The organism is Yinghuangia aomiensis, from assembly GCF_039542225.1.
Classification (GTDB): Bacteria; Actinomycetota; Actinomycetes; order Streptomycetales; family Streptomycetaceae; genus Yinghuangia; species Yinghuangia aomiensis.
This window is the reverse complement of the sequence record NZ_BAABHS010000006.1, coordinates 172,495-287,837: the sequence shown is the minus strand read 5'-3', so window position 1 is coordinate 287,837 and position 115,343 is coordinate 172,495. Positions and strand designations below refer to the sequence as shown.

At 72.7% G+C, this 115,343-nt stretch carries 92 protein-coding genes, 1 pseudogene and 1 riboswitch (2 of these 94 only partly in view); of the genes and pseudogenes, 55 read left to right on the top strand and 38 right to left on the bottom strand.

Features of this window, described 5'->3' with window-relative positions; all coding sequences use genetic code 11:
* Positions 1 to 941, top strand: the 3' portion of a protein-coding gene (locus ABEA93_RS10720; RefSeq protein ID WP_345675159.1) for an SPFH domain-containing protein. The gene continues 295 nt to the left of window position 1, outside the view; the window shows 941 of its 1,236 coding nt (coding positions 296–1,236); its start codon lies beyond the left edge, outside the window; the stop codon is at positions 939 to 941.
* A gap of 52 nt (positions 942 to 993) precedes the next feature.
* Here the strand turns inward: ABEA93_RS10720 and ABEA93_RS10715 are convergent, their stop codons facing one another.
* The 6 genes from ABEA93_RS10715 to ABEA93_RS10690 form a co-directional block, all read right to left on the bottom strand.
* Entirely contained in the window at positions 994 to 1,446 is a 453-nt protein-coding gene (locus ABEA93_RS10715; RefSeq protein WP_345675158.1) for a MarR family winged helix-turn-helix transcriptional regulator, read from the bottom strand.
* Positions 1,447 to 1,546: 100 nt separating this feature from the next.
* Entirely contained in the window at positions 1,547 to 2,527 is a 981-nt protein-coding gene (gene egtD, locus ABEA93_RS10710) for an L-histidine N(alpha)-methyltransferase (protein WP_345675157.1), read from the bottom strand.
* 121 nt (positions 2,528 to 2,648) lie between these two features.
* Positions 2,649 to 3,410 carry an ergothioneine biosynthesis protein EgtC gene (egtC, locus tag ABEA93_RS10705; protein ID WP_345675156.1) on the bottom strand — a complete coding sequence of 254 codons (762 nt, stop codon included), beginning with the start codon at positions 3,408 to 3,410 and terminating at the stop codon, positions 2,649 to 2,651.
* A complete protein-coding gene (gene egtB, locus ABEA93_RS10700; RefSeq protein ID WP_345675155.1) occupies positions 3,410 to 4,789 on the bottom strand; it encodes an ergothioneine biosynthesis protein EgtB in 1,380 nt (459 codons plus the stop codon). Before egtB ends, egtC begins: the two co-directional genes overlap by 1 nt.
* Complete coding sequence (gene egtA / locus ABEA93_RS10695; protein WP_345675154.1) at positions 4,770 to 6,074, bottom strand: ergothioneine biosynthesis glutamate--cysteine ligase EgtA; 1,305 nt, start codon at positions 6,072 to 6,074, stop codon at positions 4,770 to 4,772. The genes egtB and egtA overlap by 20 nt, the downstream gene beginning before the upstream one ends.
* 217 nt (positions 6,075 to 6,291) lie before the next feature.
* The gene (locus ABEA93_RS10690; RefSeq protein WP_425584893.1) at positions 6,292 to 6,843 is read right to left on the bottom strand and encodes a hypothetical protein; all 552 of its coding nucleotides are present in this window, start codon (positions 6,841 to 6,843) and stop codon (positions 6,292 to 6,294) included.
* 100 nt (positions 6,844 to 6,943) lie between these two features.
* On the opposite strand from ABEA93_RS10690, the gene ABEA93_RS10685 reads away from it, so the two are divergent.
* Together ABEA93_RS10685 and ABEA93_RS10680 are read left to right on the top strand one after the other, a co-directional pair.
* On the top strand, positions 6,944 to 7,621 hold the full coding sequence (locus ABEA93_RS10685) for a response regulator transcription factor (protein ID WP_345675152.1): 678 nt from the start codon (positions 6,944 to 6,946) through the stop codon (positions 7,619 to 7,621).
* Between the two features lie 31 nt (positions 7,622 to 7,652).
* Positions 7,653 to 9,014 (top strand): HAMP domain-containing sensor histidine kinase, encoded by a 1,362-nt coding sequence (locus ABEA93_RS10680; protein ID WP_345675151.1) that lies wholly within the window; start codon positions 7,653 to 7,655, stop codon positions 9,012 to 9,014.
* Positions 9,015 to 9,480: 466 nt separating this feature from the next.
* On the opposite strand, the gene ABEA93_RS10675 is transcribed toward ABEA93_RS10680, so the two are convergent.
* On the bottom strand, positions 9,481 to 9,963 hold the full coding sequence (locus ABEA93_RS10675) for an OsmC family protein (RefSeq protein WP_345675150.1): 483 nt from the start codon (positions 9,961 to 9,963) through the stop codon (positions 9,481 to 9,483).
* A gap of 128 nt (positions 9,964 to 10,091) precedes the next feature.
* On the opposite strand from ABEA93_RS10675, the gene ABEA93_RS10670 reads away from it, so the two are divergent.
* The 5 genes from ABEA93_RS10670 to ABEA93_RS10650 all read left to right on the top strand — a co-directional run bounded on the left by ABEA93_RS10670 (position 10,092) and on the right by ABEA93_RS10650 (position 15,345).
* A complete protein-coding gene (locus ABEA93_RS10670; RefSeq protein ID WP_345675149.1) occupies positions 10,092 to 10,796 on the top strand; it encodes a DUF6629 family protein in 705 nt (234 codons plus the stop codon).
* Between the two features lie 113 nt (positions 10,797 to 10,909).
* Positions 10,910 to 11,704, top strand: a complete 795-nt coding sequence (locus ABEA93_RS10665; protein WP_345675148.1) for a metallophosphoesterase family protein — start codon at positions 10,910 to 10,912, stop codon at positions 11,702 to 11,704.
* Positions 11,705 to 11,853: 149 nt separating this feature from the next.
* Positions 11,854 to 14,370: a DEAD/DEAH box helicase gene (locus tag ABEA93_RS10660; protein ID WP_345675147.1), complete on the top strand. Its 2,517-nt coding sequence runs from the start codon at positions 11,854 to 11,856 to the stop codon at positions 14,368 to 14,370.
* A 146-nt stretch (positions 14,371 to 14,516) separates the two neighbouring features.
* Positions 14,517 to 14,759, top strand: a complete 243-nt coding sequence (locus ABEA93_RS10655) for a chaplin (RefSeq protein ID WP_423532031.1) — start codon at positions 14,517 to 14,519, stop codon at positions 14,757 to 14,759.
* Positions 14,760 to 14,895: 136 nt separating this feature from the next.
* Complete coding sequence (locus ABEA93_RS10650) at positions 14,896 to 15,345, top strand: hypothetical protein (protein WP_345675146.1); 450 nt, start codon at positions 14,896 to 14,898, stop codon at positions 15,343 to 15,345.
* A 5-nt stretch (positions 15,346 to 15,350) separates the two neighbouring features.
* Here the strand turns inward: ABEA93_RS10650 and ABEA93_RS10645 are convergent, their stop codons facing one another.
* Positions 15,351 to 16,388, bottom strand: a complete 1,038-nt coding sequence (locus ABEA93_RS10645; RefSeq protein WP_345675145.1) for a slipin family protein — start codon at positions 16,386 to 16,388, stop codon at positions 15,351 to 15,353.
* A gap of 201 nt (positions 16,389 to 16,589) precedes the next feature.
* Complete coding sequence (locus ABEA93_RS10640) at positions 16,590 to 17,615, bottom strand: terpene synthase family protein (protein ID WP_345675144.1); 1,026 nt, start codon at positions 17,613 to 17,615, stop codon at positions 16,590 to 16,592.
* Between the two features lie 306 nt (positions 17,616 to 17,921).
* Between ABEA93_RS10640 and ABEA93_RS10635 the strand changes: the two genes are divergently transcribed.
* Positions 17,922 to 19,682, top strand: coding sequence for a GMC oxidoreductase (locus tag ABEA93_RS10635; RefSeq protein ID WP_345675143.1), 1,761 nt, complete (start codon positions 17,922 to 17,924; stop codon positions 19,680 to 19,682).
* An 82-nt stretch (positions 19,683 to 19,764) separates the two neighbouring features.
* A complete protein-coding gene (lnt, locus tag ABEA93_RS10630) occupies positions 19,765 to 21,426 on the top strand; it encodes an apolipoprotein N-acyltransferase (RefSeq protein ID WP_345675142.1) in 1,662 nt (553 codons plus the stop codon).
* Between the two features lie 56 nt (positions 21,427 to 21,482).
* On the opposite strand, the gene ABEA93_RS10625 is transcribed toward lnt, so the two are convergent.
* Positions 21,483 to 22,142, bottom strand: a complete 660-nt coding sequence (locus ABEA93_RS10625; protein WP_345675141.1) for a VOC family protein — start codon at positions 22,140 to 22,142, stop codon at positions 21,483 to 21,485.
* Between the two features lie 235 nt (positions 22,143 to 22,377).
* Here ABEA93_RS10625 and ABEA93_RS10620 point away from each other — a divergent pair, with 235 nt between their 5' ends.
* From ABEA93_RS10620 to ABEA93_RS10610, 3 genes are all read left to right on the top strand, one after another.
* The gene (locus ABEA93_RS10620) at positions 22,378 to 22,746 is read left to right on the top strand and encodes a DUF485 domain-containing protein (protein ID WP_345675140.1); all 369 of its coding nucleotides are present in this window, start codon (positions 22,378 to 22,380) and stop codon (positions 22,744 to 22,746) included.
* On the top strand, positions 22,743 to 24,431 hold the full coding sequence (locus tag ABEA93_RS10615) for a solute symporter family protein (protein ID WP_345675139.1): 1,689 nt from the start codon (positions 22,743 to 22,745) through the stop codon (positions 24,429 to 24,431). The genes ABEA93_RS10620 and ABEA93_RS10615 overlap by 4 nt, the downstream gene beginning before the upstream one ends.
* Positions 24,432 to 24,803: 372 nt before the next feature.
* On the top strand, positions 24,804 to 25,820 hold the full coding sequence (locus ABEA93_RS10610) for a cytochrome c oxidase assembly protein (RefSeq protein ID WP_425584901.1): 1,017 nt from the start codon (positions 24,804 to 24,806) through the stop codon (positions 25,818 to 25,820).
* A gap of 10 nt (positions 25,821 to 25,830) precedes the next feature.
* Here ABEA93_RS10610 and ABEA93_RS10605 read toward each other — a convergent pair whose 3' ends face one another.
* The 4 genes from ABEA93_RS10605 to ABEA93_RS10590 all read right to left on the bottom strand — a co-directional run bounded on the left by ABEA93_RS10605 (position 25,831) and on the right by ABEA93_RS10590 (position 31,340).
* Positions 25,831 to 26,709, bottom strand: coding sequence for a hypothetical protein (locus ABEA93_RS10605; protein WP_345675138.1), 879 nt, complete (start codon positions 26,707 to 26,709; stop codon positions 25,831 to 25,833).
* 58 nt (positions 26,710 to 26,767) lie between these two features.
* On the bottom strand, positions 26,768 to 27,187 hold the full coding sequence (locus tag ABEA93_RS10600; RefSeq protein WP_345675137.1) for a VOC family protein: 420 nt from the start codon (positions 27,185 to 27,187) through the stop codon (positions 26,768 to 26,770).
* Between the two features lie 57 nt (positions 27,188 to 27,244).
* Positions 27,245 to 27,856, bottom strand: coding sequence for a hypothetical protein (locus tag ABEA93_RS10595; protein WP_345675136.1), 612 nt, complete (start codon positions 27,854 to 27,856; stop codon positions 27,245 to 27,247).
* Between the two features lie 259 nt (positions 27,857 to 28,115).
* Positions 28,116 to 31,340, bottom strand: a complete 3,225-nt coding sequence (locus ABEA93_RS10590; protein WP_345675135.1) for a hypothetical protein — start codon at positions 31,338 to 31,340, stop codon at positions 28,116 to 28,118.
* A 422-nt stretch (positions 31,341 to 31,762) separates the two neighbouring features.
* Between ABEA93_RS10590 and ABEA93_RS10585 the strand changes: the two genes are divergently transcribed.
* From ABEA93_RS10585 to ABEA93_RS10550, 8 genes are all read left to right on the top strand, one after another.
* The gene (locus ABEA93_RS10585) at positions 31,763 to 32,800 is read left to right on the top strand and encodes a C40 family peptidase (protein WP_345675134.1); all 1,038 of its coding nucleotides are present in this window, start codon (positions 31,763 to 31,765) and stop codon (positions 32,798 to 32,800) included.
* Positions 32,797 to 33,459 (top strand): hypothetical protein, encoded by a 663-nt coding sequence (locus tag ABEA93_RS10580; protein WP_345675133.1) that lies wholly within the window; start codon positions 32,797 to 32,799, stop codon positions 33,457 to 33,459. Before ABEA93_RS10585 ends, ABEA93_RS10580 begins: the two co-directional genes overlap by 4 nt.
* Before the next feature lie 1,015 nt (positions 33,460 to 34,474).
* Positions 34,475 to 35,839: a hypothetical protein gene (locus ABEA93_RS10575; protein WP_345675132.1), complete on the top strand. Its 1,365-nt coding sequence runs from the start codon at positions 34,475 to 34,477 to the stop codon at positions 35,837 to 35,839.
* A gap of 303 nt (positions 35,840 to 36,142) precedes the next feature.
* Positions 36,143 to 38,095 carry a hypothetical protein gene (locus ABEA93_RS10570; RefSeq protein WP_345675131.1) on the top strand — a complete coding sequence of 651 codons (1,953 nt, stop codon included), beginning with the start codon at positions 36,143 to 36,145 and terminating at the stop codon, positions 38,093 to 38,095.
* 298 nt (positions 38,096 to 38,393) lie between these two features.
* On the top strand, positions 38,394 to 39,818 hold the full coding sequence (locus tag ABEA93_RS10565) for a hypothetical protein (RefSeq protein WP_345675130.1): 1,425 nt from the start codon (positions 38,394 to 38,396) through the stop codon (positions 39,816 to 39,818).
* A gap of 107 nt (positions 39,819 to 39,925) precedes the next feature.
* Positions 39,926 to 40,264 (top strand): YrdB family protein, encoded by a 339-nt coding sequence (locus ABEA93_RS10560; protein ID WP_345675129.1) that lies wholly within the window; start codon positions 39,926 to 39,928, stop codon positions 40,262 to 40,264.
* Between the two features lie 149 nt (positions 40,265 to 40,413).
* A complete protein-coding gene (locus ABEA93_RS10555; RefSeq protein ID WP_345675128.1) occupies positions 40,414 to 42,795 on the top strand; it encodes a hypothetical protein in 2,382 nt (793 codons plus the stop codon).
* 18 nt (positions 42,796 to 42,813) lie between these two features.
* Complete coding sequence (locus tag ABEA93_RS10550) at positions 42,814 to 43,008, top strand: hypothetical protein (protein ID WP_345675127.1); 195 nt, start codon at positions 42,814 to 42,816, stop codon at positions 43,006 to 43,008.
* A 13-nt stretch (positions 43,009 to 43,021) separates the two neighbouring features.
* Here the strand turns inward: ABEA93_RS10550 and ABEA93_RS10545 are convergent, their stop codons facing one another.
* The 3 genes from ABEA93_RS10545 to ABEA93_RS10535 all read right to left on the bottom strand — a co-directional run bounded on the left by ABEA93_RS10545 (position 43,022) and on the right by ABEA93_RS10535 (position 45,114).
* Positions 43,022 to 44,008: an alpha/beta hydrolase gene (locus ABEA93_RS10545; protein WP_345675126.1), complete on the bottom strand. Its 987-nt coding sequence runs from the start codon at positions 44,006 to 44,008 to the stop codon at positions 43,022 to 43,024.
* 144 nt (positions 44,009 to 44,152) lie between these two features.
* Positions 44,153 to 44,518: a hypothetical protein gene (locus ABEA93_RS10540; protein ID WP_345675125.1), complete on the bottom strand. Its 366-nt coding sequence runs from the start codon at positions 44,516 to 44,518 to the stop codon at positions 44,153 to 44,155.
* Complete coding sequence (locus ABEA93_RS10535; RefSeq protein WP_345675124.1) at positions 44,515 to 45,114, bottom strand: TetR/AcrR family transcriptional regulator; 600 nt, start codon at positions 45,112 to 45,114, stop codon at positions 44,515 to 44,517. The genes ABEA93_RS10540 and ABEA93_RS10535 overlap by 4 nt, the downstream gene beginning before the upstream one ends.
* Positions 45,115 to 45,203: 89 nt before the next feature.
* Between ABEA93_RS10535 and ABEA93_RS10530 the strand changes: the two genes are divergently transcribed.
* The gene (locus tag ABEA93_RS10530) at positions 45,204 to 45,992 is read left to right on the top strand and encodes a hypothetical protein (RefSeq protein WP_345675123.1); all 789 of its coding nucleotides are present in this window, start codon (positions 45,204 to 45,206) and stop codon (positions 45,990 to 45,992) included.
* Positions 45,993 to 46,050: 58 nt separating this feature from the next.
* Here ABEA93_RS10530 and ABEA93_RS10525 read toward each other — a convergent pair whose 3' ends face one another.
* The gene (locus ABEA93_RS10525) at positions 46,051 to 47,607 is read right to left on the bottom strand and encodes an amino acid permease (RefSeq protein WP_345675122.1); all 1,557 of its coding nucleotides are present in this window, start codon (positions 47,605 to 47,607) and stop codon (positions 46,051 to 46,053) included.
* Between the two features lie 48 nt (positions 47,608 to 47,655).
* Entirely contained in the window at positions 47,656 to 48,690 is a 1,035-nt protein-coding gene (locus tag ABEA93_RS10520; RefSeq protein ID WP_345675121.1) for a phosphotransferase, read from the bottom strand.
* Positions 48,691 to 48,922: 232 nt separating this feature from the next.
* Between ABEA93_RS10520 and ABEA93_RS10515 the strand changes: the two genes are divergently transcribed.
* Both ABEA93_RS10515 and ABEA93_RS10510 read left to right on the top strand, forming a co-directional pair.
* Positions 48,923 to 49,702, top strand: a complete 780-nt coding sequence (locus ABEA93_RS10515; RefSeq protein ID WP_345675120.1) for a GntR family transcriptional regulator — start codon at positions 48,923 to 48,925, stop codon at positions 49,700 to 49,702.
* Positions 49,699 to 52,152, top strand: coding sequence for a GcvT family protein (locus tag ABEA93_RS10510; protein WP_345675119.1), 2,454 nt, complete (start codon positions 49,699 to 49,701; stop codon positions 52,150 to 52,152). The genes ABEA93_RS10515 and ABEA93_RS10510 overlap by 4 nt, the downstream gene beginning before the upstream one ends.
* Positions 52,153 to 52,714: 562 nt before the next feature.
* Here ABEA93_RS10510 and ABEA93_RS10505 read toward each other — a convergent pair.
* The 4 genes from ABEA93_RS10505 to ABEA93_RS10490 form a co-directional block, all read right to left on the bottom strand.
* Positions 52,715 to 55,186: a Tex family protein gene (locus tag ABEA93_RS10505; protein WP_345675118.1), complete on the bottom strand. Its 2,472-nt coding sequence runs from the start codon at positions 55,184 to 55,186 to the stop codon at positions 52,715 to 52,717.
* A gap of 881 nt (positions 55,187 to 56,067) precedes the next feature.
* A complete protein-coding gene (locus ABEA93_RS10500) occupies positions 56,068 to 57,132 on the bottom strand; it encodes an alpha/beta hydrolase family protein (protein WP_345675117.1) in 1,065 nt (354 codons plus the stop codon).
* Between the two features lie 51 nt (positions 57,133 to 57,183).
* Positions 57,184 to 57,600 carry a nuclear transport factor 2 family protein gene (locus ABEA93_RS10495; protein WP_345675116.1) on the bottom strand — a complete coding sequence of 139 codons (417 nt, stop codon included), beginning with the start codon at positions 57,598 to 57,600 and terminating at the stop codon, positions 57,184 to 57,186.
* A gap of 38 nt (positions 57,601 to 57,638) precedes the next feature.
* Complete coding sequence (locus tag ABEA93_RS10490; RefSeq protein ID WP_345675115.1) at positions 57,639 to 58,559, bottom strand: zinc-binding dehydrogenase; 921 nt, start codon at positions 58,557 to 58,559, stop codon at positions 57,639 to 57,641.
* Between the two features lie 123 nt (positions 58,560 to 58,682).
* Between ABEA93_RS10490 and ABEA93_RS10485 the strand changes: the two genes are divergently transcribed.
* The 11 genes from ABEA93_RS10485 to ABEA93_RS10435 all read left to right on the top strand — a co-directional run bounded on the left by ABEA93_RS10485 (position 58,683) and on the right by ABEA93_RS10435 (position 71,922).
* Positions 58,683 to 59,648 carry a LysR family transcriptional regulator gene (locus ABEA93_RS10485; protein ID WP_345675114.1) on the top strand — a complete coding sequence of 322 codons (966 nt, stop codon included), beginning with the start codon at positions 58,683 to 58,685 and terminating at the stop codon, positions 59,646 to 59,648.
* Between the two features lie 309 nt (positions 59,649 to 59,957).
* Positions 59,958 to 62,468: a hypothetical protein gene (locus tag ABEA93_RS10480; RefSeq protein ID WP_345675113.1), complete on the top strand. Its 2,511-nt coding sequence runs from the start codon at positions 59,958 to 59,960 to the stop codon at positions 62,466 to 62,468.
* A gap of 32 nt (positions 62,469 to 62,500) precedes the next feature.
* Complete coding sequence (locus tag ABEA93_RS10475) at positions 62,501 to 63,532, top strand: AAA family ATPase (protein WP_345675112.1); 1,032 nt, start codon at positions 62,501 to 62,503, stop codon at positions 63,530 to 63,532.
* Positions 63,522 to 64,778, top strand: a complete 1,257-nt coding sequence (locus ABEA93_RS10470) for a DUF58 domain-containing protein (RefSeq protein WP_345675111.1) — start codon at positions 63,522 to 63,524, stop codon at positions 64,776 to 64,778. The genes ABEA93_RS10475 and ABEA93_RS10470 overlap by 11 nt, the downstream gene beginning before the upstream one ends.
* Positions 64,779 to 64,825: 47 nt before the next feature.
* A complete protein-coding gene (locus ABEA93_RS10465) occupies positions 64,826 to 67,018 on the top strand; it encodes a transglutaminaseTgpA domain-containing protein (RefSeq protein ID WP_345675110.1) in 2,193 nt (730 codons plus the stop codon).
* Between the two features lie 123 nt (positions 67,019 to 67,141).
* On the top strand, positions 67,142 to 67,519 hold the full coding sequence (locus ABEA93_RS10460) for a VOC family protein (RefSeq protein WP_345675109.1): 378 nt from the start codon (positions 67,142 to 67,144) through the stop codon (positions 67,517 to 67,519).
* A gap of 78 nt (positions 67,520 to 67,597) precedes the next feature.
* The gene (locus ABEA93_RS10455) at positions 67,598 to 68,596 is read left to right on the top strand and encodes an MBL fold metallo-hydrolase (protein WP_345675108.1); all 999 of its coding nucleotides are present in this window, start codon (positions 67,598 to 67,600) and stop codon (positions 68,594 to 68,596) included.
* Between the two features lie 37 nt (positions 68,597 to 68,633).
* The gene (locus tag ABEA93_RS10450; protein ID WP_345675107.1) at positions 68,634 to 69,839 is read left to right on the top strand and encodes a methyltransferase; all 1,206 of its coding nucleotides are present in this window, start codon (positions 68,634 to 68,636) and stop codon (positions 69,837 to 69,839) included.
* A 110-nt stretch (positions 69,840 to 69,949) separates the two neighbouring features.
* Complete coding sequence (locus tag ABEA93_RS10445) at positions 69,950 to 70,501, top strand: hypothetical protein (protein ID WP_345675106.1); 552 nt, start codon at positions 69,950 to 69,952, stop codon at positions 70,499 to 70,501.
* 348 nt (positions 70,502 to 70,849) lie between these two features.
* Positions 70,850 to 71,674, top strand: a complete 825-nt coding sequence (locus tag ABEA93_RS10440; protein ID WP_345675105.1) for a helix-turn-helix domain-containing protein — start codon at positions 70,850 to 70,852, stop codon at positions 71,672 to 71,674.
* Entirely contained in the window at positions 71,671 to 71,922 is a 252-nt protein-coding gene (locus ABEA93_RS10435; protein WP_345675104.1) for a DUF397 domain-containing protein, read from the top strand. The genes ABEA93_RS10440 and ABEA93_RS10435 overlap by 4 nt, the downstream gene beginning before the upstream one ends.
* Before the next feature lie 44 nt (positions 71,923 to 71,966).
* Here the strand turns inward: ABEA93_RS10435 and ABEA93_RS10430 are convergent, their stop codons facing one another.
* Positions 71,967 to 73,169: a hypothetical protein gene (locus ABEA93_RS10430; RefSeq protein WP_345675103.1), complete on the bottom strand. Its 1,203-nt coding sequence runs from the start codon at positions 73,167 to 73,169 to the stop codon at positions 71,967 to 71,969.
* A 244-nt stretch (positions 73,170 to 73,413) separates the two neighbouring features.
* On the opposite strand from ABEA93_RS10430, the gene ABEA93_RS10425 reads away from it, so the two are divergent.
* On the top strand, positions 73,414 to 73,608 hold the full coding sequence (locus ABEA93_RS10425) for a hypothetical protein (RefSeq protein WP_345675102.1): 195 nt from the start codon (positions 73,414 to 73,416) through the stop codon (positions 73,606 to 73,608).
* Positions 73,609 to 73,673: 65 nt separating this feature from the next.
* Here the strand turns inward: ABEA93_RS10425 and ABEA93_RS10420 are convergent, their stop codons facing one another.
* The gene (locus ABEA93_RS10420) at positions 73,674 to 78,110 is read right to left on the bottom strand and encodes a type VII secretion EssC family protein (RefSeq protein ID WP_345675101.1); all 4,437 of its coding nucleotides are present in this window, start codon (positions 78,108 to 78,110) and stop codon (positions 73,674 to 73,676) included.
* A gap of 139 nt (positions 78,111 to 78,249) precedes the next feature.
* On the opposite strand from ABEA93_RS10420, the gene ABEA93_RS10415 reads away from it, so the two are divergent.
* The 4 genes from ABEA93_RS10415 (at position 78,250) to ABEA93_RS10400 (ending at position 82,789) form a co-directional block, all read left to right on the top strand.
* Complete coding sequence (locus ABEA93_RS10415) at positions 78,250 to 78,546, top strand: hypothetical protein (protein WP_345675100.1); 297 nt, start codon at positions 78,250 to 78,252, stop codon at positions 78,544 to 78,546.
* A gap of 131 nt (positions 78,547 to 78,677) precedes the next feature.
* Positions 78,678 to 79,280: a hypothetical protein gene (locus tag ABEA93_RS10410; protein WP_345675099.1), complete on the top strand. Its 603-nt coding sequence runs from the start codon at positions 78,678 to 78,680 to the stop codon at positions 79,278 to 79,280.
* 49 nt (positions 79,281 to 79,329) lie between these two features.
* Entirely contained in the window at positions 79,330 to 79,629 is a 300-nt protein-coding gene (locus ABEA93_RS10405; protein WP_345675098.1) for a WXG100 family type VII secretion target, read from the top strand.
* 166 nt (positions 79,630 to 79,795) lie between these two features.
* A complete protein-coding gene (locus ABEA93_RS10400) occupies positions 79,796 to 82,789 on the top strand; it encodes a hypothetical protein (protein WP_345675097.1) in 2,994 nt (997 codons plus the stop codon).
* Between the two features lie 31 nt (positions 82,790 to 82,820).
* Here ABEA93_RS10400 and ABEA93_RS10395 read toward each other — a convergent pair whose 3' ends face one another.
* The gene (locus ABEA93_RS10395) at positions 82,821 to 84,251 is read right to left on the bottom strand and encodes a serine/threonine-protein kinase (protein ID WP_345675096.1); all 1,431 of its coding nucleotides are present in this window, start codon (positions 84,249 to 84,251) and stop codon (positions 82,821 to 82,823) included.
* Between the two features lie 194 nt (positions 84,252 to 84,445).
* Between ABEA93_RS10395 and ABEA93_RS10390 the strand changes: the two genes are divergently transcribed.
* Positions 84,446 to 85,177 carry an HAD family hydrolase gene (locus tag ABEA93_RS10390; protein WP_345675095.1) on the top strand — a complete coding sequence of 244 codons (732 nt, stop codon included), beginning with the start codon at positions 84,446 to 84,448 and terminating at the stop codon, positions 85,175 to 85,177.
* 54 nt (positions 85,178 to 85,231) lie between these two features.
* Positions 85,232 to 85,954, top strand: a complete 723-nt coding sequence (locus tag ABEA93_RS10385; protein ID WP_345675094.1) for an antibiotic biosynthesis monooxygenase — start codon at positions 85,232 to 85,234, stop codon at positions 85,952 to 85,954.
* 29 nt (positions 85,955 to 85,983) lie between these two features.
* On the opposite strand, the gene ABEA93_RS10380 is transcribed toward ABEA93_RS10385, so the two are convergent.
* Complete coding sequence (locus tag ABEA93_RS10380; protein WP_345675093.1) at positions 85,984 to 88,407, bottom strand: ABC transporter permease; 2,424 nt, start codon at positions 88,405 to 88,407, stop codon at positions 85,984 to 85,986.
* The gene (locus tag ABEA93_RS10375) at positions 88,404 to 89,201 is read right to left on the bottom strand and encodes an ABC transporter ATP-binding protein (protein ID WP_345675092.1); all 798 of its coding nucleotides are present in this window, start codon (positions 89,199 to 89,201) and stop codon (positions 88,404 to 88,406) included. Before ABEA93_RS10375 ends, ABEA93_RS10380 begins: the two co-directional genes overlap by 4 nt.
* Before the next feature lie 164 nt (positions 89,202 to 89,365).
* Here ABEA93_RS10375 and ABEA93_RS10370 point away from each other — a divergent pair, with 164 nt between their 5' ends.
* Positions 89,366 to 90,679 carry a sensor histidine kinase gene (locus ABEA93_RS10370; RefSeq protein ID WP_345675091.1) on the top strand — a complete coding sequence of 438 codons (1,314 nt, stop codon included), beginning with the start codon at positions 89,366 to 89,368 and terminating at the stop codon, positions 90,677 to 90,679.
* An 8-nt stretch (positions 90,680 to 90,687) separates the two neighbouring features.
* A complete protein-coding gene (locus ABEA93_RS10365; protein ID WP_425584900.1) occupies positions 90,688 to 91,428 on the top strand; it encodes a response regulator in 741 nt (246 codons plus the stop codon).
* Between the two features lie 7 nt (positions 91,429 to 91,435).
* Here the strand turns inward: ABEA93_RS10365 and ABEA93_RS10360 are convergent, their stop codons facing one another.
* Positions 91,436 to 92,641 (bottom strand): lactate 2-monooxygenase, encoded by a 1,206-nt coding sequence (locus ABEA93_RS10360; RefSeq protein WP_345675090.1) that lies wholly within the window; start codon positions 92,639 to 92,641, stop codon positions 91,436 to 91,438.
* A gap of 89 nt (positions 92,642 to 92,730) precedes the next feature.
* Here ABEA93_RS10360 and ABEA93_RS10355 point away from each other — a divergent pair, with 89 nt between their 5' ends.
* Both ABEA93_RS10355 and ABEA93_RS10350 read left to right on the top strand, forming a co-directional pair.
* Positions 92,731 to 93,525 (top strand): SDR family NAD(P)-dependent oxidoreductase, encoded by a 795-nt coding sequence (locus tag ABEA93_RS10355; protein ID WP_345675089.1) that lies wholly within the window; start codon positions 92,731 to 92,733, stop codon positions 93,523 to 93,525.
* Between the two features lie 115 nt (positions 93,526 to 93,640).
* Positions 93,641 to 94,090, top strand: a complete 450-nt coding sequence (locus ABEA93_RS10350) for a YchJ family protein (RefSeq protein WP_345675088.1) — start codon at positions 93,641 to 93,643, stop codon at positions 94,088 to 94,090.
* A gap of 105 nt (positions 94,091 to 94,195) precedes the next feature.
* On the opposite strand, the gene ABEA93_RS10345 is transcribed toward ABEA93_RS10350, so the two are convergent.
* From ABEA93_RS10345 to ABEA93_RS10335, 3 genes are all read right to left on the bottom strand, one after another.
* Positions 94,196 to 94,627 carry an ankyrin repeat domain-containing protein gene (locus tag ABEA93_RS10345; RefSeq protein ID WP_345675087.1) on the bottom strand — a complete coding sequence of 144 codons (432 nt, stop codon included), beginning with the start codon at positions 94,625 to 94,627 and terminating at the stop codon, positions 94,196 to 94,198.
* Between the two features lie 102 nt (positions 94,628 to 94,729).
* Positions 94,730 to 96,367: an ABC-F family ATP-binding cassette domain-containing protein gene (locus ABEA93_RS10340; protein WP_345675086.1), complete on the bottom strand. Its 1,638-nt coding sequence runs from the start codon at positions 96,365 to 96,367 to the stop codon at positions 94,730 to 94,732.
* Between the two features lie 443 nt (positions 96,368 to 96,810).
* On the bottom strand, positions 96,811 to 97,944 hold the full coding sequence (locus ABEA93_RS10335) for a PucR family transcriptional regulator (protein WP_345675085.1): 1,134 nt from the start codon (positions 97,942 to 97,944) through the stop codon (positions 96,811 to 96,813).
* A 197-nt stretch (positions 97,945 to 98,141) separates the two neighbouring features.
* Between ABEA93_RS10335 and ABEA93_RS10330 the strand changes: the two genes are divergently transcribed.
* Positions 98,142 to 99,071 (top strand): proline dehydrogenase family protein, encoded by a 930-nt coding sequence (locus tag ABEA93_RS10330; protein ID WP_345675084.1) that lies wholly within the window; start codon positions 98,142 to 98,144, stop codon positions 99,069 to 99,071.
* A 59-nt stretch (positions 99,072 to 99,130) separates the two neighbouring features.
* The gene (gene pruA / locus ABEA93_RS10325; RefSeq protein ID WP_345675083.1) at positions 99,131 to 100,768 is read left to right on the top strand and encodes an L-glutamate gamma-semialdehyde dehydrogenase; all 1,638 of its coding nucleotides are present in this window, start codon (positions 99,131 to 99,133) and stop codon (positions 100,766 to 100,768) included.
* Between the two features lie 73 nt (positions 100,769 to 100,841).
* On the opposite strand, the gene ABEA93_RS10320 is transcribed toward pruA, so the two are convergent.
* The gene (locus ABEA93_RS10320; RefSeq protein WP_345675082.1) at positions 100,842 to 101,537 is read right to left on the bottom strand and encodes a hypothetical protein; all 696 of its coding nucleotides are present in this window, start codon (positions 101,535 to 101,537) and stop codon (positions 100,842 to 100,844) included.
* A gap of 404 nt (positions 101,538 to 101,941) precedes the next feature.
* On the opposite strand from ABEA93_RS10320, the gene ABEA93_RS10315 reads away from it, so the two are divergent.
* The 5 genes and pseudogenes from ABEA93_RS10315 to cobM all read left to right on the top strand — a co-directional run bounded on the left by ABEA93_RS10315 (position 101,942) and on the right by cobM (position 109,218).
* The gene (locus ABEA93_RS10315) at positions 101,942 to 103,180 is read left to right on the top strand and encodes a sensor histidine kinase (RefSeq protein WP_345675081.1); all 1,239 of its coding nucleotides are present in this window, start codon (positions 101,942 to 101,944) and stop codon (positions 103,178 to 103,180) included.
* Positions 103,177 to 103,833 carry a response regulator gene (locus ABEA93_RS10310; RefSeq protein WP_345675080.1) on the top strand — a complete coding sequence of 219 codons (657 nt, stop codon included), beginning with the start codon at positions 103,177 to 103,179 and terminating at the stop codon, positions 103,831 to 103,833. The genes ABEA93_RS10315 and ABEA93_RS10310 overlap by 4 nt, the downstream gene beginning before the upstream one ends.
* Positions 103,834 to 103,911: 78 nt before the next feature.
* A riboswitch (cobalamin riboswitch) is annotated at positions 103,912 to 104,051 on the top strand.
* 133 nt (positions 104,052 to 104,184) lie between these two features.
* On the top strand, positions 104,185 to 107,814 hold the full coding sequence (cobN, locus tag ABEA93_RS10305) for a cobaltochelatase subunit CobN (protein WP_345675234.1): 3,630 nt from the start codon (positions 104,185 to 104,187) through the stop codon (positions 107,812 to 107,814).
* 16 nt (positions 107,815 to 107,830) lie between these two features.
* A pseudogene (gene cbiT, locus ABEA93_RS10300) lies at positions 107,831 to 108,460 on the top strand (precorrin-6Y C5,15-methyltransferase (decarboxylating) subunit CbiT); the annotation flags it as partial.
* Complete coding sequence (gene cobM, locus ABEA93_RS10295; RefSeq protein ID WP_345675079.1) at positions 108,457 to 109,218, top strand: precorrin-4 C(11)-methyltransferase; 762 nt, start codon at positions 108,457 to 108,459, stop codon at positions 109,216 to 109,218. The pseudogene cbiT and the gene cobM, both read left to right, overlap by 4 nt.
* 120 nt (positions 109,219 to 109,338) lie before the next feature.
* Here cobM and ABEA93_RS10290 read toward each other — a convergent pair whose 3' ends face one another.
* The 3 genes from ABEA93_RS10290 to ABEA93_RS10280 all read right to left on the bottom strand — a co-directional run bounded on the left by ABEA93_RS10290 (position 109,339) and on the right by ABEA93_RS10280 (position 110,991).
* A complete protein-coding gene (locus ABEA93_RS10290) occupies positions 109,339 to 109,563 on the bottom strand; it encodes a hypothetical protein (RefSeq protein WP_345675078.1) in 225 nt (74 codons plus the stop codon).
* Positions 109,564 to 109,856: 293 nt separating this feature from the next.
* Positions 109,857 to 110,255 (bottom strand): PPOX class F420-dependent oxidoreductase, encoded by a 399-nt coding sequence (locus ABEA93_RS10285; protein ID WP_345675077.1) that lies wholly within the window; start codon positions 110,253 to 110,255, stop codon positions 109,857 to 109,859.
* Between the two features lie 136 nt (positions 110,256 to 110,391).
* Positions 110,392 to 110,991, bottom strand: a complete 600-nt coding sequence (locus tag ABEA93_RS10280) for a TetR/AcrR family transcriptional regulator (protein WP_345675076.1) — start codon at positions 110,989 to 110,991, stop codon at positions 110,392 to 110,394.
* Between the two features lie 177 nt (positions 110,992 to 111,168).
* On the opposite strand from ABEA93_RS10280, the gene ABEA93_RS10275 reads away from it, so the two are divergent.
* Positions 111,169 to 112,413: an MFS transporter gene (locus ABEA93_RS10275; protein WP_345675075.1), complete on the top strand. Its 1,245-nt coding sequence runs from the start codon at positions 111,169 to 111,171 to the stop codon at positions 112,411 to 112,413.
* Between the two features lie 56 nt (positions 112,414 to 112,469).
* Complete coding sequence (locus tag ABEA93_RS10270) at positions 112,470 to 112,910, top strand: hypothetical protein (protein WP_345675074.1); 441 nt, start codon at positions 112,470 to 112,472, stop codon at positions 112,908 to 112,910.
* 34 nt (positions 112,911 to 112,944) lie between these two features.
* Here the strand turns inward: ABEA93_RS10270 and ABEA93_RS10265 are convergent, their stop codons facing one another.
* Entirely contained in the window at positions 112,945 to 114,417 is a 1,473-nt protein-coding gene (locus tag ABEA93_RS10265; RefSeq protein ID WP_345675073.1) for an AAA family ATPase, read from the bottom strand.
* 84 nt (positions 114,418 to 114,501) lie between these two features.
* A protein-coding gene (locus ABEA93_RS10260; RefSeq protein ID WP_345675072.1) for a cobalt-precorrin-5B (C(1))-methyltransferase crosses the window boundary here: on the bottom strand, positions 114,502 to 115,343 show its 3' portion. Its footprint extends 247 nt past the window's final position; only the last 842 of its 1,089 coding nucleotides appear in the window; its start codon lies off the right edge, out of view — the gene reads right to left on this strand; the stop codon is at positions 114,502 to 114,504.

Here is a 115,343-nt window from a genome sequence, read left to right as displayed (position 1 = left end):
CGACCGTCGTCCGGGCCCGGTTCCCGCGCGCCGACCAGGACTTGCGGGAGCGCGGCGCGTTCACGCTGCCCGGGTGGCTGGCCGGGGCCGCGCTGCTCGCCGCGGTGTCGGCGATCGCGTGGGCGGTGGCCGCGTCGGGACACTTCGACACGCGCCTGCCCGACCAGTTGCGCGGCAGCGAACTCCTCGACGCGTCGCCTGCCGCCGTCCTCGGCACCGGCATCGCCGCGGCCGCCGTCGCGCTCGCGCTGCTGGCCGGCTTCTTCGTGGTGCACGCGGGCACCGTCCGCGTGCTGAGCCGGTTCGGCCGGTACAAGGGCACCGTGCGCCGTACCGGCCTGGTCTGGGCGGTGCCGCTGACCCGGCGCCGCAAGGTCGACGTGCGGCTGCGGCACTGGCGCAGCCGTCCGATGGACCTCACCGACCGGCAGGGCACCCCGCTCCAGGTCATGGTGCTCGTCGTCTGGCAGGTCCGGGACAGCGCCCGTGCCAAGTTCGCGGTGCGCGACCACGAGCAGTACCTGCGCCAGCAGATCGAAGCCGCGGTGAGCAGCGTCGCGGCGAGCCTGCCGTGCGACAGCTTCACGCGCGGCGCGGATTCCCTCCGCGACACCGAGCACATCGGCGAGGAGATGACCCGGCGCCTCGCGGGCGCGATGACCGCGGCCGGCGTCCAGGTGTTCTCCGTCCAGGCCCTGCACATCGACTACGCCCCCCAGGTCGCCGAGTCGATGCTGCGCCGCCGGATCGCCAGCCTCGACGCGGCCACCCGCACCGCCGTGCTGGACGACGTCGTGGACACCGTCTCGCAGGCCGTGGACATGTTCACCCGGCGTGCCCTGGTCCGGCTGGACGAGGACGGCCGGACCGACTTCATCCGCGAACTCACCGTCGCGATGTACTCGTCGCGCGGCACCGCCAATCCGGCGTCCCGCGACTGAGCACGCACGCGCACGCGGCCCCGGATCCACTCGGATCCGGGGCCGCTCGCGTTCACTCGACCGGGACCTCCAGCAGCTGCGCCAGCTCCCGCGTGAACTCCCGCGTGCGGTCCGCGTCCGGGCCGCCCAGCGGCGCCAGCAGCACCTCGAAGCGCTCGTGCGCCAGGTCGATCGCCTGGACGGCCAGCTCCATGCCGTGGTCGGTCAGGGCGAGCCGCACCGCGCGGGTGTCGATCGGGTCGCGCGTGCGTTCGACGAGGCCCGCGGCCTCCAGCGACCGGGCGAGCTTGGACACGTACAGCGCCTCCAGGCCCGTGTGGTCGGCGAGTTCGCGCTGGGTGGGCTTGCGCCCGGCCTGCCGCATGTCGCGCAGCGAGGCGACCAGCGAGTACTGCGCGTGGGTGAGGCCGAGCGGCGCCAACGCGCGGTCGACCGCCACGCGCCATTTCATCGACAGGCGCCAGACCAGGAAACCGGGCGTGGGGGCCGAAGGTGCGTCGCTCATACCAAATAGCGTACATGGCTACTATCGGGCGGGTGGCGTGAATCCGGAAACGCCGAACGGCCGCGTCCGGCGATCGAAGCCGAGCAGGCGAACCGTGGCCTCACACGGGGATGGCCAGCGCCAGCCCGAAGCGGTTCTCCGGGTCCGTCCACCACCGGGCGACCGCGAAGCCCGCCCGCTCCAGTTCCATCGCGAGCCCGGACGCCCGGAACTTCGCGGAGATCTCGGTGCGCATCTCCTCGCCGTCCGCGAACTCCGCGACCAAGTCCAGGCCGCCCAGCTTGACCGTCTGGTCGCCGAGCGACCGCAGCCGCATCTCGATCCACTCGTCGTCGGAGTCCCACACCGCGACGTGCTCGAAGCGCTCCGGCACGAAGTCGCCGTCCAGCTCGCGGTTGAGCACGTGCAGCACGTTGCGGTTGAACTCGGCCGTCACGCCCTGCGCGTCGTCGTAGGCACGGACCAGCACGTCCGGGTCCTTCACCAGGTCCGCCCCCAGCAGCAGCCCGTCCCCGGCCCGCAGCTGCGAACGGACCGCGGCCAGGAACACCCCGCGCTGGTCCGGCGTGAGGTTGCCGATGGTGCCGCCGAGGAACGCGACGAGCTTCGGCCCGGGCTCCTCCGGGATGCCCAGGTGGGCGTCGAAGTCGGACACGACCGCCTCGACGGTCAGGTCGGGGTAGTCGCGCAGCAGCGACTCGCCGGCCTCGACGAGCGCTGGGGCGCTGACGTCGACCGGCACATAGCGTTCCAGCGACCCGACCGCGCGCAGCGCATCCAGCAGCAGCCGGGTCTTCTCGGACGACCCGGAGCCGAGTTCGACGAGGGTGTGCGCGGGCAGCGACTCGGCGATGTCGAGCGCGTTGCGGCGCAGGATCTCGCGTTCGGCGCGGGTCGGGTAGTACTCGGGAAGCTTGGTGATCTCCTCGAACAGCCTGCTGCCGCGCGCGTCGTAGAACCACTTCGGGGGCAGGCGTTTCGGATGCGCGGTCAGCCCGAGTTCGGCGTCGCGGCGCAGCGCGTCGGCGAGGTAGCCCTCGGGGAGGTGGCCGCGCACGCTGAGCCTGGTCGTTCCGGTCACGGGTGATCAGCTCCTGTCGATGGTGTCCGTTCGGTCCGGCGAAAGCGCGGAGCCGATGGCGGAGGATCCGGCAAAGCACGTCCGGTGGAAGAGATCTGGCACGAGGAGTCCGGCTACCGGGTCAGGTGGCCGGGGGTCTGCCCGGTCCGTTCCCGAGCGGGCGGAAGCGGACGGCTTTGCGGTCGGCGGTCACGAGCGTCCGGTCCGGGACCGGGCGCCAGTCGCCGTCGTCGGACGGTTCGGAGGCGACCCGCACCCCGTCGGGTCGTTCCGCGACGAACAACGTGTCCCCGTAGGCGGTCGCGGTGACCGTCTCGCCGTCGGTCAGCAGCACGTTGAACCGGCCCGCGGTGTGCGCGGCGACCCGCTCCACCACCGCGGCCACCGCGGCGCCGGCGGGTTCGCCGTCGGCGAGCCGCCGCCGGATCAGCGCCCACAGCAGCGCCGAATCGCAGCGTGCTTCGAGGCGCAGCAGGTCTTCCGGCGGCAGGTCGGCGGCGAGCGGGCCGAGGCCGTCGGGCCAGGCGTCGAGGGTGCCGTTGTGGCTGAACAGCCAGGTGCCGTCGCGGTACGGCGCGGCGGCTTCCTCGCCCGCCGCGGTTCCCGCGGTGGCGGAGCGGACGGCGGCGAGCAGCACGCGGGTCCGGGTGACCCGGGCGACGTCGGCGAACGACGGGTCCGCCCAGATCGGCACCGCGCGCCGGTAGCGCGCCGGGACGGGGTCGCCGTCGACGTACCAGCCGACGCCGAACCCGTCCGCGTTGACCGTGCCGTGCCGCTGGTGCCGGGGCCGCCACGACTGCTCGTAGAGGCCGCCGGGCGGGTCGACGACGAGCGCGCGCAGCGTCGTCTCGTCCCCGACGTACGCCAGATGCCGGCACATCAGACGGCCCCCGTGCCGCGGGCCACCGGCCCGGCGTCGCGCGCGGTGCGGAAGCCCGCGAAGATCTGCCGCCGCTGCGGGAAGTCCCAGTTGCGGAAGGTGCCCCGGCACGCCACCGCGTCGGTGCCGAACGAGCCGCCGCGCAGCACCTTGTAGTCGGGGCCGAAGAAAACCTCGGAGTACTCCCGGTAGGGCCACGCGCGGAAGCCCGGGTAGCCGGTGAAGTCCGATGCCGTCCACTCCCACACGTCGCCGAGCAGCTGCCGGACGCCGTAGGCCGACGAGCCCGCCGGGTAGGCTCCCGCCGCGGCCGGGCGCAGGTGCCGCTGGCCGAGGTTGGCGTGTGCGGCGCGCGGCGGTTCCTCGCCCCACGGGTAGGTGCGCGAGCGTCCCGTCTCCGGGTCGTGCCGGGCGGCCTTCTCCCATTCGGCTTCGGTCGGCAGGCGGCGTCCGGCCCAGCGGGCGAAGGCGTCGGCCTCGTACCAGGACACGTGCACGACGGGTTCTCCCGGCGGCACCGGTTCGAGGACGCCGAAGCGGCGGCGCAGCCACTCGCGGCCGTCGCGCTGCCAGAACAGCGGCGCGGTCATGCCGTCGTCGGTGCGATGGCGCCAGCCTTCGTCGGTCCACAGGCGGGGATCGTCGTAGCCGCCGTCCTCGATGAACCGCATGTACGCGCCGCAGGTCACCGGACTGGTGTCGAGGGCGAACGCGGCGACGGCCACCTCGTGCGCGGGCCGCTCGTTGTCGAGGGCCCACGGGTGGGTGGACGTTCCCATGGTGAACGTGCCCGCGGGAACCACCACTTCGTCCGGCGGCAGGTCGATCGCGGCGGGTGGATCCGGTGCGTCGATGACCGGCCCGCCGGCCCGCAGCTGGTGGGTCGCCAGCATGGTCTCGTCGTGCTGCTGCTCGTGCTGGGCGATCATGCCGAACGCGAACGCGTCGCGGGTGAGCGGATCGTCGCCGGGTGCCCGGTCGAGCAGGTCCAGCACTTTGCCGCGCACTTCGTGGGCGTACGCGCGGGCCTCGGCCGGCCCCAGCAGCGGAAGCTGGGGGCGCGACGCGCGCGGGTGGCGGAAGGCGTCGTACAGGTCGTCGATCTCCGGCCGCAGCGGGTCGCGGCCGCCGACGTTGCGCAGCAGCCAGATCTCTTCCTGGCTGGCGATGTGCGCGAGGTCCCAGACGAGCGGCGACATGAGCGGCGAGTGCTGGCGCACCAGGTCCGCCTCGTCGACCGGGTCGGTCAGCCCCGCGGTGCGGACGCGGGCCGCTTCCAGCGCGATCCAGGCCTCCGCGGGCGTGTAGCCGGAACTGGCCGGGTCGTGCGCGGTGGTCTGCGGGTCGGAGGGGTTCTGTTCAGACTGCGGGTGCGGCATGGCGGGCCCTTTCGTGCGCGGCCCCCGGCAGCAGGTCGTCTCCCGGGGAACGCCCCCGATCGGTGTAGCGATACGCGAACTCCACGCATTCCGTGAACACGTCCGGGCTCACGCCCATCCCCGGCAGGGCGTCCAGCGCGGCGGCCGTGAGCGCGCGGGCCGTCGTCCGGAGCAGCGGCTCCGCCAGGCCGAACCGGGCGGCGCGCAGCCACCACGCGAACGGCGGCGCGTCGGCCGCGGATTTGGCGAGCTGCTCGGTGTGCACCCAGGCCGCCTCGGCGGCCTCCGGGTCGTCGAGCAGCGCGGTGGCGATGGCCAGCGGCACCGTCCAGCCGTCGCCGGGCTGCGCGTCGAGCATGCGCAGTTCCAGATGCGTGCCGTGCGCGCGGACGGGCGGGAAGAGCGTGCTGAGGTGCAGCTCCAAGTCGGCCGTGGTGGGGGCCGGGCTCAAGGCGCCGCGAGTCCAGGCGCGGAAGGTCAGGCCGTCGGGCACGAGCCATTCGCGCGGCTCGTCGCGGCGGATGCACATCACGGGCGCGTCGAGGACGTACCGGGACCACACCTCGCGCGGGTCCCCGTCGGAGTGCGCGGGCGGTCGCGCGCGGTAGCCGTCGAGCCGCGACCAGGCGAGCTGGCGGGTGGACACCCAGCCGGTGGAACGTCCGCCGTGGTGCGGCGAGTTCGCGAACGCGGCGAGCAGCACGGGGCCGATCCGGTGGGCCAGCGCCCAGCGGCGGCGCAGCCCGGACCAGGAATCGGAGTCGTCGCCGGGATCGAGGCAGACCTGCACGGAGGCGGTGCTGCACATCATCACGCGGCCCCAGTGGCCGCGGCGGTCGAAGTAGCGCTCCATCGCCGTGTAGCGCGGCGTCTGGAGGACGCGGTGCGGCGCGCGGTAGGCGTCGACACCGGTGCCGGTCAGGACGAGGTCCGCTTCGGCGGCGGTCCCGCGCAGGACCGCGGCGTCCCGGCGCGCCGCCTCGATACATCGCTCCAGGTCGGGCTGGGGCGCGCTGCTCAGCTCCAGTTGGCCGCCCGGCTCCAGGGTGATCGTGCCGCCGGCCGGCAGGTCCGCGGGGCACAGGGCGGCGCAGACGCGTTCGCCGGTGACCTGGCGGGCCGGATCGTCGGCGTCCTGGACGAGCCATTCGATCTCGACGCCCACCCGGTGCGGCGTGCCGGTCCGGAAGGACGCCTCGGCGGCGTACTCCTCGGCCGCGGCTTCGGTCAGGGGTATCGCGGCATTTGCGTGGGCAGCGTTGGCTGCCGTCGTGGCGTGGGACATATCGCCCTCTCCTGGAGGATTCCCTCGACTCAACCCGCGAGGCGCCTACCCGCTGGGTAACGGCGGCATGCGCGCGGCTGGTGACGGACGGAAAGCAGAGGGCGATGAGCAGGGTGTTACGAGCGGAAATGCGGGCGTTGCGGAGGATTGTGCCGCTGGCCTGCGCGGATGGGCCGGGCGGGTGAACCGGGGGGCGACTCGGGAGCGGGCCCGTCGCTCACGCTTCGTAGGTCTCCGCGAGCGGCGGGTGGTCGTTCCAGGTGACGAAGATCGACGACGTGGCCGTGCCGCGGGTGAAGTCGACACGTATCCACTGCTCGCTCGTCCACACCTTCGACGACCAGCCCGGGTTGGGCGTCGCGGAGATCAACGTGGCCGAATCCGGGCTGTAGTCGAACGTGAAAGAAGCCCGGCCGCCGCGCACCTCGTAGGCATGCGGGCCGGCGCCGTCGACGCCGCTGTCGGCCTTGCCGCGGGCGTTCGGGGGAGCGGCCGGGCCGCTCGTCGGCCCCTTCGGGCTGCTCGCCTGCGCGGGCGACACCGGGACCGTCGACCGCGACGCGGAGGGCGAGCCGGTGGGCCGCGCCGTCGCGGAAATCGTCGGCGGGACGGGCGGCGGACCGTCGCTGTGCTGCGCTCCCAGGGCCGGGGCGCGGGGCGGTTCGAAGACGGTGTCGCGCAACACACTGCGGACGCCGTACCAGGACAGCGCGACAGCCGCGGCCGTCACCGCGGTCCACGCCCCCACCTTCGTGATCGCTCGTCGCACGCGGCACATCCTGCCCTGCCGGGGCGGAGGAAACGGTTCCGGGTCGGGATTCGCCGGGAAGTTGCACTGGTTCGATCGTCGGACGATACGGTTTCACGCCATGGCACAGGTGCTTGTGGTCGAAGACGACCAGTTCGTACGGTCCGCGCTGATCCGGTACCTCTCCCAGGAGGCCCACGGGGTGCGGAGCGTCGGCACTGCGTTGGAGGCGCTCCGCGAGGTCGCCCAGCATCCGTTCGACGTGGTCATCCTCGATCTGGGGCTGCCCGACCTGGACGGCGGGGAAGCCCTCAAGATGCTGCGCGGCATATCCGACGTCCCCGTCATCATCGCGACCGCCCGCGACGACGAGGCGGAAGTCGTCCGGCTCCTCAACGCGGGCGCCGACGACTACGTCACCAAGCCGTTCTCCGGAGAACACCTCGGCGCCCGGCTCTCCGCGGTGCTGCGCCGCACCCGCGGGCGCACCACCGGCGACGTCCTGCAGTGCGGCGGACTCCGCATCGACATCCGCCGCCGCGAAGCCGACCTCGACGGCACACCCCTCAACCTCACCCGCCGGGAATTCGACCTGCTCGCGTTCCTCGCCTCACGCGCGGGCGCCGTCGTGCCGCGCCGCGAAATCCTCGCCGAAGTCTGGGGCCAGGCCTACGGCGACGACCAGACCATCGACGTCCACCTGTCGTGGCTGCGCCGCAAGCTCGGCGAAACCGCCCGCCAGCCGCGCTACCTGCACACGGTGCGCGGCGTCGGGGTGAAGCTCGAGCCACCCGCGTGACGGCCCGCCCCTCCCGCGTGACGGCCCGCCGATGAGAAGCACCGTCCTGCGGGTCGCCCTCGCGGTGACCACCATGGTCGCGCTCGCGTTCCTCATCCCGCTCGGGCTGGTCGTCCGCGAGATCGCCCGCGACCGGGCGTTCTCCGACGCCGAACGGCAGGCCGCCGCACTCCAGCCGGCGCTCGCCATCACCACCGACCCCGTCGCCCTCGAACCCGCACTCGCCAAAGCCACCGCCGGCTCCGAGGGCCGCATGGCCATCTACCTGCCCGGCACCGCCGTCATCGGCCACCCGCATGCCGACCCGCGCGACCTCCAGCGCGCCCGCGACCGCACCCAGGCCTTCCGGGTGCCCACCACCGGCGGCTGGGTGCTGCTCCAGCCGGTCGCGCTCAACGGGCAGGTCACCGTCGTCGAGGTCTACGTCCCCAGCGGCGAACTCAGCCGCGGCGTCGGCAAAGCCTGGCTCGTGCTCACCGCCGTGGCCGTCGCTCTCGTCGGCGGATCGCTGGTGGTCGCCGACCGGCTCGGCGCCCGCGTCGTCCGCTCCGCCAAGAGCCTGTCCGGCGCCGCCCAGACCCTCGGCGGCGGCGACCTCACCGTGCGCCTCACCCCCGAAGGCCCCACCGAACTCCGCGACGCCGCACACGCCTTCAACAGCATGGCCGACCGCGTCGAGCAACTCATGGCCGCGGAACGCGAACTCGCCGCCGACCTGTCGCACCGCCTGCGCACCCCGCTCACCGCGCTGCGCCTCAACGCCGCGTCCCTCGGCGACGGCCAAGTCGCCGAACAGACCCGGCACGCCGTCGCCCAGCTCGAACGCGAAGTCGACCGGATCATCCGCACCGCCCGCCGCCAGACCGAAGCCGTCGCCGAACCCGCCGGCTCCGACCTGGCCGAAGTCGTCCGCGAACGCATGGCGTTCTGGTCCGCCCTCGCCGACGACGAGGAACGCGACTGGCGGCTCGACGGCGCGGAAGCCGCGGACGGCCCCGTCCGGGTGCCCGTGCCGCGCGCCGAACTCGCCGCCGCCATCGACGCGATGCTCGGCAACATCTTCCGACACACCCCGGAAGGCTCGCCGTTCGCCGTCACCCTGCACGTCGGCGGCCCCGACACCGTCATCCTGCTGGTCGCCGACGGCGGCTCCGGCATCGCCGACCCGGAAAGCGCGCTGCGCCGCGGACACGGCCACGGCGGCGACGGATCGACCGGCCTCGGCCTGGACATCGTGCGGCGCGTCGCGGAAACCAGCGGCGGCGCCGTGCGGCTGGAACGGTCGGTGCTCGGCGGCGCCCAGATCGCCGTGCGCTTCGGCGCCGGCGCCCGCCCGCCCGCGGCCCGCACGGGCCGCCGCGGACGCCGGGCACGCGCCAAGTCCAGCCGCTAGGCACCATGGGAAGCTGCCCGGCCGGGCGGGACGGAACCGCGGGATCCGGAAAACGCGTCAGGAAGGGCAACAGCCGCGAACGCGCCGCAGAAAAACGTGCCGGAGAAAAGAAAGGGGCGCGGGCACACCGGGTGGGGGTGGGTGTACCCGCGCCAGGGGACCAAGTCCCCTTATGGCACAGACCCTGGGGGGTTGGGTCGAGCCTCGGCCGTCCGGAGGGGGGGAGCCCCGTGTATACCCGACGGCCTGCAGTGCAACGTTAACGAGATCTGGCGCCGTTGAACACCTGCTGTCGCTGATTTAAGGAAGGCTTAAGTTCCGGCCGTCGGCGAAACGGCGCACTATGCCCCACCTGTGACGGAACGTCAGGGGCCGAAAACGACCTCTGCGGAACCACACGTGCGAGTGACGTCACTCCCCGGTCGCATGCCGACAGTCGCGCTCACGCGTGCGCCCGCCCGTGCGCTCACCCGGCTATCGCGGTCGTCGCCTCGTGCCGGACCGGAAAGTTCATCGACCGGGCGATGAAGCACTTCGCATGCGCTGTCGCATGCAGCGCATCCGCCTTCGCCGCCATCGACGCGTCCGCGACCGTCACCTCCGGCCGCAGTACGACCTCGGTGAACTGCCCTGCGCCGTCCGCCTCGGTGACCATCAGGCCCTCGGCACGGTCGCGGTAGGCCGTCACCACCACGCCCTGCTGCGCCGCGAGCGCAAGGAACCACAGCATGTGGCACTCGCTGAGCGACGCCACCAGAAGGTCTTCCGGGTTCCACCGCGCCGCGTCGCCGCGGAACGCCGGATCCGCCGAACCGAGAAGGGGCGGCTTACCGGGAATGCGCACGTCGTGGTCGCGGCTGTAGCTGCGGTAGTCGGCCGTCCCGCCGCCGGTGTTGCCGGTCCACTCGATCTCGACGCCGTAGCGGTGCTCAGGGGAGTGCGCTGCCATCGGGGCCTCCTGCCCTCGGGCGACCGGCTGGGCCGCCGGCCGCAGAAGTCCAGGTATATCCCGGACCCCCCGCGGGCGGACGCGAGGCCCGTGTGCCAGGCTGGAACGAGAACGGAGCGTCACAAAGCATGTGTTGGAGCCCCACCGCGGACATCACCGCCGGAACCGTGGTCAGCGCGGTCGGGATTGCGACGCTCGCCTCGGTACGGCGGCCCCGCGACATCCCGCTCGCGACGCTCCCGCTGGTCCTCGGATTCCACCAGCTCGTCGAAGCGTTCGTGTGGCGCGGCGAACTCGGGCAAACCGCCCCGGGAACCGCCGAACTCGCACGGAACATATGGGCGTTCATAGCCTTCCCCTTGCTGCCCTTCCTCGTCCCGCTCGGCGTGCTCGTCGCCATGTGGCCGCAGGCCTCCCGCAACCGCCGCATCGTGCTCGGCGGGTTCTTCGCCGTCGGAGCCGTCGTCGCCGGACTGCTCCTCGACGCCATGTCCTCCGGGGTCCGCGCCGAGATCCACGGGCACACCGTGCAGTACGCCATCGGCATCCCGAACCCCCATCCGGTCATCGCCGGATACCTCGTCGCCACTCTCGGCGCGCTCCTCGCCTCCGGCGACCGCTGGCTGGTCCGCTTCGGCGCGGTCGGGGCCGTCGGAGCCCTGGTCTGCGGCTGGCTGTGGACGGTGGAATTCGCCTCCACGTGGTGCGCCCTCGCCGCCCTGGTGTCGATGCTGCTGCTCGCCTGGGTGCGCGACCCGCGCACGCCCCCCGCGCTCGGCGCCGACGGTGCGCCGGGCCGGCGGCCGCGCCTCCGGCTGTCCGTCCGGCACTGACCTACGGACCGTCCCCGGCGGCCGCCCGGGGACGGGAAGATGCCAGGCAGCGGCGGTAATCGGGGGTGATCCACCGCCGCATGTCGACAGTGTGAAGCCGTACCTTGGGAGACATGCGCGTTCTCAATGGGAAAGTGGAGCAGGTCACCCAGGTGCGATACCGGCGTGCGCGCCGGGGCGGAGGCACCGAGAGCGCGCTCCTGACCGTCGAGAACCTCCGCGTCGACACGCTCCCCGAGGGTGTCGACGCCGTCGTCCTCACCGGCGACCTGCAAGGCATCGCCCCCTCGCCCTACGGCGGCGAGGACGTGCTGCTGGGCATCGCGCTCGCCGACCACATGGCCGTGTGGTCGGCGAGCGGCCTCCTCCCGGCCCTCGACCGCACCGGCGTCGTGCTGGCCGGCGACCTCTACTCGGCACCCCGGGCGAACCGGCGCGGCGCGTCCGGCGAGGTGGTCGACGTGTGGCTGGCCTTCGCTGCCGCGGGCTGCGCGTGGATCGTCGGCGTCGCCGGAAACCACGACCTGCTGACCGCCGAAGAGGTCGCCGGGCTCGGCAGCGAAGCGGCGCTCCTGGACGGCGACTGCGTGGAGTACGGCGGCGTCCGGTTCGGCGGGGTCAGCGGTGTCATAGGCGATCCCAGACGCACCGACCGCAGAGCCGAGGAAGAGTTCCTCGCCCTCCTCGCCGCGGTCGGCAAGGCCGCCCCCGAGGTCCTCGTGCTGCACGAGGGCCCGCACGGCGCCCGCCGCGAGCAGTACGGCAACCCCGTCATCAGCGAACACCTGCTCGAAGGCGCCACCCAGCTCACCGTCTGCGGCCACGTGCACTGGGATCGACCGCTCGCCCGGTTCGGCGGCGGCCACGTGGTCAACGTCGACGGCCGCGTCGTCGTGCTGACCCGCTGACCCGCTGACCCGCTGACCCGCTGACCCGCCGGCCCTGCTGACCCCGTCGGCCCCGTGGGTCCGCCGATCGGCCGATCCGTCCGCAGGGCCCCGCACCGCCGCGGGGCCCGCCGGACCGGGTTCCCCGGCCGCGGCCCGGAGCAGGCAGGATGGGGGGCGTGAACCTCATCGACCGGCTCCCCTCCGACACCGACCCCGACAGCCTCTTCGAGGCCTTCTCCGCGTGGACGGAGGAGCGCGGGATCAGCCTGTACCCGGCGCAGGAGGAAGCCCTCATCGAGGTCGTCTCCGGCGCGAACGTCATCCTCAGCACCCCCACCGGCTCCGGCAAGTCGATGGTCGCCCTCGGCGCCCACTACTACGCCCTGGCCCGCGGCGTGCGCACGTTCTACACCGCGCCGATCAAAGCCCTGGTCTCCGAGAAGTTCTTCGACCTGGTCAAAGCCTTCGGGACGTCGAACGTCGGCATGATGACCGGCGACGCGTCCGTCAACGCGACCGCGCCCATCATCTGCTGCACCGCCGAGGTGCTCGCCCAGATCGCGCTCCGCGACGGCTCCGACGCCGACGTCGGCCAGGTCGTCATGGACGAGTTCCACTTCTACGCCGAACCCGACCGCGGCTGGGCCTGGCAGATCCCGCTCATCGAGCTGCCGCACGCCCAGTTCGTGCTCATGTCCGCGACGCTCGGCGACGTCGCCCGGTTCGAGGAGGACCTGACCCGGCGCACCGGCCGGTCCACCGCGGTCGTCCGGTCGGCGGTCCGGCCCGTCCCGCTGACCTACGAGTACGTCACCACGCCGATCCACGAGACCCTCGAAGAACTCATGCGGGTCGGCCAGGCGCCCGTCTACGTCGTGCACTTCACGCAGGCCGCCGCCGTCGAGCGCGCCGCGTCGCTGATGAGCATCAACCTGGCCTCCAAGGAGGAGAAGAAGGCGATCGCCGACCTCATCGGCCATTTCCGCTTCACCACCAAGTTCGGCCGCAACCTGGAGCGCTGGGTCAAGCACGGCATCGGCGTGCACCACGCCGGCATGCTGCCCAAGTACCGGCGCCTCGTCGAGCGCCTCGCCCAGGCCGGGCTGCTCAAGGTCATCTGCGGCACCGACACCCTCGGCGTCGGCGTCAACGTGCCGATCCGCACCGTGCTGTTCACCGCGCTGTCCAAGTACGACGGCACCCGGGTGCGCCGCCTCCGGGCCCGCGAGTTCCACCAGATCGCCGGCCGCGCCGGACGGGCCGGGTTCGACACCGTCGGCCACGTGGTCGTCCAGGCGCCCGAGCACGAGATCGAGAACCTGCGCGCGCTGGCCAAGGCCGGCGACGACCCCAAGAAGCGCCGCAAGGTCGTCCGCAAGAAGGCCCCCGAAGGCTTCGTGTCGTGGAGCGGCGAGACCTTCGACCGCCTCCAGACCGCCGAGCCGGAACCGCTGACCTCGCGCTTCAAGGTCAGCCACGCGATGCTGCTCTCGGTCATCGGCCGGCCCGGCAACGCCTTCCACGCGATGCGCCGCCTGCTCACCGACAACCACGAGGACAAGCCCGCCCAGCGCCGGCACATCCGCGACGCGGTGGCGATCTACCGGTCGCTGCTCGACGGCGGCATCGTCGAGCGGCTGGAGGCGCCCGACGCGGAAGGGCGCATCGTCCGCCTCACCGTCGACCTCCAGGACAACTTCGCGCTCAACCAGCCGCTGTCGACCTTCGCGCTCGCCGCCTTCGACCTGCTGGACCGCGAGTCGCCGTCGTACGCGCTCGACATGGTGTCCGTCGTCGAAGCCACCCTCGACGACCCCCGGCAGATCCTCGCCGCCCAGCAGAACAAGGCCCGCGGCGAGGCCGTCGCGCAGATGAAGGCCGACGGGATCGAGTACGAGGAGCGCATGGAGCTGCTCCAGGACATCACCTACGAGAAGCCCCTCGACGAGCTGCTCGACCACGCCTACGAGGTCTACCGCACCGGACACCCGTGGGTCGGCGACCACGAGCTCAGCCCCAAGTCCATCGTCCGCACGATGTACGAACAGGCCATGACCTTCGTGGAGTTCACCAACTACTACGAGCTGGCCCGAGCCGAGGGCATCGTCCTCCGCTACCTCGCGAGCGCCTACAAGGCCCTCCAGCAGACCGTGCCCGACGACCTCAAGACCGACGAACTGCTCGACCTCATCGAATGGCTCGGCGAGATCGTCCGCCAGGTCGACTCCAGCCTCCTCGACGAATGGGAGCAGCTCGCCAACCCCGAGGCGGTCGAAGCCGCCGGGCCCGACGTCCTCGACGAGAAGACCCGGCCGGTCACCTCCAATGCCCGCGCCTTCCGCGTGCTGGTCCGCAACGCCCTGTTCCGCCGCGTCGAACTCGCGGCACTGCGCCGCTACTTCGACCTCGGCGAGCTGGACGGCGAGAACGGCTGGAACGCCGACCGCTGGGCGGAGGCCATGGGCGCCTACTACGCCGAGCACGACGAACTCGGCACCGGGCCGGACGCGCGCGGGCCGAAGATGCTGCTGGTCGAGGAGGAGGACTGGGGCTGGCAGGTCCGGCAGATCTTCGACGACCCGGCGAGCGACCACGACTGGGGCATCAGCGCCGAGGTCGACCTGGCCGCGTCGGACGACGAGGGGCGTGCGGTGGTGCGTGTGACCGGGGTCGACCGGCTTTGAGCCGGTTCGTCCGTCCGGGAAAATAACCCTCCGTTTTCACCCGGTTGCCGGTTGTCATCGGGCCCCGCGGCGCCGACGGTGGATCAGGAGGCCGCCGGTCCGTGGCGGGCTCCTGGTTTTTCCGAGGCTCGTAGGGAGTTATTCACGTGACGAACTGGGTCAAGAAGACTGCCGTGACGCTGGCTGCCACCGGTGCCGCGCTCGCCTTCGCCACCGGGACCGCGTCGGCCGACGCCTGGGCCAACGGTGCCGCGGTGGGCTCGCCGGGTGTGCTGTCGGGCAACGTGGTCCAGGTGCCCATCCACGTGCCGATCAACGTGTGCGGCAACTCGGTGAACATCATCGGGCTGCTGAACCCGACGGCCGGGAACGTGTGCATCAACAAGTGACGGCGCCCTGATCCGCGCCTGAAGCAGCCCCCGTCTCCATCCGTGGATGCGGGGGCTGCGGCGTTTCCGGGACCCGGGGCGCGCGGCGGCGTGGCGGGATTCGGTGGGGGAGGGGCGTGTGGGGCACGATGGGGGAATGGGTGATGCGGAGCGTGAAGGCAAGGTGAACCGGCCGGGGCGGTCCGGGCGTTCGGTGCTGTCGCTGTGGTCGCACGGCTCGGTGCTGTCGATCGCGTCCGAAGGATCGGTTCTCTCGATCGGGTCCATCGGGTCGGCCGCGTCGATCGGGTCCATCGGGTCGGCGGCGTCGGCGTTCTCGATCGGGTCGTGGCTGAGCATCGGATCCGCGCTGTCGTCGGGCTCGCTGTGGTCGGTCATGTCGGCCGATTCGCGCGGTTCGGTGATGTCGTGGCGGTCCAGCGGCGGGCACATGGACGCGCACGAGTGCCCCAGCCGCCGCGGAAAGGGCGGGCACGGCGAGCGGAGCGGGCAGCGGCTGGTCGGCGGATTCGTGGCGCTCGGCACCGTCGGGCTGCTGTGCGCGGCGGCGCGGTTCGGGCGCGGGCGGTGCCGGTCGGTCGGCTGACCGGATCAGGCCCCCGCGGGCGGTTCGCCGGGTGTCTCGGGCGGCCTGCCGCGCGGGTCGTCGCTGTTGGGGCTGGTGACCTGCTCGTCCTCGGTGCTCATCGCCTCGGCGAGCTTGGCGGCCATGGTGCGCAGCAGGTCCGGCCGCCCGGCCGACGAAGGGGACGACGAACCCGGTGACGAGGCGGGTGACGCCGCCGCCGCGGGTTCCGGGGCCGCCGGCAGTTCCGGGGTGCCCGCGGGGGCAGCCGCGGGGGCCGTGCGCTCGGCGGCGCGGGAGCCGAGTTCGGCGGCGGCGTTGTCGAGGTAGCGCAGCAGCTCGACCGGGAACGGCAGGATCAGCGTGGAGTTCTTCTCCGCGGAGACTTCCACGATGGTCTGCAGCAGCCGCAGTTGCAGCGCGGTCGGGGTCTGGGACATGACCTGCGCGGCGGCGGAGAGCTTCTCGGACGCCTGGAGTTCGCCGTCCGCGGTGATGATGCGCGAGCGGCGTTCCCGCTCGGCTTCCGCCTGGCGGGACATCGACCGCTTCATCGACTCGGGCAGCGCGACGTCCTTGAGTTCGACGCGGTCGATCTCGATGCCCCAGCCGACCGCGGGGGAGTCCAGCATCAGCGCCAGGCCCTGGTTGAGCGGCTCGCGGTTGGTGAGCAGGTCGTCGAGGTCGCTCTTGCCGATGATCGACCGCAGCGAGGTCTGCGCGACCTGCGACATCGCATACGTGTAGTCCTGCACCTCGACGATCGCGCGGACCGGGTCGCGGACCCGGAAGTACACGACCGCGTCGACGCGCACCGTCACGTTGTCGCGGGTGATGCCCTCCTGCGCGGGCACCGGCATGGTCACGATCTGGACGTTCACTTTGCGGACCCGGTCGACGATCGGCACGACCATCGTCATGCCCGGCGGACGGGTCTGGCCCTGGACGCGGCCCAGGCGGAAGACGACACCGCGCTCGTACTGCTGGATCACCCGCGCCCCGCGCGCGGCCGTGATCAGCGCGATGAGGGCCACGACGACGACTACGACGACAACTACGGCCATGGCAAGCTCCGGCGGCTCGGCAGAAAGCCCGTGTGCCTCCAGGGTAGAACTCCGGCGCACCGGCCACGAGAACCCGAACGGGGAGATATCGGGCTGGGCGGCCCGCCCGGCCGCGCCGGGACCGCCCCGGGCCGCCGCGCTCGCGCGCGCCCTCGAGCCGGCTCCCGCAAGCCGGCCCGGGCGCTGTCGCGGCCCCGGAGGTCACCCCGCCTGCGGCAGCCGGTCCAGGCTCTGCAGGTACGGGGCGGGGGCACCCGCGACACGGGTCGGCTGCTTGGGGGCGTAGCGGCCGCTGTTGAGGCCCCACTCGTAGTTGCCGCGTATCCAGTTCGCGCAGCCCTCCACGCCGCGGTCGACGGATTCGCGGTCCTCGTCGGTCAGTTGCAGCTCGTCGCACATGGCCGGGATGCGGTCGATCAGCTCGACGACCTCGTGCAGCTTCTCGTAGGTGATCTCGATGGCCGCCTCCAGCGCCGTGGCCCGGTCGCACGCGAGTTCCGCCTGCAGGACGGTGACCAGGTTGTGCTGGTCGCCGCGGCCTTCCTCGCGGTCGAGGGAGTGGATGTCGTTCATGTAAGCGATGCAGTCGGTCGTGGTGTGCCGCAGGGCGGCCATCACCGGGTGCGCCTGGACCTGCGGCGGAACCTCGAACCGGCCGATCCGTTCGATGGCGTCCAGCGAATGCTGCAGGCCTACGGTGTGCTGACGCAGCGCCGAGTAGCCCGCGAGGTCCATGATCTGCCGGTGCGACGCGAGGTGGATCTCGCACACGGCCGCTGCCATGAACCGCGCCCAGTTGCTCGCGAACCGGTTCTGCCAGGTCAGCGACATGCCCTCGCTCATTTGCGGCCAGATCTCGACCCACGCGAGCGTCACCGGGCAGACGATTTCCGGCGGTGTACCGGCCGGGCGGAAGGGGATGGCGATCATCTCGCGCGCCACCGCGGATACCTGCGCGGGTTTGTCGCCTGACGCGTCGAACTGATCGTCGAACAGGAACGCGAAGCCGAACCAGTTGATCAGCATGTCGAGGTCGTCACCGGTCGCGTACGGGTACGTGCGGGCGGCCGCCTGGGCCAAGTCCCACGACGCGTACTCGCGCAGCCCGGCCTCGCCCCGCACGAGGCCGTGGTTCCACGTCCAGTCCAGGTTCCGCACCCGGGCCCGGTCCAAGTCCGGGCTGATCCGCGAGGCGAAAGGAATCGAGAAGTGCACGTCCTGTGGCATAGAGGCTCTCCGTCCGACTCTGCCGGCGACCGTGGCCCCGGCCCCCGCCCGAGCCGCGCCCGCCGCACCGGCGTTCCCGGCTCGCCCCACCTCTACCCCCGGGTGCCCAGCGTCGCAAGGTTCCTATACCGGTGAATTACTGTGCGTGGCCCCTCTGTCGACTGATCGGCAAATTGGTGGAAAATTGCGGCAGTTGCTGTCATGTGGGAGGGGAGGCTCCGGATGCGGGTGAGGTATCCGGACACGTCGTGAACGCCCGCGGGCGGGGCTTCACAGCGGAGTTACCGGGTAGTAATGTCCGGCGCCATGACGAGCGAGCAGAGCAGCCCGCACCCGGCCGGCGGGGCCGGCCCGTCCGTCGCGGGCCCGCGGCACCACTACGACGTGATCGTCGTCGGCTCCGGCTTCGGCGGCTCTGCCGCCGCGCTCCGGCTGACCGAAAAGGGCTACCGCGTCGGCGTGGTCGAGGCCGGTCGCCGGTTCGCCGACGCCCAGCTGCCGAAGACCTCGTGGGACCTCCGCAACTACCTGTGGGCGCCCAAGCTCGGCATGTTCGGCATCCAGCGCATCCACGTGCTCAAGGACGTCGTCGTGCTCGCGGGCGCCGGGGTCGGCGGCGGCTCGCTCAATTACGCCAACACCCTCTACGAGCCGCCCGCGCCGTTCTTCCGCGACCCGCAGTGGGGCCACATCACCGACTGGCAGGCCGAACTCTCGCCCTTCTACCGGCAGGCCCGCCGCATGCTCGGCGTCGTCGTCAACCCGCACATGACGCCCGCCGACGTGCACATGAAGGCCGTCGCGGACGAGATGGGCGTCGGCGGCACCTTCCACCTCGCGCCGGTCGGCGTGCTCTTCCCGGGCGACGGCCAGAAGGCCGGGCAGCGCGTCGCCGACCCGTACTTCGGCGGCGCCGGACCCGAGCGCACCACGTGCACCGAATGCGGCGCGTGCATGACCGGCTGCCGCGTCGGCGCCAAGAACACCCTCCTCAAGAACTACCTGCACCTCGCCGAACGGGCCGGCGCCGTCGTGCACGCCGAGCGCACCGTGCGCCGGGTCCGCCCGCTGACCGGCGGCGGCTACGCGGTCGAGACGGTGTCGACGCGAGCCCGAGGGGGCCGCAGCCGGCACCGCACGTGGACCGCCGACCAGGTGGTCTTCGCCGCGGGCACCCTCGGCACCCAGCGCCTGCTGCACCGGATGGCCGGCGAAGGCACCCTGCCGCGGCTCTCCCGCCGCCTCGGCGAACTGACCCGCACCAACTCCGAGGCGCTGCTCGGTGCGGCGGCGCTGAAGACCGGCGTGGTGGACGCCAGTGCGGGAGTCGCGATCACCTCGTCGTTCCACCCGGACACCGACACCCACATCGAACCGGTGCGCTACGGCAAGGGCTCCAACGCGATGGGGCTGCTGCAGACCCTGCTCACCGACGGCGACCGCCCCCGCGTCCGGCAGTTCGTGGGGCAACTGCTCCGCGACCCGCGCAAGGCCCGCATGATGTCGGTGCGGAACTGGTCGGAACGCACGATCATCGCGCTCGTCATGCAGTCGATAGACAACTCGCTGACCGTCTACCGCAAGCGCGGCCTGCTCGGGGAAACGCGCATCACCACCAGGCAGGGCCACGGGCGGCCCAACCCGAACTGGATCCCGGCCGGGCACGAGGCCGTCGAACGGCTCGCCAAGCGGCTCGGCGGCATGGCGGGGGGCACCTGGGGCGACCTGTTCAACGTGCCGATGACCGCGCACATCCTCGGCGGGTGCGTGATAGGGGATTCGGCGGAGACCGGCGTGATCGACCCGTACCAGCGCGTGTACGGGCATCCCGGCCTGCACGTCTTCGACGGCGCGGCGGTCAGCGCCAACCTCGGGGTCAACCCGTCCCTCACCATCACCGCCCAGGCCGAGCGGGCGAGCGCGATGTGGCCCAACAAGGGGGAAGCCGACCCGCGGCCGGCGCTGGGGGACGCCTACCGCCGCATCGGGTACGTCGCCCCGCACCACCCCGCCGTTCCCGAAGCGGCCCCGGGAGCACTGCGGCTTCCGGTGGTGGAGGTGAAGTAGGAGGAAAGCGGGTCGGCCGGGGAACGCCGACCCGTGATCGCGTCGGGACTGGGCGCCGTAGTTTTGTGATGAGATACGCGGCATGGACACAAGGGCAGCCACCGGACACGAGGACGTCGCCGAATCGGTCGACGGCGGCCCCGCGCCCGATCCCGTGCCCACGGTGTTCGGCCGGCCGCTGTCCCGCCGGTGGGGCCGTGTGGTCGCCGCGCTCGGCGGGCTCGTGCTGTTCGCCTCGTTCCAGCCGGTCGGCTGGTGGCCGCTGGCCTTTGCCGGGCCCGTGCTGCTCTTCGTCGCCCTGCGCGGACGCCGCGCGAAGACCGCGTTCACCTACGGCTTCGCCTTCGGACTCACGCTCTTCGCGCCGCTGATCTTCTGGCTCAGCAATCTCGGCTGGGCCCCCTACATCGGCCTCACCGTCGCCGAATCGGCGCTGTTCGGGCTGCTCACCATGCCGGTGCCCGCCCTGCTGCGCAGCCGCGCGTGGCCGCTGTGGGCGGTCGCGTGGTGGATCGCCGTCGAGGCGATCCGCGGGCGCGAACCGCTCGGCGGGTTCCCGTGGGGACGGCTCGCGTTCAGCCAGGCCGATTCGCCCGCGCTCGGCTGGGCGGGCGTCGCCGGGGCGCCCGGGCTGAGCCTGATCGTGGTGCTGGTGCCGGTCGCGCTGGCGTGGCTGGTGCTCGCGGACGGCGCGTGGGGGCGGCGCGGCGCGGCGGCGATGCTGGCCGGGTCGGTCGGGCTGGTCGCGGCGGGGCCGCTGCTGCTGCCCGCGCGGACCGGCGGCGGGCCCGAGGTGACGGTCGCGGCGGTACAGGGGAACGTGCCGAAGGCACGGAACCTGGAGGAGCAGACCCGGGTCAAGAACGTCACCCAGAACCACGTCAACGTCACCGAGCAGCTCGCCGCGGATATCAAGGCCGGGAAGGTGGCGCAGCCCGACCTGGTGCTGTGGCCGGAGAACGCGACGGACACCGACCCGCGGTTCGAGGGGGAGCTGCGGCTGATGATCGACGCCGCGGTCAACGACGTCGGCGCTCCGGTGCTGGTCGGCGCGATCCTCGACGGCCCCGGCGACCGGCCGTACAACGCGGGGCTGATGTGGCGTCCGGCGACCAACGCCGACGGCACGCCGCAGGCGCAGCCGGGGCCCGGCGAGTGGTACGCCAAGCGCCACCTCGTCCCGTTCGGCGAGTACATCCCGATGCGGGACGTCATCGGCGGGCTCGGCGACCTGCAGCTCATCCCGCGCGACTTCCAGCCCGGGCCGGACAAGCCCCAGCTGTTCCATGTCGGCCCGATCGTCCTCGCCGACACCATCTGCTACGAGGTCGGCTACGACGGCAACGTGCGCAGCACGGTCACGCCGGGCGCGAACCTCATGGTCGTGCAGACCAACAACGCCACCTACGAACGCGGCATCCAGGCCGGCCAGAGCCAGCAGCAGTTGGACATGTCGCGGATCCGCGCGGTCGAGCACAACCGGGCCACCGTGGTCGTGTCCACCGTCGGCATCAGCGCGATCGTCGCGCCGGACGGCACGGTGCTGCAGAAGACCGGGCTGTGGGAGCCGGACTACCTCGTCGCGAAGCTGCCGCTGCGGGACGGCACGACGCTCGCCGACCGGGTCGGCTACTGGCCCGAACTGGCGATCTGCCTGATCGCCGGCATCGGCGTCCTGCGGACCGTCCGCTGGGACCGGGTCGGCGCCCGGGTGCGGCGCGGCCGGGGCACTCCGGTGGGCTGAGCGCGCTGAGCTTCGGGCCCGCCCGGTAGCGTCCTCGGCCGCCTGCCGCGGCCGGGTCAGTCGATGCGGACGATGCCGTCCGGGGTTTCGAAGTACACCGCGAGGAGGCCCGCACCCGCGTCGTCATCGTCGTCCGGGGTGCCCGGGGCGGACCAGTCGACGTCGACGTCGTCGAGCGGGTGGTTCTCCGGTTCGCCGAGCCACTGCGACACCGTCGCCGGGTCGCCCGCGATGGCGAGCTTGCGGATGCACACGGTCGTCCGGGCGTCGGCCGACGGGTGCTGGTTCATATCCAGCCACTCGATGATGTAGGGCAGCTGCGGGTCGTCCATCAGGTCGAGCACGCCGATCTGCCGCCACTTGAGGTCCACCCGGTCGGGCCGCACCCGGTGGCCGTCCACCGCGGGCCGGCCGAGGCGCTCCTCGGCGGCGCCGATGTCGTCCACGCGGGCCACCCAGCCGAGCCATCCGCCGCCGAGTTCGGCGCGCTGCTTGACGGCGCGGCCGAACGGCGCGGAGTCCGTCGCCGGGTGGTCCAGCGGCGTGACGACTTCCAGGTACATGCCGCCGGCCAGCGGAAGAACGAAGTTGCGGGTGCCGAACCGGGGGTGCACGCCGCCGTCCTGGAACGGGGCGCCGAGCAGCGAGCCGAGCCGCCCCACGGTGGAGACGAATTCCTCGGGGGACACGGCGTACGAGACGTGGTCGAGTTGCATGCGCGGCTCCTTCCCGAGGCTTCCCGGGCCAACCACCGCGACGCAGGGTTCCCTCGAACGAGGGACTCAAGGAGAGGGTGCGTCCGACCGAGTGATGCCACGTACGGGTTTACCGTCCGGCGGCGTGCCGCGGGCGCCCCGCATGCACGTGCAACCGTGTCCGATTCCGATCCCTGCCCGCCCCTGGAGTGGCCTCGATGACCAGCCCCGCCCGCCTGCCCGCCGGGAGCCGCGGATGACCGCCTCCACGACCGCGGCGGCGTCCCCGTCCGAAGACCGCACGCCCGGCCGGGCCGCCACCCTGCACGGCGATCCGCGGTTCGTCGAACTCAAGCGGCGTTTCCGGTGGTTCGTCTTCCCGATGACCGCGGTGTTCCTCGCCTGGTACCTGCTCTACGTGCTGCTGTGCGCGTACGCCCGCGACTTCATGGCCCACAAGGTGGCGGGCAACGTCAACGTCGCCCTGCTCTTCGGCCTCGCCCAGTTCGCGACCACGTTCCTGGCCGCTTGGCTGTACTGGCGGTTCGCCAACCGGCGCCTCGACCCGCTGTCCGCCGAGCTGCGCGCCGCCGAACCCGCACCCGACGTGGAGGTGGCCGCGTGACCGACCACAAGACCCTGACCGTGGCGCTGTTCACGGTCTTCATCGTGGCGACGCTGGCCATCACCGTGGTCGCCGGACGCCGCACCCGCAGCGCGTCGGACTTCTACGCGGGCGGCCGGTCGTTCTCGCCGCTGCAGAACGGCATCGCGATCGGCGGCGACTACATGTCCGCCGCGTCGTTCCTCGGCATCACGGGCATCCTCGCGCTGTCCGGCTACGACGGGTTCCTGTACTCGATCGGGTTCCTGGTCGCGTGGGTCGTCGCCCTGTTCATGGTCGCCGAGCCGCTGCGGAACAGCGGCCGGTTCACCATGGCCGACGCGATCTCCGAGCGGCTGCGCTCGCCGCAGGTCCGGGTCGCGGCCGGGATCTCCACGATCGTCGTGTCGGTGTTCTACCTGATCGCGCAGATGGTCGGCGCGGCGGCGGTCGTCGCGCTGCTGCTCGGCCTGACGTCCGACGCGGCGCAGATCTGGACGATCGTCGCGGTCGGTGCGCTGATGATCTTCTACGTCACGGTCGGCGGCATGAAGGGCACCACGTGGGTGCAGATCGTCAAGGCCGTGCTGCTGATGGTCGGCGCATGCGTCATGACGGTGTGGGTGCTGGCGAAGTTCCACTTCGACTTCTCCGACCTCATGGGTGCGGCCGCGAGCCAGTCCGGCAAGGGCAGCGCGTTCCTCGAACCCGGTCAGAAGTACGGGGCGACGGACGCGTGGTCGAAGCTCGACCTGATCAGCCTCGGCATCGCGCTGGTCCTCGGGACCGCCGCGCTGCCGCACATCCTCGTGCGCTTCTACACGGTGCGGGACGCCAAGGCCGCGCGTAAGTCGGTGAACTGGGCGATCGTCATCATCGGCGCCTTCTACCTGATGACGCTGGTCATCGGCTTCGGTGCGGCGGCGCTGGTCGGCACGAAGGCGATCAAGACCGCGGACCCGTCCGGCAACACGGCGGCGACGCGGCTGGCCGAGCACCTCGGCGGCGGGGCGGGCAGCGACGGCGGCGCGGTCATGCTGGCGTTCATCGCGGCGGTCGCGTTCGCCACGATCCTCGCGGTGGTGGCCGGGCTGACGCTGGCCTCGTCGTCGTCGTTCGCGCACGACCTGTTCGCGGGCGCGATCCGGCAGGGCCGGACGACCGAGGCGCAGGAAGTGCGGGTCGCGCGGATCGCGGCGGTCGTCATCGGCGCGGTGGCGATCGCGCTGTCCGTGTTCGCCCGCGAACTCAACGTCGCGTTCCTCGTCGCGCTCGCCTTCGCGATCGCGGCGTCGGCGAACCTGCCCGCCTTGGTGTTCTCGATCTTCTGGCGGCGCTTCACCAAGGCCGGCGCGATCGCGGGCGTCTTCGGCGGGCTCGTCTCGGCGATCGCCGTCGTGGCGCTGTCGCCGATCGTGTGGGGCGGCGCGAGCGACACCAAGCCCGCCGTGAAGCTGTCCGCCACGCAGGCGAGCAAGTGCGGTGTCGCCGCCAATGCGACAAATGTGGGCAATCCGACCGCCCTGGGGTCCTGCACGGCTGTCGCGCCGATCCCGCTGGAGAACCCCGGCCTCGTGTCGATCCCGGTCGGCTTCGCATGCGCCGCGGTGGGAACGCTGCTCAGCAGCCGCCGCCGGACGGTGGAGGACGAGCTGGCGTTCGACGAGCTGGAGGTGCGCGCGCTGACGGGCATCGGGGCGCACTGACCGGCGTCTCTCCGGGCGGTCGGTTTCCGGTGGTTCGCCGGGAACCGGCCGCCCGGACGGGGGCGTACCGGCCGGTTGCGGAAGGCGTCGCCGAAACGGGCGACATACCGTGCCCCGGTGGCGGCACGCCATAGGCGATGCGTCACAGTGGATGCCATGGCTCCCGCACCCCGCACCTCAGGGTCCACCGCAAGCCGCGCCCCCGGCGACGCCCGGGCCCGCACCGCCGCCCGTACTCCCGGTCCCGGCGCCTTCCGCGCGGTGGCGCTGATCGCCCTCGGCATCGCCCTCTTCCTCGGCGCGCTGATGCTCGGCGACAGCCAGCAGGACCTGCACGGCAAGCACGGGGAGCACGGCGACGGCCTCAGCGGCATGGCGGGGATGGCGGCGGGCCTCGGCAAGCCCAGCGCGTCCAAGATGTTCGGCTGGTACCCGGAACCGATCTTCGTCGCCGGATCCATCGCCGCCGCCGTGCTCTATCTCGCCGCGGTGTGGCGCCTGCACGCGCGCGGTGACAAGTGGCCGATCCGCCGCACCGTCGCGTTCCTCGCCGGCATCGTGACCGTGCTGTACGCGACGTCCAGCAGCCTCGCCGCTTACGGCACCGCGCTGTTCAGCATCCACATGATCCAGCACATGATCCTGAGCATGCTGTCGCCGCTCCTGCTGCTGCTCGGCGCGCCGATCACCCTCGCGCTCCGCGCCCTGCGGCCCGCGCCGCGCGGCAAGCGCGGCCCGCGCGAACTGCTCCTCGCGCTGCTGCACAGCCGCTACGCGCAGGTGATGTCCTCGCCGTTCGTGACACTGCCGCTGTTCATCGCGAGCCTCTACGTCTTCTACTTCACGCCGATCTTCGACGCGACGATGGGCAGCATGTGGGGCCACCGCTGGATGATGGCCCACTTCCTCGCGGTCGGCCTGCTGTTCTTCTGGCCGATCATGGGCATCGACCCGGCGCCGCGGAAGCCGTCGTACGTCATCAAGATGCTGGAGCTGTTCGCCGGCATGCCGTTCCACGCGTTCTTCGGCGTCGCGGTGATGATGTCGTCGACGCTGTTCGTGGACTCGTTCGCCAAGCCCCCGGCGTCGTGGGGCGTGGACACCCTCAACGACCAGCAGGTCGGCGGCGCGATCGCGTGGGCGTTCGGCGAAGTCCCGACCGTCATCGTGCTGCTGGTGATCTTCTCGCAGTGGATGAGTTCCGAGGAACGCCTCGCCCGCCGCAAGGACCGCCAGGCCGACCGCGACGGCGACAAGGAACTCGAGGCCTACAACGCCTACCTGGCCCGCCTCGCCGCCGCCCGGGGCGCGGGCGACGCCCAGCCGGAGGGCTCGGGTACCCGGGTCAGCACGGCGTCCGCGAGCGCGGAGCCGGGAGCGGCCGACTAGCGCGGCACCGCTACACGCGGTTCAGGGCGACCGCGGCCCAGACGGCGGCCAGCCACGGGGTGACCATCGCGGGGATCGCCAGCGCCAAGTCGACCCCGCTCACCGGATACCCCAGGGCGAGCGGGAGCGACAGCGCGCCGCCCGCGGCCAGGATGGCGAACGCCGGCAAGTGCACCAGCGGGTGGAAGACCCGTGCCCGCCGCAGGAAATCGGCGGACATCACGAAGGGCACGAACAGCGCGGGGAACGCGAAGAAGCCCCAGATGAAGATCATCGGGAAGAGTGTGTCGAAGAACCCGTACGGGTTCTCCAGCACCCCCAGGTCGGGGCGGTCGGGCGCGTAGAGCAGATGCACCGTCTCGCCCGGCACGGGAGCGCCCAGCGTGTGGACGCCCTCGACGGTGACGACGCGCGGGCCGGACGTGAACGGGACGGTCACGGTGACCGTCGCGGCGTACTGCACGTGGTCGTTGATGGTGACCCCGGTGTCCCGCGGCTTCCCGACGACGCCGTCGATCCGCAGCTCGTGGTCGCCGCCGCCCGCCTCGCGCACGTCGGCGATGTGCCGGCCGTGGGCGCCGTCGGGCCCGATCGCCTGACCGAGCGCGGCACTGGGACCGAGGACTATCAGCAGCGTGATGCACAGCCGCAGGAACGCGTTGAGAAGAGGCGTTCGGGCCTTGCCGCCGTCCGGGTGGGTCAGGTCGAAACGGGACACTCCGCGCTGCCGGACACCCGCCACCGCGGCCCACGCACAGGCGAACACCAGGGCCGCAACGGCCGGATAGAGCGCCGGCGCCTTCGGCGGCAGCAGGAAGAGCGGCAGGTTGCCCACCACCACCGCACACGCCGCGCACAGGAGCGCGAGCCCCCCGAGTATTCGCGTCACGCGGGGAGACTAGGCGGTGTCCGGTGGATCTTGACAGCCCCCGGGACCGGCCGACCGCTCAGTCGTAGTGGCGGGCCTCGAGGATGTTGCCGTCCGGGTCGGCGAAGTAGAAGGTCTCCGGGGCGTGGCCGCGGGCGCCGAACGAGTCGGTGATGCCGGCCGAGGTGTCGACGCCCTCGGCGTCGAGGCGGGCCCGGAGCAGGGTGAAGTCGGCGTGCGAGACCGCGACGCAGATGTGGTTCACGCGGTGGCCGGAGGAGCCGGGCGCGTGCACCAGCTCGTCGATCCCTTCCGCCTTCGCACGGTTCATCAGGTCGATGATCGCGTGGTCCGAGACGCGGACGCTCGGGAACGGCGCCTTGCCGTCCCGGAACTCCTCGGCGCGCACACCCGCGAAGCCGACCACGCGCTCGTAGAAGTCGAGCGAACGGAGTTGGTCGCTCACCCAGATCACGATGTGGTCGATGGTCGCCTGCACGCCGTCACTCCGATTCCGCGGGGGAGTCCCGGCGGACTCCCGGGCAAAACAGCCGGGTCACGGCCGCCACGCCGCCTCCGGATCGTCGAACATGGTAGCCGGGTCGGGCAGGATCACCGCGCTCAGCGGACGGACCATCCAGTCCGGGTCGATCCGGACGCGCATGACGCGTTCCATGAGGGCCAGGCACGACGCGCCGGGCGCGGCCGCGTCCGGGCGGACGCCTTCGGCCCAACGCGGCAGCGGCACCGCGGCGCCGGCCGGTACCCGGGAGTCGTCGACCGGGTCGTAGGCGACCTGGACCCGGCCGTCCTCCGCGTACATCACCTGGTGGTCGCCGTGCATGTCCCAATAGGCGCTGAAAAAACGCCCGCCGTCGGCGGACGCTCGGCGGGCGATCTCCGGGATGCTCCCGTGATACCCGGTGTTCTCGATGGTCACCACGCACGATCCGGTCGACACGATCAGCATCGGGTGGAACGAACCTGCTTCCGGCACCGCAAGCACGTCGCCTATCTGACGGAACGTCATCACTCGCCGGGGTGCTGTGCTGCCACCGAATGCCTGTACGACGTCTTCCTCGCTCCGGCCTGCCACGACCGAAATGGTGAGGGCGACAAGAGCATCCTGTTCAGCCCACCGGTAGCGCTCGACCAGTGTGTCCAGCATCGGCCTTCTCCAGCCTGTCGTGATCGTCCCTGCCCGGTTCCAGCATGCCTGTCGGGTGCGACAGGCGGCGGAGGTTCACGCAACGCGAACATCCGCTTACCCAGTTCCTCGCCGACCTCAACGGTATTGATCGAGATATCCATATGGCGATGAGACGCGTCCCAGGCGAATGGCGTTCCCCGCGCGCGACTTGACGTAACGGAAGATCGGGACGTAAGGCAACGAACCTGGGGCGAAGGCGGCATGGTTTCGCCGACCGTCAGACATCGCTCGCGATCAGGACGCTGAGGTGGACGCGCGCCGCGTCCAAGGCCAGACCGTCCGGGCCCGGCACACGCCGCCGCAGGTCCACGATGCCCGGCCCGAGGTGGCGCGCCGCGTCGGTGCTGCCCAGGCGCAGCCACAGGGCTTGCGCGGCGTCCGCGGCCGAACACGCGCCGGGGTCGGCCGGGTCGCGGGCGTCGGCCAAGCGCTGGGCGAGGGCGGCGTACTGGCGTGCGGCGGTGGCGAACAGACCGGCGGACGCGGTCAGATGCGCGCGCACCTCGTAAGCGTTGAGCGTGTGCGGGTGCCCCGGCCCGTGTTTGGCTTCGACACCGCGCGTGAGTTCCTCGGCCAGCGTCAACGCCTCGACGTGGTTGTCGGCGGCGGTCGCGGCTTTGATCGCGGTGAGGTAGGCGCGGAATTCGGGCGGCGGGGCTTGGGGGGTGGAGCGGGCTTCCGCGTGTGCCGCGGGTGCCTGCGCGGGGGACCCGGTTTGCGCGATGGGGATCTGCGGCGGCTCGGTGGTCCCGGGGGGTTCGGCCTGTGCCGCGCGCGGCGGCTCGGATGCGTGAGTCGGGACCGGAGCGCGGGGTGCGGGGACGGGCGGGGCCGGGATGGAGGGGGGCCCGGCGGCGGCGGGGGCCGGGGCCTCCGCGGGCGCGGCCGACGGAGGGGTGGTGGAGTCGGACGGGGTGGTCGCGGACGACGCGGGCGGCTCGGCCGGCGTGCTGTCCGGTCCGGTGGCCGGGCTCCCCGGGAACGCGGGGACTTCGCCCGAGCGGTCGGCGGCGTCGTGCGGTGCCGGGGGTTCGGGTCGTTCGCGCTGTCCTTCCTGGTCGGGCGGTTCAGGGGCGGTGGGTGCCGAGGCTTCCGGTGCCTCGGTGCCGTCGGGGGTGGCCGGGGCCGTCGGGGCGCCCGGCGGCTCCCCCGCGGTCGGCGGCGGCGCCGACGTCAGCTCGTCCATGCGGGCCAAGGCGCCTTCCAACGCCCGTCCGCCGGGCCCCGGGACGCGGGTGCGCAGGGCGACCAGGCGGTGGCCCGCCGCGGTCGCCGTCGCACCGTCGGGCAAGCGCAGCCACAGCACGTGGGCGTTGTCGACCGCGGAGACCGTGTCCGGGTGCTCGGGTCCGCCGACCGTCATGCGGTCCTCGGCGATGTCGAGGTAGGCGGCGACCGCTTCGGGCAGCCGCTCGGCCTCGGCGGCCAAGTAGGCGCGGATTTCCCGCACGTTGAGGGTGTGCACGTGGCACGGGCCCAGGTCGGCGACCAGCGCCGCGATCACCGCGTCCGCGGCGCCGAGGGCTTCGGTGTAGCGGCCGTCGGCGGCGGTGTCGGCGATCTCGTCGAGTGCCTCGCGGAGTTCGGGAGGCGGGGGGAGTGCATCGTCGAGGAGGGGCTCGGCGTCGGGGGCCGCGTGGGAAACCGGGGCGGCCGAAGAGGTCGAGGCGGGCACGGTGGCCGTGGAACGGTGGGTCGTCGGAGCGGTCTCGCCGTGGGCTTCGGGTGCGGACTCGCGCGCAGGCTCCGGCGGTGCGCCGTGCGCCGGAGCGGGGCGCGCCGACGTAGGCCCGGGCGCGGCGCTCGGGCCGGAGTGCGGGCCCGGTGCGCGCGGCGGCGTCGAGTCGGGCGCCGGCGCCCACGGAGTCGCCGGTGCCGCATCGGGCGGCGGCGTCGACGCGTACGGCGGCGTTGGCGTCGGCGGTTGCGGCGGAGCCGGGATCGGTGCCGACGCGGCTGCCTCGGCGGCCCCCGCGAGTTCCGCCAGGTGCGCCGCGGCCGCTTCGCGCGAGTGCGGGCCACGGCCGAGGACGAGCCCGCGCAAGGCGACGACCGCCGGACCGAGTTCGCGTGCCGTGGCGACGTCCGCGACCTGCAGCCACAAGGTGTGCGCGGCGTCCGCGGCGGCCTGCGTGGCCGGGTGGCCCGGCCCGTGCACGCGGGCGTTGCGGCGCGCGGACTCCGTGTAGAGGCGGACGGCATGCCCGATGCGGCCGGTGCGGGCCGCGAGCCACGCCCAGGTCTGCAGCGCCTCGATGGTCTCGCGGTGCTCCGGGCCGAGGCCGTAGCGCGTCTCCATGTCGTGGGTGAGTGCCTCGGCTTCGCCGAACGCCGCGTCGAAGTTTCCCGCGGCCATCGCCGCGCGTAGTTCGGCGGCCCGGCGGAGGAACTGCGGTGCGCCCGAGGGCGCCGACGACTGCGGCGGACCGTCCGGCATGGGCTCCGCGGCGGGCGCCGGTGCGGGGGAGACAGGCCAGGTCACCCGCAGGTGAGACGTCTCCGGGGCCCGCTCGACGGGACTCGGACCGGGCTGCGGAGCGGGGCTCGGCGGGGGACTCGGAGCGGCTCCGGCGGGCGGCGCCGCGGCGAACGGCTCGCCGGTGGGCGCCGGATACTCCGCGCCGTCCCCGGACGGTGCGGGCGCGGAATCCGGCCGTGTGACGGTCACCACGTACTCGGTCGACACGTCGTCGACCGGCAGGCGGTTGGCCAGCCGCAGCGCACCGCCTTCCGGTGGCACGATTTGCACGGTCCCGTCGGGCAGTTGCGCACGGCCGAAGATCGACGGGTGCACCGCCGCCACCTCGACCTGCGCCGGGCAGCCGAGGAAGCCGCGGCGCGCGGCCACGGTCAGCGTGCGGGTGAACGCGTGCGCCGGCTCGTCGTGCGACGACGGCGGCGGCGCGACGACCGCCCACAGCGGGAGGCGCGCGGCGAGTTCCTCCGGGGCGGCGTGCACGCGGGCGCGCACGTCGTCCGAGGCGGTGAGGTCGGCGACCACGAGGGTGTCCCGCGGGTCCCGGATGCGCAGCGTTTCGGCGATCCACGCCCACGGCAGGCCGTCGTAGCGCACGCTGCCCGGGCTGGAATCACGCAGGGTGAGGTGCAGTTCGCCGCGTCGGTCCGGCATGAGGTGGCCGGTGACGTACACGACCACCGGGCCGCGGGTGACCGACGCGCGCTCCAGGTAGCCGCGCACCGTCTGCGGGCCGGAGCCCGCGGGCAGCTGCACGACGTCGGCGGGCGCGTCCGCGATGAGGATCTGCGGCGGCAGGCCGACCCAGCCGGCCAGCGCGGCCTCGGAGTCCTCGAGCGCGCGCTTCTTGCGGCGGCCGAGTCCGACACCCGCGACGAGCAGGACGAACCCGCGGCGCGCCGCGGCCGGTTCCGTTTCCGGGTACGGCGAGACCGCGTCCCGCCTGGAATTTTCGTCCCTGGACATTGCCCACCCCCGCGCGATGACGCGATTCCGGCCAGCAGCGGGAACCTACCGCACGTCCCGATGCACCCGGTATGACCCGAGGCCGGGCCACCCTTCCAACCTTCCGGTAGTGCATACGAGTTGGCCCGATACACGGCACAATGCCCTACGTCTCGCACGCATATGCGGGTCGGAGCGAAACCGAGCGCACGGAAACGCACAGGAGTGCGAATCGTCCGCCACACCAGGGGGCGCGGCTGGACACACGGGGGTGGCGTCGGGGCAGGATGACCTGACCGAACCCGGCATCGTCCGGGACCGGCGGGACGTTTTGTCGGCCGACCCGGGCACCGCCCTGCCCGGCGCGGCCGAGGGATCGGGGGCACCATGCGGCAGACGACGACAGCCGCCGGGCGTTGCTGCGCGCGTACGCGGAGCATGCCGTGAAGGCGGGCCGGGCGGTACTCGCCGTCCTGGTCGTCCCGTTGGTGTTGACTGTCGGCGGGCTGTTGGTCATCGCGGCGCTCGCGGGCGGACTTCCGTCGACGGGTGTGGCCGGTGCGGCGTACAACGCGGCCTACAACGAGGGCCAAGTCCCGGCGGCTTACCGCCAATGGGTCGCGAAAGCCGGGGCGATCTGCCCCGAAGTGACTCCGCAGCTCCTGGCCGCGCAGTTGGAGCAGGAGTCGGGGTGGAACCCGACGATCGTCAGCCCGGTCGGCGCGCAAGGCATCGCGCAGTTCATGCCGGGCACGTGGGTGTCCTGGGCGACCGACGGGGACGGTGACGGCACGGCCAGCGTGTGGAGTCCGCCCGACGCGATCATGGCGGCGGCGCGGTACGACTGCGCGATCGCCCAGCAGGTGCGCGGCTATGTGCAACGCGGCCTGGCCTCGGGCGACATCCAGGACCTGATGCTCGCCGGCTACAACGCGGGCCCGGAAGCCGTGCTCAAGTACGGCGGTATTCCGCCGTATGCCGAAACACGCGGCTACGTGACGACGATCCACCGGCTGATGACCAAGTACCAGACGGTCATCACGGACATCAAGGAAGGCACCCCGTTCGGGGCGGCGGTCGTCGCCTACGCGATGCGGTGGCGCGGCACGCCCTACTCGTGGGGCGGCGGCGATACCAACGGCCCGTCCGGGGGCTTCGGGTCGGGCGCCGGCGTGATCGGCTTCGACTGCAGCAGCCTCGTCCAGTACTCGGTCTACCAGGCGTCGGGCGGCCGGGTGGTGCTGCCGCGGGTGTCGCAGGAGCAGGTCAACGCCGGTACGGCGGTGGACCCCCGGGCGATGATTCCGGGCGATGTGATCGGCTTCGACCCGCACCACACCGGGGACTTCAGCCACATCGGCATCTACATCGGCAACGGGCAGATGGTGCATGCGCCCAAGACGGGCGACGTCGTGAAGGTGTCGAACCTGAGCGAGTCGTACTACGCGAACTCGATCTGGAAGGTCCGGAGGTACGGATGAGCGGCGGCAGCCCGCAGATGCGGGCGCAAGGCCTGCGCGGCGCGGTCGGACTGCTGGTGTTCCTGGCGTTGCTGGTCGGCGCGGCGCTGTTCGGCGGGTGCGCGCTGATCGGCAAGCAGAACCGGGCTTCCGACGCTGGGGCTTCGCCGTCCGCGTCGACGCTGCCGCCGATCGTCAGTGTGCCGCCCGCGCAGCCGATTCCGCGCGGCCCGGGCACGCCGACGCAGCCGCTGCCCAGCCTCGACGCGCAGGCGTCGGCGGACGCGACGGCGGTGTCGCAGGCGGCGCTCACCGTGCTGTTCTCGTACGACACGATGACCGACACCACAGGGCAGGACGCGGCGATCCGGGCCCAGCAGTGGATGACCGACAAGTACGCCGCCACGCAACGCGAGCACATCGTGGTCGCGCCGCCGGGGGCGGACTGGACGCTGTGGACCGGGCACAAGGCGTACACGAAGCCGACGATGACGCAGTCGAACGAAGCGGCGCCGCCGGACAGCGACGTGCTCGCGTACCGGCAGTGGACCGTCCGGTACACCCCGACGGGCCGGGACAATTGGAAGGGCACCGAGTCGCTGGTGGTGGTGTTCGTGACACTGACCCGGGCGACACCGGCGGAACCGTGGCGGATTGCCGACCTGGGCGTGCGGGCGTGACGCGGTGAGGAGCGGCGCGGAGCGCGGGGAAGGGGACGCGGTGGCGGCCGGAGGACGGGAGCAGGACGGGGACGCGGCGGATGTCGGCGCGGCGCTCCCGGTACCGGCGTGGTTGCTGGACGAGGAGCCCGAGGGCGGGGGCGCGCCGGGGGGTGACGAGGGGCGGGTTGCCGCACCGGAGGGCGCGGGGGCGGCCGACGAGGCGCGCGTGACGGGGGCTGATGCTTCGGAAAGTTCGGGTGCGGACGGCCGGGAGACGGCCCCGACCGGCAGCCGACCGCACGAGTCGCCGGCAGACGAGGGCGGCACGCGGACCGACGGAGAGTCGGACGCGGACCGGGTGGGCGCGATCGGGGGCGGCGGCGAACCGCATGCTGCCTCCGAGGCTTTGGGCGAGGGCGCCGGGCCGGGTCACGCGAGCGGGAACGCGGACAGGTCGTCGCCCGTGCCGCACACCGGCCAGCGCGACGCGCGAAGCGCCGGCGGACCGCCGCGCGCCCACACCGCGTCAGGCGTCGACGCCGGCTCGGGGGACGTGGATCCGATCGGCGGTCCGCGGCTGTCCGAAGCCCGCGTCGACGAGTCCGGTGCTGTGGGCCGCGTCGACTCGGCGCGGCCCGCGCACCCCGGGGGCGTGTTGTCGGGAGTGCCTGCGTCCGGACCGCCCGACGGGGCGTCGTGGCGTGCCCCCCATGGCGCGGCGGCCCCGCATCCGCGCAGGAGCGTCGAGGAGCCCACCGCGCCGTCGGCGGGTGGGCCCTGGGGGCCGCCGAGCGTGCCGTCGCCCCTGCGTCCGCCGGCCGATGAACCCGCCACCGCCACCGGTGCTTTCGCGCCGCCGGCCGGGCCCCGGTTCGAGGCGCCCGCGCCGCCGGAAGCCCTCCGTGCGGACACGCAAGCGTGGCCTGCGGGCGGGGTGCCGGACGCCGGGCTCTCGGCGCCGCCCGCCGCGGGCGCGTCGTCTGCCGCGGAGTCCGCGCGCCGCAGCGCCCCACCGCCGCCTCCGGACGCCTCCGTGCACTGGGACACCCCCTCGGCGCCCCCCACCCCCTCCGCCGACCTCGAACCCGACCCGTTCCCCGCGGCCGCCTACACCACCCCGCGTGGCGCCACCGAAACGGCCGAGCACGACGACGGCGGCACACGGGTCATCGGCTTCCGCGGCGACCAAGCCTGGGAGGAAGCCGGCGATCGGCCCGCGCTGTTCCGCCGTCTCGTCATCGCGGGCGTCGTCGTCGGCATCCTCGTCATCGCCTTCGTCGTCGTCGCGCTCGTCCACCGCGGCGGCAGCGGCGCCGACGACGAGCGCAGTCCCGAGCCGTCCGCGAACGCCACCACGAGCGGGGCCAAACCCGGGCCGCCGGTGCTCCCCGCCCAAGCCCCGCCGGGCTGGTCGAAGAACGCCGCGTGGATTGCCACCGTCGCCGTCCCGACCGCGAAGGCCCCGACGGTGGCGGCCAGTACCACCGCCGTGGCCGTCATCACCACGGACGGCAAGGTCGCCCTGCTCGACCCCGCCACCGGCCACGTCCGCCGCGCCTTCGACCTGCCCGCGGGCGAACACCGCGGCGTGCGGCTCGCGCTCGTCGACCGCGTCGAGTCCGTCCTCGTGCAGGCGGGCAACCAGCTCGCGTATGCCCCCGCCGACGGGTCCGCCGCGCCGACCGTCCTCGACCTGCCCGACAACGCGCAGGTCAGCTACGCGGGCGACGCGCCGCTGGTGGTCGCCGGCGCGGCCGCGTCCGTCGTCGAGGACGCCAAGCTCGTCCCCGTCGACCTCCCGCCCAACGCCACCGCCATGGCCGCCGACGGGGCCACCGTCATCGCCGCCGTCCCGGTCGGCCCGTGGTGGAGCGCCGCGCCCGGCCGCGAGCCCGTCGCGGTCACGCCTGTCCCGCCGCGCGCCGGGGCGACGATCTTCCGTATCGCCGCGGCCGGGCACAACCGTGTCGCGGTCATCTGGAACGGGCCCGACGCCGCCACGGTGACCGTCGTCCTCTACGACGCGACCTCCGGCCAATCCCTCGTCACCACCGACGCGCCGCTCGACCAAGTCCGCAAGACCGCGTGGGTCTGGGGCACCGACGGCCGTGTCGCCGCCCTCGGACCGGTCGTCTACGACCTCCAGGCGAACAAAGCGTCGGTGCGCCCCGGGTTCGGACCCGTCGTCGGGTGGGGCAAGCTCCTGTACGGCCAAAGCATTTCCGACCCGCAGACCACACTCGTCCTCGACGCGACCGACCCGGCCAAGCCGCCGACGCCGCTCGGCGCCGGCGTACCGCTCCCGTGGGGCGGTCCGACCGGGCAGTTGCTGCTCATCCTGGACAGCACGCCGACGACGACGCCGACGTTGTACGCCCTTACGCCGGCGCCGAGATAGCGCCCGAGTGGTGGGCACGGCAGCCGCAGGGAAGGAACACACGGGAGACACGCCAGACCGGGAAGCCTCGGTGGGGGAATGCACGACAAGGGGGGCCGAGATGGGCAGGGGAACGGCGGACGGCGGCCGCGAAGCGGCTTTAGCGCAAGGCGGGATGGCGGAGTCGGTGCCATGCGGGCCCGCTCGGTCGCGCGGCTGTTTGGCATTTCGTCCGGAGGCGGACGGAATGCCGTTTTCCGTCACGTATCTTGACGGAGTGTCAGGCCGATGGGCGGCGAAGGAACCCTTGGAGGAGGTGGCCGTATGAACCACGGGCTGCGACGCAAGGTGATGACCGCGGCCGTCTCGGTGTCCCTGACGGTCGCCGCGTTCTCCTCGGCCGCGGCGGCGCACGGCGCCGAACTGCCGGGCGGCGCGTCGTCGGAAGCGGGACGCGAGCCGGGCACACCCGGCTCGTCCGACGGATCTTCAGGCGGTACGCCGGGGCGTGGGCCGGTGGCGCCCGACGTGCCGTCGTTGCCCGCGGCGGGGAACGGGATGAACGCTCCGGAGCCGGACGGGCCGGGTTCCGGCCCGAAGCCGCCGGCCGGAACGTCCGAAGTTCCGCCCTCTGGGCCCACCGCCCCGTCCGGTGGCGCACCGAACCCCGGCGACGGATCCGGCGCAACCCCGGCCGGCAGCGGAAGCGCCGCACCCCTTCCGGGGAACAACGAAGCGGGCGGCAACGACCGGCCCGCGACCCCGTCGCCCGCCGGGAACACTCCGCAAGGCACCACACCGCAAGGCACCACACCGCAAGGCACGACCCAGCCGGGAACCACACTGCCGGGCACCGCGCAACCGGGCACCCCGCAACCGGGCAACGGCACACCGGTTGATGCCGTCCCCGGCAAGACGGGCCCCGGCAACACCGGAGTTGCCGACAACGGCCCCGGAATCCCCGGCCTCGGCACCATCACCGCGGGTGCAGCACCAGGCTCAGTCCCCGCCGCTCCACCCCGCATCGCCCTGGGCCCCACCGCCCCCGCCGACCAACCCCTCCCCGCCCCGGCCGCGGACTTCCCGGCCGCGGCCTCGGGGGCCGGACCGGCGGCTCCGGGAACGGTCACGCAAGCCGACTACGCACCCTCGCAGCGTCCGACCGCCTTCGGCCCGATGGCCGCCGACGATCTCCCGCTGCCCGCGCCCGCCCGGGAGTTTCCGGCCGCCGCGGTCGACAGCGCGGTGTTCCGGCAAGGCGACGCGGGGCGCAACGCGGGGCATCTGCCGCTGGGGCCGTCCGTCCCGGACGTTCCCGAGCTGCCGCCCGCGCCCCGTCCCGCGGATCCGGGCACGGTCCCGGCCAACCCCGTGGTGCCGCGCGTGGACGACGAGCAGGAGCCGCCTGCGGGGAAGACCAAGCCGGGTACCCCGGGAACACCCGCGAAGCCGTCCACGCCCCCGCGGAAGGCCCTCCCGGTGGTGGCCGTGGCCCCGGCGAAGCCGTCCGGCACGTCGAGCACCACAAGAGGCACCAAACCAGGTGCGGAAAAGCCGACGAGTCCGACCCGCACCACCGTGCCCGCGCTGGTCCCGGCCGTCCTCCCGGCGGACCTGCCCGAGGCCGCCGAACCCGTCGTCGACGTGCTTCCGGCTGCTGAGACGCGGCCGGAAGACCCCTCAACGCCCGCTCAGCCGCCGGCACGCGGCGCGGGGGTGTCCGTCCCGGAGCAGCAGCCAGGCACGCAGGCGGCGGCGCCAGCGGCGGTGGAGGAGAAGCCGCAGGCCGAACCGGCGGACGCGCCATCGGGTACGGCGGACGAACCGGTGTCCGGCCTTGTGGAGCCCGCCGCGGGATCCGGGGAGGTACAGGCGCGCGGCGCCGAAACCCCGGACCCGGAATCCGCCGGCGGCGGCACTGCGCCCGTCGACGAGCCCGTCTCCACCGGCCAAAGCACTGCGAAGGCCGACGACGGGCAGGCCGACGACGGGCCGTCCGACGTCGTGCCCACTGACGGCGGGAAGACCGGCGGCGCCAAGCCGACGGCCGCCAAGCCCTCCGTCGCTCCCGCGGCCGGGGAAACGGCGCACCTCGACACCGGCGGCGGCCCCGATGCCGCCGCGGTGCCGGCCGGGGCGGGCGACGCGCACACGCCCGACGCGGAGGCGTCCGCGGACTCGGATACCCATACCGCTCCCCATACCCCGGACCCGCTGTCCGTCACCGGAAAAGTCGGGCCCGACGACGTCAAGCTCGACCCGCGCGCGGTGCCCTAGCCGTGCCGCCGACGGGAGAAACGCAGGAAAGCGCGGGAGGAAACCCGCTTGCCGGGCAACTCCTCACGGCGTCTCGCCAGGGTCGGATCGCGCGGATTCGGCACGCTCGTCCGGCGCGCGGAAGCGGCCCCGGGCCGCCGATCCATCGGTGCCGGCAAAACGCACGGCTGCATGGCCGTACGGTGAACCGGGTCGGACAAACGGACGACGGAAGTGCCCTCGCGGCCCCGCACTTCCGCCGAGCGCTCGACGACGTCACCATGATCCACGAACGTGCCACACCGACGCAGGAGTTCGCATGACCGACCGACCGCACGCGAGGCTCAGCCGGGTCGCCGTGCTGCTCCTTGGCGTGGTGGCGGCGCTGATCCTCGGCACCGGACTGGCCGCGGCGGACACGCCGTCGCCCACGCCTTCGCCGAGCGGGAGTTCGTCGGGGACTCCCACGCCCGGCGGCACCACCTCGCCCGGTGCCGGCGGTGGCGGCGGCGGTACGAACTTCTGCGACCAATTGCCCAGTCCCGCCCGCGAGCAGTGCAACCAGCAGAACGGCGCCAACCCCCTCGGGTTCGCCTCCGACCCGCTCGGGTCGATCGCCAAGGCCACCGCCGAAGCCGCCGTGTGGTTCATCGGCAAGCTCGCCAAGGCCATCAACGCCACCACCGGGGTCGACTTCACCAATCCGAACTTCGTGAAGCAGTACGCCGTCGTCTTCGCGGCGTCGGCCTTCATGACCCTGATCGTGTGGATGGTGGCGGTCACCAAGCGTGCGGTGCGCGGTATCCCGCTGGGCACGGCGATCGGCGAAGCGGTGGGCTACCTGTGGCTGGCCGTGATGGCGTCGGCCTTCACCCCGCTGGCCTTGCATCTGTCGGTATCGATGGTGGACTCCATCACGGCCGCCATCGCGAGCGGCACCAAACAGGACACCGACCAGTTCCTGGACGGCTTTTCCAAGGGCCTCGACCCCAACTCGCTGGGCGGCGGGCCGGTCACGCTGATCTTCGTGTCGATGTTCGCGATCCTCGCCGCGATGATCCTGTGGATCGAACTGCTGGTGCGCGCCGCGCTGCTCTACGTCGGGGCGATCCTCGGCACCGTCGTCTATGCGGGCATCGTCGACCGCGACCTGTGGGGCCATGTGCGCCGTTGGGCCGGGATGATGGTGGCGATCCTGCTCGCCAAGCCGATCATCGTGATCGTGCTCGGGCTGGCGATGGCGGCCAGTGCGGGCGGCGGTTCGGGCGGCGACGCCCTCGGGGGGGTGCTGACCGGGCTGGCGATCATGTTCCTGGCGATCTTCGCGTCGGTCATGGTGTACCGGTTCGTGCCCGCGCTCGGCGACGACGTCTCGGCCTTGCGGGCCGGACGTATGCAGATGCAGAGCAGCACGAAGACGGCACTGACCGGGGGGCCCGCGTCGTACGTGCGGGCCGGCATGGGCGTCCACGCGGGCCGCGCGGGCACCGCTCCGGCGGCCGCGGCGTCGACGGGGACCGTAGGTCCCGGGGGCGGCGGTGGCGGAACGGCCGGCGGCGTCTCGGGCGGCATTGCGGCGCACGGCGGGGACGGCGGCGGCCGGGGCGGCGAGGCACCCGCGCTGCGTTCCCCGAAGTGGCTGTCGGACGGCGGCCAACCGCCGTCGGCGCCCCGCGCGATGCCGATTCCGGCGGATCCGACGCCCGCGCCGCGGACGCCGGGTCCGCGGCGCCGCGAAGACTGACGCCGCACCGGAAAGGCCCACCCACCCTGCGTGCGTCGGCGGGCGGAGTCCTAGGCTCCGCTCGTCGACGATCGGCGATCATGCAGGGGCGGGAATCCGGTGGGGCTATGGGCGTGATCAAGGGGATCAACCTCGGGGTGATCTTCCTGATGGAACTGGCGGTCCTGGCTGCCGCCGGGCTGTGGGGCTTCACCTTCCGGCCGCAGCTGATATGGCGCTTGCTGCTCGGCCTCGGAGGGCCCGCGGTGCTGATCGTGCTGTGGGGGATGTTCGGGGCGCCTACCGCGTCCCACAAGCTGCACGGCGCCGCACGCGTGGTGTTCGAGCTGGGGTGGTTCGGCACCGGAGTGGTCGCGTTGGCGGCGGCGGGCTACCTGACACGGGCCGTGATATTCGCGGTCATCGGGATCGTGAGCAAGACACTTGCGGTGGTGTGGCACCAGTAGGCCGCCCGCTGTGAGCGCGTACCCCGCCTGTTCGCACGCCGATCGCACCCGCCCGAGTGTCGCCGTGTTGTGCCAGGATCTGACCCGTTCGGCGCTCCGGGCGTTCGAATGCGGAGTCCCCGAAACGCGAAGGCCGAGGATCACCTCCCGTGCATGAACTCGTCACCGCCCTGCGGCTCGCCGGTCCCGACGTCCGCGCCGCGCTCGTCGAGCGCTTCCGCACGCAGATCACCACGACGGTGACCGAGTACGCGAAGCTCCCCGAGCACGCCATCGCGAAGATCCTCGCCGACGGAGACTTCGACGCCGCGGGTTACCTCGCCGAGGGCGGCCCGTTCGAAGACGACCTCATGCTGCGCGCCGCGCGTCTCGGCGACCCGCGGGTCGCCCTGGCACTCCTCGGCCGGCGGGGCGGCATATCCGAGGCCCTTCTGCGGGAGATACGCACCCACATCACCGACCCCGAAGACCCGGCCTGGCACGTCGAACGCGGCTTCGTCCACACACTTCGCGCGCACGCGGCCGCCGACCCGCTCGCCGCCGCCGCTTGGCCGTTCCCCAAGCTGGTGTTCGACGTGGCGTCCGATCTCTGCAAGGACCTGCCGTACGCCGTCGCGATCGACCTCTGCGTCGCCGTCGCGGACCGCGGCGACCGCGAAATGCTGCGGCGCCTCGCGCTCCGCGACCTGGTGCACACGGGACTCAACGACCTGGTGATGGCCGCTGCCGATGCCCCGTCGCCGTCCGCCTACCTCGCCGACCTCCGGCCGCCGGAGGAATGGATCGACGCCGCCGCGGTCCGCGCCATCGCGGCGGTCCGCCGGCACGACGGCAAGCCGTCGCAGGACACGGAACTGCCGCCGCTCGACTGGGACCTGGTCCGCCGTGAACACGAACGCCGCCCGTTCGACCGGGACAGCCTCCCGTGGCTCACCCGCTGGCCGGACTGCCCCGACGACCTCGTGGCCGCCGCGCTGTCCGCACACCTCGTCAACACCGTGGAGTACGCCGCACGGCTGCCGTTCGACATCGTCGAGAACCCCCGGCTGGCCGACTGGAACTACCACTTCCGCGACGTCGTCCGCCGCGGCGTCACCGCGGGATGGCTGTCCCTGGACCGGCTGCTGACCGAAGCCGTTCCCGCGGGCCGCATCGCCGGGGCACTGCCGTACGAGGCCGACGAGGTCGGCACCACGCTGGCGAAGGCCCTCGCACCGCTGGGCACCGACCCGGTGAACTGGCTGACGCTGTACTCGCGGCTGCCGCGTTTCGAAGGAACGATCGCGGCGCTCGTCGACGAGGTCGCGTCCGGCGCGGGCAAGCGCGCGACCAAGTTCCCGCGCCCGCTCCCCGCCGCGATGCCCGCGACGCCGCCGGAGAACACCCGCGAGACCTTCCTGGGCATCCTGCGCGCCATGCCGGACGAGGTCACCATCGCGCTCGCGCCGTACCTCGACGCGCGGAGCGTCCAGCACATCCTCGTCTACCGCGAACCCTCGGACACGGTGCGCGACGCGCTCGTCGCCGCCCACGGCTCGGTCGCGCTGGCCGGATTCGCCGCGCACGCGCTGGAGCGCGACCGCGTCGAATGGCTGATGGCCCACGACGACCCGGCCACCGACGCCTCACTGTTCGCCCACGCGCCACTGACCGACGCCGACCGCGTCCGCATGCTCGCCGGGATCCGCACCGACGGCAGCCGCGGCCCGGTGCCCCAGGAACTCCTCGACGTCCTCGGGGAAGTCAACCTCGGCCACTACCGCGACCGAGTCACGGCCGGCCTGACCTCCGGCGACCTCGGTGTCGCCCGGGTGGTCGCCGGGCGGCTGCGGCTCGCCACCGAAGGCGGCCGGATGCGCCTTCTCGTCTCCGTATGGGAGCGGAACGGGCCGGAAGCCGTCCGCGAGATCCTCGGCATGGACCGTTTCCCGGCGAGCACCGTGAAGGCCGTCGAAGCGGCACTCGCCCAGCCCGACGGCATCGACCGGCTGCGCGCCCGCATGGCGGCGGACGACATGCCGGAGGAGTTCCTGAAGCGCCTCCGCAAGAAGTCCTTGTACGCCCACGATCGCCTCCGCAAGCTCGTCGGCGAAGGCCGCGACGTGCCGTGGGACGCCGCCGTCGCCGCGGCGGACGCCGACACACTCGACCGCGACGTCGTCGACGCGCTCGTCGACCGCCCGGAACTCCCGGCCGAGTTCGCCTACGCCGCACTGCGCTGGGCAGCCCGCAACGGCGACCTGCGCTCCGCCGACTGGCGCGAACATCTCCTGCTCCGCGGCCTGACCCCGGAGGACCTGCTCCGCCACGCGCCGCAGCCCGCGCGCTACCTGAAGGTGGTCGCCTTCGACCGGCGCCACCAGAACCGCCGCCGCGGGCGCTGGGCCGAACCCTGCGAGGCCGCACGGGCGTTGGTCGACGAACATCTGGGCACCAACCCGGACGCGTGGACGGTGGCACTGCACTTGCTGCCGGACTTCACCGGGACGCTGCCGGAACTCCTGGCGACGGCACGGGCGGCGGCGGGGTAGGCCGTACCCCGTGCCGCTGTGGTTCCACGGGGACGGGACCGCGCCCTGGCTGTACAGCCGGTCGGCCAACCCGACCGGCCGCGACCTGCGCGCCGTGCCCCGGGCGACGCCTACGGCTACTTCCGCGTGCTGCCGCGGAGCATCCAGGTGTGGCGCGGCATACCGGAACTCGCGGGCCGGTGGGTGATGCGCGACGGCGCGTGGGCGGACTGACGGGGCGGTCGGTTCATGCGGGCAGTGCGCTTTCCGGAAGATTGCCGAGCCAGTCGATCAGCAGGCGGTTGACCTCGTCCGGGCGTTCCTGCTGGATCCAGTGGCCGCAGCCGTCGAGCAGGTGGCAGCCCATGAGGCCGGGCAGGGTCTTCGGGTACGCGTCGATGGCGTCGGCGAGCCACATCGTGGAGGCGTCCAGGCGTCCCCCGGCGAACAGCGAAGGCTGGGTGATCGGGGCGCCGTCGACGACCGCGAGATCGGCCCAGTCGCGGTCCATGCTGCGGTAGCGGTTGAGCGCTCCGGTGACGCCGGTGCGGGCGAACTCCGCGGCGTAGAAGTCCAGATCGGCTTCGGAGAGCCAGCCCGGCAGGACGTCGGCGGGGAAGCGCTCGCGGAGCGTGCCGCCCCGGGTGACGAAGTGGGGGTCGGGGGCGTCGGGGCCGGGCATCGTGTCGGCGGACAAGGCGGCGTAGAAGCCCGCGAGCCAGCCGCGGATGTCGGGCTCGATCTCCGCCTCGGCGCGACCCGGCTCCTGGAAGTAGGAGACGTAGAACTCCTCGTCGCCGCCCATGCCGGCGAAGACGTCGCTCGGCCGGGGCCCGCCGCGCGGCGTGTACGGGACGCTGAGCATGCCGACGGCGCGGAAGACCTCGGGCCGGAGCAGCGCGGAGTTCGCGGCGATGCCCGCACCCCAGTCGTGGCCGACGACCACCGCCGATTCGGCGCCGAGCGCGCGGACGACGGCGACGTTGTCCTCGACGAGTTCGACCATGCGGTAGGCCTCGGGGGCGGTGGGGACCGAGGAGTGGCCGTAGCCGCGGACGTCGACGGCGGCCGCGCGGTACCCGGCCGCGGCCAGTGCCGGGAGCTGGCGCCGCCACGAGTACCAGGACTCCGGGAAGCCGTGCACCAGGAGGACCAGCGGCCCGGCGCCCTGTTCCGCGACGTGGATGTGGCCGGCCGGGGTCGGGACCGACCGGTGCTGGATCTCCGCGGGCACTGCGTCACCTCCGGGTCGTGCGGCCGCCTCGGGGGGATTCGCCCGATTCGCGACGCCGCACAACCGATCATGGACGGCTCCGTGAGCACGCGCAAGGAGCCTTGCCGAATCGGCAAGGCTCCTCGGGGTGGTGCGCCGGTGCGGTCAGCGGGTTTGCGGGCGGCGGAAGATCAGCACCGCCGTCGCCAGCAGCAGCACCGCGCACGCGGCCTGCTCGCCGACCATCCAGGCCGGCAGCGGGAGGAAGAACAGCACCCCGGTGAACGCGACGAGCAGCACCGCGACGATGATCCGCAGGCGCAGCGCGGCACGCGCGTCGCCCTTCGCGGCACGGGTGGCGAACAGGAGCGTCAGCATCGACGTCCCCGCGACGATCACGCCGCGGACCCAGGCCTCCGGCGTGGCCTGCCCGGGGTCCGCACCGGCCAGCACGGCGAGCGCGACGACGGTGAGCATGCTGAGCATGGCGTACGTACCGATCAGGCGGCGGATCGCCGGGGTGGTGGTCATGACACTGCCTCCTTGGCGGTGGCCCGGTCGAAGAGCCGGACGGCTTCGGCGATGTGGTGGTCGATGTCCAGGCCGGGATTCGCGGTGAAGTGGAACGACGCGCCGTCGATGACGGCACGGATCGCGAGCGCGACGATCTCCGGGTCGAAGTCGCCGAACTCGCCGTCCTTTTGCCCCGCCGCCAGGATCCTGACCAGCCCCGGTACGGCGGTGTCGTCCTCGACGCGGCGCCCGGAGTTCTCGACGATCCGGTGCACGGCGCTGACGTGCCGGGCGTGCTCCGCGATGAACCGCAGGTTCGACTCGATGTACACGTGCAGCCGCTCGCGGTGGCCCTCGGCGGCGAGGATCCGGGCGGTCATGTACTCGGTGCCGGCGTCGAACAGCCCGGCGACCACGGCTTCGTACACGGCCTGCTTGGAGCCGAAGTGGTAGAGCACCGTGCCTTTGGTCGTCCCGGCCTCGCCCGCGATGGCCTCCAGCGAGGCCGCGGGGAACCCGTCCCGGTCCAGCACCGCCACCGCCGCCGCGACGACGTCCTCACGCCGCGCCCGACGGGTTCTGCTGAGCTGTCGACCGGCATTTTCTGACCACATGGTCAAATCATAGACCGGGCGGTCAGAATTTCAAGAGGTGCCGGCAGTCGGATGCAGTGGGAATCGGCGCGGCTGCCACGATGGGGTCCATGTCCGAAGACGTCGGCCCCCTGGACGTCGCCTGGCCGCTCGCCCTGCCCGACGCCGTCGCGTGGCTGCGGGAACTCTGCGACGACGACGGCGTGACCGGCTTCCTGGCGCCGCCGATGCCCGACGCGGCGTGGGTGCTCAACGCGATGTACGAGCACGAGCGCGGCCCCGGCACGGTGTCGTACGACGAGTGCGAGCAGACGGCACTGGCCGACGGCACGATGCGGCCGCAGATGATCGGCGACGTCGACTTCACCGCGGTCGGCGTCGCCACCGGCGGCAGCCTCGGCCGTGCCGGCCACCCGGGCCCGGGTTGGCGGCGGCTGCGCTGGGCGGAACTCGCCCGGAGGATCGGCGATCCGGTGGTCCCCGGCGGAATGCTGCCCTGCCACCGGTGCTTCCCGTCCGTGAAGAACAACGGCAGTTGGCCGGTCGGCATCATCCCGCCCACCGAGGGCAGCCCGGACCGCGAGACCTGGCTGAGGCTGATCGATGTGCTCGCCGCGTACAGCCCGGCAGGCCGGGACACTCGCTGCTCGGCCTTCTACAACCCGCTCGTCTGCCAGGACTTCGACAACGTCCACGTCCGCACCGGACGTCTGCGGGACGCCGCAGCCCTCTATGACGACAGCGAAGCCGACTTCAGCGCGTCCAACCTCTGGCCCGAAGACCGCTCCTGGCTCCTGTGCACGGACTACGACCTGTGGGGCACCAAGGTCGTCGGCCCGCCCACACTGATCGAGGCATTGCTGACCGACGACGAACTGGAGGCCCTGCGCCTGCCGTAACGATCACGCGCCGACGCCCCGGGCCCGCGGCGCGGGTCCGGGGCGTCGGCGTGTTGGGTCAGTCCGTCTTCGCAGTCTCCTCCACGGTCCTCCGCGGGCCCGTAAACCAGCTGCGGGCGCCCGCGAACCACCACGCCGTGATGGCGATCAGGACGCCGCCGACCGCGATCGGGGCGTAGTTCACCGCCGTCCAGTCGAACTCGCTGCGGCCGGGGATGCCGGCCGGGGAGAACGGGAGGACGAAGTAGACGGAGATGACGGCGATTTCCGCCACGGCCACCCAGCACATCCACTTGTACTTGGCGCCGAGGTTCCAGGGCCCGGTCTGGAAGGCGTCGCCTTGGCGCAGGCGGAGCCAGATCGGGATCAGGAAGGCCAGGTAGAGGCCGATGACCGCGACCGAGGTGACCGCGTAGAACGCCGTCGGGGCGCCGTTGGGGCTCTTGTAGAGGGCGGGCAGGGTGATCAGGGCGGCCACCACGCAGCCGCCGATGACGGCGTTGACCGGGGTGCGGTTGGCGTCGACCTTGGCCCACAGCTTGGCGCCGGGGACGCCGCCGTCGCGGCTGAAGGCGTAGCCCATGCGGGAGAGGCTGGTCACGCAGCTCATGCCGCACAGGAATTGGCCGACGACGGAGATCAGGATGACCAGCTTGGCGAGCTTCGCGCTGAGGGCGGAGGTCAGCAGGACGTCGATGGCGCCGCTGCCGTCGTTGATCGCGGCCACGTCCTTCGCGGCGAAGAGGAACGCCAGCAGGAGGATCCAGCCGCCGATCGCCGAATAGAAGATCGACTTCCACAGGCCCTTGGCGGCCGACACCGACGCGCCCTTGGTCTCCTCGGAGACGTGGGCGCACGCGTCGAAGCCGGTGATCGTGTACTGGGTCAGCAGGAAGCCCAGCGGCAGGATGAAGAACCAGTACCAGCCGTCGCCGAAGCCCGAGTTGTTGATCTGCTCGGTGAACACGAACTTCGCGCTCTGGTGCGAGTCCGGGCCGAAGAACAGCACCAGGATGATCACCAGTACGCCGAACACGTGCCAGTACACGGACGCGTTCTGCAGCAGCGCGATCAGCTTGTGGCCGTAGATGTTGATGACGGCGTGTGCCGCCAGTATCCCGAGGAACAGCAGGAAGACGGTGTTGAGGTCGCCGTCCCAGCCCGGCGAGTACATCTTGATGAGGATGTTGAGGAACGTCGCGCAGCCGTAGTCGACCGACGCCGTCACCGCGATCAGACCGACCAGGTTGAGCCAGCCGGTGAACCAGCCGTGCACCGGCTTCCCGAGCTTCGCCGCCCACCAGTAGATGCCGCCCGCGGTCGGATACGCCGACACCAGCTCGGACATGCAGAACCCGATGATCAGGATGAACACCGAGATGATCGGCCAACCCCACGCGATGGCGACCGGCCCGCCGTTGTTCCACGCCTGCCCGAACGTCGTGAAGCAGCCGGACAGGATGGAGATGATCGAGAACGAGATCGCGAAGTTGGAGAACCCGCTCCAGGTCCGGGACAGCTCCTGCTTGTACCCGAGTTGTGCGAGCCGGGCCGCGTCGTCGTCCACGGGCGGCTCGGGTACATGCGGGGCTTCCTCGGGAACGGTGGTCGCCATGGCACCTCCTGGCTGTGGTCGGGCGGCAGACTTCGTCGACCGCGGGGGCTAACTTCTTCGGCCGCTTTCCTGCCTGCTGATTCGGCTGTCCGGCACGCCGCCTTGAGCGGACGGCGCGGCGGCCCGGCCCGCGGCCCGGTCGAGGAGGGTGCCGAAGTCGTCCGCGTCGAGGGCCCGGACGGCGCGCGCCCACTTGTCCGCGGCCTCGGCGTGGTAGTCGAACGCCGGCGCCGCAGCCGTGCCGGCCAGCAGCCCGTGGTGCACGGCGAACCACAGCGTCCACGCCACGTCCGACGCGATCCGGTACAGCAGCACGCGTGCCAGCAGGCGCGGGCTCGTCTCCGCGCCGAAGTACGCGGCCGTCAGCAGATCGACCAAGTCGTCCGCGAGCTGCGCTTCCGCCGCGATGTCGCCCAGGTCGAACGCCGGGTCGTTCATGCCGGACAGCTGGTAGTCGACGATCCGCACGCTGCGCCCGTCGTCCAGCAGGTTCGCGGGCAGCAGGTCGTTGTGGCACGGGGCCTGCGGCAACGGCACGGCGGAGAGGGCGTGTTCGATGCGGGCGAGGTCGGCGAGGCGGTCGGCGTAGCCGTCCGGCACCGGCAGGTCGTGGCGCCGGCAGCGGGCCAGGAGTTCCTCGGTCTTGCGGAAGATGTCGAAGCGGTTCGCGAACGGCGGAGTGGACGTGTGGAGGCGGCGGCAGGCCGCGGCGATGCGCACGAGCGCGTCCGGGTCCGCGACGCCGTCCGCATCGAGGGTGCGCGCGTCCACGAACTCCAGGACGACAGCGGCCGGTTCGTCGACCGTGCCGAGGACGGCGGCCCCCACGCCCGAGTGGGCCGCGGCCAGCGTGTTGGCGATCTCCTGCCGCGCCGGGACGCCCAGTCCGGCCGCGCTGACCGCCGGATCGAGGACCCGCAGGATCCAGCGGCGCGGTCCGGCGTCGACGCGCACCACGCGGTGGCTCAACCCGCCGGTCAGCAGGGTGTAGTCGGCGTCCGCACCGGGGTCTAGCCCGGCCCGGGCGAGGAGTTCGGCGAAGGCAGCCGTCACGGCGTGGTCCCAGCGGTCGGCGCTACTCACGGATGGCCAATGGGTTGCCCTTAACCCATTCGAAACAGAACGTGATCGCGGGCAGTCGGGGGCGGACACGGAGTGCTTGTGGAGTGCTCGGTGACGCGGCATTGACGTGCGGTGCTCCGGAAGTCTGCGAGTCCGGGGCAACGGCGTCAAGAGGGCGTCAAAAGGAACTTCGGTCCGTCCAATTCACCAATTGGTATGTCCTTTAAGGGGGTCCGGGTGGTAGCAATGCGCCATGTCCGACGAGAACACCTCGTTGCGCGGCCGCGCCTGGCGCGGTGTCGCCGACACCATCCGGGCCGGCGGCTACCGCCCCGGCGACCGCCTGCCGTCCGAACGCGAACTCGCCGACCGGTTGGGCGTCAGCCGCTCGACGCTCCGCCTCGCCCTGCACGACCTGGAACGCTCCGGCTACGTCGTACGCCGCCCCGGCCGCGGTGGCGGCACCTTCGTCGCGGCCCCCAAAGTCGAGCGCGATCTGGGGCACTTCACCGGCCTCGCCGACTACATCCGCCGCCAAGGCCTGGAAGCCGGTTCGCGGATCCTGTCGGTAAGCCTCGCACCCGCCGACCCGAGGGCGGCCGCCGCCCTGCGCATCGCCCCGGAGGACCTGGCCGTGCACGTCACCCGGGTCCGGCTCGCCGACGGCGAGCCGATCGCGTTGGAGCGATCCCGGTTCCCCGTCGCGCTGTTCCCCGATCTCGCCGAACAAGCCCTCGGCGGATCGGTGTACGACCTGCTGCGCACCCGCTACGGCCGCGCCCCCGCACACGCCGTCGAACGCATCGAACCCGTCGCGGCCGACGACGAGATCGCCGCACTGCTGGAAGTCCCCTACGGAACACCGCTTTTGGCGATCGAGCGGGTCGCCTACGACGCCGCGGGCGTGCCCGTCGAGCACGCCGACGACCTGTTTCGCGGCGACCGCACGCGCGTCGTCGTCTGGACCACGCACGACACCCCGCCGAACACCCCGCGGCAAGCCCCGCACCGAACGGAAGGAAGCGCGCCGTGAACCGCGAACTCCCCTCCCGTGCCCGCGTCGTCGTCATCGGCGGCGGAGTCGGCGGCACCAGCGTCGCGTACCACCTCGCCCGACGCGGCGAGCGCGATGTGCTCGTGGTGGACCGGGCCGAACTCACCAGCGGATCGACGTTTCACTCGGCCGGCCTCGTCGGCCAACTGCGCGCCGACCCGACGCTGACCCGGATGAACATGTACTCCGCCGAGCTGTACCGCGAACTCCAACGTGGCGACACGCCACCGGGGTTCGTGGAATGCGGCGGCATCCGGCTGGCCTGCACGTCCGAGCGGCTGGAGGAGATACGCCGCCAGATCGGCTGGGCCCGGACGATGGGGCTGCCGCTGGTGGAGATATCCCCGGCCGAAGTCCGCGAGCTGTTCCCGCTCGCCGACCTCGACGGCGTACGCGCTGCCGCCTACCTGCCGACCGACGGCTACGTCGACCCCTCGCAACTCACCTACGCCCTCGCCGCCGGCGCCCGCGCCGGGGGAGTGGCCATCGCGACGCACACCCGCGTCCTCGGCATCGACACCGAGAACGGGCGCGTGACGCGCGTCCGCACCGACCAAGGCGACGTCGAGGCCGAGATCGTCGTCGACTGCGGAGGCATCTACGCCGCCGAGATCGCCCGCATGGTCGGCGTCCGCATCCCCCTCGTGCCCATGTCGCACCAATATCTGGTCACCGACCCGGTGCGTGAGCGCGACGGCACACACCTGCCCACCCTCCGCGACCCCGACAACCTCGTCTACTTCCGCGAGGAGGTCGACGGCCTGCTGATGGGCGGATACGAGCGCACCAGTCGGACGTTCGCCCTCACGGACGGCGAACGCGACGCCGTACCGGCGGACTTCAACGGCCGTCTGCTCGCCGAAGACTGGCCGCGCTTCGAGGAGATCACCGAGAACGCCGTCCGCCGCGTGCCGGCGCTGGCCGACACGGGCGTGCGCAAGCTCATCAACGGACCCGAAGCGTTCACCCCCGACAACGAGTTCTGCCTCGGCGAGACCGAAGTCGGCGGCTTCTTCGTGGCCGCCGGATTCTGCGCGCACGGCATCGCGGGCGCCGGCGGCATCGGGCGGCTCATGGCCGACTGGATCCTCGACGGAGATCCCGGCCTCGACGTGCACCACATGGACATCCGCCGCTTCGCCGCGCACTACCGCTCGCCCGGCTACACGCTCAAGCGCACCACCGAGAACTACGAGACCTACTACGACATCCCGTTCCCGGGTGCGGAACGCCGGGCCGGGCGTCCGCTGCGCGTATCGCCCGCCTTCGCCTGGCACACCGAGCACGGCGCGGTGTTCGGCGAGAAGGCCGGATGGGAGCGCGTGAACTTCTATGCGGGCAACGCCACCACCGCAACCGAAACGCACCGACCCCGCGGCTGGGCCGGCCGCGACCACACCCCGGCCGTCGCGGCCGAGCACCTCGCGACCCGGACCGCCGCCGGGCTCTTCGACGAGTCGTCGTTCGCCAAGCTCGAAGTGACCGGGCCCGGCGCCGCGGACCTGCTGGAATGGCTCTGCGCCAACCGGGTCGCCCGCGCCGTCGGCGACGTCGCCTACACGCAGATGCTCAACGCCCGCGGCGGCATCGAAGCCGACGTGACGGTGACCCGCACCGCCCCCGACGCGTTCCTCGTCTACACCGGAACCGCCTGCGGCACCCGGGACTTGGCGTGGCTGCGCAAGCACGCGCCGCGCGACGGCAGCGTGCGGATCGCGGACGTGTCCGGCGCCTTCGCGTGCTTCGCGCTGTGGGGTCCGGACGCTCGCACCGTCCTCGGGCCGCTCACGCCCGACGCGATCGACGACGCGGCGATCCCGTATCTCACCTCCCGGGAGATCTCCGTCGGAGACGTGCCCGTCCGCGCGAGCCGGGTCACCTTCGTCGGCGAACTCGGCTGGGAACTCTCCTGCTCCGCCGAGTACGGCGCCGCGCTGTGGCGGACCCTCGCGGAACGCCCCGGGGTGACGCCCGGCGGCTACCGGGCGATCGAGTCGATGCGGCTGGAAAAGGGCTACCGGGTCTGGGGCAGCGACCTGACCCCGGAGACCAATCCGTACGAAGCCGGCCTCGGCTTCGCCGTCAAGCTGCGGGAGAGCGACAAGCCCGGCGGCTTCCTCGGCCGCGACGCGCTGCTGCGGGCGCGCGACGAGGGGATCGGCCGCAAGCTGGCCTGCCTGCTCCTCGACGATCCGACGGCGGTGTGCCTCGGCAGCGAACCGGTGCTGCTGGAGGGCGCGGTGGTCGGGCGGGTGACGTCCGCCGGGTTCGGTCACACCGTGCAGCGTTCGATCGCCTACGCCTACCTTCCGGCGGACCGGGCCAAGCCCGGCACCCGCGCGCAGATCGAGTTGTTCGGCGAAACCTGCGGGGCGGAGGTCGCCGCGGGGGTCCTGCACGACCCCGCGGGTGCGCGCGTCCGAGGGTGAACTTCCGGCCGTGCGCAACACACGTGCGAGTGAATGCGATGCGTAATCAATCGACAGCACAGCGTGATATTTTGATGCTTCCACCCCCGGGGAAGATCGCGAAATGATTGCGAATTTCTTGGTTTGGTGGCGATTCCGTGTGAATTCCGTGGCGATGCCTGCGGCGGCTACCACGCAGTTGCCGGCCGCTGATGTGGTGTGCGGTATCTCGATCTCACTCCTGCGAGTGAGGAAGAGGTACACCGTTCGATGCACACGGAGGTGTCCCGTGAGTACTTGGGGCTGGAAGTGCCACAACTCGTCCTGCTCGGCCAATCGGGGACGGGATCGTCAGCGGTACCGCACGGCGCACGCGGCGCAGGTCGCCGGACGCGCGCACACGCAGGCAACCGGGCACGCCACCGAGGTTGTGGAGTTCCGGTAAACACATAGGACGGGGGCGGGGCGGGCGGCTCGTCCCGTCCCGCCCCCGGGGCAGACGACAAGGCCCCCGAACCACCCGCGGGAGTGCGGGGGTTCGGGGGCCTCGATTACTTGTGCGGCTATGCCGCCGTGCCGTTGGTCAGCGGCGGCCGCGGCCCGGGCCGCCGTCGCCGTCCACCAGTCCGGCCCGGCGCAGCGCGTCGGCGAGCGCGCCGCCGCCGAGCGGGGCGTTGCCGCCCTGCCGGTTGCCGCCGCGGTCGTCCCGGCGTCCGCCGCCGCCCTGCCGGCGGTTGTCCCCGCCCTGCTGCCGGTTGCCGCCGCCGCCTTGGCGGCGCTCGCCCTGCTGCGGGCGGCGCGGGCCGGGCGTCGTGCGGCCGCCTTCGCTCCGGTTGTCCCGGCTTTCGCGGCGCTCGGCCTCGTCCTCCAGCCGCAGCGTCAGCGAGATGCGCTTGCGCGGGATGTCCACGTCGAGGACCTTCACGCGCACGATGTCACCGGGCTTGACGACGTCGCGCGGGTCCTTGACGAAGCTGTCCGACATCGCCGAGACGTGTACGAGGCCGTCCTGGTGCACGCCGACGTCGACGAACGCGCCGAACGCGGCCACGTTCGTGACCACGCCCTCGAGGATCATGCCCGGCGTCAGGTCGGTGAGCTGCTCGACGCCTTCCTTGAACGTCGCCGTCTTGAACGCCGGACGCGGGTCGCGGCCCGGCTTCTCCAGCTCGGCGAGGATGTCGGTGACCGTCGGCAGGCCGAACGTGTCGTCCACGAAGTCCTGCGGCCGCAAAGCCCGCAGCACATTCCCCTTGCCGATGACACCGGTGATGTCGCCGCCCGCGGCGGCCACGATGCGGCGCGCCACCGGGTAGGCCTCGGGGTGCACGCTCGATGTGTCCAGCGGGTCGTCGCCGCCGGGGATCCGCAGGAAGCCCGCGCACTGCTCGAACGCCTTCGGGCCGAGCCGCGCCACGTCCTTGAGCTGCTTGCGGTTCTTGAACGGGCCATTCGCGTCGCGGTGTTGCACGATGTTCTCGGCCAGCCCGCCGCCGATGCCGGACACCCGGGTGAGCAGCGGCGCGGACGCCGTGTTGACGTCGACGCCGACGCCGTTCACACAGTCCTCGACCACCGCGTCCAGCGAACGCGACAGCGACACCTCGGACAGGTCGTGCTGGTACTGGCCGACGCCGATCGACTTCGGGTCGATCTTCACCAGCTCGGCCAGCGGGTCCTGGAGCCGGCGCGCGATCGACACCGCTCCGCGCAGCGACACGTCCATGCCGGGGAGTTCCTGCGCGGCGTAGGCGGACGCCGAGTACACCGACGCGCCCGCCTCGGACACCACGACCTTGGTGAGCGCGAGGTCGGCGTGCCGCTTGATCAGGTCGCCCGCGAGCTTGTCGGTCTCGCGCGACGCGGTGCCGTTGCCGATCGCGATCAGCTCGACCTTGTGCGCGGCGGCGAGCTTGGCGAGCGTCTCGATCGACTCGTCCCAGCGGCGCCGCGGCTCGTGCGGGTAGATCGTGTCGGTCGCCACGACCTTGCCGGTCGCGTCGACGACGGCGACCTTGACGCCGGTGCGCAGGCCCGGGTCGAGGCCCATCGTGGAGCGGGCCCCGGCCGGGGCGGCGAGCAGCAGGTCGCGCAGGTTCGCGGCGAACACCCGGACCGCCTCGTCCTCGGCGGCCTGGCGGAGCCGCCCGCGCAGGTCGATGCCGAGGTGCACGAGGAACCGGGTGCGCCACGCCCAGCGGACGCTGTCGGCGAGCCACCGGTCGGCGGGGCGGCCGCGGTCGGCGATACCGAAGCGGTGGGCGATGCTGCGCTCGTAGTCGGTGGTCGCGGCCGGGTCGGCGTCGCCGTCCTCGGGCTCCAGCGTCAGCGAGAGCATCTCCTCCTTCTCGCCGCGGAACATCGCCAGGATGCGGTGTGACGGGAGGCGCGTGAACGGCTCGGAGAAGTCGAAGTAGTCGGAGAACTTCGCGCCGGCTTCCTCGCGGCCGTCCCGGACCTTGGCGACCAGGCGGCCGCGCGTCCACATGCGTTCGCGCAGTTCGCCGACCAGGTCGGCGTCCTCGGAGAAGCGCTCGACGAGGATCGACCGCGCGCCTTCCAGCGCCGCGCCGGCGTCCGGGACACCCTTGTCGGCGTCGATGTAGGCCGCCGCGCTCGCCTGCGGGTCCTGCCCCGGGTCGCCCAGCAGCAGGTCGGCGAGCGGCTCGAGGCCCGCTTCGCGCGCGATCTGCGCCTTGGTGCGGCGCTTCGGCTTGTACGGCAGATAGATGTCTTCCAGGCGCGCCTTCGCGTCGGCCGCCATGATCTGCGCGCGCAGCGCGTCGTCGAGCTTGCCCTGCGCGTCGACCGACTCCAGGATCGCCGCGCGGCGCTCCTCCAGCTCGCGCAGGTAGCGCAGGCGCTCTTCCAGCGTGCGCAGCTGCGTGTCGTCGAGGGTTCCGGTCACCTCCTTGCGGTACCGCGCGATGAAGGGCACCGTGGCCCCGCCGTCGAGCAGGTCGACGGCGGCCTGCACCTGTCCTTCGCGTACGCCGAGTTCGTCGGCGATCCTCTTGTTGACAGAGGGATGTACAGAGGGTGTGGATGTCACCACGGACCTGAACCACCTTCACACTGGGGTACCCGGGCATTCTGCCGATGTTCGGCCCCGAATGTCGCACCGCGGCGCGCGTGTCCGCCCGGTCGGGCGCGGGTGGGGTCGGTGGGGACGGGTGGGTGGCGGCGGGGGCGGCAGGGCGGAGGGCGAGCGCCGGGTCGGCCGGGTCGGTCGGACCGGGTCGGTCCAACTGGACAGTCGGCCGCTTCGGTTGAGCCTTCGGGTGCGGGAGCGAAAGCCTGGGCCGGGTCGGGCCAGGCATGGTCGCCGGGTTGGGTCGGTCGGGGTTGGGTCGGTCGGGGTCGGGTCGCCGAGGTAGGCCGGTCGGGCTGGGTTGCCCCGGTCGCGCGGCTCCGACCGGCTTGTCAGGCCGAGCAGCGCCGTGCGGCGGCCTGGTTGCCGCACCGCGGGCACACAAACACCTCGGGTCCGGGCCGCAGCCTTTCGGCGCGGCCCGGACCCGAGGGCGGATGGTGGGGCTTGGTTCCCACAATCGGGGGCGAAGCGTTCCTGAGATGGTTCCCCGATACCCGTGTCTCTCCCCGTCGGGGCCGACTACAGCTTCCGTCGAAGCAGCTCCTCACGCGGTAGCGCCCTGGAGACTCATCGGCACACGGCACGTTACGGCCCAAGCATTCGCTGCAACCGTTGTTCCGTCACACCCTGCACTCATGGCCGTGAGTGCTCTGCCAGGCTGGCAAGGAGGCACACATCGGTGGCATCCGGTTTTTCCGCCGCGCAACCTGCTGGCGCGGGAGCCGAGTTGGTGCTTGACCGCCGCCGAAACCTCAAGACGCCCCCGGCTCGATCCACGCCGGCTGCAGATCCCTTGGTCCGCAACCATCCAAGATCAAATGATCCGAAGGAAACGGCCGGGGTCAGGAGCCCCTCGTCGCGCGCAGCCGAGTGGCCAGCCAATCCGCGGTGTGGGGAAGCCAGTCGCCTTGGGCGTTGCCGAGTAGGTGGTCGCCGTGGGGGACGAGCAGGAGTTCGCCGTGCGGGGCGGCTTCGGCGGCCGCGGCCGCGGTGGTGACGCCCGGGGTGACGTCCGTGCCGCCTTCCACGACCAGCAGCGGGATGGGGATCTGGGCAGCGGTCGCGCGCAAGTCGACCGACGCGGCGAATGCGCGGGCGGCGTCCGGTGAGCCGCAGCGCCGGGTGAGCGTGTCGGTGACGAACGGCGGGAGTTCGTCCCACGTCAGGTGGTGCGGCCCGCTGACCGCGACCGCCGCCCGCAACCGCGGCTCGTGCGCGGCCGATTCGGCGGCGTAGTAGCCGCCGAGGCTCATACCGACCAGGGCCGCGCGGCCGACGTCGATGCCCGGCGCGTCCGCGAGGCGGTCGAGCACGGCGCCGACCACGCGGTGGTAGGCGGGTTCGGGCGCGCTCGTGGCGGCGCAGACGCCTTGTCCGGGACCGTCGAACGCGGCGACCGCCAGTCCGCGCGCCAGCAGCGCGTCGGCGAGGACGTGGAACTCCTCCTTGGAGGAGTCGAGTCCGGGCGCGACGAGGACGACCGGCGGCGTGGTGACGCCCGCCGGACGCCGCAGCCACCCGGCGAACCCGGGGCCCTCGACGCGTTCGGCGCGGTCCGGTTCGGCGAGTGCGAGGGCCCGGCCGGTGGCGGCGTCGGCCTCGGCTTCGAGCGCGGCGAGGAGGTCGGTGTCCGGGTGCGGCAGCACGGTGGCGATGTGGAACCAGCGCGCGGCCGTGCGGAACTCCGCGGCGGCGGTGACCCGGAGGCCGTCGGCCTCGGCGCGCAGCGCCGCGGCGAGGTGCGCGCGGGCTGCCTCGGCCAGCACGGGCGGCCAGCCGTGGAGATCAGGAACGCCCGCGGTGACCCGGTCATAGGCGAAGGGGTCGAGCCCCGCACCGACGGCACGGGAGCGGTTCAGGCCGATGAAGTCGGGAGTGATTCCCGGGGTGTCGATGAAGGAGGGCATGGCGGACGCGGGCTCCGTGGGTCGGGTCGGGTCGGGTTGCATCTGGTCGGGTCAGGAGTTGTCGGTCGGGAGCGGGTCGGAGAACAACACCCGTGCCGTGTGCTGCGTGTCCGCGTACTCGCGGACCGACGTGATCCGCCCGTCCCGTACGCCGAACACGCCCAGGCAGCGGTTGTGGTACTCCGTGCCGTCGACGGTGACCGCGTCGGACGTCCACTCGGCGACGACCTGGTCGCCGTCGGCGAGGACGTTCACCAGGGCGATCACCATCGACCCGGGGACGAACCGCGCACCGGCGCCGCCGAGGAAGTCGTCGACGATGGCGTCGCGCCCGGCCCACACCTTCGACCACGGCGTTTCGCCCGGGTACTCCCACGTGGCGTCGGCGGCGAAGCTGTCGCGGATAACCGCGAGATCGCCGGTACGGACGGCTTCGACGTAGCGGATGACAACGTCCTTGGGGGACATGGCAGGTCCTTTCCTGGAGTTCGGGATGAGGGGTGCGGTCAGCCGACGGTGAGGACGGCCTTGCCGCGGATGCGGCGGTCGCGGAGGTCGGTCAGGGTCTCGGCGGTGTGCGTCCAATCGGCGACGCGGCCGATCTCGGGGTGCAGACGCCCTTCCGCGACGAGCCGCACCAGGGTGGCGAGGTCGGGGCCGACCGGGCCGTCGTGGTCGGCGTAGCCGACATGCTTGACGGTCGCGGACACCGGGCCCGCGAAGAAGTCGAAGAAGTCGACGGTCGGAGGCGTCCGGCTCGCCTGCCCGAACCACAGGAGCGTGCCGCGGCGCGCGAGCTTGCCCAGCGCGACCGGCAGGGCGGTGCCCCCGGTCGACTCCATCACCACGTCGAACGGGCCGACCGCGTCGGCGACGTCGTGCACGACCGCGGCAGCACCCAACTCCGCCAGCCGCGCACCGCGTTCCGCATCGGCGGTCACGACGGTGACCTCGGCGCCCGCGCCCGCGGCCAGCTCGGTGACGTAGTGCCCGACACCCCCGGACGCGCCGGTGATCAGCAGCCGCCGCCCGATCAGCGGCCCGGCGGCCCGCAGCAAGGTGAGCGCGGTGAGGCCGGCCAAGGGGAGCGCGGCGGCCTGCGTCACGCACACCCCGTCGGGGATCTCGGCGAGCGCGTCGGCGGGCACCACGGCGTACTCGGCCCAGCCGCCGGACGGCGGGTGGCCGACGACGCGCCGCCCGACGGGCGGTCCGGAACCGTCCCGGGCGGCCTGCACCACCAGGCCCGCGATGTCCTTGCCGGGCACCAGGCCCGGCGCCGGGTTCTCCAGCTGGAACGTCTCGCCGCGGTTGACCGAGTAGGCGCCGACCTTGACCAGCACCTCGTCCGGGCCGGGCACAGGCTGGGCCCGGGTGCCGAACTCGACGGGAATGTCGCGATTTCCGGTGGGGATCTGGGCGCGCATCGGGGGCTCCTCGGTGCCGTTGTTCCGGTGACGTGCCAAGCTCACCGCGGGGCGCCGGAGCCGGTCCAACAACCACGGGCTAGGGTCGACAACCGAAGGTTGTCGGCACTGGTGGAGGTGGGTGTGCATCCGGGTCCTGATCTCGATCTGGCACGCGTGCGGGCGTTCGCGGTCACCGCGGAACTGCTGCACTTCGGGCGGGCGGCGGAGGTTCTCGGCATCACCCAGCAGGCGCTGTCCAAGCGAATCGCCCGCCTGGAAGGCGAACTGGGCGCGGTGCTGTTCGACCGGGGTGCCTCCGCGGTGTCCTTGACCGCGGCCGGAGAGGCGCTGACCGGTCCGGCGGCCCGGCTGCTCACCGCGGCGGGTGAATTCGTCGCCGCCGCGCGGGACACCGAGACCCGCCCGCTGCGCCTCGACGTGTGGGGACACCTGTACGCCCCGATGCGCACCGTCGCCCACGTCGTCGACGCGCTGCCGGGCGTGGCGGTGGAGCCCGGCTCCGGCCGCGACCTGCCGGGCGTGGCCGACGCGTTGCTGCGCGGGGACACCGACCTCGGGTTCGGCCGGGTGCACCCGATCCCCGGCCGCCGCTTCGCGGGGCTCGCGCACCGCCTGGCCCGCCTGGAACCCGTGGACGTGCTGCTCGCCGTCGGGCACCCGCTGGCCGCCGCCGACGTCCTGCGCCCGGGCGACTTGGCGGACGGCGTCATGTGGTGCCCGGCATCCCTGGAACGCCTGGACTTCCTGCGCAAGTTCGCCGACCGCTTCGGCATCGCCCGGACCGAGGCCGGCGCCAACCTGGGCTTGGCCCACAGCATCGAGCACGTGCGCGACCACCCGGACTGCTTCACGCTGCTCCCGGCCGACGTCCCGCTGCCCGACGTGCCGGGCGTCCGGGCGGTGCCGCTCGCCGGTCCGACGCCGTTGTACGCCTGGTCGCTGCTGTGGCGGGAAGCCGATCCGCATCCGCAACTGGGCGACGTGCTGGCTGCGTTCGCCGAGCACGGGGCGCGCCGCCGCTGGCTGGAGTACGACCCGGACCGCGACTGGCTGCCGGACATCGAAGCGCTGGACGGTGTCGGATAAAGGCCTTGCGCCGGTGACACGTGCCGGGTTCGGCGGCTTCCCGAGGCGGCGGTGACGTCCCGGTGAACGCGGGACGACGGGTTGGGGAAAGCTGCGCGTTGTGGCTGTTCGGGGACTGGATCTTCCGGAAAGCGCGGGTAGCGTTCCGAAAGTCCCGGTGGATCGGCGCCTTCCGGATAGCGGAATTCGCGGACACGGCAACGGGATTCGGGGACGGCGGGGGTACGAACGCGGGGGTGGCGGCGCGCCATGGGTGGAGACGGGCCAGGCTTTCGGCCGCATCGGCTCGGTGAGCCGGAGACATCCGGGGTGCTCGCCGAAGGGGCGCCGGCCAAGGGTGCGCCGGCCAAGGGTGCGCTCGCCAAGACGGAGAAACCGAAGAAGTCCGCGGTGCCCGCCGCGTCGGGAAAGACCGCCGAGGCCGCCAAGTCCGATGACGGAAACCCCTCGCGCATACGCCGCGCGGCCGCCGTCCTCACCCGTCGCGGCGACCGGGCGATCGGCTATGTCGCCCTCGGGCTCGTCGCCGTGCTGATCGCCGCTTCCGTCGTCGTCGGCCTCGGCGCTGCCGACGCGCTGCCCAAGCTCGGCAACCTGGGCGCCTGGCTGCCCAGTTCCGGCAACGGCAGCGCGTCGCACGTCAACGGGCCGACCGGCCGCACCGACGGACGGGTCCCGTTGCCCGGTACGCAGGGGCATCCGATCCAGGTCGCCGAAGACGGCACCAGCATCCTCGTCGTCGACCAGACCACCGGCGTCGTGTCGCGGATCGACCCCGCGCAGCTGTCCGTGCCGTACCGCTACGACTACGGCACGCCCGGGCTGCGCCTGGTGAGCGGCGGCGGCAGCAGCTGGCTCGTCGACGAAGCACAGGGCGGCGTACGGCAGATCAACCCGCTCGACCTCCAACCGATTTCCGCTGCCCTCGACCTCGGCGACAAGCCCGTCGGCCGGGCGCAGTCCGACTCGCGCGGGACGTTGTGGGTGCCTCTGCCCGGCAAGGGGCAGATCGTGCCGGTCGGCGGCGCGGTGCCGGGCGTGCCGGTGGCGGTGGCCGCGCCGGGCAGTCCGCTGCGGTTGACGTTGGCGGGCGACCGGCCGGTCGTCACCGACCCGCGGGCGGGCACCGTCACCGTGGTGACGGCGGGCGGTCCGACCCGGCAGGTCACGCTGCCGACGGTCTTCGGCCAGGGCGACGGGACACGCGTGCTGACACCGGAGACCACGCCGGGCGCGGTCGTCCCGGTGCTCGCGGGGGACACCGGCACGCTGGTGCTGGTCGACCTGGACAAGGGGTCGGTGACCGCGGTGTCGCTGGGCATCGGCGCGGCGGCCGGGTCGTACGCTCCGCCGCAAGTGCTCGGCGGGCGCGTCTACATCCCGGACCGCGGGCACGGCAACGTCATCGTGTACGACACCGCCAAGGCCCAGTTCGACCCGCAGATCGCGGTCACCGGCAAGCCGGGCCCCCTGGACTCGTTCGTGCGCGACGGCATGCTGTGGGTCAACGACCAGAACAGCTCGGCCGCCGCGGTCATCGACGCGTCGGGAGTCGCGCATCCGGTGGGCAAGTACGCGGCGGACTCGCCCGCGGGTGCGGGCGTCGCCGCGAGCGACCTGCCGGGCCGGAACACCGTGGACTGGAAGGTGCCGCCGGGAGAGGAACCGGCGGCCGGCGGCATCGGAGTCGGCGGCAACAATGGCAACAATGGCAACAATGGCAACAACGGCAGGAACGGCTACGTCAACGGCCCCGTCGGGCCCGGCCCCGCGCCGCAGTCGTCCGCCCCACCGTCCGGGGGCAACGAGCCCGGCAACCAGCGGCCGGAACCGCCGGTGACGGTCGGACCGGACCGGAGCGGCTCGGTGCCGGTCCTGCCGGATCCGGTGGTGCCCGGGCCGGTGGGCGGCGGCACGGGCACCGGCAACGGCAACGGTCGTCCGGACAGGACTGCTTACCCCGGTCCGACACGCACCGCGCTGCCGCCCGGGCGCGGTCCGGTCGTCCCGACACCGACACCGACACCGACACCGACACCGACACCGACCGCGACCACCGAGATCCCGGCGACCGCTCCGCCCGCCACCACGGCTCCTGCGACCAGTACCGCACCGCCGACCACGATCCCGGCCACCCCGGAACCGCCGACGGCCCCGCCCACGCTCCCGCAGACGCCGCCCGGCGCACCGGAGGCGACGTCCGGGCCGGGTCGCGTCGTCCTCACGTTCCCGCCCGCGTCCGGCGCGACGCCGACCGGGTACACGCTGACCGACCTCGGTTCCGGACAGGCGGTTTCGCCGTCCACGATCGCGCCCGGCGAGCGCTTGCAGTTCACCGTGTCGGGCGGCTCGTGCGACAAGGAGTACGCGTACAAGGTCGTCGCGCACTACGACGGCGGCGCCTCGGAGACCTCCACCGCATCGACGCCCGTCCGTCCGTGCACCGCGCCCGGATCCGTCGGCACCGTGACCGCGACGCCGTCCGCGAAGGGCGACGGCGGCACACTCGGCTGGACGGCCGCGGCGGCGCACGGCGCGAGCAAGGTCTGGTACACGGTCAAGGTCGGCGGCGGAGCCGACCAGCAGACCGGCGCCACGACGTTCGCCGTCACCGGGCTGGCCGACGGGAAGAAGTACCCGGTCACCGTCACCGCGGCCAACGCGGCCGGCTCCGGGCCGGCGGGCAACGCGTCCCTCGACCTGACCGCGCCGCCGAAGGGCCAGGGCACCGGACAACGCGGCAGTCCCGCACCGTCGTCCGGCGCGGCGGCCGCGCCGGGTCGGCAGCCGCCCGTGCGCCCGGCGGTCCCCGGCGTCTGAAGCGTCCCCACCCCCGCACAGGAGTCCCCACCGTGACCACGGCTTCCCTCGAAACCCCCGGCACGCAGTCCGCTCCCGGTGCGGCGCTCAAGCTCTTCACCGCATGCTTCACGGCTCTCGCCGACAACATCGAACGCGTGCTCAAGGGCAAGCACGAGGTCGTCGAGCTGGCGCTGATCTGCCTGTTCGCGGAAGGCCACGTCCTGGTCGTGGACGTGCCCGGCACCGGCAAGACCACACTGGCGCGCGCCTTGGCCGCGTCGCTCGACGGGACGTGCCACCGCGTGCAGTTCACGCCCGACCTGCTGCCGTCGGACATCACCGGCGTGTCGGTGTTCCGGCAGGACTCGGGGCGGTTCGAGTTCCTGCCCGGTCCGGTGTTCGCGAACGTCGTGATAGGCGACGAGATCAACCGGGCGTCGCCCAAGACGCAGTCGGCGCTGCTCGAAGTCATGGAGGAAGGGCAGGTGTCGGTCGATGCGGTGACGCACGAAGTCCCGCGACCGTTCCTGGTGTTCGCGACGCAGAACCCGGTCGAGATGGCCGGCACCTATCCGTTGCCGGAAGCCCAGCTCGACCGGTTCATGATGCGGGTGACCGTCGGCTACCCCGACCACGCGTCCGAGGTGGAGGTCGCGGGCGGCACGGCGGTCGGGCCCGCGATCGCGGCGCTGCCGACCATCGCCACGGCTCAGCACGTCGCCGAGTTCGCGCAGGTGGTGCGCGAGCGGGTGCGGGTGCCGCCGCCCGTCGTCGACTACGCGGTCCGTGTGGCCGCGGCGACCCGTGAACTGCCCGGCATTCGGCTCGGTGCCGGTCCGCGCGGGAGCGTGGCGCTGGTCCGGGCCGCCCGCGTGCGCGCCGGGGCACGGGGGCGGGCGTACGCGCTCCCCGAGGACGTCAAGGCGCTCGCCGGACCCGTCCTCGCGCACCGGCTGGTGCTCGCCCCGGAGTCGGAGCTGGCCGGGGTGACCGCGGCCGATCTGATCGCCGAGGTGCTCGCGCGGGTGGCGGTGCCGCAGCCGACGGCGGGCGGGAACGGATCGTCGGCCAATGGCGCGTGATCCGGCGGGGCTCCGCAAGCGGCGCGGTCCGGTTCCGGCGCGTCGGCTTGGTGCCGACGGCTGGTGGCTGCCGACTCCTGTCGGGACCCGCGTGCTTGCCGTGTCCGTGCTGCTGCTCGCGCTGTCTTGGCCGCTGGGGTACCCGGAAGCGGCGGTGCTCGGGGGCGGCGGACTGCTCGCCGTGCTCGGCGGGGTCGCGTGGGTCTTGCCGCCGCTCCGCGTCGACGCCGCGCGCACGGTGGCCCCGGCGCGGGTCACGCGCGGCGACCGGGCGGAGGCCGTCGTCACGGTGACAGTGCGCGGTCGCCGTGGTGCTCGCCGGGTCGATCTCGAGGATGCGTGCGACGGGCGCCCGGTCGCGGTGTCCGTCGCCGACGCCGCCCCGCATGCCGCGGCGGTGACCCGCTATCCGCTGCCCACCGGGCGACGCGGGCGACTTGCCGTCGGGCCGCTGCACGCCGTGCGTGCGGACCCGGCCGGTCTGGCCCGGCGCGCACGCCGGTGCGCGGACGACACTGCCGTCCTCGTACGCCCCCGCGTGCACCCCCTGCCGCTGCTCGCGTCCGGCCGCGCCCACCACATCGAGGGCCCCAACTCGGCGTCGGCCGACGGCGGCAGCCAGACGTTCCACACCCTGCGCGCGTACGTCATGGGCGACGACCTGCGCCGCATCCACTGGCGCTCCACCGCACGCACCGGCGAACTGATGGTGCGGCAGATGGTGGACGTCAGCATGCCGCGGACGACGGTCGTCCTGGACACACGCGGCGCCGCCTATCCGGGCCTGCCCGAGCGCGCCGCCGACGCCTTCGAACTCGCCGTCGAGGCGGCGGCGTCGGTGTGCTGCGCGGCGCTGCTGCACCGCTTCCCGCTGCGGCTGCTCACGGAGGGCGGGATCGCGTTGGCCGACTCGGCGCGGGGGTCGGCCGGGGACGAACTCCTGGACGTCTTGGCCTTGGTCGCGGTGTCGGAGGGCACGTCGGTGGCCGACGTCTTCGACGAACTCGACCGGTCGCGGGCCGACGGCACGTTGGTCGTGGTGACGGGCACTGGCGATACCGCGGGGTTCGGTGGGCTGGCCAAGGTGTCGGGACGGTTCGAGCGAGTGCTGGTGGTCCGGGTCGGCGGTGCGGCGGCTGCCGCCGCCGACGAGCCGGCGTCGGTGCTGCCGCCCGGGACACCGTATGTGTACGCGGCGAGTGCCGAGGTGCTGGTCACGGTGTGGCAGCGGGAGGCGGCGCGGTGAGCGGGCTTCGCCCACGGGGGCTGGGGCCGGCCGCGTCCGTTGTCCCGGTGGCCTCCGGACGGCCGGAGGGCTTCGACCCGCGGCGTCGGCTCACCGCCCTGCCGACGGCTTTTCTGCCGGCGGCAGCGGCGGGCGCGGCTTTCCACCGGGTCTACGGACCGCGTTCCTTGCTGCCTCTGGTGGTGATGGCTGCCGCGGCCCCGACGGTGCTCTCGGGTCTGCTGTCCGTGCGGCGCGACGGCACGCGAGCACCGTTGTGGCGTGCGGCTCTTGCCGGGCCCGTTGCGTGGCTGCCGTGCGCGTGGGGTCTGCTCTACCGGCGCGAGAGCCTCACGCTTGGTCTGGTGCGGCGCATGGGGAGCGACCTCCTCGACGCGCCGCACCGCGTGCTGACCGTGATCACTCCGTTGCCCGCCGAGGGAGCGCTGCTGATCCTGCCGTTCACCGCCGTGTGGCTCGCTGCCGCGGCGGGGGCGGAACTGGCGTTGCGGACCGGGACGGTCTTGTTCCCGGCACTGCCCGGCGTGGCGGTGTTCGGGGTGGCGGTGGTGCTCGGCGCGGGTGGGCCGGGGACGAACGTGCCCGCGGCGGCGGGGTTTCTGGTGGCCGTCGGGCTGTTGGTGGTGCTGCGCGCGCCGCGCGTGCACACCTCCCGGCCGCGCGCTCGCCGGGCGGTGCCGGCCGCGGTGCCGCTGATCGCCGCGCAGGCGTTGGTGGCGGCGGTGGTGGCGCCGGTGGCGACCGGGGTGGACGGGCGTACTCCGGTGAGCCTGCGGGCGGATGCGGCCGCGCGGGAACGGGCGTACGTCGACGGCGGCAATCCGCTCGCCCTGGTCGGCTCGTGGCTGCTCGACCCGGCGCGGCCGCTGTTCAAGGTCCGTGCCGCCGGACTCGGCGATCAGGACTGGCGTCTGGCGGTCCTCACCGACTTCGACGGCAGCACGTGGTCGCCGCCCGGGCTGCTGCGGCCGACCGGCGGGCGGGTGCCGGGCGGGTCGGCGGGCACGCCCGAGGCAGGTGTGCGGCGCGTGGCGCTCGACCAGCGCATCACCGTGCAGCAGCTCGGCGGGGTGTGGCTGCCGTCCGCCGACCGGCCGGTGCGGGTGACGGGGCCCGTGGCGGATCGGTTGGTGGTCGACCCGGATACCGGAGCGCTCGCGGACCCGGCGCCGATCCGGGACGGGGACAGCTACCAGGTCGCGTCCCGGGTGCCGGTCTTCGACGCGCGGCTCGTGCAGTACGCCCCGACCGCGGTGGACCCGGCGATGACCCGGCTGCCCGATTCGCCGACCCGCGACCTGCTGCGCGAGCTGGGGCAGCAGGCGACGCGGGGCAGCACGTTCCCGTACCAGCAGGCGCTGCGGCTGGCGGCGTGGCTGCGCGAGGGGCGCGTGTTCGACGTGCAGGCGGCGCCCGGGCATACGTACCGGAGCCTGGAGTTCTTCCTGACCGAATCGAAGCGCGGGACGTCGGAGCAGTTCGCGGCGGCCTTCGCCGTCATGGCGCGGTCGCTGGGGCTGCCCACTCGCCTGGTCGTCGGCTTCCACCACGGCACCGCCACGCCCGACGGGTGGCAGGTCACCGGCGGGGACGCGGTGGTGTGGCCGGAGGTCGAGTTCGCGGGCGTCGGCTGGGTGCCGTTCCAGCCGACGCCCGGGCAGCGGGTGACGGCGGCGCCGGCCGGGCCGGCGGCCGTACCGTCCGGACCGGAGGGGGCGGCGGCGGCACCGGGCGCGGGGGCGCAGCGGCTGCTGGACGATGCGCGGATCATCGATGCGCCGCATCCCGGGAGTGGGGTGCCGGGGCCTTCCGCTGGGGGTGGCGGCAGGGGCGGCCTGCGTTGGTGGTGGGGGTTCGTGGCTGTCGGGGTCGCCGGTCTCGTGGCCTTGGGGGTGTGGGCGGGGTCGCGGGCGTTGCGGCCGTGGCGTGTGCGGCGCGCGGAACGGCGCGGGAGTCCGGCGGCGCAGGTCGTGGCGGCGTGGCGGCGGATCGGGGCGAGCCTGCACGGGGCGGGGATGGCGGCGCCGGGGACGTTGACCGTGGAGGAGGTGGCGGAGTTCTGGGACGGGTATGTGGGGGAGTCCGGTGATCGGTCGGTCGCGGACTTGGCCGCGCTGGTGAATGCCGTGGGCTATGCGGGGTTGGAGCCGGACGAGGCCGCGGCGGCCGAGGCGTGGCGTACCGCGGCGCGGGTGGCGGAGGCGGTGGCCGCGGGGGAGCGGGTGCGGGTGCCGGAGTGAGGGCTTTGCTTGATCCGGTGCCGTGGGCGTTGCCGCGTGCCTTTTCGCGGGTAGCCGATGCCCCCACGGGTAGTCCACAGCCGCGGTCGCCGGGCCTAGGCTGGGAGGACGGAGGTGAGCATCATGATCGCCGATGCACCTTTGACCGCAGTCGTCCCCGTGACCGACCGGGCGCGGGCGGTGGCCTTCTACCGCGACAAGCTGGGAATCCCCGTCAAGGAAGAGCACGCCGAAGACATCACCTTCACGTGCGGCGGCACCCAGTTCTCGTTGTACGAGACCCCGTACGGCGGCCAGGCCCAGCACACTCTCGCCAGTTGGAAGGTCGACGACCTCGACGCGGCGATGAAGGACCTGCGCGGCAGAGGCGTGGTCTTCGAGGACTACGACTTCCCGGGCCTCAAGACCGTGAACGGCGTCGCCGAGTCGCCGGAAGGCGGACGCGCGGCGTGGTTCCGGGACAGCGAGGGCAACGTGTTGTGCGTGGCTCAGGGGATGTAGGGGCTGGGCTCGCCGGGTCTGTCCGGTAACCGCGAAAAGCGGATGCCCGGCGTGGAAGGCCGCGCGTAGGGTGCGCGGGTGATCGACTCCGCCTCCGAAGCGTCTCTCCCGCCCGTCGAACTCCTCGACCACGGACACCCGTTCCGCCAATGGAAGACCTGGCGGATGCCCGGTGCGGACCTGACCCTCACCGGCTATTCGCGTGCCAACGACAAGACGTTCTTCCACGTGCCCGAGATGCGCTGTGCGCTCGACGCGGGGTTGTGCGAGGGGCGGCGCGTCGACACGGTGTTCCTGACGCACACCCACCACGACCACGTCAAAGACCTGGACTTCCTGGCGGTGAACGCGGCCACGGCGGCGGGAGCGGAGGTGTACGTGCCGGCCGAGGCGGTGCCGTACGTCGAGGCGTACCTGCGGACGTCGGCGCAGCTCAACCACGGTCCGGACTACGACCCCGCGCTGGACGGCGGCTATCGCGTGCACGGTGTGTGCGACGGTGACGAGTTCGCGTTCGGGCGGCGGGGCTATCAGGTGCGGGTCGTGGCGTGCGAGCACAAGATCCCGTGCGTCGGCTACGCCTTCTCCGCCCCGGCCAAGCGGCTGGTGCCCGAACTCCAGCTGATGCGTGACGAGTTGGTGCGTGCGGGGCGTGGCGCCGAGTTCGGCGTCGAGGCGGCGCGGCGGCGGAAGGCCGGGGAGCCGGTCGAGGTCGAGGTGGCGGAGCCGGTGTTCGCGTTCCTCGGCGACACCCACCCGCGGGTGTTCGAGCGCAATCCGTGGTTGTTCGACTACCCGGTGATCGTCACCGAGTGCACGTTCCTCGACGATGCGGAGGCCGAGCGCGCGGAGCGGGTCGGGCACACGGTGTGGAGCAGGCTGCGGCCGGTGGTGGAGGCGCACCCGTCGACGCTGTTCGTGTTGACGCACTTCAGCTTGCGGCATGCGGATCGGGAGGTCGTCGACTTCTTCCGCGGGGTGGTCGGCCCGGACGGCGAGCCGCTGCGGAACGTGGTCGTGTGGGCGCACCCGGAGAGCCGGCTGCCGGAGCAGCACCAGCACGCCGCGGCGGGGTGAGGCCGGGGCCGCGTCGCCGGTTACCCTGGGTTGCATCATGAGCCACCCCGCCCCCGCTGCCCCTGCCGTCTTCGCGACGCCCTTCGGCGACTTCGACCTGACCCGGTACCCGGAGGACCCGCGCGATCAGCTGCGGGCGTGGGACGCGGCGGACGGGTACGCGCTGCGTCGGCTCGCCGGTGAGCCGGGGCCGGAGGGCGTCGACGTGCCGGCGGTGGACCTCGGCGGCGAGGTCGTTGTGGTCGGCGACCGGTGGGGGGCTTTGACGACAGCGTTGGCGGCGCATCGTCCGACGCTGGTGACGGACTCGTTCCTGACGGTGGAGGCGACGCGGGCGAACGTGGCGCGCAACGGGTCGCCGTCGGGCGTGCGGGTGGTGACGACGCAGGATCCGGTGCCGGCGCGGATCGACGTCTTGATCGTCCGGGTCCCGAAGAGCCTCGCCCTGCTGGAAGACCAGCTCCACCGCTTGGCGCCTTCGGTGCACGACGACACGGTGATCGTGGGGACGGGGATGGTGACGGAGATCCACACGTCCACCCTGGACTTGTTCTCCCGCATCCTCGGCCCGACCCGGACGACCCTGGCGGAGAAGAAGGCCCGGCTGATCCTGACCACTCCGGATCCCGGTCTGGCTCGGCCGGAGAACCCGTGGCCGCACAGCTACGCCTTGCCCCGGGACGTCGGGGTTGTGTCAGGCCACACGGTGGTCAACAACGCCGGGGTCTTCTGCGCGGAACGGCTTGACATCGGCACGCGGTTCTTCCTCGGGCACTTGCCGGGTCCGGCTGGGCAGCCGACGCGGGTGGTCGACCTGGGCTGCGGCAACGGTGTCGTGGGGACGGCGGTGGCGCTTGCCGACCCGTCGGCGTCGGTGACGTTCGTCGACGAGTCGTATCAGGCGGTGGCGTCCGCGGAGGCGACGTTCCGTATGAACGTCCCTGACGGTGAAGCGGAGTTCGTCGTGGGGGACGCGCTGGAGGGCTTCCCGCCGGGGACGGCCGACGTGGTCCTCAACAACCCTCCGTTCCACAGCCACCAGGCCACCACCGACGCCGTTGCCTGGCGGATGTTCACCGGTGCGCGCCGAGCATTGCGCGCGGGTGGTGAGCTGTGGGTCGTCGGCAACCGGCACTTGGGCTACCACACGAAGCTGAAGCGCATCTTCGGGAACTGCGAAGTGGTCGCCTCGGACCGCAAGTTCGTGGTCCTGCGCGCGGCGAAGGCCGCCCGACGGGCCTGAGCTGAGACCGCGGCACGACCTGCCTGGCCGAACGTTAAAAGACGTGCAACGTGTGAGCTGTATTCTCACCAAGGAGCATCGACAGCGTGCGGCCGTACGGGGAGGCAGGCATGGCCGAGGTGGACTTCGTGAGATCGCGACCGGGTGCGCGGGTCAAGGTTCGGTTCTTGCCGAGCCAGGCGGTGTTTTACACGTCGCCGGTCCGCTGGCATGACTGGGTCGTACGGTTCTGGCTTGCGGTGCTGGCGTCGCTCGCCTTGGCGTGGATCGGCACCCTCGCCTACTTCGCCGGTGCACCCGAAGTGGTGGCCATGGCATGTGCCGTGCCGGGTGGGGTGTGGCTCGTCGGGTTGCTCGTGTACGGAGTGCTCGCGGTCCTGACCAAGATCGTCACCTTGGGCTTCTGCGAGCTGAATCTCGACTGGCTGGCCCGACGGATCGACGGTCGCGCCGCAGTGCAGCCTGCGGGGGCGCTGGCAACCGACGCCGTTGTGGGTGTTGTGTCGCGTCGACGGTTCCGCCGCACGGTCGTTCACGTGCGGACCACGGACCGCGGGTCGGTCGCGTTCACGCGATGGGGGAGCCGGAGGGACGGCCAGGCGCTCGCCAACGGCTTCCAGGGGATGGCGGGGGAGTCCGAAGGCCGGGTTGCCGCCGCTTAGTTGTCGTCGATGGGGCGCACCAGCCACCAGGGGAGGGTGACCAGACTGCCGTCTGTTCGTCGGTAGCCATCACTTGCCGCCGCTCGGCACGCACCGCGGGCACCTGCACGCCGGCCAGGAGAAGACGGACGAGGGCGGGAACCCGTCGTGGGGACGAATGACCCGAACCTGCTTGTCGCGTTGTTGGTTGCCGCCCGCGCCGGGCGTGTAGGTCCGGATGGTCATCCGACTCTCACCGCGCGCCATTTCCAGCCTCCTCCGTGACCGTTCGACTACTGAGCGAACAGGTTGGGAGGTGGATTGGGAACGGTTTTCGACTCCTGGTTCGGACTTCGGGGGTGCTGGGGAATGGTGGCCGAGAAAGACGTTGATCCGAACGAGTCGCTCTGGGCGCTTTTGGCCTTTCACGTGCGACGACTCCGCAAGGAACGAGGTTGGACACAGGAGAAGCTCGCCGAGGAGGCGCACTCCACAAGCTCGACTGTGGGGGCCATCGAGACGCTGGAGCGCAAGCCGAGGCCGGATCTGGTGGCCGCGATCGACAGAGCCCTGAACGCCGGCGGGATGCTGATCGATCTGGCACACCACGCGCGGATTGCTTCGGCTGAGATCCCGAGCTGGTTCGAGACCCTCACGAAGGCTGAGCGAGCGGCCGCGCGCATCCGGACTTTCGAGCCGCAGTCGATCCCGGGACTGCTTCAGTGTGAGCAGTACGCCCGCGCTCAGTTCGCAGCGCTCCGCGACGACGACGACCTGGAATCGCGAGTCGCCGCGCGCATGGCACGCCAAGAGGTGCTCACGCGAGACAGGCCGCTGAAGTTGTGGGCCATCGTGGACGAGGCGGTACTGCTGCGGGTGGCTGCAACCCCCGGTGTGGCGATTCCGCAGCTCACGCACCTGCTTGCTATGGCGGAGCGGCCCAACATCGTGATCGAGATCCTCCCCATCGACTGTGGTGTCCATCCGTGCATGGATGGCGGCTTCGTGCTCCTCACCATGCACAACCGGAGCGAGGCCGTGTACGTCGAGCCAATGGGTGAAGGGCACTTGATCGCCCAGGACGAGGCGATTGACCAATGCGAGCGTCGCTACGATCTGCTTCGCGCAGAGACGTGGTCTCCCGCGCGCTCCATTGCGTATATCCGCGCCCTTCTGGAGAGAAGCAGCACATGACGATTGCATCGGGCAAGTTCATCGCTTGGCGCAAGTCGAGCTACAGCGGCAACCAAGGCGGCAACTGCATCGAGACGGCCGTGCTCTGGCGGAAGTCGAGCTACAGCGGCAACCAGGGTGGCGATTGCGTCGAGACCGCCGTCGTCGACCAGGCCATCGGGGTTCGCGACAGCAAGGACAACCGCCGTGGTCACCTTGCCCTCTCCCCGGCCTCGTGGGCCGCACTGACGGAGGCCATCAAGCGATAGAGCCTCGGACATCCGCGACGGTGCACCGGACCGAGCCGGTCTGATCACGGATCCCGCTGCATGGAGACTCCCCTGGCCTCCGCCGCCCGGTTCGGCTGCCGCCTCTGGACGTGTCCTGGGGGCGTCGGCAGCACGCCCGGCGCGGTGGGCGGGGTGGGCGATTCCGAGGGGGCGCGGCTCATGTGGGACATTCCGCGGGAGGCGGCCGGCGGGAGGCCGAAGCGGATGGCACTGGCTGACTGCCCCGGCTCCGGCCCCGTATGCCCATCCGTGGCGGGTGCGGCGTTCGCGCCGGACACGGCCGACCCCTCCGAGGGCGGCCGCCCGCCGTTGTTCCGGGTGAGCCACGGGTTCGGCCGAGCCGTCTCCGGCCGCGCCTCGTTCACCCGGCCCGCGGCTTCCCGGGCAAGCTGCCCGGGGGATTTGGGGAGACCGGTGTCGCGGTCGACTTCCGTGTCCACGCGGCGCAGCGCCTGACGGAAGCCGGGAGCGGCCGCCGCTATCTCGTCGACGGATCCCAGCGGTTCCGCGACGATGCGCGCCAGCTTCGGGGCCCCGTCCCCCTGGGCATGGAGGTGGCCGCTTCCCTCGACGAACGTTTCCGCGGTGTTCGTCGCGGGATACGTACCGAAGTACTTGGCCACCGAGTGATTGGTGACGAGCTTGATGTCCGGATGCCGCTTGACGAGATCCTTCGCGGTCTTCGTGTAGGAGGCGACCTTCGCCACCGCCGCGCTGGGGTTGTTGGGGACGCCCCGCGCGGGCTGCTTGCCCTTCAGCAGGTCGGGCAGGCCGCCGTAGTGGTCGTAGCGGAGATGCTCCAACTCGTGAAAGACCAGGATCGGCGTGGCGAGTTCCGGGTCGCGGCGCAGCTGACCGGTGTCCTCGCCGAGCGCCCAAAACCTCTCCAGTTCACCGCGTCGCCCGGCCCCGAAAAGGTCGGCGTTGAACGCGACCGTCTGCAACCCGGGGTTCGCGACCGCCGCGTAGGTGACGTCTCCCCTGGCCGGGATCCGCTGGACCGACAGCGCCTGGGCCGGGACCTCGGGGTGCAGCCGGAACCAGTGGACCGCACTGAGCGCCAGACGCTTCATCTCGAAGGGATCGCCGTCCACGAGGATGAAGTCCGTGTTACGGCCGGTTGCCTTCCGGACCTCTTCCCTGGCCAGTTCCCTGGTCTGGTCCACGTCGGTTGCCGCGATCAGCCGGTTGACGAACGGCTCGTCCGGGGCGACTCCGCGACGCATCTGGGAACTGGGGGGCACTTGATCACGTTTTCACCCCGCCATCCCTGGGGCAAGTTCGAGACCGTGTAACCAACGTCCTGGTCCGGTTGTCGAGGTCTCGGTGTGATCGGGATGTCCGCGCCAGGGGTTCCCGCGCACAGCGGCACTTGGTCAGATGCGGTCCCACACTTCCGGCGGCAGTGTGTGCCCGGCACAGATCCGTCGGACGGCGGCCGCGGAAGCGGGGCTGACGGTGGCAATCGGCGTGGTTCTGGGACTGGTGGCCACCGCGTTGACCTTGCTGCCGTTGTGGACGGCGCTGGTGCTGTTGACCGGGGTGGTCCTGGTGCTGATGCCGTGGGCGACCATCGGTGTGGTGGCGGGGGTGGGCGCTGTCGTCGCCGTCCCGGCCGCAGTCGTGGCGGCGCAGCGCGCGATTGCGGGACCTGGAGGCGACTGAGATCGGGCTCGGGCGGGGGTAGGACGTGTGCTTCTCCTTCCCCGCCATCCGACCAACTCCATGGCTCAGGCTTCGCCGCCTGGCCATCCCCCCGCCGCGGGCACCTGCACCATCGTCAGTTCGCCGTCGCCCAAGTGCAGGACGCCGCGGCCCGGGTGGATCGGTTGGCCGACGAAGGCGCGCGGCAAGCGGACACCCACCAAATCGCCGTCGGCGTTGTTCTGCGGGGACAGCAACAACCCCCGCCGGGTCTTCTTCGCCTCCACCTGCCAGCCCGTGAAGCCGGCGCAGATGTCGTCGGCGTCCCCGGCCAGCACCAGGGCCAGGTCGGGGCGGAGTTGGCGGCGGATCAGGGCCGTCAGCCGCTCCGCGGCGTCGCAGGTGCGGAGGAGTTCGGCGTCGTCGACGAGGACCGCGCCGGGGCCCGAGAGCTTGTCGATGGCGGCGGTGAACTCGTCGCGCGGGACGTCGGGGCCCGTGAAGACCGCAAGGACGCCCGGCAGGTCGGCCAGCGAGCGCAGCGGCGAGGTGCGCGGCGCCAGCACGATCAGCTCCGTGCCGGCGGACAGGAACCCACGGGCGATCGTCAGCAACGTCGTGCTGCGCCCTGACAGGGGCGGGCCCGCGATGACGAATGCGGGCGTGGCGGACGCCAGATCCGGGCCCAGCACCGACAACGTGTCCCCGCCGACGCCGACCATCGCCCACAGCGGGCTCGCGGCGGCCGCCACGCCCCCGCCCCGCGAGCGCAGCGCCACCGCGGGGCCGTACTCGATCCGGCTCGGGAGCACGTCCACGCCGAACGGGCGTCGGGAGCGCGGCACCGAGGCATCGCGGGCCGCCGCGGATGCCCCGATCGCCCGTAGGTCGGCGGCCTGTGCCTGACCTGCCGGGTCCGGACCCAGCAGCGCCACCTGCAGCTCCACCGCGCCGATGCGGTACGCCCGACCCGGCGGCAACGCATCCGGCGCCTTGCGCGTCATCAACCCCACCAACCCGTAGTCGTTCTTGTCGCTCAACTGGAATGCCAGGCGGTTCTCGGTGATTGTCGAGATCCGGCCGGTCAGCAGCGTCCGGTCGCCGCTCACCACGACGTGGACGCCGACGCTCGCGCCCTCGCGCATCAACTGCAGGATGGTGTCGGTGTGTTCGCCGTGGTTGAGATCGCCGATGCTCGTCGTGAAGCCCTCCCAGCGGTCCAGCAGCAGGAGGATGTGCGGCAACCGATCCTCCGCAGCCGCGTGTGCGCGCTGCTCGGCGATGTCGGTGAAACCGCGTTCGCCGAGCAGCGCCATCCGCCGCTTCACCTCGTCGGTGATCTTGCCGAGCAGCCGTACCGCGCGTTCCGTGTCGGTCGAGCGCACCACCGCGCCGCAGTGCGGCAGGGCCTCCAACGCCAGCAGCGCGCCGTTGCCGCAGTCGATGCCGTACAAGTGGACATCGGCGCAGGAGTTCGCCAGCGCGACCGATCCGGCGATGGTGCGGAGGAGTTGTGAGCGTCCACTCCTCGGTGCGCCGGCCGCGATCAGGTGGCCGAAGCTGGTGAAGTCGATCGCGCGGACGTAGCGCGCCTGCTCGGTCGGCACGTCTTCCAGGGCGTAGGGAGCCGGACGCAGCGTGTCCGCAAAGGGACCGTCGTACGGGCGGAGTTCGCCGACGGTCAGCACCGAAGGCAGCGGCGGTGCCCACGGGCTGTGCTGCGCCGGAATGCCCAGCCGGTCGTTCGCCTCTCGGACCGCGTCGACGAGGACCGCCAGGTCGGTCAGCAGGTCGTCGCTCTCCGCCGCCGCACCGCGCGGCGGTGGCGGTGGCGGTGCGCCGAGTGACGACCACGGGATGTCGACGACCCGGGGCCGCGGGATCTCCGAATCCCCGGCCGCACCCGGCCGTCGGCCGCCGACGCGGGCGGACTGGAAGGGGAGCAGCGAGGTGGCGCCCAGGCGGACGAAGGCCCGGCCCGGCGTGGACTTCGAGATCCGTCCGGCGTCCGGTGCGTCGATGACGTCGGCGCTCTCCGCCGTGTCGGTGACCCGCAGCGCGATCCGCAGGTTCGTGTTCGCGCGGATCTCGCCCGATACCGCGCCGCTCGGGCGCTGGGTGGCGAGGATCAGGTGGATGCCGAGCGACCGGCCCCGGCGGGCGATGTTGACCAGCGCGGTGACGTACTCGCCCATCTGCGCGACCATCTCGGCGAACTCGTCGATGACGATGAGCAGCCGGGGGAGCGGCTGCAGCGCGGGGTTGGTGCGCATCGCGACCTGGTAGTCCTCCAGATCCTTGGTGTCGGCGGCCGCGAGGATGTGTTCGCGGCGCCGGAGTTCCGCGGCCAGGGACTCCAATGCGCGCTCGACGAGCCGGGCTTCGAGGTCGGTGACCATCCCGACGGTGTGCGGGAGGCGGGCGCAGTCCTTGAACGCGGCGCCGCCTTTGAAGTCGACGAGGGCGAAGGTCATGGCGTCGGGGCGGTTGGCGACGGCCAGCGACGCGACGATGGTCTGGAGCAGCTCCGACTTGCCGGAGCCGGTGGTGCCGGCGACCAGGCCGTGCGGGCCGTCGCGGACCAGGTCGACGCCGAAGGCGCCGTCGAAGGACTCGCCGACGATCGCCACCGTCGAGCGGCCGCCCATCGCCCACCGCGCCGCGATGACGTCGCCGGTCGGCGGTTCCAGTTCGAGGACGTCCAACAGCCTGGACGCGTCCGGGAGTCCGGCGGCTTCGTCCTGCTTCGCGTCGCGGATCGGGGCGAGGGCGCGCGCCACCGACGTGCACCACGCGGCGGAGACCGCGTCCGGGCGGACGCCGTCGGCCGCGGCGGCACCGGCGCGGGTGACGCGCAGGGTGCCGTACCAGTCCTCCTCGGCGACCGCGCCGCACTCCTGGGGCAGGAGCCGCCGGTCGGCGTCGAGGCACACGGCGAACAAGCCCACCCCGGGCCCGTCGCGCAGCAGTCGGGTGATGCCGGGGACGGTGCGCAGGCGGCGCGAGCCGTCCATCACGATCAGGAAGTCGGGGTCTGCCGACGGTGCTCCGTCGGCGCGGTCGCGGAACGCCGTCTGCCGGGCCGTCAGCACGGCCAGCAACTCCGCGATCCGCCGTCCTACCGAATCGGCGTCGGTGCCGACGAGGGCGACCGTCTGGCCGTCGTTCTCCGGGCGCGTGTGCGGCAGCCACCGCACCCAGTCCCAGTCCGCGGCACCAGCCTGCTCGGACAGCACGCAGATCCGCAGCTCGGCCGGGCTGTGCAGCACCGCCGCCTGCGCGACCAGCCACCGCCCCACCGCCCGCGGCAGCGCGCCGCTGCCCGCGACGCCGAGTACTCCGACGTCCGGCAGCGGCACCGCCACCGGAACGTCCGTGAGCTTGCGCGGATCCGTGCGCCGGTGCTCCTCGCGCCGCGGGTCCGTCACCTCCACCTCGGACGGCACGGCGCCGGTGCCGACCCGCAGCAGCAAGCGGTCGGGGTCGGTGCGCCGCCGTTCCCACAGCCGCTGCCGGGGGCCGGTGGCGATCAGTGCGGCCTTCGCCGGGTCCGGGCAGGCCGCCCTGCATTGCAGGGTCTCCAGCGTGATCGCGTGCTCGACCTGCTCCTCGATCGACGCCTTGCGCTGCCGATAGCGGGCCAGCCGGGAACGGAACGAACGTCGGCCGTGGTGCTTGTTGGTCAGATACATCCCGGCCATGGAGAGAGGGCTGAGCACGGCCAGGTAGAGCATGCGCGTGGTGTGCATGAGGTACGCCATCGCCAGCGCGCCCACCAGCGGGCTCAGCATCATCAGCCACGGCAGCGGCGCCGACTCGTGCTGCTCGGGCCGCGTCGGGATCTGGAACTTGCGCCGTCGGGGCAGGGGTTGCACCCGTGGCGGGCGGTTGAAGTCCAGGCCCGCGCCGTCGTCGGCCGGGCGCAGGGCGGTGTCGGGGAACGACGGCACCGCGCGCTCGAACAGGGTCAGTCCGCAGGCCAGGACGCTTCGCAGCGGCCATTCCCGTTCCCCGTCCAGGAGTTCGCCGTCGAGGTGCACCTCGGCACCGTCGAGCGGACGTACCGTCACGGCGCCGTCCACCGCCACGTCCACCTCGGCGGCTTCGGCCGGCAGCGTCGGGTCGGCGACCCGGACCCAGGCGTCCGTGCCGGAGCCCAGGACGGCGGTGCTCGGGCCGAGGCGGTGGACGCCGCCCGCGTCGGGGCCGCCGACGACGTGGATCTCGACACCGGCCTGGTCCGGCGACGCGGCGGAGCCGGATGCGCCGACGGCCACCACCACCCCGTCGCGCAACGGCGATTCGCTTACCGACTGTCCGGCGTCCAGGCGATGCCCCGCGACGAACAGGTCCGGAGGACCGTACGGCGGCACCGGAACGCCCGCGTAGCCCGCGAGTTCGACGGCCAGCGCCCCGACCGGCGTCTCCGCCGCAACCTCCACCAACACATCGCCCAGCACGTCACCCAGCGCGCTGCCCGCCCCGCCCCCGTGCGGCGCCGCGATGCCGACCCGGAATTCCATGCCGCTCCCGCATTCCCGGCCCGCGCCCGGAAACGCGGCGCGGAGATGGACATATCGGGGATCCGGCAACGGGACCGCGGCGGTGCCGCTTATCGTGGTCACGGTCGGAATCCCCAGCACTGCGTGAAAGGGTATAACGATGGCCGACTTGTATCTGAAGACGACCGAACTCAAGCTGATGTCACTGCGGCTCGAAGCCATCGCCACGAACCTCAACGGCACCCGGCACGACATCGACCTGGCCCGCGGCTACCTCGGATCCGGGGAGCTGGCAGGGGCGTTGGACCACTTCGTGAGCGGCTGGCGGGACGGCCGCAAGCGCATCGTCGAGTCGACCGGCGCGCTTGCCAAAATGGCCTCGGATACCGTCGAGAATTTCATCGCCACGGACGCCGCACTGAAGAACCACATCACCACGCAGACTTATTCACCTTGATATTCCCTGTTGTTCACCTCGGTGAATCCGGTTGCTTCCCCGGCGTGCGTTAGGAATCTTCCAGGCGGGATCCACGGGGGCGCGGGGAGGCGGGGCAGGTGCGGAGCACGGGCACAGGCGCGCCTGTCGGAGTGTCGATCCGCGTGCCGGACAGCTGGTACGAGTTCGACATCCATCCGGCCGGCCGCGACGACAACATCCGCAAAGCGGTCAACAAGCGCGTCCGCGCGTACCCGGAACTGGCCCCGTACCGGCCGATGCTGCTCCGGATCCTGCGGCAGAGCGCGCGCGACGCGTGGGACTCCGGTGCGGTCTACTGCGGCTGCTACGCGGACGCGCTCGACGCCGAAACCCCGGTGACCGCAGGCCTGACCATGGCGGTGGTCGACACCCGTCGGGACGACGGGTCCCCCCTCGACACCGACCCGCAGGCGATGGCCAAACGGTTCCCCGCCAAGCAGGCACAGCACGCGGACGACACCTGGCAACGCGTCTCGGTCCTCGAACTCGTGGACGCCGGAACGGCGGTGCGCACCGAAGGCGTCGAGGACCTGCCGGTCCCGGGGACCCGCCGGTCCGCCCGCATGATCACCATGCAGACGTTCGTCCGCGTGCCCGGCAGCCCGGACCGGGTCGCCGTCGTCACCGCCACGAGCCCCAACCTGCCGCTCCAGGACCCCTTCCTGGAGCTGTTCGACGCGATCAGCGCCACCTTCTGCTTCACGTACGCCTAGGCCGTACCCGGTCGCAGCGAACCACCGTACCCAGAGAGGAAGTTCCCCCATGGCCGGAAACCTCAGCGTCACATACGACGACATGCGCAAGGCCGCCGACGACCTGAAGGACGGCCACGCCGACATCATCGACAAGCTCACCGTTCTTCAGACGCTCATCAAGACGCTGGTCAACGGCGGCTACGTCACCGACAAGTCCAGCAAGCAATTCGAGACCTCCTACGAGGAGTTCAATCGCGGCGCGAGCCAGACCATCGCGGGTCTCGAAGGCATGAGCGGCTACCTCAAGAAGGCCGCCGAGACGTTCGAGAACACCGACATGCAGCTCAGCCAGGGCCTCAACGGCTGACACCCCTTCCCCGGAGCACGTCGGCAGGCAAGCCGGCAGGCATGTCGGCAAGCCAGCCGGAACGCAAGTCGGTGAGCAAGGAGCAGTACCCACCCGCGCCGCCCGGCCGATCGGCCCGGGCGGCGCGCCGGTGTGCCCGGCCACACGACGACCACGAGGGGAGACCATGGGCCGCAACACGGACTTCCGGGTCTTCGGCATCCACGACGACCCGGTGCCCGGCGATCCGGACGAGGTCAAGAAGCTCGCCCAGGCGTTCGCGCAGTACGCCGACCGCGCCGCGAACGCCCGTACACAGGTGGACAAGAACAGCCGCGATTCGGAGATCGCGCAGATGATCGGGCGCACCGCCACCGCCATCCGGCGGCATACCGAGGACATGGTGCCCGATCTCGACAAGATGGAGGCGTCCTACCGCAAGGCCGCCGACGCGCTGTCCGTCTACCATCCGCTGCTGCGCGACGCGCAGAACAAGGCCGAGACGGCCCGCCAGAAGGGCGAGAGCGCGAACACCGCCCGAACGTCCGCGGGCACGTGGAAGTCCCAGGCGGCAAGCCATCAGCAGACCGCGCAGACCGAGGTCGACCGCCAGACCAACTACGTCAAGCTGGGCCTGCCCGCCCCCACCCCGGCCGAGATCACCGCGGCCGCCAAGCGCCTGCGGGACGCCAACGACGACGTCACCAACGCGGGCAACGCCGTCACCAAGGCCAACGACGACTTCAGCGCCGCCCAGACCCTCCTCAAGGACGCCCAGAGCATCCGCGACCAGGCCGGGTCGGCGGCCGCCCGCGCGCTCAAGGACGCGTCCAAAGCGGGTATCCACAACAAGAGTTGGTTCGGCCGCATGGTCGACTCGTTCTACGAGAACGTGGTGCCCTGGCTGAAGATCGGCATTGCGATCCTCAGCGTGGTGGCGCTCTTCGTCGGAGGGCCGCTCACCTGGATCCTGCTCGGCGCCGCGCTCCTCGTGGCCGCGTCCACCATCTACGAAGCCACCCAAGGCCGCGCCACGATGGGCGACGTCTTCATGTCATTACTGGACGTCATCCCCGGCATCAAACAGCTCAAGACCGCGGTATCCCTCGCCAAGTTCGCCCAACGTGCCAACACCGCGAGCAAGTTCGTGCGCGCGGCCAACAAGTTCAAGTCCTTGGCCGCCGGTGCCGGAACCCGGCTCAACCGGGTCGGCGACTGGATGAAGGACACCAAGCTGGCCCGCGGCTTCAAGGGCGAGTGGAAGAACGCCCCCGCGCCGACCCGGTGGGGCAAGGCCAAAGTCGGTGTCACCAAGTACGGCCTCCAGTACGCCGCCAACTTCGGCACCAAGTACGCCACCACGCTCAGCGCCCAGTACCTCAGCGGCGAGGACGTCACGCTGATCCAGTCCGGCGCGTTGATCAACGCGGCGGCCGGTGCGTTCGTCAGCGTCGGCGGCAAGGGCGCGGGCGAAGCACTGCGCGACCGCCTCAAGTTCGGCAAGAGGATCCCGGACGGCAACGGCGGCACCACGCGCGACGCGAGCACCAAGGCGCAGCAGCGCGGTGCCACGGATGCGGAGAAGGCGAAGTACCCCGCGAAGCAGGACGCTGCCAACGAACGCGCCGCCGACCACCGCGCCAACGAGAACGTGCCGAAGGCCCGCACCAACGCCGCGCAGGAGCGCGCCGACGCCACTGCCAAGCAGACCGCCGCCGACCACGCCAAGACCGAGGCCTCCACCGCCCACGACACCGCCAAGGCGCACAGCGACGAGGCGCGTACCCACCAGACCAAGGCCGACGAAGCCGGACAGCGCGCGCAGGCCCACGAAGACCAGCGTGCCGCGTCCCAGAAGACCGCGGACGACGCCCGCACAGAGGCCGGGCAGCACCGCGCCGACGCCAACCAGCACACCTCCGAAGGCAATCGGCACACCACCGTGGCCAAGCAGCACACCGACGACGCCCAAGCCCACGGCAATGCCGCCGCGAAGTCCGACCAGGACGCGGCGACCGCCCACGCCAAAGGCAACGCCGAGGAATCCACCGCCGACGGCCACCGCACCGCCGCGCGCGACCACGAGCAGAACGCCGCCGCCCACGACGCCAAGGCCCGAGAACACGAGACCAAGGCGCAGCAAGACCCCGCCAACGCCAAACAGCACCAGGACGCCGCCGCCCGGGAACGCGCCGCGGCCACGCACGAACGCAACGAAGCCACCCAGCAGCACACCAAGGCCGACGAAGCCGAGACCCGCGCCACCCAGGCCCACGACCGAGCCCAAGCTCACGAACGCGACGCGAACACCTCCCGCGACGCCCAGCAGAAATCCCACGACCAAGCCGCCGAATCACACCGCAACGCCGACACCTCCCACAAGGAGGCCGACGCCGCCGGGAAGAAGGCCGACGCCGCCGACGCCCGCGCCACCCACGCACAGGACGAAGCCAACACCGCGCAAGGCCACCGCGACACCGAGCAGGCCGCCGCCCACACGGCCCAGACCAAGGCCGACACGGAACGCACCGCGGCCGAGAATGCGCAGACCAAAGCCCACGAACTCGACCAGAAGGCCGCCCAAGCCCAGACCGACGCCCACAAGGCCGCCGACGCCGCCGACAAGGCCGAGCACCGCGCCGAGGTCAAGGCCGGTCAGCAGGAGGCCCGCGCCCAGGAAGCCGAAGCCCGCGCCAAGGAGCACGGCAACCGGGCCCAAGGCCTCGACGCCGACGGGGGCTACCGCTACACCAGCCACACCGCCAAGTTCCTCGACACCACAGCCGACACGATCGCGTCCAAACGCCACTGGTACACCGGCGGCCTCAACAGCATGGCGTCCAGCCTCGTCGGCAAGACCGCCGAGGACCTCTACAAGGTGAACGTCGAGCACAAGCAGATGGGCGCCATGGACTGGGCCGTCGACCTCGGCCTCAGCGGCAGCACCGGCTTCGCGGGCGGCGCGAGCCAGCAGATGGCCACCAAATGGGCCGGGCAGTCCGGCCTGCTCAACAACCTCGACCAGCCCGGGCACCTGTTCGCCCACCGGCCCAAGCCCGGCTGGCAGGACGAACGGATCATCGAGATCACCACCAAGCGGGTGGCCAAGATGATCCCCGAGGCCGGGGACACCGTCGACTCGGCCATGCCGTGGGGCGTGGCCCACCCGACGATGCCCTGAGCAACGCCGTGCGGCGCGCCCCGTCCCCGATTCAGGGGCGCGCCGTCGGCGGCGTCGCGGACGGACGCGGCGGGCACACCTGCGGTGCCGGGGCCAGGCCCAGCGTCCCGTCCGGCATCCGCACCAGCGTCGTGACCGTGAAGCACGCCGCCGCACCCTTCGGCAGCGTGAAGACCGCATTCGACGTGCCCGACGGGATCTGCCGCCGGTCCGCGACCGCACCGGTCTGCGGGTCCTGCGCGAGCACCAGGAACCCGGCCACTGGGGCGCTGTCTCCAGGCGGCTGCCACGCCACCTGGGTACTGCCGCCGAAAGCAGCTGTGGTGACGTCCTTCGGTGTGAACTGCGCGGCCTGCGAGCCCGCCAACAGCCGCGGCGCACCCGGCGAGACAGCCGCCGCCGGGGTATTGCCGGTGCCCGCACGGGATTTGCCGCCGCCCCCGCCGGTCTGCGTCACCGTATAGGCGCCGCCCGCGAACAGCACCGCGGCGGTCACCGCAATACCGGCGATCCAACGCCGGCGCCGACGCTGCCGGGCGGCATGGTCGGGATCGTCTTCCTCGTCCTCGTACGGCTCCTCCGGCGGATCCGGGCGCAGCAGCGGATCCGGCTCGTCCGGCTCGGGATCCAGCCGCGGCACCCGTTCCGCGGCCTCGTGGGGCACCAACCCGCAAAGCACACCGTGGACTTCGCCGAGGGACGGGCGGTCCGCCGCATAGGGGGCGGCCATGCGCCGCAGCAGATCGGCCAGGCGCGCCGGTACCGGCGCGTCGTGCGGACGCGGCGGGCGGCCGTCGACGAGCGCACGGAACAGCACGTCGTCGGCGTCATCCGGGACGCCGTCGAGCAGCGCGTACAACGTGGCGCCGAGCAGGTACACGTCCGCGGCCGGGCCGGGCAGCTCCCACCCGGCCAACTCGCGCGGCACATACGCCGGATCCCGGCCCTCCGCAGCCGACGGGGACGTACGGGCGAGCACCCGGGCGATGCCGACACCGGACAGATACACCTCGTCGTCGCCGCCGCGCAGCAGCACCCCCGGCCGCACGTCGAGATGCAGCACCCCGCGGCAGTGCGCCGCCCGCAACACGAGCGCGCAGCGGATCCCGGCCAGGACCACCTCGGTCACCGGCAGCGGCCCGGCCACCGGGTCGCCCTCCAGGAAGTCACGGACGACGAAGCCGCGCCCGTCGGCCGTCACCCCCACGTCGTGCACGGGGACCGCGCACGGATGCCGGCCCGCCGCGGCCGCCGCGAGCAGCTCCGCGTGCAAGGCGAGCCGGGAGGCCTCGGTGCCCGCGCCGGCCCGCAGGACCTCCACCGCACGAAGAGCGTCGTCGTCGGCACGGCACAGCAGCACCGTGCCGTGCGCGTCCGAGCGCAGCGTGCGGACGACCGTATAGCCGTCGGGGGGCAGGGACGCGAGGGGATCGGCAGGGGACCCGGACGCCGGACGTTGCACCCGAAACCCCACCCCCGCGACCCGCGCCCACCCGACGCGGACCATCCACGCACGCCCGCATGACACCCCGGTGAACACGGCCGGGCGGCCGGGTGAGCAGCGCCCGCCGATGCGGTGCCGGGCCCTGCCGCGGCCCCCGCACGAGAGGCGCAAATCGCGTTGATCCCCACCGCATGCGCTGATTACCCTGCAGCGTGACCCGACACGCAACGCCGCCCGGCCCGCCGCCCGCCGTCTCCGCAGCCCAAGTGCTCCTGATCGACGCGGACGACACGCTGTGGGAGAACAACATCCTGTTCGAGCGGGTCATCGACGCCTACCTCGACTGGCTGACCCCGCCCGGACTCACCCGCGCCCAGGTCCGCACCGAGCTGAACGCGATCGAGCACGCCAACGCGGTCACCCTCGGCTACGGCAGCCAGGTCTTCCTGCTCAGCCTCGCCGAATGCGCCGCCAAGCTCACCGGCCGGCCGACGACCGACGCCGACCGCGAGCACATCGAACTGCTCGCCGCACCGCTGCTCCGCCGCGGCGGGATCGAGCTGATCCCGGGCGTCGCGGACACCCTCACGGCGCTCGGCGCCCGGCACGAACTCCGGCTCGTCACCAAGGGGGACCTCGACGAGCAGACCGCGAAGGTGGCCGCGTCGGGGATCGGCGACCACTTCCGGAGCGTGCACGTCGTCCCGGAGAAGAACACCGCGACCTACCTCGCGCTGATCGCCGAACTGGGCCTCGACCCGGCGACCGCGTGGATGATCGGCAACTCGCCGAAGTCGGACATCCTGCCGGCGCGGGAGGCGGGGCTGCGGGCGGTGTTCATCCCGCACGAGCACACGTGGGTGCTGGAGCACGACGTCGTGGACCCCGCGGACGGCGGGATTCTGCAGCTGGCGTCGTTCGCGGAACTGCTGCACCACTTCTGACCCAGGACCGCACCGCCCGCCCGTGTCCGCACGGCTCCCCCGAACAGGATCCGCATGTCTGCCACCCCCTCCGTGTCGTGCGTCTTCGTCTGCCACGACGGCAACGGCCGCATCCTCCTCGCCCGCCGCGCGCCGGGCGCCCGAGACGAGGCCGGGACCTGGGACTGCGGCGCGGGGGCCTTGGAATTCGGCGAGACCTTCGAGGCCGCGGTGACGCGTGAGGTCACCGAGGAGTACACGGCGGCGCCGCAGGAGATCACCCCGCTCGGCATGCGCAACGTGCTGCGCGGCGACCCCGTCGGGTCGCACTGGGTGGCCGCGGTGTTCGCGGTACGCGTGGACCCGGCCGCGGTGGCGATCGGGGAGCCGCACAAGTTCGACGCACTGGAGTGGTTCGCGCCGGACGCGCTGCCGTCGCCGGTGCACTCGCAACTCCCCGAGACGCTGGCGCTGTTCGCCCCGGCACCCCGGCGGGTCACCGCGATCGCGCTGCTGGAGGCGGCGCCGGGCCGCGAGGACGACGTCCGTGCGCAGGCGCTGTCCATGGTGGCGCCGTCGCAGGCCGAGGCCGGGAACATCGCCTACGAGGCCTACACCCACCCGGAACGCCCAGGCTCCTGGCTGGTGTTCGAGCAGTGGAGCGACCGTGGGGCGTTCGCCGCGCACTTGGAGAGCCCGCACTTGACGGATGCTCTCGCGGCGGGTCCCGACCTGCTGGTGGGGCCGCCGCGAGAGCTGGTTTTCGAAACGGAAGCCGGTACCGAAGACGCGCGCTAGCGGCCTGAAGCGCCCGACACCGATTCGGATCACTCCGTCCGTACCCCCGACGCCCGGGCCCGGGCCGCGCGGACCGCCGGTATTGCCGCGCCCAGCGCGGCCGGGACCAGCCCGGCAGCCGCGAGAAGTACGTACATCGGCAGCGAGTACACCGCGAGCATCGCATCGGGCAGCCGCAGTTGCGCCGTCCCGGCGATGGCGGGGGCCACCGTGTGGTGCAGTACCGCGCCCAACGGGAGTCCGGCGAGTCCGCCGACGACGGCGAGCCCAGCCACGGACGTGAGCACCATGACGGTGGTCTGGCGCGGCGTCATGCCCAGGCATTTCAGCACGCCCATGGCCTGGGCGCGTTCGCGGGTGTCGAGGACGACGGTGTTGAGGACGCCGAGCCCGGCCACGGCCGCGAGGAACAGGGTCAGGGTCGCGATGAGCCCCAGCATGACGTCGATCGTCGAACTGTCGTCGTCCCGCGGCATGACCAAGACGTCGGCGAACGCCGCGGCGGCGCCGACACTTTCGGTGTAGGCGGCGACGTCCGTGCCGGATTTGACGCGCACCTCGTAGCCGTCGACGTGCGGCTCCGCGGACAACGCGGCGAGCGTGCTCCGGTCGGTCAGGACTTGGTCGGAATCACTGGAGAACGCCTCGCCGACGATGCGGAGAGTCGTCCGGCGGCCTTGGACTTCCAGCGTGAGGGAATCTCCGATGCCGAGCGCCGCGTCACGAAGGAGCGGGGTGGGGACGACCGCCTCGCCCGGGCCGGAGAACCACCGTCCGGCGACGAGCGGGTAGCCGATCCACGCCGAATCGGTGTCATAGCCGACGGCTTCGATCGGATCGGACCGGCCGGGTACCCGGACTTGTTCGCGGGAGAACGCGGTGATGCGGTCGGTCCGCGGGTCGGCGCGCAAGGCGGCGGCGACGGCCGCCGGGTCGGCCTTGACGTGTGGTGCCGTGCTCGGGGCGCCGGCCTCCCCGAGCCCGGGCGCGGTGGAACCCGGCGGTGCCTGCCCGGGCGGTGCCGACGACTCCGCCGCCGTCTGCCGCACCGCGAGCCCGACTTCCACTTGCGCCGATCCGGTGCGTGCCAGGCCGTGCTCGGCACGGGTCAGCGTGGTTCCCAACCCGTAGGCGAACGTGACGGCGGCGGTGCCCAGGAGCAGCGCCGCCAGGGTCATGGCGCTGCGTGCGGGCCGGGCGAACGGGCCGGCCAGTCCCAGGCCGACCGCCCGCGGGAGGGGCGCGCGGGCGAGCAGCCGGTGGGCGCGGAAGCCGCGTCCGGTGCGCGGTGCGCGGCCCATGGCGATCGCGCGTATGGCGGGGACGCGCCCGGCGCGTACGGCGGATGCGAGCGCGGTCGCACATACGATCGCGGCCACTCCCAGCGGCACGGCCACGTCGACCCACAGGGGGACCCCCGCGGCCTGCGGCAGGGCGTACGACTCGGCCGTGTCGGCGAGCAGGGGTGTCGCGAGGAGATGGCCTGCCACCATGCCGACGGCTACGCCGGCGACTGCCGGGAGCAGCACCTGCAGGACATAGACGGCGGTCACTTGGCCCGGGGTGAAGCCGAGCGTCTTGAGGATGCCGATGCCGCGGTATCCCGCGACGACAGCCCCGCTGACGACATTCGCGACGATGAGGACGGCCATCACCAGTCCGAGGACCGCGAAGGCCGTCACGAACGGGACGACCAGCGCCGCGGTTTCCGCGGACTGACGGCGTGCTTCGAACCACGAAGACGACCCCAGGACGGCGTCCGCCGGGAGCGTGGCACGGACGTCCGCCATTCCGGCCCGGATCGCTTCGGCATCGTCGGCGTGCGCGAACCGGTAGAGCACCTGGTACGTCGGAGCCCTGTCGGGCCCCGCCAGCGACGCCACCTCGCCGGACCGGACCCAGGCGTCGGCCGTCCCGGTGATCGACGCGGCGATCCCGACCACGGTGAAGTCGCGGCCGTTCAGGGTGATGACGCCGCCCACGGCGATGCCGTCGCCCGACCGAGGTGTCGCGGTCCGGGCGAAGGCCCGGGACAGCACCACCTCGCCCGGTGCGCGGACCCAGCGCCCGCTCTGCAGGGTGATCCGGTCGACCGAGCCGTCCGGGGCGTCGCGTCCGACGACGCTGATCGGCGGGGCGCCGCGCCGGACGCTGCCGTCGACCGTCGGCTCTGCCGAGGTCTCCGGGTAGGGGCCGCCGACCGCGGTGATGCGGGGGTTCCCCGTTGCGGCCAGGATTTGTTCGGGGGTGGCTTTCGCGGGGTCGATGCCGACGGTGGCGTGTGCACCGCGCTGGGCGGAGAACGCGCGGTCGAACGGCCCGAAGGACGCGACGAGCAGCCCGAGGGCGAGCACGGCCGTCATGGTGGCGAGCAGGGCGACCGCGGCGGTGACCGCAGTCTGCAGGCGTCGGCGGGTCACGGCCGCCCACGCCGCGTGCAGGGCGGCCTTCATCGCGCGTCTCCCGCGCTGGAGCCGGTGACGCCGCCGGTCCCGGGAAGCCCGGGGGTGGCACCGCCCGGATCGCCGCCGTCGGAGATGCGGCCGTCCGTGATCCGCACCGTCCGCGTCGTGCACTCGGCAGCCAACCGCTCGTCGTGTGTGACCACGAGCAGGGCCTGGCCGTCGCGGTTGAGTTCGGCGAGGAGATGCATGATGGTGCGGCCGTTCGCGCTGTCGACGGCGCCGGTGGGTTCGTCGGCGAGGAGCAGCGGCGGCCGGTTCATGAGGGCGCGGGCGATGGCGACGCGTTGGCGTTCGCCGCCGGACAGCCGGGCGGGGTAGGCGTCGGCATGGCGGGCGATGCCGAGCCGGTCGAGGAGTTCCGCGGCGCGGGCCTGGGCGGTCCGGTGGGGGGTGCCCCCGAGGCGGGCGGGCATGAGGACGTTGTCGACGACGGTCAGGTCGTCGAGGAGGTTGAAGAACTGGAAGACCATGCCGATGTGCCGGCGGCGGAAGTGGGCGAGTTTGGTTTCGGACAGGCCGTCCAAGGCCGTGCCGGCGACCGTGACGGATCCGGTCGACGGCCGGTCGAGGCCCGCGACGAGGTTGAGCAGCGTGGACTTTCCGCTGCCGGAGGGCCCCATGACGGCGACGGCTTCGTGCGCGCCGACGGTCAGGCTGACGCCGTCGAGCGCCGCGGGGCCGGAGGCGTCGTAGCGTTTGGTGACGGCGTCCAGGCACAGCGCCGCGGCCGGTTGGGAGGCCGGGGCGACGGGGCCGGCGGCGGGTCGGGTTGTCTCGGTCATGGGGTCGGACGGTAGGCGCGGCCCGGGCGGGCAGACGTCCATCGGGCGAGCCAACCCCGTGTCCCTCGTGGGAGCTACGTGCAGCGGCGTAGCTCCGTCGGGGGAGGCGGGGTTGGCACGCACGCGTGATGTGCGGCGGCTGTGACCGTCGCGACAATGACCGGATGACGCCGATCACCGCTGCCGACACGCTGCACGGCCGGGGCCGACTGGGGGAGTTCCTGCGCCGGCCCGGTCCGCGGGGCGCCGATGCGCTGCTCGCGGCCGGGTTCCTGCTGGCCGACCTGGTGCTGCTCGTGTACGTCGCGGACCCGCACGGAGACCGTCCGGTCGGGGTTGACGTCATGGGGCGGCCGATGGTCCTGGAGCAGCCGCAGACACTCACGTTCTGGGCGCTGCTGCTGGCGCTGCCGACCGCGGTCCCGGCGGCGTGGCGGCGCAGCAGTCCGATTCCGGCGTTCGCGGTGCAGGGGATGGCGGTCGCGGCGACGGATTCGCACGACGCAACGATGGCCGCCTTCATGGCCTTGGCCGTCGGCGCCTATTCGGTGGCCGCGCATGTGCGGGAAGTCCGCACGGCGGCGGCCGTGTTCGGTGTGGCGACGCTGCTGCTCGCACTGAAGTTCCCCGCGGCCGGCAGCGGGCCGCCGGGGATGCTGGCGGCAGCGGTGATGCTGGCGATATGGGCACTCGGCCGCACGATCGGCACGTGGCGCACCCGGGCGAGCGCGCTGCACGGCCGGGCGGTGCGTGCCGAGCGCGCGCACGCCGAGGCGGTGGCCCGCGAACGTGCCCGGATCGCCCGCGAGTTGCACGATGTGGTCAGCCACAACGTGAGCGTGATGGTGATTCAGTCCGGGGCCGCTCGTGTCGTGCTGCGGTCCGATCCGGACGCGGCGACCGAGGCGCTGCACGCCGTCGAGGCCGGCGGGCGCGAGACCATGGCCGAGCTGCGGCGCATGCTCGACGTGCTGGCCCCCGAACACGCTTCCCCGAGGGTGCCGGGGTCCTCGGCCGACGCCGCGTCGGACGAGCCGCCCGGCGACGCGCTCGCCCCGCCGCTCGCTCCGCAGCCGGATCTTGCCCGGCTGCCCGTCCTGGTGGAGCGGGTGGCCGCCGCCGGGTTGGACGTCCGGCTCCGCGGCGAGGGACCGGTGCGGCCGCTGCCGCCGGGGGTGGAGCTGACGGCGTACCGCGTGGTGCAGGAGGCGTTGACCAATGCGCTGAAGTACGCGCCGGGCGGGCGTGCCGAAGTGTGTGTGGCGTACGGTGCGGACGTGCTGCGTATCGAGGTCGCCGACGAGGGTGCCGCGGACGGCCGCCGTCCCGAGGCATGGGGTGGCGGGCGAGGCCTGGTGGGCCTCGCGGAACGCGTCGCGCTGCATGGCGGGGAACTCCGGGCCGGGCGCCTCCCGACCGGCGGCTACCGGCTGAGCGCGGTGATTCCGGTGGCCGCCGACCCGGAACCGCCGCGGTGACCGGCGATGTGGCCGGCGGTGTGGCCGGCGCGGCGCCTGGTGGCGATCAGGGCGCGGTGCCGCTGCGAGTCGTGGTCGCGGACGACCAGGCACTCGTCCGCTCCGGATTCCGCATGATTCTCACCGTCGCCGGGATCGACGTGGTGGCCGAGGCGGCGACCGGCGACGAGGCGTGTGCGGCGGTGCGGCGGACGTGCCCGGACGTGGTGCTCATGGACATCCGCATGCCCAACCTGGACGGTCTGGCGGCGACCCGCCGCATCATGGCCGATCCGCCGTCGGCGGCGGACGGCCGTCCGTGCCGGATCCTCATGCTGACGACGTTCGACCTCGACCACTACGTCTACGCCGCGCTCAACGCGGGGGCCAGCGGCTTCCTGCTGAAAGACGTGACACCGGAGCAACTCGTCGCCGCGGTACGGGTCGTCAGCGCGGGCGACGCGCTGCTGGCCCCGGCCATCACCCGGCGGCTGGTCGAGCGGTTCGCCCATCCGGGCCGGGCCGCGCCGTCCGTGCACGCGGACCTGGCGCGGCTGACGCCACGCGAACTCGAGGTCCTGCGGCTGCTCGCGCACGGCCTGACCAACGCCGAAGCCGCGGCCGCGCTCACGGTGAGCATCGAGACGGTGAAGACCCACGTCACGCGTATCCTCGCCAAACTCGGGCTCCGGGACCGGGTCCAAGCGGTCATCCTCGCCTACGAGACGGCGCTGGTGACCCCGGGAGTGGCGGCCCCGGACCCGGGGTGAGGGGCGGTCAGCGGCGCACCAAGTCGCGCGGCGTCAGGTCGTCCACGTGCGCATGGCCGGACAGGGCCAGCGTCACGTCCAGTTCGGCCAGCACGCACCGCAGCACGTGCCGTACGCCCTCCTCGCCGCCGAGGGCGAGCCCGTACGCGTACGGCCGTCCCAGCAGCACCGCCCGCGCCCCCAGCGCCAGCGCCTTCACCACGTCCGACCCGGTGCGGACGCCGCTGTCGAACAGCACCGTCAGGTCCTGCCCGACCGCCTCCGCGACCAGCGGCAGCGCGTCGAGCGCGGCGATCGCCCCGTCGACCTGCCGCCCGCCGTGGTTCGACACCACGACGCCCGCCATGCCCGCGTCCAGCGCCCGACGCCCGTCGTCCGGGTGCAGGATGCCCTTGAGCACGATCGGGCCGTCCCAGTGCTCACGCAGGAACGCCAGGTCCTCCCACGTCGCACCCGGGTTGGAGAACATGCCCGCCCAGTGCGCCACCGCGCCGAACGGATCCTCCTCCGGCGGCTTCGCCAGCCCCGCACGGAACACCGGGTCGGACAGGTAGTTCGCGATGCCGATCGAGCGCAGGAACGGCAGGTACGCCTGGTCGAGATCCTGCGGCCGCCACCCCAGCATCGCCGTGTCCAACGTGACCACCAGCGTGCGATAGCCCGCCGCGCGGGCCCGGGCCAGCAGGCTCGCCGTCACCTCGGGGCTGCGCGCCCAGTACAGCTGGAACCACCGGTCGCCGTCCCCGGCCGCCTCGGCGACCTCCTCCAACGGGGTCGACGAGGCCGTGCTGAGCACGCTCGTCAGCCCGAGGCCGGCCGCGGCCCGCGCGGCGGCCGGTTCGGCGTCCGGGTGCACGATCGACAGCACCCCGATCGGCGCGAGCAGCACCGGCGCGGTCATCTGCGTGCCGAGCACCTCGCGGTCGAGCGTCCGGTGCTGCACGTCGCGCAGCATGCGCGGCACGATCGCCCACCGGTCGAACGCCTCCCGGTTCGCCCGCGCCGTCGCCCCGGTGCCCGCCGACCCGGCGACGTAGCCGAAGGGGCCCGCCGCGAGCACCCGCCGCGCGGCCTCCTCCAGCCGCGCCGGATCGGTGGGGTACGGCGGCACGCGGTCTTCCAGGAGCCCTTGCAGGTAGATCTCGTCCTGGAACCCGGACAACGGCGGCGGCGGTTGGTCGGGGGAGGACGACGGGGTGTGATCAGCGGTCATCCAACTTTCATACACCCGTCGTCCGCAGGTCACCCGCGATGCGGGAAATCCGGCTGCGTGATCGACAACGCAGCTGTGATGATCTCGGCATGCCTGCCACCAACCCGTCCGACCCCACCTCCGGCGCCGCGTTCGACCTCTCCGGTCAGGCCGCGCTCGTCACCGGCGGTTCCGAGGGCCTCGGCTTTGCGATCGCCCGTACGCTGGCCGCCGCCGGGGCAGCTGTGGTCGTCGCGAGCCGCCGCGGCGACGCGTGTGCGAAGGCCGCCGAGGCGATCGCCGACGAGACTGGTGCGGACGTGTCGGGCGTCGCCTGCGACGTGACCGACGCCGACGCCGTCCGTGCGGCGGTTGCCGCGGTCACCGCGCGGCACGGCCGACTGGACATCCTCGTGACCAGCGCCGGCATCCAGGCCCGCGGCGGGATCGAGCAGCTCGACGTCGCCGATCTGCGGCGCTGCCTGGACGTCAACGTGACCGGCACCTTCCTGGCCTGCCAGGCGGCGGTGCCGGTGATGCGCGCTGCCGGATACGGGCGCATCGTCACGCTTGCCAGCGCCCTCGGCGTCGTCGGCGCCGCGGAACGCAGTGCCTATGCAGCGAGCAAGGGCGCCGTCGTCCAGTTCACCCGCAGCCTGGCCGTCGAACTCGCGGGCACCGGGATCAGCGTCAACGCGCTCGCGCCGGGGCCGTTCCGCACGCCGCTCAACGACGGCGTCGACGACGACCCGCAGGTGCGGGCCTTCCTCGACCACCAAGTCCCGCTCGGCCGCTGGGCCCAGCCTTCCGAACTCGGCGGAGCTGCACTGTTGTTGGCGAGCCCCGCAGCGTCGTATCTGACCGGGGCGGTGCTGCCGGTGGACGGGGGATGGACCGCGCACTGAGACAGGTTCGGCGACGGCAGGTCCGATCGGTGCCACGCCGCGTGGAGCCGCCACGCGCGGCGCCTGCCGACGCACAGCTCGGGAGCGCCCGGCGGCGACGCGCGATAATCGGCGCATGTCCCGACGCAAGACCCGCCCGCAGGACTCCGCCCGCCGTTCCGCCGCGCCCGCGGCGTTCGCCACGCCGACCGCGTGCCCGTGCGGGCTCCCGGCGGACTACACCGACTGCTGCGGCCGTCTGCACCGCGGCGACGCGGCCGCCACGACCGCCGAGCAGCTCATGCGGTCGCGGTACAGCGCCTTCGTGGTCGGCGATACCGCCTACCTGCTGTCCAGTTGGCACCCGGACACCCGCCCGGGGACGCTCGACCTCGACCCGCGCACGCGCTGGCTCGGCTTGGAGATCCTGGGGACGGAGGACGGCGGCCCGTTCCACGCCGAGGGCACGGTCGCCTTCCGCGCCCGCTACCGCGAGGGCGGCCGGGAACACGTCCTCGACGAGCGAAGCCGCTTCAGCCGGGTCGACGGGCTGTGGGTGTACGTCGACGGGCGGTTCGCGGACTGAATCGCCGCGCCACCGGGCACGACCGCTCTGCGGTCGGACCGCCCGCGCCGCGGCCTGCCCGGCACACCGCCGGGTGAGCCGACCCCGGCGACCGCCGCGCCCGCGTTACGCGAACAGCAGCGGCCGACGGCCGCCCGCCGCCGACAGCAGCGCCGTCGTCGAGGTGTGGCCCTCCCGGACCGTCCAGTGGATGGCGGAGTTGCCGAAGCCGCCGTCCTCGCGCAGGTTCGGGTCGGCGCCGCCCGCCAGCAGGACGCCGACCGCGTCGTCGTGCGCCCACACCGCGGCCGCGCACAGGGGGAGGCCTTCGTCGCCGCTGCCGCTCTCACGGTTCGGGTCGGCGCCCGCGCCGAGGAGGAGTTCGGCGATGTCGGCGTCGCCGCGCACCGCGGCCGCGTACAGCGGCGTCGTGCCGTCCGCGTCGGGACGGTCGGCGTCCGCGCCCGCGCGCAGGAGCCGGCGGGTGGCTTCCAGGTCGGCGTAATGCACGGCGATGACCAGGCGGTTCGACAGCTTCTTGGCGATACGGCGCTTCATGGCGGGGGTTCTGTCCTTCGATGGTGGTGCGGTCGGGGCGCGGCCGACCGAAGCAGCGGAGCCGTGCGGGGTCGAGCTGGGGTCGAGCTGGTCGGGCGGTGTTCAGTCGCCCGTCACGCGGCCTGCCGCGACGTGCAGGCGGCGGTTGGTTTCCACGGCGTCGAGCATCCTGCGGTCGTGGGTGACCAGCAGCAGCGTGCCGGTATACGACGCGAGCGCCGACTCCAGCTGCTCGATCGCGGGCAGGTCCAGGTGGTTCGTCGGCTCGTCGAGCACCAGCAGGTTGACGCCCTTGGCCTGGAGCAACGCCAGCGCGGCGCGCGTGCGTTCGCCCGGCGAGAGGGTGTCCGCGGAACGCAGCACGTGGTCCGCCTTCAGCCCGAACTTCGCCAGCAGCGTGCGGACGTCGGCGGGCTGCAGGTCCGGGACGGCGGCACCGAACGCGTCCAGCAGTGCCTCGGTGCCGAGGAACAGGCCGCGGGCCTGGTCGATTTCGCCGACCACGACGCCCGGGCCGAGCGCGGCCTGCCCGGAGTCCAGCGGGATCCGGCCGAGGAGCGCGCCGAGCAGCGTGGTCTTGCCCGAACCGTTCGGTCCGGTGATCGCCACGCGGTCGCCCCAGTCGACCTGCAAGTCGACCGGGCCGAAGGTGAATTCGCCGCGCGTGACGGCGGCGGCGCGCAGGGTCGCCACGACCGCGCCCGCGCGCGGCGCCGCGGCGATCTCCATGCGCAGCTCCCACTCCTTGCGGGGCTCCTCGACGACGTCCAGCCGCTCGATCATGCGCTCGGTCTGACGGGCCTTCGCGGCCTGCTTCTCGGACGCCTCGGAGCGGAACTTGCGGCCGATCTTGTCGTTGTCGTTCGACTTCCGGCGGGCGTTCTTGACGCCCTTGTCCATCCAGGCGCGCTGCGTGCGGCCGCGCTCTTCGAGGGACGCGCGGGTGTCGGCGTACTGGTCGTACTCCTCGCGGGCGTGGCGGCGGGCGACTTCGCGTTCGGCCAGGTAGGCCTCGTAGCCGCCGCCGTACATGCGGATCTTCTGCTGCGCCAGGTCGAGTTCGACGACGCGGGTGACCGTGCGGGTGAGGAACTCGCGGTCGTGGCTGACCAGGACGACGCCCGCCCGCAGCCCGGTGACGAACTTCTCGAGGCGGTCGAGGCCGTCGAGGTCGAGGTCGTTGGTGGGCTCGTCGAGGAGGAACACGTCGTAGCGGCTGAGCAGCAGCGACGCGAGCCCGGCGCGTGCGGCCTGGCCGCCGGAGAGGCTGGTCATCGGCTGGTCGAGGTCGACGGCCAAGCCGAGGTCCGCGGCCACTTCGTCGGCGCGCTCGTCGAGGTCGGCGCCGCCGAGGTCGAGCCAGCGTTCCAACGCGACGGCGTACTCGTCGTCGGCGCCGGGGCGCTCCTCGACGAGTCCCTCGGTCGCGGCATCGAGCGCGGCCTGCGCGTCGGTCACGCCGGTACGCCGCCCCAGGAACGCGCGCACGGTCTCGCCCGCGCGGCGCTCCGGCTCCTGCGGCAGATGCCCGACGGTCGCGGTGGGCGGGCTGAGTTGGATGGAGCCGCTCTCCGGCGTGCTCAACCCCGCCAGCATCCGCAGCAGCGTCGACTTGCCGGCCCCGTTCACCCCCACCAGCCCGACGACGTCGCCGGGGGCGACCACCAGATCCAACGCGGAAAACAGGACGCGGTCACCGTGCCCGGCGGAGAGGTCCTTGACGACGATCGTGGCGCTCATATCGCGCCGATCGTAGCGGGCGCGGACTGAGGACGGGCGGGCGGAGCGGAGCCGCGAGGCGAGAGGGGACACAGGGAACCCGCTGACGGCTGCGGCGGAGGGGCCGGGGCCGCGGCGGCGAGAGCGCCGAACCGCGCCGGCCGTGTGCGCCCGACGAGCCTCGCCGCGCGAACTGCCTGCCTGCGCTTGCGCTGCCTTCGTCGGGCCGCATCGTCTCGCGCGCCACCGGCGACGTGAACTCGGTCGGCGAACTGCTCGACGACGGCGTGGACGGCATCCGCGGCGCCCCGTGCGCCGGATCGGGCCGGAGCAGCGCCACCCGGCGTGCGCCCGCGCCGCCGTCACGCCACCGGTCGGCCCACACCGCGTCACTGCCGCGTCTGCGCTCACACCGCCGGGCCCCGCTCGCGGAGCGCCCCCACACCCCCCGTCATCCGGGCCACTCAGCCTGTCTCCTCACCCCTCATCCGCCCCGCCTTCAACCCCATATGCAGCAGCAGCCGATGTTCTCCGTTCGCCAGGTCCAAGCCCGTCAGAGCCTCCACCCGGGACAGCCGGTAGTACAGCGTCTGGCGGTGGATCGCCAGCACCTCCGCCGCCTGCGTCGCGTGGGCGGCGCGGTCCAGGTAGACCTCCGCCGTGCGGGCGAGTTCCGCGTGCTGGGGGCTCAGCAGCGGGGCCACGGCCGGATCCGGGGCGGCGGGGAGGTGGGAGATCAGCCGGTACGGGCCCAGCTCCGGCCAGGACGCGACCGGGCCGTACGCGGGGAAGGCCGTCGCGGTCCGGGCCGCGGCGACGGCCTCGGCGTAGGCGGCCGCTGCCTCCGCGGGGCCGGGGAAGGCCGCCGAGACGCCCGCACGGGTGCCCTTGCGCAGGCGGGCGAGGCGGCGGGCGGGCTCGGTGGGCGCACGCGGCGTGCGGATCAGCGCGACGAGTTCGTCCGGCTCGGTGTCCGGCACAAACGCACCCGTGTAGGCCGCCACCACCGACGCCTGGCCCAGCACCGTCAGGGGATCCGGCAGCCCGCCCCGCAGCACCACCACCGCATACGGGCCCGTCCCCGTCCGCGCCCCCGCCGCCTCCAGCGCCGCCACCGCCTGCGGGTCGCCCGTCCCCGTGACCAGCGCCCGCAGCCGCTCGCCCAGCTCCGTGCCCGCGTGCGCCTCCTCCGCGAGCAGGTCGCCCGCGCGCCCGGCCAGCGCGAACGCCTCCGCCAGGTCGGTGTCCGGCCACTCCGCGCCGCCCGGGTCGAGCAGCCAGATATAGCCGTACGTCACCCCGCCATGCCGTGCCGGGAGGCACAGCCGCGCCCGTACCCCGGTCGCCGGGTCCGCCGGAATCCGCACCGGCCGCGTCGCCCGCGTGATGCCGAAGCTCTCGAACCACGCCTTCACCTGCGGCGACGAGCGGCGGCTGAGAATCGACCGGGCGCGCACGTCGTCCGCCACCACATCCGCATCACCCTCGTGCGCGGCGAACGCGACCAGCGTGAAGTCGCGGTCCTCCAACGTGGCCGGAGCGCCCAGCAGCGCGGCGGCCTCCTCGACGATGCGCTGGTAATCCCGCTGCGCCGCCATCGCCCGTCTCCTCTGCCGCTCGCGGCGACCGGGTGAACCCCGACAAACCGGCCACCCGGCCCTTTCATACATGTGTACAAGATCTCCCGCCGGGAACGCGACTGCGGTCCATATGCGCAGGCCACACGGCGGACGTACGTTCGCGGCAAGGGCCGGAACGCGGCCCCCGTACCGCCGACCGCTCCCGGAGGCCCGCCGTGCTCGGCCGCCTGCTCCTCACCGCGTCGCACAGCGACCGGCTGCGCGACTTCGTCGCGACCGCCCCGGTCACGCGTCCCGTCGTCGACCGCTTCGTGGCCGGCGAAGAGCTGCCCGACGCACTCACCGCCGTCCGCGGCCTCACGGACGGCGGCCTCGACGTCACGATCGACTACCTCGGCGAGGACATCACCGACGCGTCCCAGGCGGAACGCAACCGCGACGCCTATCTGCGGATCCTCGACGCGGTCGCGCCCCTCGGCCTCGGCGGCCGCGTCGAGGTGTCGGTGAAGCTCTCCGCGTTCGGCCAGTCCCTCGGCGCCGACGGGCACGCCCTCGCGCTCGCCAACGTGCGGCCCGTCGCCGAGGCCGCCGCCCGCGCCGGCACCACCGTCACGCTCGACATGGAAGACCACACGACGGCCGACTCCACCCTCGGCATCCTCGACGAGCTGCGCCGCGACCACCCCGGCACCGGCGCCGTCCTCCAGTCGTACCTGTTCCGCACCGAGGACGACTGCCGCCGCCTCGCGACCGCCGGATCCCGGGTGCGCCTGGTCAAGGGCGCCTACCGCGAACCCGCGTCCATCGCCCACCAGGACCGCCGCGCCGTGGATCTCGCCTACGTGCGCTGCCTCAAGATCCTCATGGCCGGCGACGGCCACCCCATGGTCGCCACCCACGACCCGCGCCTCGTCGCCATCACCCGCGAACTCGCCCTGCGCCACGAACGGCAGCCGGGCACCTACGAGTTCCAGATGCTCTACGGCATCCGCACCGCCGAACAGCAGCGCCTCGCCGAGGACGGCGAAAAGGTCCGCGTCTACGTCCCCTTCGGCACCGACTGGTACGGCTACTTCACCCGCCGCCTCGCCGAACGCCCCGCCAACGTCGCGTTCTTCCTCCGCTCCTTCGTGCCCGGCCGCTGACCGCCGCCGCCCGGGACGCAGCCCCGACGCCCGCACCTCCCACCGAAAGGCATGCCCTGATGGACGCCGTCACCCAGGTCCCGGCCCCGGTCAACGAACCGGCTCGCTCGTACGCCCCCGGCAGCCCCGAACGCGCCCGCCTGGAAGCCGAGTTGAAGCGGCAGGCCGGCGAACCCGTGGAGCTGACCCAGACGATCGGCGGTGTCCAGTCGATGGGCGGCGGGCCGCGCGTCGACGTCGTCCAGCCGCACCGCCACGCCGCCGTCCTCGGCACCTTCGCGCACGCCACGCAGGACGATGCCCGGGCCGCCGTCGCCGCCGCCAAGGCCGCCGCCCCGGCGTGGCGCGCGCTGTCGTTCGACGACCGCGCCGCGATCATCCTCAAGGCCGCGGATCTGCTGGCGGGTCCATGGCGGGAGCGCCTCGCCGCCGCGACGATGCTCGGCCAGTCCAAGACCGTGCAGCAGGCGGAGATCGACACCCCGTGCGAACTCGTCGACTTCTGGCGGTTCAACGTGCACTTCGCCCGGCAGATCCTCGCCGAGCAGCCGATCAGCTCGCCCGGCGTGTGGAACCGGCTCGACCACCGGCCGCTCGAAGGCTTCGTCTACGCCGTCACGCCGTTCAACTTCACCGCGATTGCCGGGAACCTGCCGACGGCGCCCGCACTGATGGGGAACACGGTGATCTGGAAGCCGTCGCCGACGCAGACGGTCGCGGCCTGGCACCTGATGCGCCTGCTGGAAGAAGCAGGGATGCCGCCGGGCGTCATCAACATGCTGCCGGGCGACGGCCTCGCGGTGTCCGAGGTCGTCCTGGCGGACCCCGATCTCGCGGGCATCCACTTCACCGGCTCGACGGCGACGTTCCGGCACCTGTGGTCGACCGTCGGCGCGAACATCGGCGGGTATCGGACGTATCCGCGGATCGTGGGGGAGACCGGCGGCAAGGACTTCGTCGTCGCGCACTCGTCGGCGGATCCTGCGGTGCTGAAGACGGCGATGGTGCGGGGGGCGTACGAGTACCAGGGGCAGAAGTGCTCGGCGGCGTCGCGGGCGTATGTGCCGCGGTCGCTGTGGGAGTCCGGCTTCCGCGACGACCTGATCGCGGAGATCGAAGGCCTGTCCATGGGCGACGTGACCGACCTGGACAACTTCATGGGCGCGGTCGTCGACGCCCGCGCCTTCGCCAAGAACAAGGCGGCCATCGACCGGGCCGCCGCGGACCCGCGCGTCGAGATCGTCGCGGGCGGCACGTACGACGACAGCGTCGGCTACTTCGTCCGCCCGACGCTGCTGGTCTCCGACGACCCCGAGAACGAGGTCTTCCGCGACGAGTACTTCGGCCCGATCCTCGCCGTGCACGTCTACGAGGACGCCGCCTGGGCGCCGATGCTGCGCCAGATGGAATCGGTGTCGCCGTACGCCCTCACCGGCGCCGTCATCGCGCAGGACCGCGCCGCGCTCGCCGAGGCCTCCGAGGTGCTGCGCTTCGCGGCCGGCAACTTCTACCTCAACGACAAGCCCACCGGCGCCGTCGTCGGCCAGCAGCCCTTCGGCGGCGGGCGCGCCTCCGGCACCAACGACAAGGCCGGTGCGGCACAGAACCTGATGCGGTGGACCAGCACCCGCACCATCAAGGAGACCTTGGTTCCGCCGACCGACTACCGGTACCCGCACATGGGCGGCGGCAACTGAAACCGACTCGCTTCGACACCGCGCCGACCGCGGCCGGGTGCCCGCACGCGTTCACGACCCACCCGGCCGCGCCTCACGGCTTCTTCGACGCCGCGGCCGACGAATTCGCGGACGCTTCGGCGGATGCCCGGTCGCGGGTTCGCGGGTTCGTGTCCGCGGTGCCCGTGCCGTAGTCGCCGGTGCCCGTGCCGTAGCGGCGGGCGGCTTTGCCGAGCACGTAGGCCTTGACCAGGTCCGTGTTCAGGTCCTTCCGCTCCTTCTGGGTACTGTCCCCGCCCTTCGGGGCCTCCTTCGGCCACAGGGTGTAGGTCAGCGCGATGACCACGTTGATGCCGGCGATCCACAGCATGCGGCTCTGCGTCGAGGTGAGGGCCGCGGTCCGCGAGGCATCGCCGACCATCCAGATCGCGCACTGGAGCAGCCCGATGGCGACGACTGCGGCCATGACCGTGCGCAGGGCGATCTGCCACTCGTATTTTGCGCGCGCCGTGCCGTACTTCGGTGGCTTGGGCGGCTTGGGTGCGCCCGCGAAGCGGTAGGCGACCCAGGCGTCGGCGCGCTTGACCAGGTAGTGGCCGTAGGCGACCGAGAAGCCGATGTAGGCGGCGGCGAGGCCGTGCGACCAGTTCGCCGTCGTGCCGCGCCGCAGGTCGACGATCGTGGCGACCAGTAGGTCGTGCCGCGCCGCAGGTCGACGATCGTGGCGACCAGTAGGACGACGTCCACGACGGGCACGGACACCAGCAGGACACCGCTTGTCCGCCGCCACTCGAGGCCGTAGCGGGCCGTCAGCCCGGCCGCCAGCAGCAGCCAGAACCCGACCTCGCAGGCGATGACCAGGGTGACCAGCATGGGATGGCTCCGTAGATCGTCGGCCGGCGCGTGCGTGGCGCCGGCCTGGTGGGGACGGCGGCGCCGGCCGGTCCGACCGGGCCCCGGAGCGGCGCCGCATCCCAGCCTTCCAACGCCCGGGCTTCGTCGCGTCACCTCGCGCGCCGATTACCGGCTGCATCGTTCGATGTACGCCCGGCGGCGCGTCCGCGACCGGGAGAGGAGGCGGCGCCCGTCACGTAGGGTGGCCGGGAGGCCCGGAGGGCCGCGGCGCGGGGGCCGCCGCCCGGAGCCTGTGCCCGGCTCCCGGGCATCCATCGGACACCACGCGGAAGGCGGCGCATGCAATCGGCCCGACCTCACCGGAGCGACGTCGCCATCGCCGTCGCCGGGCTGGTCGGCGGCATCGTGCTGTGGACGCTGGGGCTGGAGAACAACGACTTCAGCGTCCCGCGCGCCTGGCAGCTGCTGCCCCTCGCCGTCATGGCCAGTGCCGAAGTGACACGGCGGACCGCGCCGCGCGCCGCGGTCCTGGTCGGCTTCGCGGCCCTCGCCGCGGACACCGTCTCCGGCGGCAACATCGCCACGATCGTGATGTTCACCGACCTGGTGTACGCCACCACCCTTTACGGTCCGCTGCCGTGGGCGCGCCGCATGACCCCGACCGCGCTCGTCCTCTCCCTCACCGCCACCATCGTCGCGCTCGGCATCATGCGGCAGCCCCAGGCGCTGCTGATCGGCGTCTTCGCCGGGCTGATCACGCTGGCGCCCGCGTCGACCGCGTGGATCATCCGCACCCACCGCGACGAAGCCGCCGCCGAGCGCCTGCGGGCCGAACAGACCGCGCTGCTCGCCGAGTTGGACCGCCGTGCCGCGGTCTCCGAGGAACGCGCGCGGATGGCCCGCGAGTTGCACGACGTGGTCGCCAATCACCTGTCCGCGATCGCGATCCACTCCACTGCGGCGATGTCCGTCGCGGCCGGCGACCCGGACGCCACCAAGCAGGCGCTCGGCATCATCCGGGAGAGCAGCGTGCAGGGCCTTGCCGAGATGCGCCGCCTCATCGGGCTGCTGCGTGACGGCGGCGGGGGCGAGACCGGGTTCGAGGAGTCCGCGGCGGTGCCGCGGCTGGACTCGCTCGACGCGATGATCGGGCGGGCCGAGCGCAGCGGCTCGGCCGACGGGTTCACCTTCGTCCTCGACGACACGCGTCCGGCCGGGACGGTGCTGCCCGCACCGGTCGAACTGGCCGCGTACCGCATCGTCCAGGAGTCGCTGACGAACGCGATGAAGCATGCCGCGCCCGGTCCGGTCATCGTGCGCGTGCGGCACACCCGCGGCTGCCTCGTCGTCGCGGTGGAAAGCACCTACGTCGCCGCCCCGGACGGGCCGCGGGCCCCCGGCGCAGGTGCCGGCCTGGTCGGCATGCGGGAACGCACCGCGCTGCTCAGCGGCCGCTTCGAGGCGGGACCGCACGACGGGCTGTGGCGGGTACGCGCCGAACTGCCGTGCAAGGCCGAGCAGCGCGACGCCGCCCGCGCGCCGCGCGCTGCCCGGGAGGCCCGGGAGGCCGCGTCGTGATCCGGGTCGTCGTCGCCGAGGACCAGGGCGCCGTGCGCGCCGGACTCGTGATGATCCTGCGGGCCGCCGACGGCATCGAGGTGGTCGGCGAGGCCGCGGACGGCGAGGAGGCCGTCGCGCTGGCCCGCGAACTGCGGCCCGATGTGGTCGTGATGGACGTGCAGATGCCGCGGCTCGACGGCGTCGCCGCGACCCGCGCGGTGGTGGCCGAACACTTGGCCGACGTGCTGGTGCTCACCACGTTCGACCTGGACGAATACGTGTTCGGGGCGCTGCGTGCGGGCGCCGCCGGATTCCTGCTCAAGGACGCGGAGGCCGCGGTGCTCACCGAGGCCGTGCGTACCGTGGCCCGCGGCGAAGGCATCATCGCGCCCGCCGTCACCCGCCGCCTCATCGCCGAATTCGCCGCGCCGCGTCCGCGCGGCCCCGCCGAACCGCCCGAGGCGCTCGCCGCGCTCACCCCGCGGGAGCGCGAGGTCCTCGCCTGCCTCGGCCGCGGCCTCTCCAACCAGGAGATCGCGGTGCACCTGGACATGGCCGAGGCCACCACCAAGACGCACGTCAGCCGGATCCTGCCGAAGCTCGGGGTGCGCAGCCGGGCCCAGGCCGCGGTGCTCGCCCACGAGTGGGGGCTCTGCGAGCCAACCGGATAGCAGCCCCCGCGAGGCCCTCCGGGGAACGTGGCAAATCCCTCGATTGGGGGAACTTGCAGCGCGACCGGCCGCTAGGCGATGCTGAGCGGGCGCCGGCGTCGCCGGTGTGGGGAGGGCGCAGTCAGGAACCCGGTGCGAATCCGGGACGGTCCCGCCACTGTGACCCGCCGCAGCATGCGGCGGGGAGTCAGGAACTGCGCGCCCGGACCCGATTGTCCGATGGGGCGAGGACCCCGGAGAGGCGCGCGCTGTGGCGACTTCGTCCTGCCGTCCGACCTGCACGCACGTATACGCACCGGCCGCATCCGCATCCGCGACCCGGCGCGGCGACGCGAAGGCGCGGTCGGCCCGGTGATCCTCCTCCTCTCCACCTCCGACACCGACCTCCTCAGCGCCAAGGCGAGCGACGGCGCATGGCGCCTCGCCAACCCGGCCCGCACGACCGCGGCCGACCTGCCCGCGCTGGTGGACGGCACCGACCTCGTCGTCGTCCGCCTCCTCGGCGGCCGCCGCGCCTGGGAGGAAGGCCTCGACGCCCTCCTCGCCGGGCCCCGCCCGGTCGTCGTGGTCTCCGGCGAACAAGCCGCCGACGCCGCCCTCATGGAACTGGCGACGGTGCCCGCCGGGGTGAGCGCGCAAGCCCACGCGTACCTCGCGCAGGGCGGCGCGGACAACCTGACGAACCTCCACCGGTTCCTCTCCGACACGCTGCTCCTCACCGGCCACGGCTTCGAACCGCCCGCCGAAGTCCCCACCTGGGGACGTCTGGAGCGGGAATCGCGCAACCCGGACGCGCCCGCCGTCGGCGTGCTCTACTACCGCGCCCACCACCTGGCCGGGAACACCGCCTTCGTCGGCACCCTGTGCGACGCCATCGAGAACGCGGGCGGCCGCGCCGTACCGGTCTGGTGCGCGTCGCTGCGCGGCGCCGACCCGGCGCTGTTCGAGGCGATCGCCGAGGTCGACGCGCTGCTCGTCACCGTGCTCGCGGCGGGCGGCGCACGCCCCGCCGAGGTGTCCGCGGGCGGCGACGACGAAGCCTGGGACGTCGGCGCGCTCGCCGCCCTCGACATCACCGTGCTCCAGGCCCTGAGCCTCACCACCAGCCGCGCCGAATGGGAAGCCGGCGACGCGGGCCTCTCGCCGATGGACGCCGCCACCCAGGTCGCCGTGCCGGAGTTCGACGGCCGCCTCATCACCGTGCCGTTCTCCTTCAAGGAGACCGGCGCCGACGGCCTCACCTTCTACGCCGCCGACCCGGAACGCGCCGCCCGCGTCGCCGGGATCGCCGTCCGGCACGCCGCGCTGCGGCATGTGCCGCCCGCGGAACGGCGCATCGGCGTCGTGCTGTCCGCGTACCCGACCAAGCACGCCCGCATCGGCAACGCCGTCGGCCTCGACACCCCCGCCAGCGCCGTCGCCCTGCTGCGCGCGATGCGCGACGCCGGCTACGACGTCGGTCCCGCGGCCGGCCCCGACGCGCTGCCCGGCCTGGAACCCGCGGACGGCGACGCGCTGATCCACGCGCTCATCGCGGCCGGCGGACAAGACCCCGAGTGGCTGTCCGAAGCCCAGCTCGAAGGCAACCCGGTGCGCATCGGCGCCGCCGAATACCGCGAGCGCTACGCCAAGCTCCCGGTCGGCCTGCGCGCCAACATCGAAGAGCACTGGGGCCCGCCGCCCGGCGAACTGTACGTCGACCACTCCCGCGACCCGGACGGCGAAATCGTCCTCGCCGCGCTGCGCGCCGGGAACGTCGTCCTCATCATCCAGCCGCCGCGCGGCTTCGGCGAGAACCCCGTCGCGATCTACCACGACCCGGACCTGCCGCCGAGCCACCACTACCTGGCCGCCTACTGGTGGCTGGACAGCGCCCGCGCGACCGGCGGCTTCGGCGCGAACGCGCTCGTCCACCTCGGCAAGCACGGCACGCTGGAATGGCTGCCGGGCAAGAACCTCGGCCTGTCCGCCGAGTGCGGGCCCGACGCGGTGCTCGGCGATCTGCCGCTCGTCTACCCGTTCCTGGTCAACGACCCGGGCGAGGGCGCCCAGGCCAAGCGCCGCGCGCACGCCGTGATCGTGGACCACCTCGTGCCGCCGATGACGCGCGCCGAGACCTACGGCGACCTCACCCGGCTCGAACAGCTCCTCGACGAGTACGCCAACGTCTCCGCCCTCGACCCGGCCAAGGCCCCGGCGGTGCAGGCGCAGATCTGGACCCTCGTCCAGGCCGCCCGTCTCGACCACGACCTCGGCATCGGCGACCGGCCGCACGAAGCCGAGTTCGACGACTTCCTGCTGCACCTCGACGGGTGGCTGTGCGAGGTCAAGGACGCGCAGATCCGCGAGGGCCTGCACATCCTCGGCACCGCCCCGACCGGCGAGGGACGGGTGAACCTCGTCACCGCGATGCTGCGCGCCCGGCAGGTGTGGGGCGGCCGTACGGCCGCGCTGCCCGGTCTCCGCGAGGCCCTCGGCCTGGTGGAGGGCGGCACCGCGACGCGCCGGGAGACCGACGACGCCGAAGCCGCCGCGCATGCGCTCGTCGCGGCGATGGAGGAGCACGGCTGGGATCCGGCCGCGGCACCCGCGGTCGTGTCCTCGGTACTCGGTGCCGAAGCTCCCGCGGTCGCCGAGGTGTTGGCCTTCGCCGCCACCGAGGTCGTACCGCGGCTGGACCGCACGGGTGACGAAATCGCCGCCGTGCTGCACGCGTTGGACGGCGGCTACGTGCCCGCCGGCCCGTCGGGCTCGCCGCTGCGCGGCCTGGTCAACGTGCTGCCGACCGGCCGCAACTTCTACACCGTCGACCCGAAGGCCGTCCCGAGCCGCCTGGCCTGGGAGACCGGACAGGCGCTCGCCGACTCGCTCCTCACCAAGTACCGCGCAGACCACGGCGAATGGCCGCGCTCGGTCGGCCTGTCGGTGTGGGGCACGAGCGCGATGCGCACGAGCGGCGACGACGTGGGCGAGGTGCTCGCCCTGTTGGGCATCCGCCCGGTGTGGGACGACGCGTCGCGGCGGGTGACCGGCCTGGAGCCGATCCCGTTGGCGGAACTGGATCGGCCGCGGGTGGACGTCACCGTGCGGATCTCCGGCTTCTTCCGGGACGCGTTCCCGCACGTCGTGCTGCTGCTCGACGACGCGGTGCGCCTGGCCGCCGGGCTGGAGGAGCCGGACGACGACAACTTCGTGCGGGCGCACGTGCGGGCGAACATCGCCGAGCACGGCGACGAACGGCGTGCCACGACAAGGGTGTTCGGTTCACGTCCGGGGGCTTACGGTGCCGGGCTGCTGCCGCTCATCGACGCCCGGACGTGGCGCGACGACGCGGACCTGGCCGAGGTGTACGCGACGTGGGGCGGCTACGCCTACGGCCGCGGACTCGACGGGGTGTTCGCCCGCGAGGACATGGAGCGCGCCTACAAGCGCATCGCCGTCGCCGCGAAGAACACCGACACGCGCGAACACGACATCGCCGACTCGGACGACTACTTCCAGTACCACGGCGGCATGGTCGCCGCCGTGCGCGCGCTGACCGGGACGGCGCCGGCCGCGTACATCGGCGACTCGACGATGCCCGACGCGGTGCGCACCCGGACCCTCGAACAGGAGACCGCCCGGGTCTTCCGGGCGCGGGTGGTGAACCCGCGGTGGATCGAGGCCATGCGCAAGCACGGCTACAAGGGCGCGTTCGAACTCGCGGCGACCGTCGACTACCTGTTCGGGTACGACGCGACGACCGGGGTCGTCCAGGACTGGATGTACGAGAAGCTCGCCGCCGAGTATGTGCTCGACCCGGCCAACCGCGCGTTCATGCGCACGTCCAACCCGTGGGCGCTGCGCGGGATCGCCGAGCGCCTCATCGAGGCCGCCGACCGCGGCCTCTGGGCGAAGCCGGACGCGGCGACGCTGGAGGGGCTGCGGGAGGCGTACTTGGAGGTCGAGGGGGATTTGGAGGGCGGGGAGGATGAGGTCTGATCCCCTCACGGACGTCCTCACGCCAGGTCTTCCCGACGAGGCGTTCGACCACGACGGCCAGCTCACGAAGCGCGAGATCCGTGCGCTGACCCTGGCCGCGCTCGCCCCGCGCCCCGGTGAACTGCTCTGGGACGTGGGGGCGGGGAGCGGCAGCATCGGGATCGAGTGGCTGCGGGCCAATCCGACGGGGCGGGCGGTGGCTTTCGAACGCGACCCGGAACGGGCCGGTCGTATTGCGCGGAACCGCGATGCGCTCGGGGCACCCGGACTCCGGGTCGTGGTGGGTGACGCTCCGGACGTCTTCGACACGTCGGACCTGGCTCCCGACGCGGTGTTCATCGGCGGCGGGCTGACCGTGCCGGGCATGGTGGAGCGCTGCTGGGCGGCGCTGCGGCCCGGCGGACGGCTTGTCGCGAACGCGGTCACGGTCGAGACGGAGGCCGAGATCGTGCGTGAGCGGGCTTTGCTCGGCGGCGAGTTGACGCGTATTCAGATCAGCCGGTCGACACCGGTGGGGAGGTTCACCGGGTGGCGGGCGTCGATGCCGGTGACCCAGTGGATCGTGACCCGCCCGGCTGCCGTCGACCCGGCACCGGGCCGGTCGGCCGACGAGGCCGTGCACGTGGCAGAGGAGTCCCGTCCATGACCGTCCACTTCGTCGGTGCGGGCCCGGGCGCGGCCGACCTGATCACGGTGCGGGGCCTGCGGCTGATCGAGTCGGCCCGGGTGTGCCTGTACGCGGGCGCCATCGTGCCGCGTGAACTCCTGGATGCCGCACCGGCGGACGCGCGTCTCGTCGACACCGCCGACCTCACCCTCGACGAGATCGTCGCGGAGTTCCGGGCGGCGCACGACGACGGGCTCGACGTCGTACGGCTGCACTCGGGCGACACGTCGTTCTACAGCGCGGTCGGCGAACAGATCCGCCGCTTGGCCGCGTTGGGGATTCCGTACGACATCACCCCGGGTGTGCCCGCCTTCGCCGCCGCGTCGGCGGCCCTCGGCCGCGAACTGACGCTGCCCGGCGTCGGCCAGACGGTCGTCCTGACCCGTGTCTCGAACAACTCGACCGCCATGCCGCCGGGCGAGGACCTGGCCACCCTCGGCCGGTCGGGCGCGCTGCTGGTCCTGCACTTGGCAGTGCGCGAGACGGCCCGGATCGTCGCCGAGCTGACCCCGCTGTACGGCGCCGACTGCCCGGTCGCCGTCGTGGCGCGCGCGTCGCGCCCCGACGAGCTGGTGGTGCGGGGGCGGCTGGCGGATCTTGAGGCCTTGGTGCGAGACAACGGTGTGAAGGCCGTCGCGGTGATCATGATCGGCCGGGTCCTGGAGGACTCGGCGCCGGGGTTCTGCGAGAGCCACCTGTATTCACCGGAGCGGGTGCGGTCGGCGGCGGGGGCGTAGCTTCCGGGGCCTCCGCGCCCTTCGGGGCGCGACTCCCGCACAATCGCGAGAGGCCGGACCCGGGAGTCTCCCGGGGCCCGGCCTCCGTCGCGTTGCGCGCGTGGCTTCCGGTCTTCGGCGTCAGCCGACCTTGACCGCGTCGACGGTCTTCTGGAAGACCGACACGTGGCCGTGGCCGACCTTGACGTCCTGCACCTTCAGCTGGAACACCGACACGTGGTGGCCGACCTTGACGTGCGACTTCTCCACGTTGTGGACATCGACACCGGCGGACGCCACGGGCGCGGCAACGGCCAGGGCCGCGGCGGCCAGGGTGGCCACGGCGCAGAAACGACGGATCTTCATGAGGGCTCCTTAGCGACAGGGGACTGAGGCCTGTCGCTCTCCAGACTCCGCAACGACCCGACACCGTCGGCCCTATTGCTCCGGTCGGGGGCGTGTCGGTGCCGCGCGCCCGGACGCCGCTCCCGAGGCCGTCCGTTGCCGAAGACCGGTGGCGGGCCGAAGGACGCCGGCCTCGACGGCAGCGGCCGTTCTGCCGCGCAACTTGCCGTGCTGCCGGGGGCGAGCCATGACGACGTGCTCGGCCACCCGCTGTTGCCGGCCGAGCCGACGGCGTCCCCGGTGCGCCCCGTGTCTCAGAACGCGATGATTCCGGCGTGCTCCACCTCGACGAGGTAGACCACCCGGTCCTCGCGCAGCGGGTAGGGCATGCCGAGGTACTTCTGCGCCATGCGGTCGATGATCGCCCACCCCTCGTCGCCGTCCACCACCGCCACGACCCGGCCGCGGACGTGCGCCATCCGCGTGGGCTGCTCCGCGTCCAGCAAGGACAGCGCCACCCGCGGATCCTTCGCCACATTCCGTGCCTTGCGCGACTCCGGTGAGGTCAGGAACGCGATCCGGTCCCCTTCCAGGCCCACCCACAGCGGCACCGAATGCGGCGACCCGTCGGGCAGCAGCGTGGCAAGGTGCGCGATGTTCGTTCCGGCGACGAGCGCGCGGACGTCTTCCGGGAAACGGGACGAATCACTCACGGCAGAACCATCCTTCAGGCGAAGTCGAGGAGCTCTCCCGGGGTAGACCCGCGCGGGGGCGCGGACTCATCGCTGTGCCGCGACGACGTCGTGTCCCGGTGTCCCGGCGCAATCGCCTGCCCGGTCGCCGGGCACGCTAATCGGGCTTCGCGTAGTGCCGTACCAAGTCGTCCACCAGCGTGTCCGCGTAGGCGGTGTCGGCGGGGGCGAGGTTGAGGAGGACGCGCAGGTACAGGGGGGCGAGCAGGTAGTCCAGGGTCTGGCGCAGGGTCGGGTGGGGATCGCCGCGCTCGGCGGCGTGGGCGAGGATCGCGGCGAGCTGGCTTTCGCGGGCGGCCATGCGGGGGCTGGGGCCCTCGGACGTCGCGGCGCAGGCGACCGACCCGCGGAGCAGGGCCAGGCCCTCCGTGGTGGTGATGGTGCCGAGGGTCTGCGCGGCCCAGGCGGACAGGTCGCCGCGCAGCGTGCCGGTGTCCGGGGGCGGGTCGTGGGGGGCCAGCCGGTTGGCGGTCACATCGCGGAGCAGGCCCGCGGCGTCGCCCCAACGCCGGTACACCGTGGTCGGGTTGACACCCGCCCGGGCGGCGACCGCGGGGATGCTGAGGCGCTCGGCGCCGCCCTCGGCGATCAACTCGGCGGCGGCGGAGAAGACCGCCTCGCGGACGCGCGCGCTACGGCCGCCTTCGCGGCGGGCGGGAGGGCGCTCGTCCGCGCCGACCGGGGTGTCTGGGCTCACTCCGCCACCTTAACGCCAGGACTTTTGCTTTTGGCGGCGTCAGGTGTAGCGTCCATTAAAGCCAAGATCTTTGCGTTAAGGCGGTGGGGTCTGCACGCCGTCGCGGCACCCGCCTCCTGTCCGGGGCCGCGAACCACCGCCTTGCGCCTCGCTTCGAGCCGCCCCGAGGTCCCCCGCATGCCCGGTTCCTTCCGCGTGTCCCGCACCGCGGCGTTCTGGCTGGTCACCGCCGCTCTGCTGGTGCTGATGTTCGCCGCGTCGGCGCCGTCCCCGCTGTATGTCGTGTACCAGGCCCGCTGGCATTTCTCGGCGGGCATGCTGACCACGGTGTTCGCCGTGTACGCGGTGTTCCTGCTGCTCGCGCTGCTGACGCTGGGCAGCCTGTCCGACTACCTCGGCCGCCGTCCGGTGATGATCGGGGCGCTCGTCGTGGAAGCGGTCGCCATGCTGGTGTTCGCCGAGGCGCGGTCGGTCGGGTGGCTGCTGGCCGCGCGTGCCGTCCAAGGCCTCGCGACGGGCATCGCGACCGGGGCGATCGCGGCGGCGCTGGTCGACCTGGAGCCGGAGAGCCGGCCGGGGCTCGGCGCGCTGACCAACGGCGCGGCGTCGACGGCGGGCCTGGCGTTCGGCGCGTTCGGCTCGGGTCTGCTGGTCGAGTACGGGCCGGCGCCGCGCGTGACCGTGTTCGCCGTGCTGCTCGTCGCGAGCCTCGCCGCGGCGGTCGTGCTGGTCTGCATACCCGAGACGGTGACCCGTCGGCCCGGCGCGGCGGGCTCGCTGCTTCCGCAGGTCCGCATACCGCGCGCGTCGCGGGGACCGCTGGCCGCCGTACTCCCGGCGCTGGTCGCGGTGTGGGCGCTCGGCGGCCTGTACCTGTCCCTGGCGCCGACGCTCGCGGCCGGAATCCTGCACGTGCGGAACCACTTCGTCGCCGGACTCGCCATCACCACGATGATGTCCGGCGCCGTGACCGGCTCCCTCACGATGCGCCGCCGCGCGGCCCGCCCGACCCTGGTCATCGGCTCGACCGCCCTCGCCGCCGGCGCCGCGGCCACCCTCGCCGCGCTCGGCCTCCACAACACCGCGCTGTTCTTCGCGGCGAGCGCGGTCGCGGGCTACGGCTTCGGCGCGGCCTTCCTCGGCGCGCTGACCACCATCGTCCCCACCGCCGCCCCCGCCGAACGCGCGGAACTCTTCGCCGCCCTCTACGTCCTCAACTACCTGGCCTTCTGCGTCCCCGCCGTCATCGCCGGCTTCACCGTCCCCCACGCGGGCCTCCTCCACACCGCGGTCGTCTACGGCAGCGTGGTGACGGCCTTGGCCCTGATCTCCTTGACCGTGGCCACCACGCGCAGGCCGACCAACGGACAGCAGCGGCCGACCCGCGAGGAACTGCCGACGGAGGCGACGGTGGGGAGCTGACGCAAGGCTCCGCCGGGCGACCTCCCTTGCTGCGGCAGCCGCCTACGATTGCCGCCATGGCCACGGCCCTGCGGATCATCACCTCTCATGAAGACCTGCTCCGGGTGACCGCGCGGCCGCTGACAAAGGAAGACCAGGGCGCCATGGCTTTCCTGTCCTACCGCGCGCTCCGGGAAATCCGCAGCATGGCCCTGGGCGACCGGCTGTACTACGGCCCGGGTTCCGGATGGAACGGCACGACGGACGCACGCCGTCAGATCTACGCCGTCGCCGAACTCGTGATGGAGTGGCCCACGCGCGCGGTCGCCGATCCCCCGCGGCGCCGCTGGTTCCGGCGCCGCAGTAAGGCCCCGGCGCGGCCACACCCACTCTCACTCGCCTGGGTGTCCAAGGACGACTCCTGCCGCGCCTGGATGCGCATGCAACTCGACCTGATCGGCTACGACTACACCTGGCTCGACGCAATCGGCATCCGCTGGGTGCCGGAGTCGACCTGACCGACCGAGCGGTCCCCAAGCGCAACTGCTTCGGTCAGCTCAAGCCATACAGCATCCGCAGATCGACCAGCTCGATCGTGGGGTCCGCGTTCGCCGCTGCCCGCGCCTTGTCGTTGAATCCTGCGCCGCTGAAGCACAGGAGCTTGGTGGCGGAGGCGTCGTAACGTCCCGCTCGGCCGACGACTTCCCGGATGTGGCGCAGGCGTTCGATGTGTGCCAGGCCCATGACGTCGTTCCATTTGGCCTCGCCGATCGCGAGCAGCGGCGGCTTCCGGCCGTCGGCGAGTCCGACCACGGCGACGTCCACCTCGTGGCCCACGCGCGCAGCCGTGTCGTGGACGACTCCGTGCCCGACTTGAGCCGGAAGCCCGCCGAGCAGGTCCGGATCGGCGTGATGGAGAGTCCACTCGCGGCACACCTGCTCGAAATGCGGCCCGACGACGTTGCAGACGAAACGGCGCCGGGTGGCCTTCCATACCCGGGCGGCGCTTCCGGGGCGTTCGAGCTGGTCCCAGACCGGGCGCATGACGGCGTGGTAGAAGCCGATGAGCGGCTCCGCGATGCGGTACGTCGGACGGTTGTCGCGGAAGATGTCCTGGTCCCGGTGCAGCAGTCCGGCGTCCTCCAGCACGGTGATCGGGTGGGCGAGGTCGGTCGCCTTGCGGCCGAGGTGCCCGGCGATGCCGCCACGCGTCGCATTCCCGTCGGCGACCGCGCCGAGAACGGACAGGTACAGCGCGGTATCCCGGAGGTCCGGTTCCTCGGCGAGGAGGTAGCGGGCCTCCCGGAACAGCGGAGTCTCGGGGTTGAGCACCGTGCGGACGACCCACGGGTCGAAGTCCTCGCCGTCCCGAGGGCTGTCGCCCCGGGCGAACTCGCGCCGATAGGCCGGCGTTCCGCCGACGATGGCGTTGACCCGGAGCGCAAGGTGCGGGTCGGTGATCTCCCAGAACTCGGCGGCGAGTTGGTGGTCGAGGGTGCGGACGACGAGTTCGAGCCCGGCGCGGCCGCGCAGCGGGGCACTGCCGGATAGCAGCTTGCCCATGAACGACAGCGCCGACCCGCACAGCAGCACACGCGCCCGCGACGCCGTTCGGGCATCACGCAGCGGGCGAAAGGCCTCCTGGATGATCGACGGCAGCTCCGGATTTGCCCGCACCAGGTAGGGAAACTCGTCGATGACGACCGGCACAGGCCGCTCCGCACCGAGCGCGAACAGCGCGTCCACCACCTCGCTCCAGTTCGCGAAGTGGAACGGGGCGGCGGGCCGCACGTGCGCGGTCAGCGACGCGCTGATGCGCCGCAAGGACTCGGTGTCGGTGGCTTCGGTCGCCCCGAAGTAGAACCCGCCCGCGGCCCGGCACGCCGCATCGAGCAGGAACGTCTTGCCTTGGCGGCGCCGCCCGGAGACGACACCGAGCGTGGCACCGGGCTGCTCGTCGGTGATGAAGCGGGTCAGTGCCGACCACTCGTACTCGCGATCGAACATCTCGGCGGGCTTGCGCACAGGCGTCTCCGCGAATATATAGGTGCAGTTATATAAACTGTACCCCTATATACCGTGATCGACCTCCACACGGCCGAGCGCCCCCTACCCCGCCCTCCCCACCACCCTCCCCATCCGATCCACCGCGATCACGTCCACCTCGATCGGCATTGCGCTGCCGTGCAGGTGCCGCAGGGCCGCGTCGCGGGCCGCGGCGGCCACCGCGTCGCCCAGGGGCAGGGCGGCTGCTTCGGCGAGTTGGAGGGCGTGGAGGGCGGTGTTGGCGTTGTGGATGGCGGTGGTCAGGGCGGGGGCGGCGCCCAGGGCGGCGGCGCGTTCGGCCAGGGAGGCCAGGTCGACCTGGGAGCGGGCCGAGTGCAGGTCGAGGTGTCCGTCGGCGAGTTTGCCGAGTTTGGCGAAGCCGCCGGCGATGGTGAGGTGGGGGACGGGGTGGCGGCGGAGGTATTTCAGGAGGGCGCCGGCGAAGTCGCCCATGTCGAGGAGGGCCGTGCCGGAGAGGCCGTGGATCTCGGCGCCGACGCGTTCGGAGGTGGTGCCCGTCGCGCCCAGGACGTGGGTCTCGCCGGTGGCGATGGCCACGTCGATGCCGCGGCGGATCGAGTCGATCCAGGCCGAGCAGGAGTACGGGATCACGATGCCCGTCGTGCCGAGGATGGAGATGCCGCCGAGGATGCCCAGGCGGGGGTTCCACGTGTGGGTGGCGATCTCCTCGCCGTTGTCGACGGAGATCTCGACCACCGCGTCGCCGGAGGCGCCGTGGGCCGCGGCGACCGCGGCGATGTGGTCGCGCATCATGCGGCGCGGGACGGGATTGATCGCCGGTTCGCCCACCTCCAGCGGCAGTCCCGGCAGGGTCACCGTTCCGACGCCCGGGCCCGCGCGGAAGACCACGCCGCTGCCGGGGGTGCCGCGGCGCACCGTGGCGC

What these genes read in the sequence shown, in the direction of transcription:
- ABEA93_RS10405 (WP_345675098.1), top strand. Translation starts at nt 79,330, where the DNA reads ATGGCCGGAAACCTCAGCGTCACATACGACGACATGCGCAAGGCCGCC.
- ABEA93_RS10590 (WP_345675135.1), bottom strand. Translation starts at nt 31,340, where the DNA reads ATGTCCAGGGACGAAAATTCCAGGCGGGACGCGGTCTCGCCGTACCCG.
- ABEA93_RS10570 (WP_345675131.1), top strand. Translation starts at nt 36,143, where the DNA reads ATGAACCACGGGCTGCGACGCAAGGTGATGACCGCGGCCGTCTCGGTG.
- ABEA93_RS10450 (WP_345675107.1), top strand. Translation starts at nt 68,634, where the DNA reads ATGAGCCACCCCGCCCCCGCTGCCCCTGCCGTCTTCGCGACGCCCTTC.
- ABEA93_RS10490 (WP_345675115.1), bottom strand. Translation starts at nt 58,559, where the DNA reads ATGCGCGCCCAGATCCCCACCGGAAATCGCGACATTCCCGTCGAGTTC.
- ABEA93_RS10495 (WP_345675116.1), bottom strand. Translation starts at nt 57,600, where the DNA reads ATGTCCCCCAAGGACGTTGTCATCCGCTACGTCGAAGCCGTCCGTACC.
- ABEA93_RS10650 (WP_345675146.1), top strand. Translation starts at nt 14,896, where the DNA reads ATGGGTGATGCGGAGCGTGAAGGCAAGGTGAACCGGCCGGGGCGGTCC.
- ABEA93_RS10445 (WP_345675106.1), top strand. Translation starts at nt 69,950, where the DNA reads ATGGCCGAGGTGGACTTCGTGAGATCGCGACCGGGTGCGCGGGTCAAG.
- ABEA93_RS10645 (WP_345675145.1), bottom strand. Translation starts at nt 16,388, where the DNA reads ATGGCCGTAGTTGTCGTCGTAGTCGTCGTCGTGGCCCTCATCGCGCTG.
- ABEA93_RS10335 (WP_345675085.1), bottom strand. Translation starts at nt 97,944, where the DNA reads ATGGCGGCGCAGCGGGATTACCAGCGCATCGTCGAGGAGGCCGCCGCG.
- ABEA93_RS10315 (WP_345675081.1), top strand. Translation starts at nt 101,942, where the DNA reads ATGCAATCGGCCCGACCTCACCGGAGCGACGTCGCCATCGCCGTCGCC.
- ABEA93_RS10360 (WP_345675090.1), bottom strand. Translation starts at nt 92,641, where the DNA reads ATGACCGCTGATCACACCCCGTCGTCCTCCCCCGACCAACCGCCGCCG.
- egtC (WP_345675156.1), bottom strand. Translation starts at nt 3,410, where the DNA reads ATGTGCCGGCATCTGGCGTACGTCGGGGACGAGACGACGCTGCGCGCG.
- ABEA93_RS10460 (WP_345675109.1), top strand. Translation starts at nt 67,142, where the DNA reads ATGATCGCCGATGCACCTTTGACCGCAGTCGTCCCCGTGACCGACCGG.
- lnt (WP_345675142.1), top strand. Translation starts at nt 19,765, where the DNA reads ATGGACACAAGGGCAGCCACCGGACACGAGGACGTCGCCGAATCGGTC.
- ABEA93_RS10385 (WP_345675094.1), top strand. Translation starts at nt 85,232, where the DNA reads ATGTCTGCCACCCCCTCCGTGTCGTGCGTCTTCGTCTGCCACGACGGC.
- ABEA93_RS10420 (WP_345675101.1), bottom strand. Translation starts at nt 78,110, where the DNA reads ATGGAATTCCGGGTCGGCATCGCGGCGCCGCACGGGGGCGGGGCGGGC.
- ABEA93_RS10540 (WP_345675125.1), bottom strand. Translation starts at nt 44,518, where the DNA reads ATGACCACCACCCCGGCGATCCGCCGCCTGATCGGTACGTACGCCATG.
- ABEA93_RS10290 (WP_345675078.1), bottom strand. Translation starts at nt 109,563, where the DNA reads ATGAAGATCCGTCGTTTCTGCGCCGTGGCCACCCTGGCCGCCGCGGCC.
- ABEA93_RS10375 (WP_345675092.1), bottom strand. Translation starts at nt 89,201, where the DNA reads ATGACCGAGACAACCCGACCCGCCGCCGGCCCCGTCGCCCCGGCCTCC.
- ABEA93_RS10535 (WP_345675124.1), bottom strand. Translation starts at nt 45,114, where the DNA reads ATGTGGTCAGAAAATGCCGGTCGACAGCTCAGCAGAACCCGTCGGGCG.
- ABEA93_RS10515 (WP_345675120.1), top strand. Translation starts at nt 48,923, where the DNA reads ATGTCCGACGAGAACACCTCGTTGCGCGGCCGCGCCTGGCGCGGTGTC.
- ABEA93_RS10500 (WP_345675117.1), bottom strand. Translation starts at nt 57,132, where the DNA reads ATGCCCTCCTTCATCGACACCCCGGGAATCACTCCCGACTTCATCGGC.
- ABEA93_RS10625 (WP_345675141.1), bottom strand. Translation starts at nt 22,142, where the DNA reads ATGCAACTCGACCACGTCTCGTACGCCGTGTCCCCCGAGGAATTCGTC.
- ABEA93_RS10345 (WP_345675087.1), bottom strand. Translation starts at nt 94,627, where the DNA reads ATGAAGCGCCGTATCGCCAAGAAGCTGTCGAACCGCCTGGTCATCGCC.
- pruA (WP_345675083.1), top strand. Translation starts at nt 99,131, where the DNA reads ATGGACGCCGTCACCCAGGTCCCGGCCCCGGTCAACGAACCGGCTCGC.
- ABEA93_RS10640 (WP_345675144.1), bottom strand. Translation starts at nt 17,615, where the DNA reads ATGCCACAGGACGTGCACTTCTCGATTCCTTTCGCCTCGCGGATCAGC.
- ABEA93_RS10685 (WP_345675152.1), top strand. Translation starts at nt 6,944, where the DNA reads ATGGCACAGGTGCTTGTGGTCGAAGACGACCAGTTCGTACGGTCCGCG.
- ABEA93_RS10430 (WP_345675103.1), bottom strand. Translation starts at nt 73,169, where the DNA reads ATGCGTCGCGGAGTCGCCCCGGACGAGCCGTTCGTCAACCGGCTGATC.
- egtA (WP_345675154.1), bottom strand. Translation starts at nt 6,074, where the DNA reads ATGTCCCACGCCACGACGGCAGCCAACGCTGCCCACGCAAATGCCGCG.
- ABEA93_RS10660 (WP_345675147.1), top strand. Translation starts at nt 11,854, where the DNA reads ATGGGGGGCGTGAACCTCATCGACCGGCTCCCCTCCGACACCGACCCC.
- ABEA93_RS10415 (WP_345675100.1), top strand. Translation starts at nt 78,250, where the DNA reads ATGGCCGACTTGTATCTGAAGACGACCGAACTCAAGCTGATGTCACTG.
- ABEA93_RS10350 (WP_345675088.1), top strand. Translation starts at nt 93,641, where the DNA reads ATGTCCCGACGCAAGACCCGCCCGCAGGACTCCGCCCGCCGTTCCGCC.
- ABEA93_RS10380 (WP_345675093.1), bottom strand. Translation starts at nt 88,407, where the DNA reads ATGAAGGCCGCCCTGCACGCGGCGTGGGCGGCCGTGACCCGCCGACGC.
- ABEA93_RS10530 (WP_345675123.1), top strand. Translation starts at nt 45,204, where the DNA reads ATGTCCGAAGACGTCGGCCCCCTGGACGTCGCCTGGCCGCTCGCCCTG.
- egtB (WP_345675155.1), bottom strand. Translation starts at nt 4,789, where the DNA reads ATGCCGCACCCGCAGTCTGAACAGAACCCCTCCGACCCGCAGACCACC.
- ABEA93_RS10370 (WP_345675091.1), top strand. Translation starts at nt 89,366, where the DNA reads ATGACGCCGATCACCGCTGCCGACACGCTGCACGGCCGGGGCCGACTG.
- ABEA93_RS10400 (WP_345675097.1), top strand. Translation starts at nt 79,796, where the DNA reads ATGGGCCGCAACACGGACTTCCGGGTCTTCGGCATCCACGACGACCCG.
- ABEA93_RS10635 (WP_345675143.1), top strand. Translation starts at nt 17,922, where the DNA reads ATGACGAGCGAGCAGAGCAGCCCGCACCCGGCCGGCGGGGCCGGCCCG.
- ABEA93_RS10340 (WP_345675086.1), bottom strand. Translation starts at nt 96,367, where the DNA reads ATGAGCGCCACGATCGTCGTCAAGGACCTCTCCGCCGGGCACGGTGAC.
- ABEA93_RS10440 (WP_345675105.1), top strand. Translation starts at nt 70,850, where the DNA reads ATGGTGGCCGAGAAAGACGTTGATCCGAACGAGTCGCTCTGGGCGCTT.
- ABEA93_RS10565 (WP_345675130.1), top strand. Translation starts at nt 38,394, where the DNA reads ATGACCGACCGACCGCACGCGAGGCTCAGCCGGGTCGCCGTGCTGCTC.
- ABEA93_RS10675 (WP_345675150.1), bottom strand. Translation starts at nt 9,963, where the DNA reads ATGGCAGCGCACTCCCCTGAGCACCGCTACGGCGTCGAGATCGAGTGG.
- ABEA93_RS10610 (WP_425584901.1), top strand. Translation starts at nt 24,804, where the DNA reads ATGGCGGGGATGGCGGCGGGCCTCGGCAAGCCCAGCGCGTCCAAGATG.
- ABEA93_RS10275 (WP_345675075.1), top strand. Translation starts at nt 111,169, where the DNA reads ATGCCCGGTTCCTTCCGCGTGTCCCGCACCGCGGCGTTCTGGCTGGTC.
- ABEA93_RS10355 (WP_345675089.1), top strand. Translation starts at nt 92,731, where the DNA reads ATGCCTGCCACCAACCCGTCCGACCCCACCTCCGGCGCCGCGTTCGAC.
- ABEA93_RS10580 (WP_345675133.1), top strand. Translation starts at nt 32,797, where the DNA reads ATGAGCGGCGGCAGCCCGCAGATGCGGGCGCAAGGCCTGCGCGGCGCG.
- ABEA93_RS10665 (WP_345675148.1), top strand. Translation starts at nt 10,910, where the DNA reads ATGCGCGTTCTCAATGGGAAAGTGGAGCAGGTCACCCAGGTGCGATAC.
- ABEA93_RS10560 (WP_345675129.1), top strand. Translation starts at nt 39,926, where the DNA reads ATGGGCGTGATCAAGGGGATCAACCTCGGGGTGATCTTCCTGATGGAA.
- ABEA93_RS10470 (WP_345675111.1), top strand. Translation starts at nt 63,522, where the DNA reads ATGGCGCGTGATCCGGCGGGGCTCCGCAAGCGGCGCGGTCCGGTTCCG.
- ABEA93_RS10670 (WP_345675149.1), top strand. Translation starts at nt 10,092, where the DNA reads ATGTGTTGGAGCCCCACCGCGGACATCACCGCCGGAACCGTGGTCAGC.
- cobM (WP_345675079.1), top strand. Translation starts at nt 108,457, where the DNA reads ATGACCGTCCACTTCGTCGGTGCGGGCCCGGGCGCGGCCGACCTGATC.
- ABEA93_RS10270 (WP_345675074.1), top strand. Translation starts at nt 112,470, where the DNA reads ATGGCCACGGCCCTGCGGATCATCACCTCTCATGAAGACCTGCTCCGG.
- ABEA93_RS10680 (WP_345675151.1), top strand. Translation starts at nt 7,653, where the DNA reads ATGAGAAGCACCGTCCTGCGGGTCGCCCTCGCGGTGACCACCATGGTC.
- ABEA93_RS10595 (WP_345675136.1), bottom strand. Translation starts at nt 27,856, where the DNA reads ATGCTGGACACACTGGTCGAGCGCTACCGGTGGGCTGAACAGGATGCT.
- ABEA93_RS10620 (WP_345675140.1), top strand. Translation starts at nt 22,378, where the DNA reads ATGACCGCCTCCACGACCGCGGCGGCGTCCCCGTCCGAAGACCGCACG.
- ABEA93_RS10525 (WP_345675122.1), bottom strand. Translation starts at nt 47,607, where the DNA reads ATGGCGACCACCGTTCCCGAGGAAGCCCCGCATGTACCCGAGCCGCCC.
- ABEA93_RS10435 (WP_345675104.1), top strand. Translation starts at nt 71,671, where the DNA reads ATGACGATTGCATCGGGCAAGTTCATCGCTTGGCGCAAGTCGAGCTAC.
- ABEA93_RS10715 (WP_345675158.1), bottom strand. Translation starts at nt 1,446, where the DNA reads ATGAGCGACGCACCTTCGGCCCCCACGCCCGGTTTCCTGGTCTGGCGC.